This window comes from Ancalomicrobiaceae bacterium S20, assembly GCA_040269895.1.
Taxonomy (GTDB): Bacteria; Pseudomonadota; Alphaproteobacteria; order Rhizobiales; family Ancalomicrobiaceae; genus Methyloraptor; species Methyloraptor flagellatus.
In genome coordinates, this window is the sequence record CP158568.1 from 228072 (window position 1) to 343414 (window position 115343).

Here is a 115343-nt window from a genome sequence, read left to right on the forward strand (position 1 = left end):
GTGCGCGGCGCGGTGATGACCTTCTGCGGCGTCGCGTCCAACTTCGCCGGCGTGCCGCTCGCCTTCGCCTTCATCGCGACGCTCGGCCGCGTCGGCCTGGTCGCCTTCGTGCTGCGCGATTGGTTCGGCATCAATTTCAACGCGACCGGCTTCAATCTCTATACGTTCACCGGCCTGTCGATCGTCTATCTCTACTTCCAGATCCCGCTGATGGTGCTCGTGTTCGTGCCGGCGCTCGAGGGTCTGAAGCGCGAGTGGCGCGAGGCGACCGCCGTGCTCGGCGGCACCAACTTCCACTACTGGCGCTATGTCGCCATGCCGGTGCTCTGGCCGAGCATCCTCGGCGCGACGCTGCTCCTGTTCGCCAATGCCTTCGGTGCGGTCGCGACCGCCTACGCGCTGACCGGCTCGTCGCTGACCATCGTGCCGATTCAGCTCTTCGCCCAGATCCGCGGCGACGTGCTCAACAATCCGGGTCTCGGCTATGCCATCGCACTCGGCATGGTCGTGATCACCACGCTCACCAGCGGCGGCTATATCCTGCTGCGCGCCCGCAGCGAAAGGTGGACGCGATGAAGCCGAGATCCTTGTTCGCCTGGGTGATCATCGCCTTCGCGTTCCTCTATTTCGTGGTGCCGCTGATCGCCACGCTCGAATACGCCATGCGGCAGATGCCGAACGGCGCGCCGCCCGGCTGGGTCTTCCTCGGCAAGTCGCACAGCTTCGACGCCTTCGTGTCGTCGTTCCGCAGCCCGGACTTCCAGATCGCCTTGTTCCGCTCGATGGTCCTCGCGGTCGCCGCCATTGCGATCGGCGTGCTGCTGGTCGTGCCGACGGTCTATCTGATCCGGCTCAAGCTGCCGGGCTGGCGCTCGCCGGTCGAGTTCGTCACGCTGCTGCCGCTGGTGGTGCCGGCGATCATCATCGTGTTCGGCTATAGCCGGCTCTACCTGTCGACGCCGTGGTCGCCGTTCAACAAGTCGCCGTTCGCGACCGACGTGCTGCTCACCTTTGGCTACGCGACGCTGGCGCTGCCCTACATGTATCGCGCGGTCGACACCGGCATGCGCGCGATCGACGTCAAGACGTTGACCGAGGCCGCGCAGAGCCTCGGGGCGAGCAACCTGCGCATCCTGATCAGCGTAGTGCTGCCGAACGTGCGCTCGGCCGTGCTCAGCGGCGCGTTCCTGACCTTTGCGATCGTCATCGGCGAGTTTACCTTCGCGAGCCTGCTCGCCCGGCCGGTGTTCGGCACCTATCTGCAGCAGATCGGCGCGAACCAGCCGTTCGAGCCGTCGGCGCTGGCGCTGATCGCCTTCTTCATCACCTGGGCCTGCATGGGCCTGATCCAGATCGTCGGCCGCGCCCGGGGCGCGAGCCCGGCCCGCTGAGGGGATCCCGCATGGCTTATCTCGAGATCGCCGACCTCAAGAAGAGCTTCGGCGCCAATCAGGTGGTGAAGGCCTTCGATCTCGGCGTCGAGCGCGGCGAGTTCGTGTCGCTGCTCGGTCCGTCGGGTTGCGGCAAGACCACCGTGCTGCGCATGGTCGCCGGCTTCGAGACGCCGTCCTCCGGTTCGATCCGCATGGACGGCCAGGAGGTGGCGCGTCTGCCGCCCAACCAGCGCAACGTCGGCATGGTGTTCCAGGCCTATGCGCTGTTCCCGAACATGACCGTCGCCGAGAACATCGGCTTCGGGCTCAAGATCGCCAAGCGGCCGCAGGCGAGTATCGCCAAGCGCGTCGGCCAGATGCTCGAGATGATCAAGCTGCCGCACATCGCCGATCGCTACCCGTTCCAGCTCTCCGGCGGCCAGCAGCAGCGCGTCGCGATCGCGCGCGCGCTCGCGGTCGAGCCGAAGATCCTGCTGCTCGACGAGCCGCTGTCGGCGCTCGACGCCAAGATCCGGGTGTCGCTGCGCGAGGAGATCCGGGCCCTGCAGAAGGAGCTCGGTATCACCACCCTGTTCGTCACCCACGATCAGGAAGAGGCGCTGTCGATGTCGGACCGGATCGTCGTGATGAGCGAGGGCCGGATGGAACAGGTCGGCACACCCTTCGAGATCTACAATTTCCCGCGCACGCGCTTCGTTGCCTCGTTCGTCGGCACGCTCAATCTGCTCAAGGGCCGGATCCTCGATGCCGGTTCGGGCCGCCTGCTGGTCGCCGATCAGGAGATCGGCGTGGCCGGCGGGTTCCCCGGCCGCAGCACGGGCGAGGAGGCGACGCTGGCGCTGCGCCCCGAGGGCATCCGGCTCTGCGACGGCACCGGCGACGCCAACCGACTGAACGGCGTGATCGAGGATGTGGGCTTCCACGGCCCGATCGTCCGCATCCGCGTGCGCTGTCAGGACACGGTGATCTCGCTCGACAGCTTCAACAGCCCGAGCTCGCAGCTTCCCGAACGCGGCGCGGCCGCGACCGTGGCCTTCCCGCGCGACGTCCTGGTGCTTGCCGACGCCTGAGCGGGCGCGGCGATCGACCAAACAAAAAGTCCGCCCGAGGATCTGCTCGGGCGGGCTTTTTTGTTCGGGTCGGCCTCGATCGTTGCGCGTCAGCGGTCGACCGCGCCGGGGATCAGGCGGCGTTGGTGCGTGACAGGAAGCGCTCGATCTCCTGGCCGAGGCGGCCGAGCTGTTCTTCGAGCCGGGAGCGGGCGCCCGAGACCTCGGTCGCGGCATGGTCAGTCGACTGGATCGTCTCGCCGAGCGCGCCGAGATTGTTGGAGACGCTGCGCGTGTTCTCAGCCGTGCCCTGAACCATGCGCGCAATATCGGCGGTGACGGAGGTCTGCTCCTCGACGGCGGCGGCCATCGAGGTCGAGATATGGCTGATCTCCTGGACCACCTCGGCGATCTCGCGGATCTTCAAGACGTTCTGGTGTGTGGCCTGCTGGATGGTGGTGACGCGGCCGGAGATGTCGGTGGTCGCCTTGGCGGTCTGCTCGGCGAGCGCCTTGACCTCCTGGGCGACGACCGCGAAGCCGCGACCGGCTTCGCCGGCGCGGGCGGCCTCGATGGTGGCGTTGAGGGCGAGCAGGTTGGTCTGGCCGGCGATGTCGGAGATCAGCTGCACGACGTCGCCGATCTCCTTGGCGCGCTCGGCGAGGCCGACGACGGCCTCGCTGACCGCCTCCGCGCTGCCGGTGGCGTTGCGGGCGATCTGGGCGGTGCGGCTCGACTGGGCGCTGATCTCGCGGATCGAGGCAGCGAGCTCTTCGGTCGCGGCGGCGCCGGCCTGAACGTTGGTCGCGGTGGTCTCGGCCGCGCCTTCGATGCCGACGATCTGGTTGCGGGTCGCGGCGGTGATGTCCTGCAGGCGCGTGGCGCAATCGCCGAGGCTGCGATTGGCGCCGGCGGAAATCTCGAGGGTCTCGCGCACGGAGCTGGAGAAGTCGCTGATGGCGTTGCTCAGCGCCTCACCGCGGCGCTGGCGCTCCTCGATCAGGACGTCCTGATAGACGGAGATCGCCAGATCCATGTCGAGCATGACGGCGAGCTGCGCGGCGCGCAGCTGCTCGGCCGCCCGCTTCGGCCGCATCCGGTTCGCGGCGATGATCACCTCGGTCAGCGACGACAGCACGTAGGCGTAGCCACCGATGTACCAGCGCGGTTCCAGATCGATGCGGTGATGGGTCAGGCCGATGCGGCGGATGCTCTCGGCGTAGGCCGTGTCGAAGCTGCCGCTGAACAGGTGTTTCCAGTGGTTCGACTGGGCGGAGATCAGCCGGCCCTGCTGGCTGCCGATCTTGGCGGCCAGCTTCGGCTCGGATCCGACATGGGTGTAGAAGCCGGCCAGCACGGTGGGCAGATGGGGCTCGATGATCTTCCAGACAGATCGCAACGCCTCGCGCTCGGTGTTTCCGATGCGCAGGAACCGCAAGCGGTCGGTGATATCGTAGTTCTGTCCGGACATGAATCCCCCTCGGTCCTTCCTGCAAGTCTGAAGTGCCGGGTGGCGACACGCGAGATTGCTTGGTAGTTTTGCCGTGTGGCCAGTTTATGCTTGGTTAAAGTGTTCCCTTTGGTTAGGGCGAAGTGTTGATGTCTGAGTTTTCGTATACGTGAAATCTGTCAGTATATGAGAAAACACTTACGTCATTCTGGCGGAGCTCGTAAGGTAAACACCAGCATCATCGGGTCGATTTCTGGTATTTTGGCTGACTGGCCAAGCCTTGCCGGTGTGAGAAAAAACTAGACGGCGCATTTATGTCTGAGCATTGCTGTTGATCTAATATGTCAGCTTAGTAGCCAGTCGGCATAACGTGGCACGCCAAGCGTATACGCACTACTTACAGTGCTGGCATGTGCCGACCAGAACAGCACTGTTTCCGGCGGGACGTTGTCTCTGCCGTCCACGATCTCGATATTCAGCCGGTGAACGTCGCTCGGCACGCGAATGACGCGCACGCGAGGTTCGTCTTCGAGGCGGACGTGCAGGGCGGCGGTGATGGCGATCTGGTCGAGGAACCAGCGGGCGAGGCCGGCTTCCAGAAAATGGTCGCAGTAGCGCGCCACGCGTGCCGCGACCGTGCGCGCGGCCGGCGTCGCCGCGAAGTGCATGACGTCGGCCCAGTACCAGTTCCACGGCTCGAAGCGCGCATGGTCGACCGAGACGGCGGCGATGTCGCCTTCGCGCGCGCCGCGAACGAAGTCGCCGATGTCGCGCAGCACGATCAGATCGGTGTCGAGCATCAGGATCGGCCGGCGATAATGGGCCATCAGCGCCGGCAAAACGCGGAAGCGCGCACAGGCATAGGTCGTGATGCGCGTCTCGCGCTCGAACCGGTCGGCGCCGACCCGTTCGACCGACAGCGCGATGCCCGGATTGCCGAGCATGTCGTCCCAGCGGGCGATCCGATCCTCGATATCGGCGGGAGGATCGACGACGTGCAGATGGAACGACGGCGCGATGCCGCTCATCACCGTCGCCGAATGGATCAGCGCGCTGGCGTAGCGATCGAAATAGCTGCCGTCGCAGCCGGCGAAGATCACCGTGTCGCCGACGCGCGAGGGCGCGCGGACGATCTCGGGCAGGCCGGGCAGGGGGCGGCGCGCCAGATCCTCGTGGAAGGCGCGCGCGAAGTGCATCGCCTCCATGCGGCCGGGGCCGAAGGCGTCGGTCGTCCGGAACAGCCGGTCGGCCTCCTCGGTCCGTCCCTGTGACAGCAGCAGGATCGCGAGGCGACCGGCGGCGAAGGGCTGGTTCGGCTCGGTCGCGATCACCTTGCGATAGACCGCCTCGGCGGCCGCGCCCTGGCCGTCGCGGCGCAGCGCATTTGCTTCCGCGATGCCGAGCAGCGGGCGACCGGGATGGGCGGCGAGGAAGGCGCGGGTCGGGGCGACCTCGGCGCCGGCCCATTGGCAGAGCTCCCAGAGATTGCGCTGCCGGGTCGGATCGGGGGCGAGGCGCCACGAGCGGTCGGCGACCTCGAGCCCGGCGAGCCGGTCGGCGTCGGCGAGCAGCGGCAGCATGCGATCGAGGATATCGGCGCTCTTCGGCCGGATTTTTGCCGCACGTTGCAGGAGGGCGAGCGCCTCGGCCTTGCGCTTGGCCGCACCCAGCGTCTCGGCCGCTTTGACCAGGGCCGCGACCAAGCGGCTGGTCAGGCTCGCGGGATCGGCACCGAGTGCCAGAGCCCGGTCGAGCGCGGCGACCTCGGCCTCGTGCTCGCCGGCATCGCGCAAGGCATTGGCGTAGTTCGCCCACACACCATCGGTCTCGGCGCCGAGATCGATCGCCCGGCGCATCAGCCGCACCGCCTCGTCGGGCTTGCCCTGGACGCGGCGGACGACGCCGAGCAGGTGCAGCGCGTCGGCATTGTCGGGCGCATCGGCGAGCACGGCGACATAGCCCGCTTCGGCGCCGGCGATGTCGCCGGCACGGTGCAGGTCGGCGGCGCGGGCGAGGCGCGCCTGAACGTCGCCCGGACCTGCATCGGCCTGTGCCGCTGCTTTGGCGACTGCCACGACAGGGGCCTCGGCGGCCGCGCTGTCGGCGGCGGAATGGGTCTCAGGCAGATCGGTCACGGCCGGTCCTCGCTGCCGAATCGGTCGATGCGTCATGCAAACGACAGTGACCGTACCGACCTGCGAACGCCAGAGGAGGCCGCGGACCGGGAGGGCGGCGTCCGCCGCGCGCGATCAGCCCTCCAGCTCCTCGCGCAGCATTTCGAGCTCCAGCCAGCGATCCTCGGCGGCGGCGCGCTCGGCCTCGGCCTTGGTGATCGCGTCGGCGGTCTTCTGGAACTTGACGGGATCGCGCGTGAACAGCGCAGGATCGGCCATCACCTGCTGCAGCTTGGCGAGTTCGGCTTCCAGTGTGGCGATGCGCGCCGGTAGTGTCTCCAGCGCGTGGCGCTCGTTGAAGCCGAGCTTGCGCTTCTTCGCCGGGGCCTCGGCGGCGGGCTTCGGTGCATCGGACGATTTCGGCGCTGCGGCGGGCTTGTCGATCACGCGTGCGGAAACGCCCGTGCCGCGCTGAGCCACCATGTCGGCATAGCCGCCGGCATATTCGGTCCAGCGGCCGCCGCCCTCGCTCATGATCACCGAGGTCGCGACGCGGTCGAGGAAGTCACGGTCATGGCTGACCACGACGACGGTGCCGGGGTAATCCGCGAGCAGTTCCTCGAGCAGGTCGAGCGTTTCGAGATCGAGATCGTTGGTCGGCTCGTCGAGCACGATCAGATTGCCGGGGCGGGCGAGGGCGCGGGCGAGCATGAGCCGGCCGCGCTCGCCGCCCGACAGCACGCCAACCGGCGTGCCTGCCTGTTCGGGCGAAAACAGGAAGTCCTTCAGATAGCTCATCACATGGCGCGACTCGCCGCCGACCGTGACGATGTCGCCGCGCCCGTCGGTCATCGCATGGCGCAGCGAGGCGTTCGGGTCGAGCGCCTCGCGCTTCTGGTCGAGCGTGACCATCTCGACGTTGGCGCCGAGCTTGACGGTCCCGGCGTCGGGCGCGAGCTGGCCTGTCAACAGGTTGATCAGCGTCGTCTTGCCGGCGCCGTTCGCCCCGACCACGCCGAGCCGGTCGCCGCGGGCGATGCGGATGTCGAGATCCTTGACGATCGCGCGGCCGTCGTAGGCCTTCGACAAGCCGATCGCCTCGATGACGATCTTGCCGGAGACCTCGGTCTCCGTGGCCGCCATCTTGACCGTGCCCTGCACGCGGCGTTCGGTCTTTTTCTTCTCCCGCAGCGCGCCGAGTTCGGCGAGGCGGCGGACGTTGCGCTTGCGCCGCGCGGTGACGCCGTAGCGCAGCCAGTCGAGCTCGGCGACGATCTTGCGATCGAGCTTGTGGCGCTCCTTCTCCTCCTGCTCGAGCAGGTCGTCGCGCCAGGCCTCAAAACTCGCGAAGCCGCGATCGAGCCGGCGGGTACGGCCGCGATCGAGCCAGATGGTGGCGCGCGACAGATTTTCCAGGAAGCGGCGGTCGTGGCTGATCAGCACGAGCGCGGACCGCATGCCCTTCAGTTCGGCTTCGAGCCATTCGATCGCCGGCAGGTCGAGGTGGTTGGTCGGCTCGTCGAGCAGCACGACGTCGGGCTCGGGGGCGAGCGTGCGGGCGAGCGCGGCGCGGCGCGCCTCGCCGCCGGAGAGGCGCTTGGGATCCTCCTCGCCGGTCAGGCCGAGATCCTCCAAGAGGCGCCGCGCGCGGAACGGATCATCGCCGGGGCCGAGGCCGGCCTCGACATAGGCGAGCGTGGTCGCGAAGGCCGAGAGATCCGGCTCCTGCGGCAGGTAGCGCACGGTGACGCCGCCCTGGACGACGCGGTCGCCGCGATCGGCCTCGATCAGCCCGGCGGCGACCTTGAGCAGCGTCGACTTGCCCGAGCCGTTGCGGCCGACGAGGCAGATGCGGTCGCGCTCGGCGACCGCGAGTTCGGCGCCTTCCAGGAGCGGATTGCCGCCGAAGGTGAGGCCGATGTCGCGAAGGGTGAGGAGAGGGGCAGCCATGGCGCGGGGTTTAGCCGAGTTTTGCGGCGACCGCCACGGGGAAGGGGGCTGGAGGGCGGAGGCCGGCATGCGTTGGTGGTTATGGTGCGCGACGATGGCCGGAGCGGCATCGCGGCACAGATCGAGGTATGCGAGAGATCGGCGGGATTGGAATTTTGTCCTAGCTGCGCGGCTTGCGCGGGGCACAGTGGGCGTGGCGTTGTGGGCCGCGATCTGGGGCGGCGTTCAGCCCGGCATGCCGCGCGCCGGGCTGGGATTCGACTGAAAATGGATTGGTTTCAGGGTTTCAGCTGGCGAAAAAGATCCGGCTGCCGCGCAGGTAGAGTTCGACGTCGGTCCAGCCGGCCCTACGGAAGCCGCGATAGAGCGTGTCGCCGAACGCCTCGAAGGCTTCGCGATTGGCGAAGCCGCGGGGTACGAGGCTCGCACTTCCGTCTGCTGCTTCTGACTATTTCCAATGTAAAATCTCAATACTGGCTGGTTAATTTCAAATTTTTCCTTGTTAATCGAAATTGATTGGATTCATCATTTAAGAAAATCTTGAGGTTATTTTGATTTTTTATTTGAGATATTTATGGTATTTTGCAACTTATTGTCGAATTTATATAGAATAATTTATGGGTATCGATAAACTAATCTCGTTCGCACTGCCATCTAACGTTTTGACGTTTGTGGCTGTCAAATGGAGCTTCATGATGAGTGGTAACCCGCATGAGTGGTAACCCGCATGAGTGGTAACCCGGCACGGGTGCCGGGTTAAATAGCGCTATGATTGCTGCTCGGTGAGGTATCATGGCTTTAATTTCTTAAACATGTCCGATCTTAGTTCAAGAACTCTAAAAAACTTCTCAGTTTCTTCATCTGAATGCGAAAAAACTAAAAATTGAGCAAATTTATACTCCGGGAAGTTGAGCCCGATTTCATCATAATATGTTTTGTTTTCTATCAAATTTATTCCTGCGTAATATTCTTCAGTGTCCCATGAGAAATAGACATGATAATAATCGTTATCGCGTGCCGTATATGCTCGCTCTGTCATGTCTGAGATCGTGTTGGCGATCTCTTCAATGTCACTGCCGATGGCTTCGAATACGATATCTGCCATTATTTAGTTCCTTCTATTTTTGCGTATGGTTGGTCCCGTTTCGTGAGTGATGTCGTGTTTCTATAGAACATGAAAGATATGTCTCGGTTGGTTCCTTGAGCGATATTTTTCTGCAGTGCTTCAAGATTGTAGGGAATGAGATCTTTTCTCTTCAGCGGTTCCGACCATCGGTCGTTCCTGACCTGGCCTAGCCTTTCCGCGCGTTCGAACAGTTCTCGACTGACGACCGCAATGTCCAAGTCGCTCCGTTCTCCTCTTTCGTCGAACGGCCTGCCATCCCTCCAACGATAGCCCGTCACGGCGCTGCCGCGCAGGTAGAGTTCGACGTCGGTCCAGCCGGCCCTGCGGAAGCCGCGATAGAGCGTGTCGCCGAACGCCTCGAAGGCTTCGCGATTGGCGAAGCCGCGGGGTACGAAGCCCGGCGGCACGGCGCCCGACGGGCCGCCGATCAGCGCGTTGAGCCGGATCTCGGCCTCGTCGCGCTCCGAACGCAGGCGGACGATCTCGCCCCACGGGGTGGGCGCATTCAGCGACGCCTGCGGCAGCCAGGTCGGATCGAGTTCGCGAACCGCTCGGAACGCCGCATCGCGGACGCCGCTTCTCGTCCGACCATGACGAGGATGCCAGACCTGCGGCGCTGCGCTGTCGCCGGTCCCGCATTCATGCCATGGGTGGGCACCTCCGAACCGGACCCGCGCGCCCCATGCTGTCGAGCCATCTCTGGATCCCGCTGACCCTCGTCGCCGCTTTCGGGCAGACGCTGCGCAATACCTTGCAGCGCGGGTTGATCGCCGAGGTCGGCACGGTCGGCGCGACGCATGTGCGGTTTCTCTACGGGCTGCCGTTCGGCATCCTGCTCTGCGTGGTCGTGTTCGCGGCGACGGGCACAAAGCCCTTCGTGCCGAGCCTGTCGTTCTTCGCCTGGACCGCGCTCGGCGGTGTCGCGCAGGCGCTGGCGACGGGGCTCATGCTGGCGGCGATGCGGACGAAGACGTTCCTGGTCGCGATCGCCTATACCAAGGCCGAGCCGATCGAGATCGCGATCCTCGCCATGCTCGTGCTCGGCGAGGTGCCGACGCCCTGGCTGGTCGGCGCGATCCTGGTTGCGACCGCCGGCGTCATGATCATGAGCTGGCCCAAGCAGGGCACGACCGAGGGCACGCTCCGGCCGGCGGCGCTCGGCATCGCCTCGGGCGGGCTGTTCGGCCTTTCGTCGGTCGGCTTCAAGGGCGGCATCATCGCGAGCGGCCTCGGCTTCCTGCCGGCCGCCTCGATCACGCTGATGACCGGTCTCGCGATCCAGACCGTGCTGCTCAGCCTATATCTGATCGCGACCGATCGCGGTGCCTTGTCGAAGCTGCTCAAGGCCTGGCGCGTGTCGATGCCGGCGGGCGCGATCGGCGCGGGGGCGTCGCAACTGTGGTTCTTCGCCTTCGCGCTCGAGCCGGTCGCGCATGTGCGCACGCTCGGCCTCGTCGAGATCCTGTTCTCGGCCGCCGTTTCGCGCACGCTGATGAAGCAGATGGCGAGCCCGCGCGAGATTTTTGGGATCGTGCTGCTGCTCGCGGGTGTCGTTGGGGTGCTGAACGGGTGATGCCCGGTCCGGGTTGCAGTCCGGGGCAGGGCCCGGTTCAGGCGCCCAGAATGTCCGACAGCGGCGAGACCGCCTTTTCCTCCTCGACGAGGTCGAGGCCGTCCTCGATCTCGTCGAGGTGGTGCACCATCAGGTGCGCGGCGCGCTCGGCGTCTCCGGCTTCGATGGCGGCGGCGATCACCTCGTGGTGGTCGGTGCCGCAGACGCGGGCGCGGCGGCTGCGATAGAGCAGGATCACCAGTGACGAGCGCGCCACCAGTTCGCGCAGCAGGCTCTCGTAGAGGCGGTGGCCGGCCTTGCGCGCGACCAGCAGGTGGAATTCGCCGGAGAGCCGGATCGCGGCGCGGTCGTCGCCGCGTTCGAGTGCGGCGCGTTCTTCCGCGAGATGGGCGGCGAGATCGTCGCCGAAGGCGGCGCGGCGGTGCGCGGCGAGCCGGGCGATCTCCGGCTCGATCAGTTTTCGCGCCTCGAACACCTCGCGGGCGTCCTGCACGCTCGGGTGGGCGACGAAGGCGCCGCGGTTCTTCTCGATCACGACGATGCCCTCGTGTGCCAGCGATTGCAGCGCCGCGCGGACGATCGTGCGGCTGACGCCGTAGATCTGGCCGAGGTCGTCCTCGCCGAGCTTGGTGCCGGGCAGGAGCCGATGTTCGAGGATCGCGGTCACGACGCCGGCGTGGATGAGCTGGGCACGATCGACCGGCTGTCCGCGCGTGCCGCCGTCGCCGTTGCCGCCGTCGCCGTTGGGGAGCGACGTGTCCGTCGTGTCGGTCATCTCCGTCCCTCGCGCTTGCGCCGCCGCCGCGAGCTGGCGTTCGCGGCAGCGCTGATTTCCTTATAAACCCGAGCGCCGACGGGGCAACGACCGGATTGTATACGGTTTCGGATCAATTTGTGTGCGGCTGCCTGAATCTTCGGCAGCGGTGGGACGAGGCACGGGCGCGCGATTGGTCCGGTGCGGTGGGCTTCGCTTTCAAGGCTTTGTCAAACATAGTGAAATTACAAGTCGGTGCGCCCGATGCGGTCTTGGCACACCGCTTGCGATCCCTGTCGCGGACCAGCGGGTCGGCGTCTTCGGCGGCCCGCGCGAACCGGACAGGGACCGCGAGAGGCGCATGGCCGAACCCGCACAGCTCGAACTCGTCGCCGTCACCAAGCGCTATGGCACGACCGTCGCGGTCGATGCGATCGATCTGAAGATCCCGGCCGGCACCTATTGCTGCCTGCTCGGGCCGTCCGGCTGCGGCAAGTCCTCGACGCTCCGGATGATCGCCGGCCACGAGATCGCCAGCGAGGGCGACATCGTGCTCGGACCCCACAATGTCACCGAGCTGCCGCCGGCCAAGCGCGGCACGGCGATGATGTTCCAGTCCTATGCGCTGTTCCCGCATCTGACCGTGCTCGACAATGTCGCCTTCGCGCTCAAGATGCGCGGCGTCGACAAGGCGGTGCGGCACGAGAAGGCGCTGAAGCTGCTCGAGTTGGTGGCGATGACGCCCTATGCGGGGCGCCTGCCGGCGCAGCTCTCGGGCGGCCAGCAGCAGCGCGTGGCGCTCGCCCGCGCGCTGATAACCGAGCCTCAGATTCTGCTGCTCGACGAGCCGCTGTCGGCGCTCGACCCGTTCCTGCGCGTGCGCATGCGCGCCGAGCTGAAGCGCCTGCAGCGCGAGCTCGGCATCACCTTCATCCACGTCACGCACGGCCAGGAGGAGGCGATGGCGCTCGCCGATCTGGTCGTGCTGATGAACGGCGGCAAGATCGAGCAGCAGGGTTCTCCGCGCGAGGTCTTCAACAAGCCGAGGACGGAGTTCGTCGCCCGCTTCATGGGCGGCCACAACGTCATCCGCACGCTCGACGGGCTCGTCGCGGTGCGCACCGACCACCTTTCCGTTTCGAAGGATACCGCCGCCGGCCGGCCGGCGCGGGTGGTCGACGTCGAATATCAGGGCGCGTGGATCCACGCGAACCTCATGGCCGAGGACGGGACGGATCTCGTCGCGCTCGTGCCGGAAGCGACCTTCGATCGCGACCCGTTCCAGGTCGGAGACGTCGTCTCCGTCCATTGGGATGCGGCCGCCGCGCATCCGCTTGCGTGACGAAGACGGAAGACAGGGCTTGCCGCCGCCCGGAGAGGGTGCCGGCCGACTTGGGGAGAGAAGGAAATGACGGATCTCACGAAGAAGCCGAGCGGCGTCAGCCGTCGTTCGGTGCTCAAGGGCGCCGCCGGCATCGCCGGTTTCGCCGCCGGCTCGGGCGCCATCACCGGCTTCCCGTATGTGAAGTCGGCCGAGCCGAAGGTGCTGCGCTACCTCGGCACCGGCGTCAACGAAGGTGACCTCATCGGCAAGAAGTGCTTCGAGGACACCGGCATTAAGATCGAATACATCACCGCGACGACCGACGACGTCACCAAGCGCGTGATCACGCAGCCGAACTCGTTCGACGTGCTCGACACGGAATACTTCTCGCTGAAGAAGCTGGTTCCCTCGGGCAATATCTTGGCCCTCGACTCCAAGAAGATCAAGGAGTTCGACAACATCACCCCGGTGTTCACCAAGGGTGCTCTGCCGTCCGGCAAGAAGATCGGCGATCAGGGCACCGCGCCCTGGAAGGTGCTCTATCTCGAAGGCAAGGATTCGAAGACCTTCGCCAAGGCGCCGACCGAGTTCGTGACCCTGATCCCGACGGTCTACAACGCCGACACGCTCGGCATCCGCCCGGACCTGATCAAGCGTCCGATCTCGTCCTGGGCCGAGCTCCTGAACCCCGAGTTCAAGGGCAAGGCCTCGATCCTGAACATCCCGTCGATCGGCATCATGGATGCCGCGATGGTCGTCGAGGCGACCGGCCAGTACAAGTACCCGGACAAGGGGAACATGACCAAGGCCGAGATCGACATGACCATGAAGATCCTGACCGAGGCGAAGAAGGCCGGCCAGTTCCGCGCCTTCTGGAAGGACTTCAACGAGTCCGTCAACCTGATGGCCTCGGGCGAGACCGTGATCCAGTCGATGTGGTCGCCGGCGGTGACCAAGGTCCGCTCGATGGGCATTCCCTGCGTGTTCCAGCCGCTCAAGGAAGGCTATCGCTCCTGGGCTTCGGGCTTCTGCGTCTCGAAGGGCGTTTCGGGCGCGAAGCTCGAGTGGGCGTACGAGTTCGTGAACTGGTTCCTGTCCGGCTGGGCCGGCGCCTACCTGAACCGCCAGGGCTACTATTCGGCCGTGCTGTCGACCGCCAAGGCGCACATGGAGCCCTACGAGTGGGCCTACTGGATGGAAGGCAAGCCGGCCGAGAAGGACATCAAGGCGCCGGACGGCTCGCTGCTCGAGAAGGCCGGCGCGGTCCGCGACGGCGGCTCCTACGACGACCGCATGGGATCGGTCGCGTGCTGGAACGCCATCATGGACGAGAACGACTACATGGTCCGCAAGTGGAACGAGTTCATCGCCGCTTGATGATCTGAGCGCGCGCGTCGGCCTCGCCGGCGCGCAGTTCCCGAAAATTCCTGCCGGGCATCCCGTTGGACGGGGACGCCCGGCACGGACCTCTCCGCATCTCGCTCTCGTATCCGGGAACCGATCATGGCCGCAGCCGCCCCGACCGCCGGACCGTCTCAGAAGTCGAAGTCGCCGATCGATCGCGCCTCGGATCAGCTCCTCGCCTGGGCGCAGGCGCTGCCGATGACGCTCGTCTTCGCGTTCTTCTTCCTGCTGCCGCTCGCGCTGGTCGTCATGGTCAGCTTCTGGGACTACAACGAATACGAGATGATCCCGACCTTCTCGGGTCGCGGCTACACCGACACGTTCGAGGGTTGCCTCGCCGAACTGCCGAACCTCTGCACGATCCTGAAGACCTACGCGAAGACGCTGAAGCTCTGCTTCCTGGTCTGGATCATCACGCTGACGATCGGATTCACCGTCGCCTATTTCCTGGCTTTCCACGTCAAGTCAAAGACTTGGCAGATCATGCTGTCGCTCCTGTGCACGATCCCGTTCTGGACCTCGAACGTGATCCGCATGATCGCCTGGATCCCGCTGCTCGGCCGCAACGGGCTGGTGAACCAGGGGCTGGTCGGTGCCGGCATTGTCGACAAGCCGCTGGAGTGGCTGCTCTATTCCGAATTCTCCGTGGTGCTCGCGCTCGTACACCTGTTCACGTTCTTCATGGTGGTGCCGATCTTCAACTCGATGATCCGCATCGACAAGTCGCTGATCGAGGCGGCCTATGACGCCGGCGCCACCGGATGGCAGACGCTCGTCAACGTGATCATGCCGCTCGCCAAACCGGGCATCGTGATCGGCTCGATCTTCGTCATCACCATCGTGATGGGCGATTTCATCACCGTCGGCGTGATGGGCGGCCAGCAGATCGCCTCGGCCGGCAAGATCATCGAGACGCGGCTCAACGCGCTGCAGTTCCCCGCCGCCGCCGCCAACGCCGTGATCCTGCTCGGCGTGACCCTCCTCATCATCGCCGCGCTGTCGAAGCTCGTCGATATCCGCAAGGAGCTCTGAGATGGGCGGAGAACGCGGCAAGGCCTTCTATTTCCTCGCCTTTTTCTTTGCGCTCTACGTCCTGTTCCTGTACGGGCCGATGATCGCGATCTTCGTGCTGTCGTTCCAGGGACCGGAGGGCGGGCTCACCTTTCCGATGAACGGCTTCTCGTTCTACTGGTTCGGCAAGCTCTACGAGGGCAACGGCATCATCAAGATCGGCGCGTCGTTCCTGCGGTCGTTCAAGCTCGGCCTGGTGGTGATGCTGTTGACGGTCGCGATCTCGGTCGCGGCGGGGCTTGCGTTCCGCAAGAAGTTCCGCGGCTCGGCGGCGCTGTTCTACATCGCGATCGCCAGCCTGATCGTGCCGTCGATCATCACCTCGCTCGGCATCGCGCTCGAGTTCCGTATCATGGACGACGTGGTCCGCCACTACGGCCCGTCGTGGCTCGCCGATACCCACACGACCTTCATGGGCCTGTTCACCTCCGGCCTCGGCGCGCACCTGACCTGGACGTTGCCGTTCGGCCTCCTGATCATGTTCGCGATCTTCAACCGCTTCAATCCGGCTTACGAGGAGGCCGCGCGCGACCTCGGCGCGACGCCATGGCAGACGTTCCGCCATGTCGTGCTGCCGATCATCCTGCCGTCGGTGGTCGGTATCGGCCTGTTCGGCTTCACGCTGTCCTGGGACGAGATCGCGCGGTCGAGCCAGGTGATCGGCGAGGTCAACACGCTGCCGCTCGACCTGCAGGGCCTGACCACTACCGTGACCAAGCCCGACATCTACGCGCTCGGCACGGTGACCTCGGCGGTGTCCTTCGTGGTGATCTTCGCCGCGCTGTTCGCGATCCGCGCCTTGCAGAACCGGCAGGCGAAGCAGGGCTCGGATGCGGGATCCGGCATGGTGTGAGGTGCGCGTCGGGGAACGCGTGCCGATACGATAACAACGAGAATGCAATGCTGATCCACGTCGTCAATCCGAACACCACCGTCTCGATGACCGACAAGATCGCCGCCGCGGCGCGGGCGGTCGCCTCGACCGGCGTCGAGATCCTGGCGACCCAGCCGGAGACCGGGCCGGTGTCGATCGAGGGCTACTACGACGAGGCCTTCGCCATTCCGGGCATGCTGATGCGGATCCTCGAGGCCGAGAAGGCCGGGGCGCAGGCGCATGTGATCGCCTGTTTCGATGACACCGGGCTCGATGCCGCGCGGTCCGCGGTGTCCTCGCCCGTGATCGGCATCGGCGAGGCGGCCTATCACGTCGCGAGCCTGATCGCCGGCAAGTTCTCGGTGGTCACGACGGTCGCCCAGGCGATCCCGGTCATGGAGCACAATCTCGTCCGCTACGGTCTCGCCTCGCGCTGCGCCCGTGTGCGCGCCGGCGGTTTCGAGGTGCTGGCGCTGGAGGAGGAGGGTTCCGACGCGCGAGCGAAGATCTCGGCCGAGATCGAGGCCGCCAAGGTCGAAGAGCGCGCCGAGGCGATCGTGCTCGGCTGCGCCGGCATGGCGGATCTCGCGGCCGATCTCTCGGTCGAGCATGGACTGCCGGTGATCGACGGTGTCGCCGCGGCCGTGGCGCTCGCCGAAGGGCTGATCAAGCTCGGCGTGAAAACCTCGAAGCGCGGCGGCTACACGCCGCCGCTCAGAAAGCCCTATGCCGGCGCTTTCGCGGCTTACGCCTACCCGGGGTGAGGTGATGACGGCGGCGGGCCAGTTCGAGGTGACGACGGCGAGCGCGACCGACCTCGCGACGATGGTCGGCTGGGCCGCCGCCGAAGGCTGGAACCCCGGACGCGGCGACGCGGCACCGTTCCATGCCGCCGACCCACACGGCTTTCTGATCGGCCGGCTCGACGGGGCGCCGATCGGCTGCATCTCGGTGGTGCGCTACGGCACCGACTTCGGCTTTCTCGGCTTCTACATCGTCGCGCCGGAGCATCGCGGCCGCGGCTACGGGATGCGGATCTGGGACGCCGGCATGGCGTATCTCGCCGGCCGCACGGTCGGGCTCGATGGCGTCGTCGCCCAGCAGGCGAATTATGCCAAGTCCGGCTTCGTGCTCGCCCATCGCAACGTCCGCTATGCCGGGCGGGTCACGTCCGAGGGGGCGATCGATCCGCGTGTCATGCCGGTCGATACCGGGCTCGCACCGGCCGTCGTCGCCTATGACCGGCCCTTGTTCCCGGCGGATCGCGGCGCCTTTCTCTCCGCCTGGCTCGACGGTTCGGGAGGCCGTTTGGCGCTCGCCTTCGTCGAGGACGGCGCGGTGCGCGGCTACGGCGTGATCCGGCCGGCGGAGGCCGGCTTCAAAATCGGGCCGCTGTTCGCCGACACGGCCGTGATCGCCGAGGCGCTGTTTCTCGCGCTCGCGGCGAGGGCCGAGAGCGATACGGTCGTGCTCGATCCGCCGGAGCCGAATTGCGCCGCGGTGGCGCTCGCGGTGCGTCACGGTCTTCAACCGGTGTTCGAAACCGCCCGCATGTATCGGGGCCCGGCACCGACGCTCGATCTCGATCGCATCTTTGGCATCACCAGTTTCGAACTCGGCTGATCCCCTCGGATGCGCGGCGCGCGCTCCGATCCCTGCCGGTTCGCCTGAGAACAAGGAGAGACGCAATGTCCGACTACGATCTCGTCATCCGCGGCGGCACCGTCGTGACCGCCGCCGATACGGTCCGCGCCGATGTCGGCATCCGCGCGGGCAAGATCGTCGCGGTCGCCGACAAGATCGAAGGCGGCGCCAAGGTGATCGATGCCTCGGGCCTCCTGGTCATGCCCGGCGGCATCGACAGCCATGTCCATCTCGCCCAGCCCGCCTTCGGCGGCCCGAAAATGGCGGACGGCTTCGAGACCGGCACGCGCTCGGCGATCGCGGGCGGCAACACGACGGTGCTACCCTTCGCGCTGCAGCCGCGCGGCGCCTCGCTGCGCGCCTCGGTGACCGACTATCACAGGGAAGCCGACGGTCAGTCCTACTGCGACTACGGCTTCCACCTGATCATTTCCGACCCGTCGCCCTCGGTGCTCGGGCAGGAACTGCCGGCGCTGGTCGGCGACGGCTACACCTCGTTCAAGGTGTTCATGACCTACGACGACCTCGTGCTCAACGACCGGCAGCTGCTCGAGGTGTTCGACTGCGCGCGCGGCTGCGGCGCGCTGGTGATGGTCCATTGCGAGGGCTACGACTCGATCAAGTTCATGACCGAGCGGCTGGAAGCCGCCGGCAAGACCGCCCCCTACTATCATGCGGTGTCGCGGCCGCAGGTGGTCGAGCGCGAGGCGACGCACCGGGCGATCAGCCATGGCGAGCTGATCGACGTGCCGATCATGATCGTGCACGTCTCCGGCCGCGAGCCGATGGAGCAGATCCGTTGGGCGCAGCAGAAGGGGCTCAAGGTCTATGGCGAGACCTGCACGCAGTACATCTCGCTGACCGCCGACGATCTCAAGGGTCTCAACATGGACGAGACCGGCGGCAAGTATGTCTGCTCGCCGCCGCCGCGCGACCACGCGTCGTGGGAGGCGATCTGGGAGGGTATCCGGGGCGGCGTGTTCCAGACCTTCTCGTCCGATCACTGCCCGTTCTTCTACGAGGGCTCGGAAGGCAAGCTCAATCCGAAGGCGCGGACCTCGTTCAAGTGGGTGCCGAACGGCATCCCGGGCGTCGAGGTTCGGCTGCCGATCCTGTGGTCGAAGGGCGTCGGCGAGGGGCGGATCACGCCGAACGAGTTCGTCGCGCTGACTTCCACGAACCACGCCAAGATCTACGGCCTCTACCCGGAAAAGGGCTCGATCGGCGTCGGCTTCGACGCCGACATCGTGCTGTGGGATCCGAACCGCAAGGAGACGATCCGGCAGGAGCTCATGCACCACGGCTCCGACTACACGCCCTTCGAAGGCATCGCGGTCACCGGCTGGCCGGTCATGACGATCCTGCGCGGCGCTGTGGTCGCCGAAGAGGGCAGGATCCTCGGCACCAAGGCGGACGGCAAGTTCCTGAAGCGCGGGCTTTCACCTTACGCGGTGCCGACCGGGCGGACCTATCTCTGAACCGGCGATGCGCGGCGGAGGTCATCCGGACGGCCGCCGCCCGCAGCGGCAGAGGCCGGCAATGAGGATTTAGATTGATGCTCGTTTTGCATGCGGAACGCATATCGAGGGAGGCGTTCGCGCCTTTCGGCGCGCTGCTCGATCCGGCGATCGACCGGCCGCGGATCAACTTCGCCGGGCCGACGACCAACGATCGGCCGGCGGCGCGGGCCAATCTCGCGATCGTGCGCCCGCCGGTGGTGGCGAGCGGCGTCGTGATCGACGTGGTCGAACGGCACCCGTTCTCGACCCAGGCGTTCATGCCGCTCGATGTCGCGGCCTATGTGATCGTGGTGGCGCCGGACGGGGCGGACGGTCAGGCCGATCTCGACCGCGCGCGGGCCTTCGTCGTGCCGGGCACGACGGGGATCGTCTATGGCGTCGGCACCTGGCACGTCGGCATGAGCGTGCTCGAACGGCCCGGCGGCATGGCGATGCTGGTGCATGAGGACGGCACGGACGACGATTGCGAATACGTGACCGTGCCGGGGTTCTCGGTGGTGTGGTGAGGCGCGGGCGCCGGATCGCGGGTCCGGCGCCCTTCGCGACAGTCTTGGCGGGGCAGGGCGTCGCCGCGCGCCCCTCACTTCAGCGCTTGCAGCACCGACACGTAGTTGGCGACCGCCGCGCCGCCCATGTTGAAGATGCCCGCGACTTCGGCATCCTTGACCTGCATGTCGCCGGCAGTGCCGGTGAGCTGCATGGCGCTCATCACATGCATCGACACGCCGGTCGCGCCGATCGGATGGCCCTTGGACTTGAGGCCGCCCGAGGGGTTGACCGGCAACTTGCCGTCCTTGGTCGTGACGCCGTCGAGGATGGCGCGGGCGCCCTGGCCGGGCGCGGCGATGCCCATGGCTTCGTACTCGATCAGCTCGGCAATGGTGAAGCAGTCGTGGGTCTCGACGAGGTCGAGGTCGAAGATGCCGAGACCGGCCTTGTCGAGCGCCTGCTTCCAGGCGGCCTGACAGCCTTCGAATTTCAGGATGTCGCGCTTCGACAGCGGCAGGAAGTCCTGCGTGTGCGCCATGGCGCGGAAGGCGATCGCCTTCTTGGCGCCGAGCGCGGTCTCCATGTCGGTGACGACCATCGCGGCGGCGCCGTCGGAGACGAGCGAGCAGTCGGTCCGCTTCAGCGGACCGGCGACGAACGGATTCTTCTCGCTCTCGTTCCGGCAGAACTCGAAGCCGAAGTCCTTGCGCATCTGGGCGTAAGGGTTGGCGACGCCGTTCTTGTGGTTCTTGGCGGCGATCGCGGCGAGCGCGTCGGACTGGTCACCCCAGCGCTGGAAATAGCTCTCGGCGATCTTGCCGAACACGCCGGCGAAGCCGTTCGGCGTGTCGCCTTCCTCGGCGAGATAGGACGCCTTCAGGAGATACTGGCCGATCTCCTTGCCGGGCGTCTTGGTCATCTGTTCGACGCCGACGACGAGCACGAAGCGGGCCTGGCCGGCGCGGATCGACTTGACCGCCTGGTGCACGGCGGCCGAGCCGGTCGCGCAGGCGTTTTCCACGCGGGTGGTCGGCTTGAAGCGCAGGCGCGGATCGGCCTGCAGCACCAGCGAGGCGGTGAAATCCTGCGGCGAGAAGCCGGCGTTGTAGTGGCCGAGGACGATCTCGTCGACGTCCTCCGGGCCGATGCCGGCGTCCTTGATCGCGGCGGTGGCGACCTGGACGATCAGGCTCTCGACCGTCTCGTTCTCGAGCTTGCCGAACGGCGTATGCGCCCAGCCGATGATCGCTGCAGACATGACGTGCCTCCCAAACTCCGACGACGCCCGGATTATTCGGTCGGGCGTTCGATTTCTGCGGCCGAGAGTATGCGAGGCCGTTCGGCTTGTGAACGGGTCCGTTCGTCGGGCAAGCCCTGCGCTTGGGTGCCGCGCGTTCCGCCCAGCGGACCGGGGCGACAGCGGGGTCCATGTTGCGGACCCCGGGCGCGTCCTTACCTCGCGACGCGTGCGTCCGATCCTCTCATTTCGCGACGCGCGCGTCGCGGGCGAACAGATAGATGGCGATCGAGGCGGCAAGCAGGATGGCGAAGACGCCGAACAGCTTGGTGTAGATCTCGGCCGGGGCGACGCCGCTGCTGGCCAGCGCGCCGACATAGTGGCCGGAAATCGGCTGTATCACCGCAGCGCCGCCGATCATGGCCATGTTCATCAGGCTGAGACCGCGGCCGAGCACGTGCTCGGGCAGGAAGGCGCGGGCATGGGCCATGACCACGCCATAGGTCATGCCGAAGCCGCCGATCACGGCGAAGGCGGCGGCCGCCGGCACGACGCCGAGGCTGGCGTTGGTCGCCAGCACGACGAGGGCGGCGACGGTCACGGCCTCGCCGATCGCGACCACCCATTTGCGTGTGCCGAACAGCCGGTCGAGCGGGCCGTAGACGAAGGCGCCGACGATCATGGCGATGCCCATCGCCATCACCGCGTTGCCGCGTTCGACGGGCCCGAGCCCATGCACATCGGCGAAATAGGGCCCGACCCAGAGGCCGCGCACGGCGGCGAGGATCGGATAGGAGGCGAGCGCGATCGGGAAGATCGGCCAGAGCGCTCGGACGCGGAAGACCTCGCCCATCGCGAAGGGGTTCGACGCCGGGCCCTTCCGCTCGGGTGCGGGCGGATCGCGAACCAGGATCGCGACCAGCGCGGTCGCGCCGAGGGTGAGGAGGCCGATCGCGATCATGCTGGTGCGCCAGCCGAACGAGGCGACCGCCGCCGCGAAGGGGGTGGCCGCGACCAGATTGCCGAGCGAGCCGACGCCGACGATGACCGAGGACCAGGTTGCGAACTGCGCCGGCGCCGAGGTGCGGCCGATGACATAGAGCGAGGCCATGTAGACCGGTGCGCAGCCGATGCCGATCAGCGCCATGCCGGCGATCGGCATCCAGGGCGCGGTCGCGAGGCCGAACAGGATGCTGCCCGCGACCGCCGCCAGCATCAGGGTCGAGACCGTGATGCGCGGCCCGACCCGGTCGAAGGCCATGCCGATCGGCACCTGCGCCAGCGCGAAGGCGGCGAAGAACGCTGCCGACACGAGCCCGAGCCCGGTCGGATCGAGGCCGACGTCGCGGGCGAGTTCGGGCGCGACGACCGCCAGAAAGGCACGGAAGAACTGACTGAGCAGATAGGCGGCGACAAGAACGGCGTAGGTAGCCAAACGGAGATCTCCGAACGTGCGAGCGCGCCTACCATAGAGGCCGCTGTGGCCTTGACCAGTGCGTCGCCAGCCCTCGGGGCATGCCGCAACGGGGGAGCGGAAATCTCGGGTCGGGTCTCGCGGGGCGGACGGCGGTTGCGACGTCACAGAACCGAAATCGACGACGGGCAATCGAGTGTCGCGATGTCGCGCCGCGTTTCGGTGTAGACATGGCAACGAGGCGCAACGCGGCGCGCCTCCGGGTGGCCGGTTCGGCACGACGTGTCCGGACTGGCGCGATCCGGTGCGCGTGCCCATATGCTGTCCGCCGCCACCGGCGAAGGAGGATCACCGTGAGCGACATCGTCGTGAAGACCCCGATGCAGTATCTCGACAAGGCCATGGGCACGCTGAGGGATCTCGGCCTCATGCCGGCGAAGACCGAGGACGCGCCGATCGGCGGGCTGCTCGAGAAGATCGCGACGATCGAACCGGACAAGATCGTCATCATCGCCCGCACGCTCGGCCAGGGCTCGGTGTTCAACGAGGTGGTCCGCAACCAGATCGCGGGCATGGAGATCGGCGAGCGCTACAAGGCGATCACCGAAGGGTTCAACTCGATCCGCGACGACTCCAAGAAGATGGTCGACCAGCTTTCCGACGGAAAGATCGACATCTTCGAGCGTGCGACCAACACCTGGATGAAGCTGTCGCGCGGCGACATCGCCGACCGCTTCGACAAGATCCGCGCGATCTATATTGACGTCACCAAGGAGACGAAGAACCAGATCGAGCGCGAGGGCACGATCCTCGAGGCCTACCGCGATTATCGTGGCGCGCTGAAGCAGGCCGAGGTGCTGGCGCTCGAGGTGCTCAAGGTCGCCGAGACGCGCTGGAACGCCGCCAAGGCCGAGCTCGACAAGGCGAGCCAGGCCGTGGCCGGTTTCCAGGGCGAGGCGACCGATCGCGCCAAGCTCGAACTCGCCCGCGACGAGCAGCTGCGCCAGACGCAGGACGAGGAGAAGCGCTACCAGATCGCCAAGGATCTCTCCGACAACCTGACCATCGGCTACAACACCTCCGAGGTCATCATGGCGCGTCTGATGCAGACGACCAACGCCAAGGAGCGGATCTACCAGCAGGCGGTGTCGTTCTTCTCGACCAACGACTCGGTGCTGACCGCGCTCAAGGCCTCGTTCACGGGCATGTTCGGTCTCAACGAGGCGACCCAGTCGCTGAACGCGATGAAGGAGGGCGTCAGCCAGAGCCTGGAAGTGCTCGCCGACATCGGCGGCAAGATCCAGGAAGAGGCGGTCAAGGCCGGCTACGGCCCGACGATCCGCGCCGACGCGGTCAAGAAGCTCGTCGACTCGGTCGTGAACTTCCAGGAGCGCTCGACCGAGATCATCGCCGAGATGCGCGACCTGTCGACCAAGAACTCGGCCGAGATCCGCGACGCCGTCGAGGACGGCAAGCGGCGCATCGCCAAGCTCGTTGCTCAGGGCCAGTCCCTCCCGAACACGCAGTCGCTGCCCAATGCCTGATCCGGCCTCCGGCTCGGCCGTGGCGGTCGCCGATACGCCGCCGCGGCCGCAGAAACTCGACGACCTCATGCTGGCCATGGACGTCGTCGACACGCTGCGCCACCAGGACATGCTGGTGGCGCGCGAACTCGACGAGGACGCCCGCGAGGCCGCGCTCGTCGAGCGTCTGCGCGCGCTCTACAAGAGCCAGGGCATCGAGGTGCCCGACCGGGTCATCCAGGAAGGCGTCAAGGCGCTGAAGGAGGCGCGGTTCGTCTACACGCCGCCGCCGCCGAGCCTCGGCCGCACGCTGGCGACCCTCTGGGTCGAGCGGGCGATCTGGGGCAAGCGGGCGGGGATCGCCGCCGTCGTGGTCGTGCTCCTCGGCGGGGCCTATTGGGCGACCGTGGTGCGCCCGGCCTCGAAGGCGGCGGCCGAGATCGCCACCGTGCTGCCGAACGAGCTGAAGCGGGCCTATGACACGGCGCTCGCCGAGGCCAAGGTGCCGGCGGCGAAGACGCGCGCCGACCAGCTGCTCGCCGACGGCCGTGAGGCGCTCTCGAAGAAGGACCCCGGTGCCGCGAGAAAGGCCGTGACCGGCCTCGACGCGCTGACCGATCAGCTGAAGCAGGTCTACACGCTCCGGATCGTGACGCGGCAGGGCGAGCAGTCCGGCGTCTTCCGGGTGCCGCGCGGCAACCCCGGTCAGCGCAACTACTACCTCGTGGTCGAGCCGGTAACGCCGGACGGCAAGACCCTGTCGTTCCCGATCACCAGCGAGGAGGACGGCAAGACCAAGACGGTGTCGAAATGGGCCGTGCGCGTGCCGCAGGCGACCTACGATCAGGTCCGCCGCGACAAGGCCGACGACGGCATCATCCAGAACACCACGCTCGGCGAGAAGCGCCGCGGCGCACTCGGCGTCGACTGGTCGATGCCGGTGCAGGGCGGCACGATCACCGAGTGGTAGGCACCGACCGGCAGGCCGGGCGCCCCGTGCCCGGACTTTGGGTTTTCGCGGACGCCGGCAGCGGCGGCCCGCACGCGAGGATGGACGCATGATCTCCGGACGCGACGCGCTCGCCTCCATCGAACAGGCCATCGCCGAGGCGCGCAACAACGAGGCGCGTTTCGACGCCGACATGTCGAAGCGCACCGCCGAGGCCGAACAGCTGCGCGCCGCGCAGGCCGACGCCTACCGCGCGCTCGCCCGCCTGAAGCTCGATGACATCGCGCAGGCCGAGATGGTCGATCAGCTCGATCGCACCGAGCGGCAGGTGCGTGCGCTGATCGACAAGAGCCGGCAGGCGTTGCAGAGCGTTTCCGAGCGCCGGGCGGCGGCGGTCAAGGCGGTCAACGACGCTGAAGCCGCGCGCCGCGTCGCCGTCGATGCCCGCAATGCCGCGATTGCGGCCCGCGATGCCAAGCACGCCGAGCGTGCCACCGCGAACAGTTCCAACACCGCCGTGCAGACCGCGATGGAGCGCGTTGCCCGCGCCGATAAGATCGCCGCGGAATCCGACAAGAAGGCCGATCAGGCCGAGGCGGATCGCGACCAGAAGAAGAAGCCCTACGAGGCCGATCCGCTGTTCATGTACCTGTGGCGGAGCGGTTTCGGCACCTCGGCCTATCGGGCCGGCAACATCGCGCGCTTCTTTGATCGCAAGGTTGCCAACCTCGTCGGCTTCGTCGATGCGCGCGCCAATTATGCCATGCTGATCGAGATCCCGCTCCGGCTGCGCGAGCATGCGAACCGGGCGGTGGTAGAACTGGAAGAGGCTAAAGCGGCGCTTGCCGCGCTCGATGCCGAGATCTTCAAGGCGGCCGGTGGCGCGGCGCTCGACGAGGCCGTGGCCAAGGCCGAGGCCGACGAGGCGGCGGCGGACGAGGCCGTCGACAAGGCCAATGCCGCGCTCGCCGCGCTCGATGCCGAGCGCGACCATTCGACCGGCCCCTGGGGCCGCGCGTCGGACGAGCCGGAGCGGCAGGCGCTCGACATTCTCGCCGACGGGCTGGCGCGCCAGAACCTCGACCGGCTCTATCAGGACGCACTGGCGACGCCGACGCCGCAGGACGAGCGGATCGTCGAGGAGCTGAAGGATCTCGCCCGCCGCATCGGCGAGACCGATCGCGCCATCGTCGACCTCCGGACCGAGGCGCGCGAGCTCGGCCGCCGCCGCACCGAACTGGAGCAGGCGCGCGACGAGTTCCGCACCGCGGGCTACGACCGGCCGAATACCGGCTTCATCAACGAGAACATGCTCGGCTCGATCATCGGCGGAATCATCGGCGGCATGCTGTCGAACGCCGACTTCTGGCGCTGGCTCGGGGACAACCGGCGCAACTGGCCTGGCTCGGGTGGTGGTTTCGGCGGCGACATCTTCGGCGGCAGCCATTTCCCGCCCTCGGGCGGCTCGAACGGCTCCGGCGGTGGCTTCGGCGGCGGCGGTGGTTTCGACACCGGCGGTGGCTTCGGCGGCGGTGGTGGCTTCGATACCGGCGGCGGCTTCGGCGGCGGCGGCGACGATCGCAACACCGGCGGCGGGTTTTGAGCTGGACCGAGATACCGGTGCCGACAACGGACTTTCCGGTGCGAGGGACCCCTTCGCGCGATTGCGGGTATCCTGACTGAAATAGTCGTCCTTTTCTCCGGCGCGGCCGCAAATGGTATGGCTGCGCCTCGACTTTTCGCGGAACCGCCGCTTCGAGGATTTGTTTTTCGCGGCGCTGCCGCAAATCGCAATCGCGCACGGTGCGCTACGGCGGCTTTCCGTTTAGAACCTTCGCAAAATCCGGGGCGACGTGCCGCCGGATGATGGACCGGCCATCCTGGCCGGACCGTTCGCGCCGAAATGCCGAGGGCAAGTCATGCAGTCGATCACCGCCAACCGCCTCTCGGACGGCCGCGTCGTGTTCCGCACCACCGAAGGCGGCTGGACGACGCATCTGGCGCGCGCCGCCGTCTATGCCGACGCTGCCGCGCTGGAGCCGGCGCTCGCTGGCGCTCAGGCCGATCAGGCCGCCTGCATCGTGCTCGACCCCTACACCATCGACGTCGAGCGTACTAGCGACGGCCTGATCCCGAAGGCGCTCAAGGAGAAGATCCGCGCCGCCGGTCCGACCGTCGGCTCCGAGATCGCGCCCGACCGCCACGCCGACGCCGCCTGATCCGATCGATCCGACCGCATTCCGCGTCCTGAGCGAGACCGCCATGTATCGTTACGACGAGTTCGACCAGCAGTTCGTCTCCGCCCGCGTGGAGCAGTTTTCCGATCAGGTGCGCCGGCGTCTCTCCGGCGAGCTCTCGGAAGACCAGTTCAAGCCGCTCCGGCTGATGAACGGCGTCTACCTGCAGCTCCATGCCTATATGCTGCGCATCGCCGTGCCCTACGGCACGCTGAACACCAGGCAGCTGCGCAAGCTCGCCCATCTGGCGCGGACCTACGACCGCGGCTACGGCCATTTCACCACGCGGCAGAACCTGCAGTTCAACTGGCCGTCGCTGGAGCAGATCCCGGATATGCTCCGGGAGCTCGCCGAGGTGCAGATGCACTGCATCCAGACCTCGGGCAACTGCATCCGCAACGTGACCGCCGATCATTTCGCCGGCGCCGCCGCCGACGAGATCGTCGATCCGCGGCCCTATGCCGAGATCCTCAGGCAGTGGTCGAGCCTGCATCCGGAATTCTCGTTCCTGCCGCGCAAGTTCAAGATCGCGGTCTCGGGCGCCGCCCATGACCGCGCGGCGGTGCGCATTCACGACATCGGTCTTCAGGTCGTGAAGAACGACGAGGGCCAGATCGGCTTCACGGTGTTCGTCGGTGGCGGCCTCGGCCGCACGCCGTTCATCGCCTGGACGCTGCGCGACTACTTGCCCGAGGCGGATCTCCTCACCTATTGCGAGGCGATCCTGCGCGTCTACAACCTCTATGGCCGGCGCGACAACAAGTACAAGGCACGGATCAAGATCCTGATGCACGAGGCCGGGCTCGACACCGTCCGCGCGCAGGTCGAGGAAGAGTTCGAGCGCATCCGCGGCGGCGTGCTGACGCTGCCGGAGGGTGATGTCGCGCGCATCCGCGCCTATTTCGCGCCGCCGGCCTTCGAGAGCCTGCCCGCGGTGAGCCTCGTGGAGACGCAGACCGCGGCGCGCGATCCGGGCTTCGCGGCCTGGGTCGCGACCAACACCCATGCCCACAAGGTGCCGGGCTATGTCTCGGTGACCATCTCGCTGAAGCCGGTCGGCGGCATTCCGGGCGATGCCTCGGCCGAGCAGATGGAGGCGGTCGCCGATCTCGCCGACGCCCATGCCTTCGGCGAGGTGCGCGTCAGCCACCAGCAGAACCTGATACTGCCGCATGTGAAGCGCGACGACCTCCCGGCCGTCTATCGGGGCCTGGTCGCGGCCGGGCTCGCGACCGCCAATGCCGGGCTCGTCACCGACATCATCTGCTGCCCCGGCCTCGACTATTGCAGCCTCGCCAATGCGCGCTCGATCCCGGTCTCGCAGCGGATCTCCGAGCGGCTCGGCGATCCGGCGCGGCAGGCCGAGATCGGTCCGCTGCTGATCAAGATGTCGGGCTGCATCAACGCCTGCGGCCATCATCACGTCGGCCACATCGGCATCCTCGGCGTCGACCGCAAGGGCGAGGAGTTCTACCAGATCACGCTCGGCGGCTCGGCCGACGAGGTTTCGGCGATCGGCGACATCACCGGCCGCGGCTTCTCCTCGGCCGAGGTGGTCGATGCGATCGATACGATCGTCAACACCTACATCGCCCATCGCGCCTCGCCGGACGAGACCTTCCTCGCCGCCTATCGCCGGCTCGGCATGCAGCCGTTCAAGGAGGCGCTCTATGGCAACGCCTGAGGCTGCGGCCAACCCGGCGGCCGTGGATCCGGCCGTAGCCGCCCGCGCCGAGGAAGCCCGCGCGCTGGACGCGCGCTGGGGCGGCCTGCCGACGCACGATCTGCTCGATACCGCGATCCACACGCTGTTTGCGGGCGAAATCGCGCTGGTGTCGAGCTTCGGGACCGAGTCGGCCGTGCTGCTGCACCTCGTCGCCGCGGTCGACCGCTCGGTGCCGATCCTGTTCGTCGATACCGACAAGCTGTTCGGCGAGACGCTGCGCTATCGCGACAAGCTGGTCGCGCGGCTCGGCTTCACCGACGTGCGCACGCTGACGCCCGATCCAGTGCGGGTCGAGGCGCTCGACAAGGATGGCGGCCTCTGGCTGCGCAATCCCGATCTCTGCTGCCAGATCCGCAAGGTCGAGCCGCTGGCGCTCGGCATCGACGGCTTCTCGGCCTGGATCTCGGGGCGCAAGCGGTTCCAGGCCGCGACGCGTGCCGCGATCCCCGTATTCGAAACCGATGGCACGCGGATCAAGGTCAATCCGTTGGCGAGCTGGGGGCCGAAGGAGCTCGCGGCCTATGCCGCGGAGCACGACCTGCCGGTGCATCCGCTGGTCGCGCAGGGCTATCCGTCGGTCGGCTGCATGCCCTGCACCGATCGGGTGGCGCCCGGCGAGGACGCGCGAGCCGGCCGCTGGCGTGGCCAGGCCAAGACCGAATGCGGTATCCATGTCAGCCTGACCAGCGCCGTGCCGACCGCGCCCGACGGCGCCCACTGAGTTCGAACCCGAGATTCCAGACGATGAGCGACATCTATCGCAACGGCCGGTTCGAGCCGGATACCTGGCGGGCGCTCGGCGCCGACGAGGCGCTGCCGGCGGCGGGGGGCGTGTTGCTCTCGCTTCCCCGTTTCATCGCCGAGCGCGACGCGGTCCTCGGATCGGAGGCGCCCTTCGGGCTGATCGTCGAGCCCGGCGACAAGCTCGAGGCGGTCGGCGAGGACGCGGGCCGCTTCGCGGTCGTTGCCGTGCGGTTCCCGAAGTTCGCCGACGGCCGCGGCTATTCGCATGCCCGGCTTTTGCGCGATCGCTACTGCTTCAAGGGCGAGTTGCGGGCGATCGGCGACGTGCTGCTCGATCAGGTGCCCTACATGCTGCGCATCGGCTTCGACACGCTCGAAGTCACGCATGGGCCGACCCGGGCGCGGCTCGAAGCCGGCCAGCTGCCGCTCGTGCCCTATTTCTACCAGCCCTCGACCACCGACGCTGCCGGTCCCGCCGAGGGCCGGCCGTGGCGGCGTCGGGCGTTCTGAGTTCGATCGGATTCCATTCCGATCGGGCCTCGCGCTCGACGGCGCCGATCGGCAGAAGGAGCGGTGCAGCAGGATGGCGAACGATGCGCCTCACGACCAACCCGCTGCGGCATTCCGCATCCTCGGCCGCCGGCCGCTCCATCGCGGCTTCCTGTCGCTCGATGCCTGCGAGGTCGAGGTCGTCACACGTGACGGCCGGCGGGTTCGGTATGAACGCGAGGTCGAGCATCACGGCGCTGCGGTCGCGATCCTGACCTATGACGCGACACGGCGTGTCGCCGTGTTGGTGCGGCAGGTGCGGGTGCCGGCGGCGGTGATAGGCCTCGATCCGCTGACGACCGAGGTCGTCGCCGGGCTGATCGACGGCGACGAGGCGCCGGAGGCGGCGGCGCGGCGCGAGACGATCGAGGAGGTCGGGCTCGCGATCGGCGCGCTGGAGCCGGTCGGCGCGGTCCAGTCCGCGCCCGGATGGACCACCGAGACGCTGCATCTGTTCCTGGCCGAGGTCGATCTCGGACGCGACCGTGTGGCCGACGGCGGCGGGGCGGCGCACGAGCAGGAATATATCGAGATCGTCGAAATGCCGCTCGCCGCGCTGGCGGCTGCCGCCGATGCCGGCACTCTCAACGACATGAAGACGCTGCTGCTCGTCCAGACCTTGCGGCTCAGGCGCCCGGTGCTGTTCGCCTGAGCGGACGGCAGAGACGAGACGCCTCGGGGTGGTGCCCCGAGGCGTCTCGTCGGAAATTGCGGCGGCGGCCGTCATCTCACATAGCGTAGGCTCGGATCGTCGGCGTCGCGGTGCCAGTGGCAGCGGACGTCGCGATGGAAAGGCATGCCTTCCACCGGATAAGCATGGAAGTGGCAGTTCTGACCGGCGTAATGCGTGCGCGGCTCGGCGTAGGTCCGGATGCGGGGTTCCGGCTCGTAGGGGCGCAGCACCGGGCGGCGTTCGACCGGGCGGTCGCCGTAATAGTAGGGCGGGAACAGCGACCAGCGGCGCGGGCGCTCGATGACGACTTCCTCGTCGTCATAGTAGGCCTGCGGCGCGCGGGGCGCGTTGCGCTGGACGGGCACGTCCGGCTGCGGATCGAGCGCGCCGTAGCGACGTTCATACTGCTCACGCGTATAGACCTCGCCGTTCGGGCCGCGGACGACCTGCGGCTCGGTCGCCTTGGCCTTGGCGGCGGCCTGCTGCTTCTTGCGCAGGGCCTCGGCGGCGAGTGCGGCGGCGGAGGGTGAGGCGGGCGGCTTCGGGGCGGTGGCGGTGTCGGCTTTCGGCGCCGGCGTATTCGTCTGCCCAGTCGAAGCCTGCCCCGTCGCGGCTTGGGCAGGCGCGGCCTGGGCGGGCGTCGTCGCCTTCGGCGGCTGACCGGCGGCCGTGACCGGCGGCTTCGGCTTGTCCTTGGGCTTGGACAGGTCGATGACGCGCACGTCCTTCTTGGGCTCCTCGCCCGGCTTGGCTTGGCCCGGTTTGGCTTCCGCGGTCGCCTTGGCATCGGTGGCGGGCGCCGGGTCGGTCTTGGGCGCGTCCTTCGCCTGGTCCTGCGGCTTGTCGGCCGGTTTCGGATCGGGACCCTTGGCCGCCTCGGTCGGCTTCGGCGCGTCTGCTGGCTTGGAGGCGGCTTCGTCGCGCGCCTTGCGGCGCTTCAGCTCCTCCTCGGCCGCCTCGCTGCGCTCCTTCGGCGCCGGCTGGGCGGTCTGCGGATTGGCGTTGATGTAGGGCAGGTTGCCGCCCGAGGTCTGCGGGCCGGACGTGCCCTGATCTTCGGCGCGCGCGGGAGCGGCGCCGGCGAGAGCGAGGCCGCCGGCGAGCGCGGTGGCAGCGAGAAACGCGAAGGCGATACGCATGAATTCGATCTCCGGTCCGTGCCTTGATGCAGCAGGACTTGGGCGGCAGATGGGCCGGACCTCGGCGCGATCGCGGCCCCACGCTTACAATTCATGACAATCAGATGCGATCCCTGAGCGCGTACCAGCTCATCGCCAGCACCAGCGAAGGGTAGCGCAGCCACTTGCCGCCGGGAAACTTGCCCATCGGCAGTGTGGCGAACGTATCGAAGCGCGACTGGTCGCCCTCGATCGCCTCGGCGATCAGCTTGCCGGCGAAGGTCGCCAGTCCGATGCCCTGGCCGGAGTAGCCGGCTGCGGCATAGACGCCTGGCCGGGGGCGGGCGAACAGCGGCATGCGGTTCATCGTGACCGCGAGCGTGCCGCCCCAGCCGTAATCGATGCGCGCGCCGGCGAGATCGGGATAGATCTTCAACAGATGCCGGCGCACGAATGTCTTGATGTCGTTCGGAAAATTGCGGCTGTAGGTCTCGCCGCCGCCGAACACCAGCCGGTCGTCGGCGGAGAGCCGCCAGTAGTGCACCACGAAGCGCGTGTCGGCGATCGCCTCGCGGCCGGGGATCAGCCGGCGGGCACGCTCGCCGAGCGGCTCGGTGGCGAGAATGTAGTTGTGGATCGGCATGATCCGGCTTTCGACCTCGGGCTCCAGCCCGGCGAGGTAGCCGTTGCAGGCGATCACCACGGCATCGGCGGTCACGGGGCCCTGGTCGGTGTCGACCACGGGGCGGGGACCCGACCGGATGCCGAGCGCGCGGGTCGCCTCGTGGATGGTCGCGCCGGCGGCCTCCGCCGCGCGGGCGAGGCCGAAAGCGAAGGCGAGCGGGTTCAGGTGGCCGGCGCCGGCATCGCGCCAGCCGCCATGATAGGCCTCGGTGCCGATGGCGGCAGCGAGTTCGTCACGGTCGAGCCGGGTCAGGCCCTCGTAGCGATAGTCCCTCGCGAGCTTCTCGAATTCCTCGGCGTAGGGCGTGAGATAGGCCGGCTTGTGGATCGCGTGGATCAGACCCTCGGTCCAGTCGCAATCGATCGCATGCTCGGCGATCAGATCCTTGACCAGCCGCTTCGCCTCTTCGGCCAGCTCGAATAGCCGGTGTGCGCGGTCGCGGCCGAACCAGTCCTCCAGCGTCGACTGGTCGCGCCGTTGGCCGGTGTGGAGCTGGCCGCCGTTGCGGCCCGAGGCGCCCCAACCGACGCGGGCGGCATCGAGCACGATCACGCGCCGGCCGGCGCGGGCGAGGTGCAGCGCGGCCGACAGGCCGGTGTAGCCGGCGCCGATGACGCAGACGTCGGTCTCCGCCGGGCCGGGCAGGGCCGGGCGGAGGCCGAAGGGCGGCGTCACCGCCGCGTAGTAGGACGGCGCGTGCGGGATCGGAGCGGAGCTCATGGAAGGCGCCGGATCAGACGTTGAGGAGCAGGTACTCCCGCTCCCACGGGCTGATCACGCGCATGAACGCCTCGAACTCCATCTGCTTGATGGCACGGAAGGTCTCGACGAAGCCGCGGCCGAACACGTCCTTCAGCTCCTCGCAATCCTCGAACAGCGCGACCGCCTCGAGCAGGCCGCGCGGCAGGCCGAATTCGAGATTGTAGGCCGAGCCTTCGATCGGCTCGCTCGGCGTGTGGCCGAGCGTCATGCCGAGATAGCCGCAGGCGAGCGAGGCGGCGATGGCGAGATAGGGATTGGCGTCGGAGGACGGCACCCGGTTCTCGACCCGGCGCGCGCCCGGCGAGGAGTTCGGCACGCGCAGGCCGACCGTGCGGTTGTCGTAACCCCAGTGCACGTTGATCGGCGCGACCGACTTGCGCATGAGGCGGCGGTACGAGTTCACGTAAGGCGCCAGGATGCACATGACCGCCGGCAGATAGCGCTGCTGGCCGGCGATGAAGGAGAAGAACTCCTTGGTCGGGCCACCCTCGGCGTTCGAGAAGATGTTCTCGCCGGTCTTCACGTCGACCACCGACTGGTGGATGTGCATGGCCGAGCCGGGCTCGCCGGCGATCGGCTTGGCCATGAAGGTCGCGTACATGCCGTGACGCAGCGCCGCTTCGCGGATCGTGCGCTTGAACAGGAACACCTGATCGGCGAGCGCGAGCGGGTCGCCGTGCAGGAGATTGATCTCCATCTGCGCGGCGCCTTCCTCGTGGATCAGCGTATCGATCTCGAGGCCCTGCGCTTCGGAGAAGTCGTAGATGTCGTCGAACAGGTCGTCGAACTCGTTGACCGCGGCGATCGAGTAGGACTGCCGGCCGCTCTCGGCACGGCCGGAGCGGCCGATCGGCGGCTTCAACGGATAGTCGGGATCCTGATTGCGCTCGACCAGATAGAACTCGATCTCGGGGGCGACGATCGCGCGCCAGCCGCGATGGGCATAGAGGTCGATCACCCGGCGCAGCAGCTGGCGCGGTGCGATGTCGACCGGCCGGCCGTCCTGGGTGTAGGCGTCGTGGATCACCTGCGCGGTCGGGTCGGAGGCCCAGGGAACCACGGAGAGGGTCGAGAAGTCCGGCACGAGCTGGATGTCGCCGTCGGCGGGATCGATCTGGAAGCCGTCGTCGTCGTCGGGATAGTCGCCGGTGATGGTCTGCAGGAAGATCGAGCCGGGGATCGACATGTTCGGCCCGTCGACGAACTTCTCGACCGGCATCATCTTGCCGCGCGCGACGCCGGACATGTCCGGCACGATGCACTCGATATCCTCGAGGCCGCGGGCCTCCAGCCATTCCGAGGCCTGTTCGGACGACTCGACTCCGCGAACGCCGGCCAGCGAATCCGAGTGCCGGGCTTTCTTCTTCTTCGACATGACGACCTTGTCATCTGAGACGGGACGCCACTATGGCACAAGTCCCGTGTCGTTTGGATGAGCCGTCGAAGAGACTTGTCGGAATTCGTCGCCGCCGCGTCAGCGCGGGATCGGCAACGCGGCACCCATGGCCGGCGCTTCGGGCATGGCGACGGCGGGAAGCGCCACGCCGACCGGCACGGAATTGGTGCCGAGTTCGCTCTTGGGCAGCTCGCTGGTCGGCTGGATCGGCAGGGCCTCGGGGCTGGTGATCGAGCCGGCGATGCGCAGCGGCACCTCCGCGACGACCGCGCCGGCGAGTGCCGCCGTGGCGCGGGCACGCGGGGCGACCGTGCCGACCAGGTCGAGCCAGCCGGTGGCGAAATCCGCGCTGCCGGCGAGTTTCAGCGCCATGGCGGCGCCGTCGGCCTGGAGCCTGTCGATCCGCGCCTTGGACCGGTCGAAGGCGAGATCGACGGTGGCGCGATCGAAGCTGCTAACCCGCCCGGTCGAGGGCAGGCGCATGGCCACGGTGCGGAACTGCGTGAAGGTCGACAGCGGTTCGGCGCCGGCGACCGCGAGATCGCGGACGTCGACGCGCGCGCGGCCGTTGAAGCCGCGGATCAGCGCGCCGAGCGTGCGGCCCTGGGCGCGCGCGTCGGCGGTCAACGACAGCCGGCCCTTCTGCAGGGCCGAGACGCCAAAGGCCGGGCCGACCGCGTCCGCGGTCATGTCGGTCATGCCGAAGCGCGCCGAGACATCGAGCCCGTCGGCATCGCTGGTGCCGCGCACCAGCAGCGTGCCGTCGCCGCCGAAGGCATGCATCTCGCCGAGTTCGGCATCGAAGCGGCCGTTCTTCATCAGGAGCGTGGCACCGACGCCCGAGAGCGGGCCGAGGCCGGTCGAAACCGATTGCGCCGAGGCGCGCAGGTCGAGATCGAGCCGGCCGAGCAGGCTCTGATCGACGACGAGATCGCGCGAGAGGTCGGCCATGGCGGCCTGGTACGGCGCGATGTCGAGCGTATCGAAGGCGAGCGTGGCGCGGACCTGCGGGCGGGGCAGGTCCGCGCGCGCCGAGATCACGCCCTCGGCGCGGTTGCCGTCGACCGAGATCCGCGCGTCGGCGAGCGTCGCCGCCAGGCCGACCGTGCGCAGACGGCCCTCGACCGCGATGTCGCGCAGCGCGGGCCTGTCCGGCGTCCCAGCCGAGCCAGCGCGCCAGCCGCGCGGCATCGGCGACCGAGGCGCTGAAGCCGCCGTCGAGCTGCATCGTTTCGGTGAGCACGCCCTTGCCGTTGAAGGAGAGCGTCAGCGGTGCGGCGGCGAGCGTCAGGACCGTCGGACCGGAGCGGCCATCGACAAGGCCGCGGGGCCCGAGGCCCTGCGCGGTCAGCGCGACGTCCTCGCCGCGCCAGCGCAGGCGGGCATCCAGGCTCGCGTTGCCGGCGAGGCGCTGCCAGGCGAAGGTGCCGTCGATCTTCTCGACCGTCTCGGTCCGGCCCGAGACCGGATCGGTCAGCGCGACCGTGCCGTCGTCGACGACCAGCGTCACCGGCTGGAGGCGGGCGAGCGCGGCGCGCGTCGGCGCCAGCGCCGCGGCATCGAGCCCGGCGGCGACGGCGAGCGTCGGCCGCTCGAGCTGGACCGTCGTCACCTCGACGCGGCCGAGCAGCAGCGAGGACAGCGCCACCGAAACCTTCAGGGACGCCATCGACGCGAGCGGCCGTGCGCCGTCGCTCTGCTGCCCCTCGACGCGCTGTCCATCGACCCGCTGTACGGTGGCATCCTGGAAGCGGATGGCGAGGCTCGGGAACACGCCGGTCTCGGCGCGGCCGGTCAGCTTCAGGGGCTCGCCGGCGGCCTCGGACAGCGCGCGTTCGATTTCGGCCCGGACCTGTTCGGTCGGCACGACATGGCGGATCGCCACCCAGCTGCCGGCAAAGCCGGCGATGAAGGCCGTCGCGAAGAGAAGGCGTTTCATAGGCGAGCGCAACTCTTCCCGTCGGAGCCCAGTTTTGTCGAGACTTCGAGCATGGAGCGGGAAAGTGCCCGAAGCGAGGCGGCTTGGCAAACGGCCGCGGTGCGATCGACCGCCGTCGCTCACGTCGCTGCGATCGGTCTGGACATGGCTCCACCAGAAGCGATATCGATTCAGCCGGCGCCCTCCGGAGCAAAAAGCCATGTCCGCACAAGTGGAACGCAGTCTTCCCGCAGACGAAACAATTCTGTGGACGCCGTCGCCCGAGCGCATCGCGGCGAGCCAGATGCGTGCTTTCGCGGATGCCGCGGAAGCCGAGACCAGCGAGCGATTTCCGACCTACGCCGATCTGCACGCATGGTCGATTCGCGATCCGGCAACGTTCTGGGATCTGGTCTGGCGGTTCTGCGGCGTGATCGGCGAGAAGGGTGATACCATCCTCGCCGACGGCACCAAGATGCCGGGCGCGCGGTTCTTCCCCGAGGCCCGGCTCAACTTCGCCGAGAACCTGCTGCGCCGCGCCGACGACACGACCGCGATCGTGTTCCGCTCCGAAGACAAGATCGAACGGCGGATGACCTGGGCCGAGCTCAATGCGCTCGTCTCTCGCCTGCAACAGGCGCTCGCCGCGGCCGGCGTCGGGGTCGGCGACCGGGTCGCGGGCATGTTGCCGAACATGCCCGAGGCGGTCGCGATCATGCTGGCGGTCGCCTCGCTCGGCGCCACCTGGTCGTCATGCTCGCCTGACTTCGGCATTCGCGGCGTGCTCGACCGGTTCGGCCAGATCGCGCCGAAGGTGTTCTTCTCGGTCGACGGCTACTGGTATGCAGGCAAGCGCATCGCCAATGCCGACAAGCTCTCCGGCATCGTCGGCGATCTGCCGAGCGCGGAGACCGTGGTGATCGTGCCATTCCTCGGCGAGGCCGAGGCGGTCGCCGCCGCGCTGCCGCGCGCGGTGACGCTCGACGGCTTCCTCGCGCCCTACGCGGCGCAGCCGGTCGCCTACACCCGCGTGCCGTTCGACCAGCCGCTCTACATTCTCTACTCCTCCGGCACGACCGGCGTGCCGAAGTGCATCGTCCATGGTGTCGGCGGCACGCTGCTGCAGCACCTGAAGGAGCACAAGCTCCATGCCGACGTGCGGCCGGGTGACAAGGTGTTCTACTTCACCACGCTCGGCTGGATGATGTGGAACTGGCTCGTCACCGCGCTCGCCGCCGACGCGACGCTGATGCTCTACGACGGTTCGCCCTTCGCGCCGAAGCCGTCGGTGCTGTTCGACTATGCCGATGCCGAGGGCTTCACGCTGTTCGGCACCTCGGCCAAGTACATCGATCAGCTCAAGAAGGAGGGCGTGCGGCCGCGCGACACGCACAACCTCTCGACCATCCGGCTGATCACCTCGACCGGCAGCCCGCTGGCGCCGGAGGGTTTTGATTTCGTCTACGAGGCGATCAAGCCCGACGTGCATCTCGCCTCGATCTCGGGCGGCACCGACATCGTGTCCTGCTTCGTGCTCGGCATCCCGTGGCTGCCGGTGCGCCGGTCGGAGATCCAGGGGCCCGGTCTCGGCATGGCGGTCGAAGTCTGGTCGGACGACGGCAAGCCGGTCATCGGCGAGAAGGGCGAGCTGGTCTGCACGCGGCCGTTCACCTCGATGCCGGTCGGGTTCTGGAACGATCCCGACGGCGCGCGCTATCGCGCCGCCTATTTCGAGCGCTTCGACAATGTCTGGTGTCACGGCGACTTCGCCGAGATCACGCCGTCGGGTGGCATGATCATCCATGGCCGCTCGGACGCGACGCTGAACCCCGGCGGCGTGCGCATCGGCACCGCCGAGCTCTACGCGCAGGTCGAGCAGATCCCCCAGGTGGTCGAGGCGCTGGCGATCGGCCAGGATTTCGACGGCGACGTCCGCATCGTGCTGTTCGTTCGGCTCAGGGCCGGTGTCGAACTCGACGATGGGCTGAAGCAGAAGATCCGCACGCAGATCCGCACCGGCGCGAGCCCGCGGCACGTGCCGGCCAAGATCCTCGCCGTCGCCGACATCCCGCGCACCAAGTCCGGCAAGATCACCGAACTCGCGGTGCGCGACATCGTGCATGGCCGGACGGTCAAGAACGTCGAGGCGCTCGCCAATCCGGAAGCGCTCGATCTCTATCGCGGGCTGGACGAGCTGAGGAGCTGAGGCGATCCGCAGGCCTCCTGCGGATCGGCGCTCAGGTGGTGTCGCGGGCGCGCGTGCGGCGCCCGGACAGCCGGGCCTCGCGGCCACGGCCGATGCGCGACAGGGTCACCAGCGGCACGAGGCCGACCAGCACGATCAGCAGGGCGGCCGGGGCGCCGTCGGCGACCGCCTCGCGGCTCGCCTGGGCGTAGACGAAGGTCGCCAGCGTCTCGAAATTGAACGGCTTCAGGAGCAGCGTCGCCGGGAGCTCCTTCATCGCATCGACGAAGACCAGGATGCCGGCCGAGACCAGCACCGGCCGGATCAGCGGCATGTGGATCTCGGTCAGCACGCGGCCGCCGCTGCGGCCGAGCGTGCGCGCGGCCATGTCGAGATGCACGGAGACGCGGGCGAGCCCGCTCTCGATCGAGCCGAAGGCGGCGGCGAGGAAGCGGCTGAAATAGGCGTAGACGAGGCCTGCGCCGCTCGCGATCAGCACGAGACCGGTGCCATGCCCGGTCAGGAGCTTGGCGGTCCGGTCGATCAGGTTGTCGATGCCGGAGAGCGGCACGAGGATGCCGAGCGCGAGCACCGTGCCCGGCACCGCATAGCCGACCGAGGCGAAGCGGGCGAGTGCGGCGACGACCCTTGTCCGCGACACGCGCATGGCATAGGCGACGACGAGGCCGGCGGCGACGGTGACGAGCGCGGCGGCGACCGCGAGCAGGAAACTGTCGAGCGCCGCGCGCTGCACGGTCGGGTCGAGGAAGGTGTCGAGCCGGCGCGAGGTGTAGTCGGCGAGCATGCCGGCCGGCACGACGAAGCCGATCAGGACCGGCGTCAGGCAGGCAAGGAAGGCGAGCGCGGCCATGCGGCCGCCGAGCTTGTAGCCGGTAGCGGCGCGGACCTTGGTCGAGGCACCGTGGAAACGCTGGTGGCGGCGGGCGTGGCGCTCGGCGGTGATCAGCGCGAAGACGATCACCAGCATGACGGTGGCGAGTTGCGCGGCGCCGCCGAGGCTGCCGCGGTTCAGCCACGTATCGTAGATCGAGAAGGTCAGCGTTTTCACGCCGAGGTATTCGACCGCGCCGATGTCGTTCAGCGTCTCCATCAGCACCAGCGTCACGCCGACCACCAGGGCCGGCCGGGCGAGCGGCAGCGCGACGCGGAAGAACACCCGCCATGGGCCGGCACCCAGCGTGCGCGCGACCTCGAGCGTGGTCGCCGACTGCAGGCCGAACATGGCCCGTGCCGGGATGTAGACATAAGGGTAGAGCACCGAGCTCATCACGAAGATCGCGCTCGGCAGCGAGCGGATGTCCGGAAACCAGTAGTCGCGCGCCGACTTGAAGCCGAAGACCGCGCGGATCGCGCCCTGAACCGGGCCGGTGAAGTCGAGCAGTTCGACGTGGACGTAGGCGACGATGTAGGTCGGGATCGCGAGCGGCAGCAGGAGCGCCCATTCGAAGACGCCGCGGCCGGGGAACCGGCACATGGCGACGATCCAGGCCGCGACCGTGCCGACTACGGCGGTGACCAGACCGACGCCGACCATCAGCAGCACGGTCGTCAGCGCAGTGCCGGGCAGGACGGTCGACAGCAGATGCGCCCAGGTCGCGCCGGTCTCGCCGGAGATGTTGAGCGTCGAGATCGCCAGGATGGCGGCGAGCGGCGCGACCGCGAGCGCGGCGACGACGGCGACCGCGACGATCCACGGCCGATCGGCTCGCGTCGCGGGGGCGAGAGGCGGGATGTCGCCGGTCGTTATGGTCGTGCTCGTCTCGGTCGCGAGGCTCATGCCGGCCGTTCGTTCACAGGGCGCCGCAGCCGCACGGGCCGGATCGCCGTCGGCATTGTGCTTTGCCAGATGCGGACGGGCCAGTCACGCAGGAATGCGGATGCGGCGAGGGCGGTCGCTTGGCGACCGGCCCCGCCTTTATAGCTCGGCTCGCTCGGTTCAGCTCGCCGGGCCGTTGTCGAAGCCGACCTTGTCGACCAGATCGGCGGCGGCGCCGCGGTGCTTGGCGACCTCGCCGAGGTTGATCTTGTCCGGCGTGACCGCGCCGAGATCCTTGATCGTCTGGGCGACGCCGATGCCCGGCTTGACCGGGTATTCATAGTTCAGCGAGGCGTAGGCTTCCTGCGCCTCGTCGCTGGCCATGAACTCGATCAGCTTCATGGCCTCGTCCTTGTGCGGCGCGTACTTCGTCAGCGCCGCGCCGCCGATGTTGACGTGGCTGCCCCCGGTCTCGAAGGTCGGGAAGATCACCTTCACCGACTTCGCCCACTCCTTCTGCTCCGGCTCCTTGTCGTTGTTCGCCATCAAGCCGTAGTAGTAGGTGTTGCCGAGCGCGATGTCGCACTCGCCGGAGAAGATCGCTTTCACCTGGCTGCGGTCGTTGCCGGCCGGCTTGCCGGTCAGATTGGCCTTGACGCCCTTGAGCCAGGTCTCGGTCTTGTCGGTGCCCCAATGCGCGATCGCGGCCGAGATCAGCGCGATGTTGTAGGGGTGCTGGCCGGAGCGGACGCAGAACTTGCCCTTCCACTTCGGATCGGCAAGATCGGCGTAGGAGATCTTGGTGTCCTTGACCCGGTCCTTGGAGGCGTAGATCACGCGGGCGCGGTAGGTGAAGCCGACCCAGTTGCCGTCCGGATCGCGGAACTGTGCCGGCACGGCGGCCTCGACCTTGGCCGACTTGATCGGCTGGGTGATGTCGAGCTCGCGGGCGCGGACCAGGAGCGCGGCGTCGACCGTCATCAGCACGTCGGCCGGGCTCGCCTGGCCCTCGGCCTTGATGCGCTCCTCGAGGCCCTTCGAGCCGTACACCACATTGACCTTGATGCCGGTCTCCTGGGTGAACTTGTCGAACAGCGGCTGGATCAGCGGCTTCTCGCGATAGGTGTAGACGTTCACCTCGGCCGCGGCGGCGGGGACGGCGGCGAGCGCGACGACGCCGAGGACGGCGGCGCGGACGGACGTGTTCGAAATCATTGGCAATTCCTCCTCGCGCTCAGGGGTCAAGGCCCTGCGGATCGGGGCGGGGCACATGCCCCAGCCTCGTCCTAACATCGGCCCGCGCGATGAGTCAAAGGGGAAAGATTATAGAAAACAACGAGTTAGAATAATTATAATGTAAATGTCAGGGGCGGCGACAGCGTTTCGCCGCCCTCGGTCGGCCGCGGCCGGCTTCCTGTGATTAGGTTCCCTTAGTCGGGCGCCCGGTCCCGGCCGGCCGTTCGGCCGGACGGGTATCGACCCGTCTCACCCCGCCTTCGCCACCGCGTAGAGATCCTTGTAGGTCTCGCGCAGGACGTTCTTCTGCACCTTGCCCATGGTGTTGCGCGGCAGGTCGTCGACGAAGGCGATGTGCTTGGGCTGCTTGAACTTCGCCAGCCGGTCGGAGAGGGCGGCGAGGATCGCCTTCTCGTCGATCGTCGCGCCGGGCGTGCGCACGACCACCGCCGTGACGCCCTCGCCGAAGTCGGCGTGCGGCACGCCGATCACGGCGCTCTCGAACACGCCGGGGAGACCGTCGATCTCGCTCTCGATCTCCTTCGGATAGACATTGAATCCGCCCGTGATGATCAGATCCTTGCCGCGGCCGACGATGTGGACGTAGCCGTGCGCGTCGATCTTGCCGAGGTCGCCGGTGATGAAAAAGCCGTCCGGGCGGAACTCGGCCGCGGTCTTCTCCGGCATGCGCCAGTAGCCCTGGAACACGTTCGGGCCCTTCACCTCGATCATGCCGATGGTCTCGGGAGGGAGGATCGCGCCGGTCTCCGGATCGGCGATGCGGACCGTGACGCCGGGAAGGGCCAAACCGACCGCGCCGGGGACGCGGTCGCCGACGTAGGGGTTCGAGGTGTTCATGTTGGTCTCGGTCATGCCGTAGCGCTCGAGGATCGCGTGGCCGGTCTTGGCCGACCATTCGCGATGGGTGTCGGCAAGCAGCGGCGCCGAGCCGGAGACGAACAGACGCATCTTCGCCGTCGCCTCGCGGGTCAGGCCCGGCTGCTGCAACAGGCGGACGTAGAAGGTCGGCACGCCCATCAGCGCGGTCGCGCGGCCCATCAGTCCGAGGATCTCCGCCGGATCGAACTTCGGCAGGAAGATCATCTTGGCGCCGGAGAACAGGATCACGTTGGAGGCCACGAACAGGCCGTGCGTGTGGTAGATCGGCAGGGCGTGGATCAGCACGTCGTCGGCGGTGAAGCGCCAGACGTCGATCAGCGTCAGCGCGTTCGAGACCAGGTTGTCGTGGCTCAGCATCGCGCCCTTCGACCGGCCCGTGGTGCCGGACGTGTAGAGGATCGCGGCGAGGTCGTTGCCCGCGCGCGGGACGGTCGCGAATTCGGCCGAGGCCGTCGCCGCAGCGTCCATCAGGCTGCCCTTGCCGTTCGCGTCGAGCGTCTCGACCGAGCCGCCGACCTTGGCGGCGATCGCGGCGAGGCCGTCGCGCTTGGCGGGATCGCAGACGACCAGCTTCGGCTCGGCGTCGGTGATGAAATAGTCGAGCTCGGCGAGCGTGTAGGCGGTGTTGAGCGGCAGGTAGACCGCGCCGGCGCGCACCGTCGCCAGATAGAGCACCAGCGCCTCGACCGACTTCTCGACCTGCACGGCGACCCGGTCGCCGGGCTTCACGCCGCGCGCGACCAGCACATTGGCGAGCCGGGCGGTGGCGGCGATCAGGTCGCCATAGGTCACGGCCGCGCCGGCCTTGGTCTCGATCGCGACCCGGGTCGGATCGGTCACGCGGGCGGCGAGGCGGGAGAACAGGTTCAGATCGGTCATCGGTCGGGCTCGGCGGTTCGGAGATGTCGGTTCTTGCGGGACAGGCGATCGGGCCGGCGCGGTCGTCAGTCCGCGACGCGGGCGGGCGCGGGCAGGGTGGCCGTGTCCTGCGGCTTGGGTTTGGTCGTCTCGGTGCGGATCAGCTTGCGAATGGCCGAGGCGGCGGCGATCTCGCCGCGCTCGGCATAGGCCTCGTGGTTCGCCTCGATGCGATCGAGATCGTAGAGGTAGTTGACCATCAGGCCGTGCGACTGTTTCAGCCCCTTCTGTGAGCCGTCGCCCCAGAGGTTCAGCCGCTCGAGCCGGGCGCCGTTGCCGAGGTGGAAGCGGGCGACCGGGTCGAGCGCGCGGCCGTTCCGGCCCTTGGCCTTGAGGAAGTAATGCGCGGCGGCGGCCGAGAGCGCCGGGCGCAGCGCCTCGCGCAGCTCCGGAGCGACCGGCTCGCCGGCCGCGGGCAACCGGGCCAGCGCGGCGCGCGTCTCGGCGTCGAGACCGTAGTCGGGCTCGTCCTTGGCCTTCTCCAGCCAGCGCGCGAAGCCGGGCACCGGCGACAGCGTGACGAAGGTCTTGAGGCTCGGCACCTCGCGCTTCAGCTCTTCCACCACCTGCTTGATCAGGAAATGGCCGAAGGAGACGCCGGCGAGGCCCTTCTGGGTGTTGGAGATCGAATAGAACACCGCCGTCGTCGCCTCGGTCGGGTCGATCGGCTGGCGGGTGAGGTCGAGCAGCGGGCCGATCGCATCCGGCGGTTCGCGGGTCAGGGCGATCTCGACGAAGATCAGCGGCTCGTCGACGAGTTGCGGATGGAAGAAGCCGTAGCAGTGCCGGTCGGCCGGCTCCAGGCGGCTGCGCAGGTCGTTCCAGTCCTCGATGGCGTGGACGGCTTCGTAGCGGATGATCTTTTCCAGGATGTTCGCCGGCGTGGTCCAGTCGATCTTGCGCAACACGAGGAAGCCCCGATTGAACCAGGATGAGAACAGGTGGACGAAGTCGGCATCGACCGTCGCCAGTTCCGGATGGGTGTCGAGTTCCTCGAGCAGCGCCTCGCGCATGGCGACGAGCGCGGCGGTGCCGCGCGGCGCGAGGTTCAGCCGGCGGAACAGTTCCTGCCGGCGCGGCTCGGCGACGGTGTGCAGCCGGCTCAGCGTGTCGGAGCCCGGCGCGGTCCGATAGGCGTCGATCGCGGCCTCGACGGCCGCCGGATCGGGGCCGAGCCGGTCGGCCAGCGCGAGGAGGAAGCGGCAGCGGGTGTCGGTGTCGGCCTCTTTGAACCGGGCGAGCAGCGCCTGCGCCAGCACGACGCCGGAGGCCTCGCCGCGCCGCGACAACAGCGCCTCGGCGAGCGAGACGAGGTCGCGCTTGCCATCGGCGTCCGGCCGGTCGCCACGGCCGAACAGCAGCGAGCGGCCGCGTTCGGTCAGCGTGTCGACGAGATCCGACAGGAAGGCCGGGGCGGCCTCCAGGCGGAGCATCGAGGATTGCAGCTTCATCGCGGCCTCTCATCGGTCGGTGGGGTTTGGTTCGACCGGCGCGGAACCCGGCCGATCCTTCGCGGAAGCGACGGCGGAGCACCGCCGCCGCGTGTCGCATCGGGGGGCTTTGCCAGCCCGATCATCGCCCCCCGATCATCGTCCCCTGATCATCGCACCCGGATCATCGCACCGTGGCCGGGCCCATGACCATGTCCGGCAGCGCGGTCGAGATGCCCGGTACCAGGCAGAGCAGCAGCACGGCCGCCGCCATCAGGATCACGAAAGGCACCGTGCCCCAGATGACGTCCTTCAACGGAATGTCGGGCGCGATGTTCTTGATGACGAAGATGTTGAGCCCGACCGGCGGATGGATCAGCCCCATCTCCATCACGATCGTCATCACGATACCGAACCAGATCAGATCGAAGCCGGCCGCCTTCAAGGGGGGCAGGATGATCGGCGCGGTCATCAGGATGATCGAGACCGGCGGCAGGAAGAAGCCGAGCACGATCACGAGACCGAGAATGGTGAAGAGCAGCACCCAGCGCGACAGCTGCATCGCCACGATCGCCTGCGCGGCGCCTTGGGAGATGTGCAGGTAGCTCATCACGTAGGAGTAGAGCAGCGACATGCCGATGATCATCATCAGCATGGTCGATTCCTTGATCGTCGAGTTCAGGATCGGCGCGAGGTCGGTCGGGCGCCAGACGCCGTAGATGATCGCGATCAGCGCGAGCGCCAGGATGCCGCCGAGACCGGCGGTCTCCGAGGGCGTCGCGTAGCCGCCGTAGAGCGCGATCATGACGCCGGTCAGGAGCACGACGAATGGCAGCACGCGCGGCAGCGCGCTGAAGCGCTGCACCATCGTGTAGTGCTCGACCTTGAGGATCGGATGATCCGTGCCGGCGGCGGCGAAGGCCTTCTCGGCACGGGCATATTCCTGCCGGTAGCGTACCACCGCATAGGACGCGAACAGCACCACCAGCATCAGGCCGGGGCCAATGCCGGCGAGGAACAGCCGGCCGAGCGACTGCTCGGCGGCGACCGCATAGAGGATCATGGTGATCGACGGCGGCAGCAGGATGCCGAGCGTGCCGCCGGCGGCGATGATGCCGGCCGCGAAGGCGCCGGAATAGCCGCGCTTCCTCATTTCCGGGATGCCGGCCGAGCCGATCGCCGAGCAGGTGGCGGGCGAGGAGCCGGCCATGGCCGCGAACAGCGCGCAGGCGAAGACATTGGCGATGCCGAGACCGCCCGGCACCTTGTGCATCCAGGCGTGCAGCGCGGAATAGAGGTCCTGGCCGGCGCGCGACTTGCCGATCGCCGCACCCTTCAGGATGAACAGCGGGATCGACAGGAGCGTGATCGAGGCCATTTCCTCGTAGACGTTCTGCGTCACCGTATCGAGCGATGCGGCGGGCATGAAGAAATACATGAACACGACCGCCACGGTGCCGAGCGCGAAGGCGATCGGCAGGCCGGAGAACATCGCGGTCAGGGTCGCGCCGCCGTAGAGGAGGCCGATCGCGAGGGTCGACATCAGCGCTTCTCCCCGGTGGCGGTGGAGGTCATCTGGACCAGGATCTGCAGCACGACCTGCAAGGCGAGCAGGCTCATGCCCGCGGCCATGATCGCGTAGGGGATCCAGAGCGGCGGGCCCCAGGTCGTCGAGGTGACCTGGCCGTCGACCCAGGCCTCGTGGAACAGCGTCCAGGACTTCCAGGCAAAGAAGGCGCAGAAGCCGAAGGTCACGACGTCGACCAGGAGCCGGCGCACGTGGTTGACGGCGTCGGGCAGCAGGGTCGTCACGGCCTCGATCGCGACATGGCCGCGGTTCGACTGCACCTGTGCCGCGGTCAGGAAGGTCGCGCCGACCAGCAGGAAGACCGAGGCCTCGTCCTGCCAATAGGTCGGCGCGCGGAACAGCTGTCGCACGGCGACGCTGTAGGCGAGGATCACGCTCGCCGCGATCAGCGCCAGCGAGGCGGCGAGCATGATCAGCCGGTTGACCAGCGCCAGCGCCCGGTCGGCGCCGGCGACGAGCCGGTTGGCCGAGACCGGTTTCGCCGGCGCCGTTCCCAGTTCAACGCCGTGAGCGCTCATGCCGGGACCTCGTCGGCGAGCTTGATCAGCTTGGCGCAATTGGCATTCTTGGCCGCGAAGTCCTTCCAGGCGGTGTCGCGGGCGATCGTCTTCCACTGCGCGAGCACGTCGTCCTCGAGGTAGGCGACCTTGGCGCCGGCCTTCTCGTAGACTTTCGCGACCGCCTCGTCGTCGGCCATCGCCTGTTCGAGCCCGAAGGCTTCCATCTCGGCGCCGACCGACAGGATCAGCTCCTGCGTCGGCTTCGGCAGGCCGTCGAAGATCGCCTTCGAGATGCACAGCGGCTCGAGCATGAACCAGTAGCTCTTGCCGCGGCCGGCGGTCAGGTGCTTGGCGACCTCCTCCAGGCGGAACGAGATCAGGCTGGTCGAGGAGGTGATGCCGGCGTCGCAGGCGCCGGTCTGCATCGCGGCGTAGAGCTCGTTCGACGGCAGCGACAGCACGGCCGCGCCGGCGGCCTGCAGCACGAGGTCCATCTCGCGCGAGCCGCCGCGGACCTTCAGGCCCTTGGCGTCGGCAGGCGCGACCAGCGGGTTGGTGCGGCTGGCGACGCCGCCGGCCTGCCAGACCCAGGTGACGATCATCACGCCCTTGTCGGCGAGGATCTTCGTGAACTCCTGGCCGACCGGCGCGGTCTTCCAGGCGAGACCCTGCTTGTAGGAAGAGACCAGGCTCGGCATCAGGCCGATGTTGGTCTCCGGAACCTCGCCGCCGGCGTAGGAGATCGGGACCAGCGCCATGTCGAGCGCGCCCTTGCGAAGCGCCGAGAACTGCGCGTTGGTCTTCATCAGCGACGAGCCGGGATAGACCTGCACGTCGATGTCGCCGTTGGAGCGCTTGGCGAGCTCGGCGCCGAAGCGGCGGCAGAGACGGTCGCGGAAGTCGCCCTCGGTCGCCGAGCCGCCCGGGAACTGGTGCGAGATCTTCAGCGTCGTCGCCGCGCGGGCGGCGCCGAACTTCAGGATCGCGGGCGCGGCGACGAGACCGCCGAGCACATGGCGGCGATTGATGAGACTGAACGGTTTCCTGGCGTCGATCGACATCGTTTCCTCCGGAGTTTCGCGTGCCTTGCCCGGCACGTCGCTCGCCGCCCTGTCCGGCGGTCGCATCTTGTTGGCGCATCGACGCGTCGTCGGCGTCGTGCGCGGCCTGTCCCTCGTCCTTGACAAGGGCGGCCCTCGAAGCTGAACAAAACCTTTCTTGCATGCGCTGTCAAGGCTCGTGTATACAAGATTAGCCGTCAGCCATGCAGGAAGGGCCGTGACCAAGAACTCGCGCCTGAAGACGATCCTCGAGGACGCCATCGTGTCGGGTGAATTCTCGCCCGGCGATCGTCTCGATGAAGTGACGCTCGCCGCCCGTTTCGGCGTGTCGCGCACGCCGATCCGCGAGGCGCTGATGCAGCTCGGCGCGGAGGGGCTGATCGAGATCCGGCCGCGCCGCGGCGCGGTGGTCAGCGTGATCTCGCCGCACAAGCTCCTCGAGATGTTCGAGGCGATGGCCGAGATCGAGGCCGGCTGCGCCCGGCTCGCCGCCCGGCGCATGACCGAAGAGGACGAGGCCGCGATCCGCGCCGCGCACGCCGCCTGCACCAAGGCGGCGGCGACCGGCGACCACGACGGCTATTACGAGGAGAACAGGGTGTTCCACGAGGCGATCTACCGCGCCTCGCACAATGCCTTCCTCGCCGAGCAGGCGATCCAGCTGCACAAGCGGCTCGGCCCCTATCGCCGCCTGCAACTGCGCGCGCGGCAGCGGCTGCCGACGTCGCTCGCCGAGCATCAGGGCGTGGTCGACGCCCTGATGGCCGGCGACGCCGATCTCGCCGCACAGCGCCTGCGCGACCACGTGGTCGTGCAGGGCGAGCGCTTCTCCGACATGGTGATGGCACTCGGGGCGGCGTGAGCCGCGCCCGTCGCGCTCAGGGCGTTGCGCCGGGCTTTCGCGGCACGAAGCTGCCCGTCGCGTAGCGGGCGCCGGTCACCTCATCGGGCGGCACGGCGGCCTCGACCTCGGCGATGTCGGCGGCCGACAGCGTCACCTCGACCGCGGCGGCGTTCTCTTCCAGCCGCTCGATCCGGCGCGTGCCCGGGATCGGCACGACATCGTCGCCCTTCGACAGCACCCAGGCAAGCGCGAGCTGGGCCTTGGTGATGCCGTGTTTCGCCGCGATGCGGTCGAGCACGGCGACGAAGCGGGCGTTGGCCGCGAGCGCGTCGTCCTGGAAGCGCGGCAGCTTCTTGCGGAAATCGTTCGCCGCCAGATCGGCGGTCGAGGTGACGCTGCCGGCGAGAAAGCCGCGGCCGAGCGGCGAGAACGGCACGAGACCAATGCCGAGCGCGCGGATCGTCGGCAGGACCGCCTCCTCGATCCCGCGCGTCCACAGCGAGTACTCGCTCTGCAGCGCCGCGATCGGATGCACGGCATGGGCCCGGCGGATCGTCTCGGGGTCGCATTCCGACAGGCCGAGATGGCGGACCTTGCCGGCCGTTACCAGATCGGCCATGGCGCCGACCGTATCCTCGATCGGCACGGCCGGGTCCGGCCGATGCAGGTAATAGAGGTCGATCACATCCGTGCCGAGACGCTTCAGGCTTTCATCGGCGACCTTCTTCGCATTGGCCGGGCTGCCGTCGAGGCCGGCCATGCGGTCGACACCATCGCCGGCCTCCGGCGCGATCCGGAAGCCGAACTTGGTCGCGATCGTCACCTTGTCGCGCCGGCCCTTGATGGCCTTGCCGACCAGGATCTCGTTCTCGTACGGCCCGTAGACCTCGGCCGTATCGAGGAAGGTCACGCCGATGTCGATGGCGCGATGGAGGGTGGCGATCGAGGCGGCTTCGTCCTGGCCACCATAGGCGTGGCTCATGCCCATGCAGCCGAGGCCGATCGCGGAGACGTCGAGGGCACCGAGGCGGCGGGTTTTCATGGCGGCGGCTCCTGTGCGGCTGGGGCGTCGTGCCGGCGGTCGCGACCGGACCGTCGAGGGGGAGCCGCACTATAGGTCCGCGCACACGGCGCGGCCTAGCCGTCCCGCATGCGGGTTGCGCATGCAGGAAGCGGGCTTGTCACCGCCCGGTCCGCGACAGGACCGCGCTGTCGTCGGCTGGCGCGACCCGGCGGGCGGCGCGGCGCCGGTCGGCCTCGATCGTCAACGGGCCGCGGCGGCGCTCACTCGACCAGCGCGTGAGCATCCCATTCGGCGCGCGGGATGACGTCGCCGAGCGTATAGCGGAACGCCTCGACCTCGAGGCCGTCGGCGGTCGTGCGGCAGTGATAGGCGATGTGGAACCACTGGCCCTTGCTGCGCACCGCCGCGCCGGGCGCGTCGATCTCGTTGTCGCCGACGGTCGGGTCGCCATAGGCGTAGGCGACGAGCTCATCGGGATGAAAGCCCTTGTGCTCGCGCGCGACGGCGCCCATCGCCTTGGCGTTGCAGCGCTGTTCGAGGCGGGCTTCGGGAGCGAGCTCGAGCATCGCGCGATCGCGGACGTGGTCGGGCTTTGCAAGGGCGGGCAGGGAGGCGCAGGCAAGGGGAGCGACGACGGCAAGACAAAGAACGGCGGCTCGGCTCCGGATCGGCATGCGCTGATATCCTCGATGATGGGCTCCGCGTGCGGCATGCCGGCCGAATGCGGCGAAGACGCGGCAAAGCGACGGCGCGTCAGGCGCCGACGGGATCGGCCGCGGCGAGGGCGCCCGACGCGCAAACGCGTCCGCGGCGTGAAGCCGGCGGAACGCCCCGACAGATTTCAGAGATTTGAATGGTACGGCTGGGTGGACTCGAACCACCGACCTTCGGAGCCACAATCCGACGCTCTAACCAACTGAGCTACAGCCGCGCATGTCTTGACGAAGACGGCGATCCTACTAGGCGCAAACGCCTTGCAATGCAAGAGGCTCCAAACCGCCAGGTCGCCGGGATCGCCCGATGCCGGCCCGTCCTCCACAGGAGGAATGCCGAAACGGGGTCCGCGGCGCGGAACGGGCGGTCCGTCCAGTCTGGCGACTGAAGCGAAGGATCGCCGCATAAAAAGGCCCGACCGTCGAAACGGCCGGGCCGGAGGTCGAGGCATCCTCGGTCGAGGCATCGTCACGGCTCGGCCGCGGCGCGGGAACGCGCGGGCGACCGAACCGGATGTCTTGCAAGGACGACCGGCCGCGTCAGGCGACCTTGAGGTCCTTCAGGGTCTTGTTGACGGCTTCCTTGACCGGCTCGGCGGTCTCGGTGGCGACCTTCTGGATCGACGCCTGCAGGTCCTTGGCCTGGGCGGTGACCGCCTCGAAGTGCTTGCGCACGAAGGCGGTCTGCAGCTCGACGGCCTCGGCGAGGGTCTTGACCGCGAGCAGGTCCTTGGCGAAGCCGAAGGTCGCGTCGGTGTTCGACTTGATCGCGTCGAGGGTCTTCACGTTGACCTCGAGCAGGCCGGCGCGGGCGGTCTCATAGGTGTCCTCGAGCAGGTCGGTCGCCTCTTCGGCAGCCGTCTTCATCTTCTCGTAGGAGGCCTTCGCCTGCGCGACGCTCTTCTCGGCCATGTCGCGGAACGCGGCCGGAACCTCGGCCGACGGCATCGCGGCGAAATCGAACTTCGGCATTTCGAACTTCGGCAGCTCGAACTTCGGGAACTCGAACTTCGGCGCCTCGGCGGTCACCTTCTCGGCGGCCGGGGCGGCCTTGACGGTCTTTTTCGGCTCGGGAGTGGTCTTGATATCGGTCATGTCGATCTCTCCTGGACTGTCCTCGCGGAGCTGCGTCCGGCTCCGTTCTCGGTCGCGACCCGCACTCGGCCGCGCGCGGGAGGCGTGCAGTCGGTCCGGAAAGGGTCTGCCGACCCACGCTTTCGATCGATGGACTTCCTGATCCGTCGATCGCCCTCGAGCCTTATATAGCGCCATTCGTGTTGCAGTGCAACATAATTCCGCATCGCACAACTGTCACGGTCGAGCTCGGGCGGTCGAAATCCGGCGCGAAACCGGCCCTGGAGCGGGCGGTATGGTGGTCGATCCGGCAATGACCTCAGCGCCTTCGGCGCACGCCGGCTCAGGAATGCAAAGGCCGGCGAACACGGGGTGCCGCCGGCCTTCCTTCCGAAATCGACGCAGCGGATCAGCCCTTCTTGGCCTGCTCCGCGATGCCGCTGACGGTCGCGGCGGCGGCATCGCCGATCAGGCGCGCCTGCTCGCCGAAGGTCGCCATCTGGGCCTTCAGAAAGTCGCTGTGCAGGCGGGCGATTTCCTCGGGGTTCTTGGCCTTCACGAGCTTTTGAGCATGCTCGAACACCGCCGCGACATTCTCTTCGGCGAGCGAGAGCACCTTGCGGTTCATCTCGAGCGCGCCGGCCTGGATCGTCGTGGCCGAGGTCTCGGCCTTGCTGGCCGCCTGCTGGGTGGCATGGATGAAGTCGTCGAACGCCTTCTTCGCCTGATCAACGCTCTTCTCGGCGAAGGCGCGCATCTCGGTGGGGATCTCGAACTTGTCGGCAGCCATGGTGTTCCTCCCTGTCGGTTCGGCGCGCCGGATGGCGAACCGGATGCTTGTTACGACTGATCATGTTGCAATGCAACATAATGCTGCATTGCAACATCGCGCGGTTAACCGTCTCGACGGGAACCGCACCGGGACCGGTCCGAGCCGATGGACCAGGATCACCGTTCCTTTATATTAATGCGCGGTTAACCGGGCCGTCAGCCCCGCAGCTCGCGTGATCGTCGCCGATCGTGGTTGCCGACGGTCGCCCGGGGGTGGCAGCGGATCGGACCCGGACCGATCGGTCGGGGATCGCGGCGTTCGCGCGGGGCGCGGGCGATGCCGGAATGGTCCGGAAGGAGCCGGGGTGGTCCGGACGGAAATGGTGCGGAAGGACCAGGGGACGGTATGAAGACCAGGTTCGAGATCCTTTCGCTCGCGGCCCTGCCCGCCGTCGCCCGACGGTTCGAGGACGGTCGGCCCCTGCTGGTTTTCGCGGAGGACGGCCGCACGCTGCTCGCCGCCAACGCCGGCGGCTTCGCGCGCATCGGCGCCACCACGGCGGAGGCGCGCCGCGCCGCGGTCGGTGGGGCCGTCGCCGGGCTCGACGCCCGTCTCGCCGATCGGGTCGCGCGGTTCGCGGCCGACGCCGAGGTTGGCGCGACCGCATCCGAGCTGCTGCGCTATTTCCAGGGCTTCAAGCCTGTGCTGGTCCAGATCGGGCTCGAGAAGGCTGCGAGCCCGGAGGCCGGCGTCGCCGTGCTGCTGACCTTCGAAGCGGCCGGCACGCGTTCGGCGGAGGTGGGCGACATCGGCGCGGCGCTCGACGGGTTCACCGGCGCGGACGGCCTGGTCGCGGCCTTCGATGCCGAGGGCGACGTGCTGGCGGCGAGCGGCGATCACGGGGTGCTCGACGACGCGCATGAAGAGATCGAGGCCATCGTCGAGGCCGCCGACCATCTGCCGCTGCATGCGGCGACGGTCGAGAAGGCCGGCACCGCGCGCGATGTCGCGGTGGTGACCGTGCCGGGCGAGGGGCGTGTGCGCCGGTTGCTCTATGTCGGCGGCGTGCGCCCGGCCCCGGCCATGTCTGCGAGCCAGGATGCGTCAGCCGAGAGCCCGGTGGCTCCGGTCGCGAGCGCCGAAGGCGAAGCGGCTGCGGCTGACGACGTGCCTCTCGTGGATACGGCTCCTGTCGAGCTCGTTCCTGGCGAGCTCGTTCCTGGCGGGACTGGGACGGTCGGCGCGGTTGATGCCTACTCTGCATTCGTCGTTCCCGCGGCTGAGACGCCGCCGCCGGTGTTCGACCGCGATCATCTGATGAGCGACGCGTCCACGGGGGCGGCGTCGGAAGCCGACGCGGACGGCGAACCCGGATCGGTCGAGTTCCTGGCCGAGGCGTTGCCGGTCGATCATCCGGTGGTGGCGGTCGAGCCGCCGAGTGCGGTGCTGCTCGCCGGTTTGGAGACCGCGACGCCGTCGCAGCCCTATCCGGCCATGACGGAGGCCGAGCTCGGCGAGGCGATCGGCTTCGCCACCGGACGGACGTCGGTTGGCGCACCGGCCGAAGCCGGGCCGGGCCTCGAGCCGACGACCGCTCCTCCAGACACGGTGGCCGAGGCGCCGAGCGGCTTCCGCTTCCGTGCCTCGGATCGCACAATCAAATTCGCCTGGCAGATGGACGCCGAGCGGCGCTTCACCTTCGTCTCGGATCTGCTCGCCTCGGCGGTCGGCCCGCGCGCAGCCGACATCGTCGGCCGCACCTGGTCGGAGGTCGCAACGGCCTACGGCCTCGATCCCGACGGCGGCATCGCCCGCTCGCTCGACCGCCGCGACACCTGGAGTGGCCGCACGGCGCTCTGGCCGGTCGAGGGCGAGGCCCTGCGCGTACCGGTCGATCTCGCCGCGCTGCCGGCCTTCGGCCGTTCGCGCAGCTTCGAGGGCTATCGCGGTTTCGGCACGATCCGCGCGAACGAGACCGTGCCGGATCCGACCGGCTTCGGCCTGATCCTCGCGGGCGCCGTTGCCGTCGCGGAGGAGGGCGACGGGGCGCCGGCTCCGTCGGACGAGCATACTCCGTCTGATGGGAAGGCTGCGCCCACGGTTGCGGCCGGAACTGTCGATGCCGGGCCGGCGAACGCTGCCGCGACGCACGGGACCGAGGCGATGGCGCAAGGCGCCGTGGCGACCGCTGGTGTGGTCGGCGTGGTGCAGGCGCTTTCGCCTGTTGTCGGGCATGGCGTCGCTGAAGAGCACACCGCGCCGGAGATGGCTGCCGGCGAGGACGCGACGGCTGAGCATTCCACCTCCGAGATCGAGCCGGCCGCGACCGGCGAGAGCGCGGTCGCTGCCGACGCCGCGCTGTCCATCGCGCCCGCACCGTCCGAGCCCGAGGTCGCCGACGCGGCGACCGTCGCGCCGATGGCTGCCGAGCCGGAAACCCCGCCCCACGCCGAGGCCGACGCGCCGGCGACCGATCGATCTGCCGTTTCGGAAGGCTCGGCGACCGAGCACGGCGGCGCCGTCGCGGCTGCGGAAGTCGTTTCGACCGACGGGGCTGTCCCTGTTTTGCCGGCGCCCGTCGTCGCGCCGCCGCGCCGTGGCGCGATCGAAGTGACCATGGCCGCGGCCTTCGGCTTCTCGTCCATGCGCGCGCACAGCGTGGTTCCAGCGGCGGGCGCCGCCGAACCGCGCCGCGATGCGGCGGCCGACGTCGTACCGGCGTCGGAAGCGCCGATGCGCGATGGCGTTGATGCCGAGCATGAGACGCCGACCGAGACGCCGCATAACGTCCTGTCCGATGCGTCCGATGCGATTCGTTCGGACGTGGTCGGCACCGGTATGGCCGCGGCCCCCGCGGGTGAGGCCGAGACGTCGGCCAAAGCGGATCGGGAGAGCGAAGGCGCGACCGGCCTCGTGGAGGCGCCGGACCAACCGGCGCCTGCCGATGTGCACCCGGCTGCGGTGATCGAGACCGGCCACGGCGCCTCCGATGCCGCGTCGATCGAGCCGTCCATCCCGTCGCCGGAGGAGCCCGCCGCGGCCGACCACACGAACGGGGTCGCCGCTACCGAAGCCGACATCGCGGAGGTGGCGGCGCCGGAAGCTGGGGCGTCGGAAAAGACCGCCTCCGAGGTCACGGGTTCCGAAGCGTCGGTTTCCGAACCTTCGGCGCCCGGGCAGGCCGCGTCTCCGCCAGCGTCGCACATCGGCCCTGCCGATGCCTCGGCCGCTTCCGCCCCCGAAGCGGGATCGGCTGCGTCGACGCGTGTCACCACGTTGCCGTCGAAGACCGGTTCGAAGATCGTCACGCTCGCGTCGGCGACGCGGCTGCTTCCCGAAACGAACCGGCTCTCCGGCCCGGAGCGCGTCGCGTTCCGCCAGATCGCCGAAGCCCTCGGTGCCCGGATCGAGGGCGACGAACCGGCCGCGCGCGCGGAGGCGAAGTCGCCTGCAGGCGAGGCGGCGCATCCCGCGCCCACCGAGCCATCGGTCGCGGCCGATGCGACACAGCCGGCTGCGCATGACGGTGGTCCCGCCGAAGAGGCGCTTGCGGGGACTGTCGCGCTCGAGGCGCCTGCGTCCGTTGCGGCGGTAACGACCGAGACGGCGGATCCTGCCGAACCGGCGGCGACGCCGCCCTCCGAGGCCGCTCCGTCGTCCGTCGAGGCGACGATTGCGCAGGCTCCCGCCGAGACGCCGGCGCCGGATGCGCCGGCGCATGGCGCCGACGCCGAGGCGACGCAGGCTCATGGCGACCGGCCCGTCGATGCGCCGGCAGGCTTCATCGACGATGCCGTGGCGGAGCCCGTTGACGGGGCGCATGCGCCTGCCGCCGAGCCGGTCTCGCCAGCGGATGCCGAGGACCTTTCCGGCACGCCCGAACCGCAGGCGTCGGCATCGGCCGAAACCGCCGTCGCGCCGGTGGCGCTTGCATCGGTCGAAGAGCCTTCACCTGCGCGCCAGCAGGACGCGCGTCTGCTCGATCGGCTGCCGCTCGCGGCCGCCATCATCCATGACGAGCGGATCGACTACGCCAACGACGCGTTCCTGAAGCTGCTCGGCTATGCCGATCTTGCCGAACTGGTCGGGGCAGGCGGGCTCGACGCCATGTTCGCCGGGCCGCACGCGGCGCGGCGGAGCGCGGGCGAGGGCACACAGCCGATCCCGGTTCTCGCCAAGGACGGCAGCGTGGTGCCGGTCGACGCCTATCTCGCCACCGTGCCGTGGAACGGCGGCACCGGGCTCATGCTGACGCTCGATCGGCTCGACGATCGTGCACCGGTCGCCATTCCGGCCTTGCCGGCGCCGGCCGTTGCCGGCGAGGCCGGCGGGCGCGCCCTGCACGAGGCGCTCGACCGGGTCGCCGAACTGGAAGCCATCGTCGACACCGCGACCGACGGCGTGATCATGCTCGCGGTCGACGGCACGGTGCTCGCCTGCAACCGCGCGGCGGAAGCGCTGTTCGGCATGGATCGCAAGGAGATGGTCGGCAAGGGGCTCTCCGGCCTGCTGGCGCCCGAGAGCCGTCGTTCGGCGATGGACTATCTCGACGGGCTCGCCCGCAACGGCGTTGCGAGCGTCTTGAACGACGGTCGCGAGGTGATCGGCCAGGTGGCGCCCGAAGGGCTCATTCCGCTGTTCATGACGATCGGCCGCATCTCGGCCGGCGACAGCGCAAAGTTCTGCGCCGTGTTGCGCGACATCACGCAGTGGAAGAAGTCCGAGGAAGACCTCACCGCCGAGCGCAAGCGCGCGGAGGAGGCGAGCGTGCACAAGTCGGACTTCCTGGCCAAGATCAGTCACGAGATCCGCACGCCGCTCAATGCCATCATCGGCTTCTCGGAGGTGATGATCGACGAGCGCTTCGGCGCGATCGGCAACGATCGCTACAAGGACTACCTGCGCGACATCCATACGTCGGGCACGCATATCATGAGCCTGATCAACGACCTTCTCGACCTGTCGAAGGTCGAGGCGGGCAAGATGGATCTGCGCTTCGAGGCGGTGGGCCTCGGCGAACTGCTCGCCGAATGCGTCGCGATCATGCAGCCGCAGGCGAACCGCGAGCGGATCATCATCCGCACCTCGCTGCCGGCGAGCGTGCCCCCGGTGGTCGCCGATCCGCGCTCGGTGCGCCAGATCGTGCTCAATCTCCTGTCGAACGCGGTCAAGTTCACGCCGGCCGGGGGCCAAGTGATCGTGTCGACCTCGTTCGAAGACACCGGCGAGGTGGTCATGCGCGTGCGCGACACCGGCTACGGCATGACCGAGAAGGAGATCGAGACCGCGCTCGAGCCGTTCCGCCAGCTCCACACCGCGCGTGCCAAGGGTGCCGGAACCGGCCTCGGCTTGCCGCTGACCAAGGCGCTGACCGAGGCGAACCGCGCCAGCTTCAAGATCGACAGTGCGGTCAACCAGGGCACCCTGGTGACGATCACCTTCCCGGTGACGCGGGTGCTCGCGAACTGAGGCAGTTCCCCGATCGACGCGCGCGACCGGGGCCGGTGTCGCGCGCGTGCTCCACGCCTGACATCGTGCAGAACCAGAAGGTCGAAGACATCTGGAACCCGTCGCCATTCCCGGTCGAGAGCGAAGGGTGAGCGTCGCTGCCCGATCGCCGGCGTGCCGGGGATAAGTCACCCGGATATCAACCTTTAATTGTATTTCGATCGGTTGTATGGTGTCTCCAGTGAAGATTGGAGATCGTCATGCGTTCGTTCAACGACCGGAACGAGGAAGCCGCGCGTTTCGCCGCCGAGGTGGAGGCGTTCGGACGTGACATTGCCAAGGCGCGGATCGCGGTTGCGGATTTGCGGTTCCATCTGGCGATGCAGCGGGCGCGCGCCGACATCCGCATCATCTTCTCGGAAGTGAGGCCCTGAGCGTGACCCGTGAAAGAGAGATCAAGAAAGTGTTGGGGCCGTTGGCGCGGCGGCGCGAGGATCTTTTTTACAATCGGGGCTGCTTCTTCCTGACGCCGATCCGACACCTCATTCGCAACGTCTGGATCAAGCCATCGTTCTGGGGCCCCGGTCCCATTGATGTAAACTGGGGGGTGGCCTTGACCTTCGAGCCGATAGCCTATCTGGGCTGGCGCTACGGAGAACAGGTCAGCCGCGGCGCCGGATGGGATGTTTCGGCGCCCGGCATCGCCGAGCGTGTCTGGGATTTGATGGAAGCCGAGGCATTGCCGCCGCTCCATCGGATCGAAACGCTCGACGACCTCGACCGGTTCGTCAAAGATCGTGGGTCGGCCGACAGTGAGAGTACTCTGTTGCTGGCCGCGGCACGCGGCGATTTCACCTACTGCGACCAGTATCTCGATGCCCGGCTCGCCCGTCCCTCCGACTTCAAGGAGCGAAAAGAGCGCGAGCGAACCCTCGCACCGCTGATCTCCGCGCGCGACCGGGCCGGGATCGCGCGGCTGCTGCACGAATGGGAAGCGTTTCGGATCAAGGCGCTGAAGCTGGAGAAATACTGGGTGCCGTCGCCATTCCCGGTCGAGAGCGAAGGGTGAGCGTCGCTGCCCGATCGCCGGCGTGCCAGGGATAAGTCACCCGGATATCAACCTTTAATTGTTTTTGACTGGTTGTATGGTGTCCCCAGTGAAGACTGGAGATCGTCATGCGTTCGTTCGACGACCGGAATGAGGAAGCCGCGCGTCTCGCCGCCGAGGTGGAGGCGTTCGGGCGGGATATCGCCAAGGCGCGGATCGCGGTTGCGGATTTGCGGTTCCATCTGGCGATGCGGCGGGTGCGCGCCGACATCGCCCGGCGCTACGGACCGGGCCCGCGCCCGATCGAGCGCCGCTTCGACCCGCGCCAGCCGCGCGTGCCGGCCGGCCATCCGGATGGCGGCCAGTGGAGCTCGACCGGCGGGGCCGGGGAGAGCGCGGGGACCGATGCCGCGCGGACTGGGGGCGCTGGGCCTGGTGGCGCGGGGACGGGCTATCCCGCGACGGCGTGGAGCGGGCGGGAGGGCGATGGCACCGTGGTGCCGGTCCAGTTCAACCCGCTGTTTCGAATGCCCTTGCTCCCGCCGCTCCTGGCTCCGGTGCCTTCGAAGCCTCGGCCGCCGCAGAACCCTGAGCAGATCCTGCCGCCGGAGCAGGTTCAGCCGTCCGACCGATCGCGGGTTCCTTCGTTTCTGCGGGACAATCTGGACTATCTGCTCGAGAATCCTGAGCTGCATCTGCTCGATCGCGATCTCGCGAACGCGTTCTCGACCTACGACCGGCTGACCAAGGACTACGCCGGCGGCCCGCAGCCGATCCTCACGCTCGAGGCGCGGCCGAGGGCGTTCAACGACCCGAGCGACAGTCTCGCCGATGTCATCGGGAGTTCGCGGACGGTCGGCGACGAGGAACTGAAGGTCCTGTGTCCTTCCTATGCCGAGGTGCAGCGGGTCGTCAGCGCGGTTGCGGCCGATGTCGATAGTCGATTTGTCCGGCTGTCGCCGCAGGATCGAGGCACGAAAATTCATTTCGAGGTCGCCAATGAATTCAGAGCGAACTATCCCGAGTATCCCGTCGAGCAATCGTTTCTTCAGGGGGATCGGTTTGAAAACCGGCCCCTCGGCAGCGTCGCTACAGACGTATTCGCGTACGGAAACGACGGGACGATCTGTATCCATGATATCAAGACCGGCAAAGCTGATCTGAGCGTCCCTCGTATGGCGAGGCTGTATCGCCATGCCAGAGGTTACTTTCCCCAAGGCTCTCGCATCATCTTCTCGGAAGTGAGGCCCTGAGCATGACCCGTGAAAGCGACATCAAAAAGGTGCTCGCACCGTTGGCGCGTCGACGGGCGGATCTTTTTTACAAGCGGCGGCGCTTCTTCCTGACGCCGATCCGGCATGTCATACGCGCCGTCGTGATCAGGCCCTCATACTGGGGGCCAGGTCCCTTCTATGTGCACTGGGGGGTGGCCTTGACCTTCGAGCCGACGGCCCCTCTAGGCTGGCCGCTCCTGCCGGAAGTCAGCCGTGGCGCCGGATGGGACGTGTCGGCGCCCGGCATCGCCGAGCGGGTTTGGGATCTGATGGAGGCCGAGGCATTGCCGCCGCTCGATCGGATCGGATCGCTCGACGAGCTGGACAGGTTCCTCGAAGGCCGCCCGCAACCGACCTACGGATGGCAAAGATATTCCGGCGCTTCTTTCCTGCTGGCCGTGGCCCGTGGAAATTTCGGCTTCTGTGACGAATACCTCGACGGTCCTTTCGGCTATCGCACCGGTTACGCGGCGGAGAAGCAGAGAGCCGAAACCCTCGCACCGCTGATCTCCGCGCGCGACCGGGCCGGGATCGCGCGGCTGCTGCACGAATGGGAAGCGTTCCGGATCAAGGCGCTGAAGCTGGAGAAATACTGGGAGCCGACGCCTTTCCCGGTCGAGAGCGAGGTGTGAGCGTAGCTGCCCGATCGCCGGCGTGCCGGGGATAAGTCACCCGGATATCAACCTTTAATTGTATTTTGATGGGTTGTATGGTGTCTCCAGTGAAGACTGGAGATCGTCATGCGTTCGTTCAACGACCGGAACGAGGAAGCCGCGCGTTTCGCCGCCGAGGTGGAGGCGTTCGGACGTGACATTGCCAAGGCGCGGATCGCGGTTGCGGATTTGCGGTACCATCTGGCGATGCGGCGGTCGTACCGGCGGCGTTCATGCCCGGTATCGTGGCGCGAGACATCGCGGTGGACCTCAGAGCCGGGGTGACGCTCGGTCTCGGCGCCGCGATCACGCTCTACAACAGGCTGTTCGCGGATCCAGATCCGGTTCTGACCCCCGGTCATCGAGGGTCGAGCGGTCGACGGCCTTTCCGCTCGACAAGGACGGCAACCTCGTCAAACCCCAGGTGCGCACCATACCGCGCGAGGAAATCTCGGGCGTCTGCCCGAGCTATGACGCGATCCAGAAGCTGACCACCGAGGCGCGTGAGCAGATCGATGCCGGGCTCGGCACGGACGGGCCTTGGACGCCGCAGAGCCGGGGCACGGCTATTCATATGAGGGTGAAGGAGTTGGTCGAGGCTGAGCCAAGTCTTGCCCATGTTAAAACCGAATTCTCACTGAACCTGGATGGGTCCGCTGCAAAATATGGGGAACCGGCCACCGTGCGGGTCGATGAATTGGAGCAGGTAGGGCGTGTCGTCTGCATATACGATACGAAAACTGGTCGCTCTGGCCTGACTATGTCGCGCATGTTCCAGCTCGCCGGTCACGCAGCCAAAAACTTCAAAAATTTCGATCGCATCATCATTACAGAGATGAGGCCTTGATCATGGTGACCGCTGCCGAAATCCGAAAGGTCACCCGTCCGCTGATGGCTCGGCATTCTGAACTCATGCTCAAGCGGCGCACGGCCTATGTGAACCCGGTCGACCATCTGGCCAAGGTGATCATCTTCGATCGATATCAGACGGGGCGCGGGGAATTTCGCGTCTTTTGGGCGATCGTCCCGATGTTCTTGCCGATGTCGTCCCTCGGCTTCAAATACGGTGGCCTCCTGATGGAACCTCAACGGCGGAGCGTCCACACGCCGGGGGTCGAAGATCGTCTCATTGCGCAACTCGAGGCGATCGTGTTTCCAGTCTTCGATCGGGTTCACACGATCGAGCAGTTCAAAGCCTTCGCGGAGACCGGCCTGACCGTCTTCAGCGATCCGCCCAATCCGCTCCTCGGGCTCGGCCCACGCGACCCGCTCAAGATGCTCGTCGATGCGGCGCTCGGCGATTTCGATGCGGTCGACGAGGCATTGGTGCGTTTTCGGCGTGTGGGCCGCGTGCTGTCGCCGAAGGAGCAAGACTACATCGACACACTCGGCCCGCCGATCGACGCGCGCGACCGCGCCGGTGTCGCGCGCGTGCTGCACGAATGGGAGGCTTATACGGTCAGGAACCAGAAGGTCGAAGACCTCTGGAAACCTTCGCCGTTCCCGGTCGAGATAGATGGGTGAGCGCCGGCATCGACGGCTCAGGCCGCCGCGCCCTCCTTGCGGCCGCTCGCCAGCACCGGCTCGGCCGCGAAACAGGCCGTCAGGTGGCCGTTCTCGCCGCCGGGCTCCGGGCGTTCGGTCGGACAGCGGTCGAAGGCGATCGGGCAGCGCGGGTTGAACACGCAGCCGCTCGGCGGATTGAACGGCGACGGCAACTCGCCCTTCAGGATGATGCGCTCCTTGCGGCGCTCGGGATCGGCCATCGGCGTCGCGGAGAGCAGCGCGCGCGTGTAGGGGTGGCGCGGGTCGGCGAACACCGCCTCGGTCGAGCCGTGCTCGGCGACGCGGCCGAGATACATGACCAGCACCTCGTCGGCGATGTGGCGCACGACCGACAGGTCGTGGCTGATAAAGACATAGGCGAGGCCGAACTCGTCCTGCAACTCGCCGAGCAGGTTCAGGATCTGCGCGCGTACCGAGACGTCGAGCGCGGAGACCGGCTCGTCGAGCACGACGATCTTCGGCCGGAGCATCAGCGCGCGCGCAATGGCGATGCGTTGGCGCTGGCCACCGGAGAACATGTGCGGATAGCGGTCGGCGAACTCGGGACGCAGGCCGACGCGCGCGATCATCGCGATCGCCGCCTCGCGCCGCTCGGCCGCGCTCATGCCGGTGTTGTTGACCAGCAGCGGTTCTTCGAGCGCGGCGCGGATGGTCTGGCGCGGGTTCAGCGAACCATAGGGGTTCTGGAACACCATCTGCACCGTCGGGCGCATCGCCTTGAGGCTCGCGCCGGCGATGCCGGTGACATCGCGGCCCTCGATCATCAGCCGGCCGGAGGTCGGCGGCTCGATCAGGGTGAGCATGCGGCCGAGCGTCGACTTGCCGGAGCCCGATTCACCGACGATCGCCAGCGTCTGTTTCGGCGCCAGCGTGAAGGAGATGCCGGCGACGGCCTTGACCGAACCGGTCGGGGCGAACAGGCCGCGGTTGACCGAATAGGTGCGCTGCAGGTCGACGGCCTCGAGCACGGGCGCGCCTGCGGCGGACGGGATGGTGCGGGTGTTGGTCATGCGGGCACCTTGGGGCTCACGGGGCGGCCCTCGACGAGCGGCGTGTGACAGAGCGCGCGGCCGAGCTCGGCCGGCGCTTTGACCGGCGGCGTCGTGCGGCAGAGATCGAAGGCATGGGCGCAGCGCGGCTCGAACAGGCAGCCGGGCGGCCGGTTGAACTGGCCAGGCACCATGCCGGGGATCGAGGGCAGCAGATCGGCGGTGGCGCGCTCGGGGAGGGCTGCGAGCAGCGCGGCGGTGTAGGGATGATGCGGGTCGCGGAACAGGTCGGCGGTCTTGGCCTCTTCGACCTGGCGGCCGGCGTACTGCACGATCACGCGTTCGGCGGTCTCGGCGACGACGCCCATGTCGTGGGTGATCAGCACCAGCGCCATGCCGCGCTCGTCGCGCAGCTTCAGAAGCAGGTCGAGGATCTGCGCCTGGATGGTCACGTCGAGCGCGGTGGTCGGCTCGTCGGCGATGAGCAGCTTCGGCGAACAGGCGATCGCCATGGCGATCATGACGCGCTGGCTCATGCCGCCGGAGAGCTGGTGCGGGAAGGCGGCGAGCCGGCGCTCGGGCTCGGGGATGCCGACCAGCGACAGGAGTTCGATGGAGCGGGCCTTGCGCTCGGCGCGGCCGAGACCGAGGTGGGTCTTCAGGGTCTCGCCGATCTGGAAGCCGACCGTGAAGCACGGGTTCAGCGACGTCATCGGCTCCTGAAAGATCATCGAGACGTCCTTGCCGATCACCCGCCGCCGTTCGCGCGGACTGAGCGTCAGCATGTCGACGCCCTCGAAGCGCATCTTCGAGGCCGAGACCCGCGCGGTCGGCGGCAGCAACCCCATGATCGCCAGCATCGACACCGACTTGCCGGAGCCGGATTCGCCGACGATCGAGACGATCTCGCGCGGATCGACGCTCAGCGACACGCCGTCGACCGCGCGGAACAGGCCGGAGCGGGTTTCGAAGTCGACGGAGAGGTTCTCGATTTCGAGCAGGGGCATGGGATTCTTTCCGATCAGCGCCTATATTGAGGTCATGTCGTCAATCAGAGATCATTTGGGAGGTCCGAGATGACCGGTCCGATCCGTCCCCTGGTCGATCGCCGCTGACGCGGGTGCCCGCTTCGCGGCGAGATGCAGGCCGTGGCTCATGCCATACCGTTCGATCGCATCCAGCGCCGCGAGCCCAGCTCCTTGTTGATCGTTCATGAGGGCGATCAGGTTTCGCACGTATTTCTGCTTTTCTTCTGCCGACTGTTCCAGGAACAGCGGGTGTTTGAGGTCGGCCGTGTACAGGTTCGACTGGCCGGCGAGCTTGTAGTAGAGCACGATCTCGTGGACGACCTCGACCGGCAGGATCGTCAGATCGTCCTTGATCGATGCGAATACGAAGTCGGTCTCGTCGGCCGGGCCGAACGGAACCGGGTTTGTCTCGGCGTAGCGGCTTTCCGAAGCCGTGGTCTGCAGCGACGCGGTCCGGGTTCCGGCGGCGATCTCGGCATGGAGAGCGGTGACGAGGTCGAGGGTTCGGTCGCGGCGGCGGCGCAGCTCCAAGAGCCGGGTCAGGCCGTTGGAAACGAGCAACCCAATCACCGCACTCAGAAGACCGACGATCGCCGTCTCCATCGCTCACCCCCGCTTCAGACGCGGATCGAGCGCATCGCGCAGGCCGTCGCCCATCAGGTTGATCGAGACGACCGTGATCAGAATCGCGAGGCCCGGCAGGGTCACGATCCACGGATCGGAGCGAATGAATTCGCGCGAGTCGGCCAGCATCGAGCCCCATTCCGGGATCGGCGGCTGGGCGCCGAGGCCGAGGAAGCCGAGCGCGGCGGCCTCGAGGATCGCATCGGAGACGCCGAGCGCGGCCTGCACCGTCAGCGGCGCGAGGCAGTTCGGCAGCACGGTCACGAACATCAGTCGCAGGCGCCCGACGCCGACCGTGCGGGCGGCGGTGACGTAATCCTTGCCGATCTCGGACAGCGCGGAGGCGCGCACCAGGCGGACGTAGCGCGGCAGATAGACCACCGTCACGGCCACGATCGTGTTGGTGAGGCTCGGGCCGAGCACGGCGACGACCAGGATCGCCAGCACGAGGCTCGGGATCGCGATGATCAGGTCCATCACGCGCATGATCGCCATGTCGGCCACGCCGCCGGCGAAGGCGGCGGTGAGGCCGAGCACGACGCCGATCACGACCGAGACGGACATCACCGCCACGCCGATGAACAGCGAGATGCGCGCGCCGTGGATCAGCCGCGAGAGCTGGTCGCGGCCGAGCGCGTCGGTGCCGAGCGCGAAGCGCCACTGGCCGCCGTCGTCCCAGACCGGCGGCAGCTTCACCACCTCGCGGTACTGCAGATAGGGCGAATGCGGCGCGACCCAATCGGCGAAGATCGCGAGCAGCGCGATCGCCACGATGATCACGAGCCCGGCGACGGCGCCGCGGTTTTCGGAGAACGAGCCCCAGAACTCGGCGAGCTGGCTCGGCGGCTTCGACGCGGGCGCGGCCGCGGGGGCTGCGGTCGTGTCAGCGGGCATGGCGGAGCCTCGGATTGATCAGGCCGTAGAGCATGTCGACGGCGAGGTTGACGACGATGACGATGGAGGAGATCAGCATGATGCCGCCCTGGAGCGCGGGATAGTCGCGGCGGGCGATGCTCTCGATCAGCCACTTGCCGATGCCGGGCCAGGAGAAGATCGTCTCGGTCAGCACAGCGCCGGCGAGCAGCGTGCCGATCTGCAGGCCGATCGAGGTCACGACCGGGATCATCGCGTTCCTGAGCGCATGGAGCCCGACGACGCGGAACGGCGACAGGCCTTTCGCCCGCGCCGTGCGCACGTAGTCCTCGGAGAGCACTTCAAGCATCGAGGAGCGCGTGATGCGCGCGATGACCGCGAGCGGCACCGTGCCGAGCACGATGGTCGGCAGGATCAGGTGATGCACCGCGTCACCGAAGGCGCCCTCCTGGCCGGAGAGCAGGCTGTCGATCAGCATGAAGCCGGTGACGGGATCGAAATAATACTGGATCGGATCGATGCGGCCGGAGACCGGGGTCAGGCCCCAGCGTTCGGAGACGAGCATGACCAGGAGCAGGCCCCACCAGAAGATCGGCATCGAGTAGCCGACCACCGAGCCGCCCATCACCACGTGATCGGCCGCGGTGCCGCGACGGACCGCGGCGATCACGCCGGCCGGCACGCCGATCACGACAGCGAACAGCATCGCCATGAGCGACAGTTCGACCGTCGCCGGGAACAGCGTGAAGAACTCGGTGGTGATCTTCTCCGAGGTCACGATCGAGGTGCCGAAATCGCCGTGCAGCAGATGCCAGACATAGTCGGCGAACTGCTTCCAGATCGGCTGGTCGAGGCCCATCTCGTGGCGGAGCAGGGCGAGGCGCTCGGGATCGATGCCGCGCTCGCCGCGACGGACCTCGACCGGATCGCCCGGCACCAGGCGGATCGCGACGAAGGTCACGAACATCAGGGCGAAGAAGGTCGGCAGCGTGAGCATCACGCGCCGGAGGAAGTACTTCAGCATCTCCGTCCCTTGTGTCGGGCTGTCGGGCCGGTGAGAGCGTCCAGCCGTCGGGTACGGCCGGGCGAGGGGTCGGGCGGACGACCGGGCCGGCGGGCGCGCTCCAGGCGGCGGCGTCTCGGATCCCGTGTGAATGGGCGGAACGTCTGGCCGGCTGCGGGCGGCCCGGATCGGCGATCCGGTGAAGCGCAGCGCATTAGCCAAAGGTATCAGGTCGCGCAAGGCCGGAGAAACGCCGTTTCCCGAAGAATCGGGTCACGTCGACGTGTTTTCCGCCGTTTCGCGGTGGATAAAGAGGTCCGGCGGGGCTCTTGCGAGCCCCGCCGGTCCAGGATCACTTCAGCTCGACGCCGTAGAACTCGTGGCGGCCGAACGGCGAGATCTTCCAGCCGACCACTTCCTTGCGCACCGGCTCGTAGACGACCGAGTGGGCGATGGTGAACTGCGGCGCCTCTTCCTTGGCGATGACCTGCATCTCCTCGTAGAGCTTGGTGCGCTCGGCCTTGTCGGAGATCGAGCGAGCCTTCACCAGGCGATCGTCGAACTCCTTGTTGCACCACTTCGACAGGTTCTGGCCGCCCGGACGGGCGCCGGCGCAGCCGAGCAGGAAGAAGAAGTTGTCCGGATCGCCGTTGTCGCCGGTCCAGCCGAGCTGGCCCGTCAGGTGCTCGCCCTGCTGCAGGCGCTTGCGGTACTCGCCCCACTCGTAGGACACGAGCTTGGCGTTGACGCCGACCTTGGAGAGGTCCGCCTGCATCATCTCGGCGATGCGCTTGGCGTTCGGGTTGTACGGACGCTGAACCGGCATCCACCACAGGTCGATGTCGAGCGGCGTCTTCACGCCCGCGTCGGCCAGCATCTTCTTGGCCTTCTCGGGATCGTACGGATAGTCCTGGATCTTGTCGTTGTAGCTCCAGATCGTCGGCGGGATGATGTTCTTGGCCGCCTGGCCGGCGCCCATGTACACGTCCTTGATGATCGCGGCCTTGTCGATCGCCATGGAGAAGGCCTGACGGACCTCCTTCTTGTCGAACGGCGGCTTCTGGGTGTTGAAGGCCCAGTAGGCGATGTTGAGGCCCGGCTGGTTCATCAGCACGAGGCTGCCGTCCTTCTTGATCTCCTCGAGATCGGCCGGACGCGGGGCGATCGCGACATGGCACTCGCCCTTCTTGAGCTTGGCGAGACGCGCGGTCGGGTCGGCGGTGATGGCGAAGACGAGATCGTCGATCTTGGCCTTGCCGCCCCAATAGGCATCAAACGCCTTGAAACGGATCACCGCGTCCTTCTGGTAGGTCACGAACTGGAACGGACCCGTGCCGACCGGGATCTGGTCGAACTGCTCCGGCTTGCCGGCCTTCAGCAGCATGTCGGCGTATTCGGCCGACTGGATCGTGCCGAAGTCCATGGCGAGGTTGGCCATGATCGGCGCCTGCGGCTCCTTGAGCTTCATGACGACGGTGTAGTCGTCCTTCTTCTCGAGGCTCTCGAGCAGCTTCGGCATGTCCATATCGTCGAAGTAGTCGTACTTGCCGCCCGAGACCTTGTGGTACGGGTGGTCGTCCTTCCACTGACGATTGAACGAGAACAGGACGTCGTCGGCGTTGAAGTCACGGGTCGGCTTGAAGCCGTTGACGCCCGAGTGCCACTTCACACCCTTGCGGAGATGGAACGTGATGGTCTTGCCGCCGTCGGTGATGTCCCACTTCTCGGCGAGACCCGGGACGACGGTGGTCGTGCCGCGCTCGAACTCGACGAGCTGGTTGAACACCGGGCGGGCGGCGTCAAACGACGTGCCGGTGGTGTTCAGCGCCGGCGTGAAGTTTTCCGGGCTGCCTTCCGAGCAGTAGACCAGGGTCTTGGCCGAAGCGCCGGTCATGCCGAGGGCCAGCATGGCCGCGAGGGTCGCGGCGCCGGCGAACAACGTCCGTTTCATTCGGATTCTCCTCTCCCAAATCGAAGTCCGACCGCCCCCTTGCGAGACGATCGTGCAGGCGACGGCCACTCTTTGGGCGACATTGCAGCGCGGCTTTGGGGAAATGCCGCGTCTGCGAAGCCGCTGGTCCGCCCGCGCTCGCAGCTATGCACGAGACGGGCCGGTCCGTCGCTCCTGATCGAACGATCAAATCCCAACCCGCGCGCGACCGCAACCCTGCCTGTCGCCAGACGCGGCCCTTGGATGACGTTTGGGGAATTCACCGGTTCAAGGCAGGTCGTGGGAGAGGGTCTTCCAGGCGTCGTCGGCCCGGCGCAGCCAATCGTCCGGGTCTTCCTGGAAGGTCGCGCGATTGGCTTCGGAGGCGAACATCAGCAGGCGACCGGCGTGGATGGCGAAGATCCGCGGGTCGCCGTCGGTGGCGCGATCCTGGGCGACCGCGACCGGGCAGCGGCCGCCGAAGGCCGGGGCGTAGATGGTCGGCGCGTCGCGGAAGGCGGCGAGATTGCCTTCGTTGCCGAAGGTCCAGGTGGTGCCGGCCCAGTCGTACTGGAACCGGGCCGAGCCCTGTTCCGGCTCGCCGTCGATGAAGTAGCCGACCGGATCGTAGCCGCCGAGCGCGATGCCGGTGAAAGGATCGGCGATGAAGCGGTAGTCGCCCGGCGCCAGCGCAGCCGGAGCCTCGACCTTCGGCTTCGGCACGATCTGCGGCAGGTTGCGATAGGACGGCTTCGGCGGCGGGGGCGGGGGCTTCTCCTCCTCTTCCTTCTTCTTGGTATCGGCGGCCGGTGCGTCGTGGCCGCCGCCGGCGTTGGCGAAGGCGCTCGGCGCTGCCGTGCCTGCCAGACCGAACAGGATCGCGGCGAGCACGAGCATCGCGAGCCGCGGACGCAGGGTCACGACGGCCGCGGGCACGGCCATCGGGGCGACGCCCGGCCGTCGCCGGGGTGTCGCCCGATTTCCGCTAAACTCTGCCGTCAGTGATTCGGTCTCGATCACGCTCGTGGCCCACCGGTCTTCCGATCGGTTCGAAGCGTGGCGGAGAAGAATGAGGCTCTCGTTAAGACGGGGGCGGCCGCGACCTCCGGTCCCGGGCCGTCGCATGCGCCGGGAGGTTCCGCGTCTGACGCGGGATGGCGCGGCGGCGGGCGAGGCCGGAGCGCGGTTCAACCAGCAAGCCGGGGACAAGACCATGGTCCATCATCTCCCGCGGGCGGTCCTTGCCGCGTTCGCGCTCAGTCTCGGGCTGGCCCTTGCCGGGCTCGGCGTCTCGGCCGCGCCGGCCCAGGCCCAGCAGGGCTACGGCAACACCTACTCGACGCCGGAACTGGTCCAGACCGGTCACAAGTTCTTCGGCAGCGCCGCGGGCGGGCTCGCGACCGTGATCGAGAAGGCGGTGTCGCAGTACGGCCAGCCGAACGGCTACGTGCTCGGCGAGGAGGGCGGCGGCGCGATCGTCGGCGGCCTGCGTTACGGCGAGGGCATGCTGCACACGCGCGACCGCGGCACCCACAAGGTGTTCTGGCAGGGCCCGTCGATCGGCTGGGATTTCGGCGGCGAAGGTTCGCGGACGATGATGCTCGTCTACAACCTGCCCTCGGTCGATGCGATCTTCCAGCGCTTTGGCGGGGTCGACGGCTCGCTCTACCTGATCGGCGGCTTCGGCATGACCGCGATGGTCGCCGGCAATGTCGTGGTCGTGCCGGTGCGCGCGGGCGTGGGTGCCCGGCTCGGCGCCAACATCGGCTACCTGAAGTTCACGCCGCAGGCGACCTGGAATCCGTTCTGAGCGCGAGGCCTTCGCGCCGGCGGTCCGCGACCGGCCCCGGCGCGAACCACGATCGAGAGCCCGCCGTCCGGTCCGTCGCGGGGCGGCGGTTTCAGCGCGGGCCGGCGCAACGGCCTCTGTTCTTTCAGCATCTGAAGGGATAAGCGTAGACGTCGGGCGCGTGGCGTCCGCCCCTCGTCGTCCGCGTGTGGATGCGGCGTCGATGGGATCCTGTCTGTCGCGGGACCGGGAAGCTTGATCGAGACGGCGCTCTATTTCGCGCTCGGCTTTCTCACGGCCGGGCTTCTGGCTCTGATGGTGATGCCGGCGATCTGGCGACGCGCGGTCAGGCTGACGCGTCGGCGCCTGGAAGCTTCGACGCCGCTGTCGCGCTCGGAGATCCAGGCCGAGAAGGATCGGCTGGCCGCCTCCTTCGCGATGACCACCCGGCGGCTCGAACTCGCGGCCGCCGACCTGCGCCGCAAGACCGCCGAGCACATGGCCGAGGCCGGCCGCCAGCGCGACGCCACCTTCCGCGCCGAGGACGAACGCGACGCGGCGCGTGCCCGCGTCGCCGAACTCGAGGACCGCGAGCGCGAACTCTCGGCCGCGATCGAGGCCCACGAAGCGGCCCTCGCCAAGGGCGCCGAGGCGGCGCAGGCGTCGGCGGACGAGCTCGTGGCCCGCGATCAGGCGCTCGCCGAACGCGAGGCGCGCATCGGCGCGCTGCTCGGCCAGATCGACGACCGCAACCTCGAAATCTCGACCCAGACGACCCGGATAGACTCGCTGACGGTACAGGTCGGCGACCTGCGCAAGGATCTGGCGACCACGCGCGAAAAACTGATCCGCGCCGAGAGCGAACTGGTCCAGCGCGACACTTCGCTCGCCTTGGAACGCGACAAGGTCGCGCGGCTCGAGGGGCAGGTCGCGCGGCTGGAGACCGAACTCGCCGACGCGCAGGACAATCTGGAGCGCAACATCCGCAACCTGTCGCGGGCGACCGAGGCGATCGCCGAGGCGGACGGGCGGATCAAGTCTCTCGACCGCCAGGTCGCCTATGCGCCGCGCCGGCCGGGGCACAACGAGGCGCCGGCGATCGAGGCGCTCGAGCGCCAGCGCCAGGAGCTCGAAGCGCGGCTGGCGGCGACCGCGGCCGAGCGCGACCGGCTCTCTGTCGCGCTCGAGGACGCACGCCGCTGGCGCGAGTTGCCCGCCGAAGCGTCGGCCCAGGCGGACAACGGCGTGTTGCGTAGAAGCTCGGCGACCTCGCCGCCGAGGTGGTGCGTCTGACCCGCGTCGTGCAGGGCGAGGGCTCGGAGGTGGCGCGGCTGGTCGCCGAAGCCCCGACCGAGCCTCGCTCCGGCCGCAAGAGCCTGATCGACCGCATCCGCGCGCTCGACACGCCCGCCGGGGGTGGCCGTGCCGGCGGTGGCGGCGTCCGGCCGCCGCGCGCCGAGGAGCGGGTCTGAGGCGGATCCGACCCGATCGGACGTCGGCGCGGCGCATCCCCCGACGTTCCGCGACCGATGGTTTGCAAGGGACCGAAAACGCGCTATCGCTCGGGTGAGGATCGCTTACCGACGATTCGTCGGCCGCGTCCGCGGCATCTTCCGCCGCTCCCTCGGATCCGCCCGTTTTTCGGGGCTGCCGTCTCCGTTTCGCGTCGGCGGTCGGTCCCATTGCCCATATGGCCGGATCCCGCCGCCGCCCGCCAGGGACGGATCACGGATCAGGCCGAGGAGCCTCGACCCATGCCCGACACGTCGGACATTGCCGCTCTCGACCTTGCGGCCCTGCTCGCCAGCCGCGTCTGCCACGACATCATCTCGCCCGTCGGTGCGATCACCAACGGCCTCGAAGTTCTCGAAGAAGAGAACAACGAGGAGATGCGCAGCTTCGCCATGGACCTGATCCGCAAGAGCGCGCGGCAGGCCTCCGCCAAGCTGCAGTTCGCACGGCTCGCCTTCGGTGCTGCCGGCTCGGCCGGTGCCGAGATCGATCTGGGCGACGCCGAGACGGTCACCAAGGGCTTCATGGCCGGCGAGAAGGCCAATCTCGAATGGACCGCCACGCGCGTCCTGATGCCGAAGAACCTGGTCAAGCTGCTGCTCAACCTGGTGCTGATCTCGACCCATGCGATCCCGCGCGGCGGCACGATCAAGCTCGACGTCGCCGGCGAGGCGGCGCGGCCGACCTTCACGCTGGTCTGCACGGGCATGAATTCGCGCATTCCGGCGCATGTCGAGGCGCTGCTCAAGGGGGAACTCGGCGATGCTCATCCGGATGCACACATGGTGCAGCCGATCTATGCCGGTCTGCTCGCCAAGGCTGCAGGCATGACCGTGACCGTCACGAAGGACGGCGATGCGGTGATCTTCAAGGCCGAGCCGCAGAATGTGCCGGCCGACGCAGCGGAAGCCTGAGCATAGCGCCGTTTTCGACCACGCGCCCGGCGATCTCATTTGCCGGGCGACATTGCTCCGGATCAACGATTGTTACGACCTTAGTCGGTGGAATAATCGGAGCATATCTAGGATTTCAGGGTTACACTTTCTTCAGCTTGCGTTCACCAATTGAGCGACCGTTTTGAATGGTCGCCACCGGCAAGCCTCTCTTAACTCTTTCTCCCGATACTGGCCTCTGCGGAAGGTTGCCTGCTTGGAAAAGGCGATCCGTCGAGGACAAGGCAGGGTTAGAGAGCCATGGACGATCTGCTTCGTGAATTCCTGACGGAAACGAACGAGAGCCTCGATGTGGTCGACGTCGAACTCGTGAAGTTCGAACAAGATCCCAACAACGCGAAGATCCTCGACAACATCTTCCGCCTCGTCCACACGATCAAGGGCACCTGCGGCTTCCTCGGGTTGCCGCGCCTGGAGGCGATCGCCCACGCCGCCGAGACCCTGATGGGCAAGTTCCGCGACGGCGTGCCGGTCACGCCGCAGGCGGTGACGCTGGTTCTGCAGTCGATCGACCGGATCAAGGGGCTCGTCGCCGATCTCGAGGCGACCGAGACAGAGCCGGCCGGCTCCGACGACGACCTGATCAAGGAACTCGAGCGCATGTCCGAGGGTGGCGCGGCCGCGGCCGCGGCCGCCGCGGGCCTCATGGCCGCCGAGAAGTCCGCCCCGAAGGCCGCCGAGCCGCCGAGCCATACCGAGGGCAGCCTGGTTTTCCAGGTACTCGAGCGCCAGCTGCGTCCGGGCGAAGTGTCGCTCGACGAGCTCGAGCGCGCCTTCCGCGAGACCGCCGCCGAGGCTGCGCCGGTCGCCGAGGCGCCCGCGCCGGCCGCCGAAGCCGCTCCCGCGCCGCAGGCCAAGGCCGCACCGGCCCGCCGCGAGGCGAAGAAGGTCGAGGATCCCGAGAAGGATCCGGCCAGCGGTTCCGTCGCCACCCAGACGATCCGCGTCTCGGTCGAGACGCTCGAACACCTGATGACCATGGTCTCGGAGCTGGTGCTGACCCGCAACCAGCTCCTGGAGATCGTGCGCCGTCACGAGGACAGCGAGTTCAAGGTGCCGCTGCAGCGGCTGTCGAACGTGACCGCCGAACTGCAGGAAGGCGTCATGAAGACGCGCATGCAGCCGATCGGCAACGCCTGGCAGAAGCTGCCGCGCGTCGTCCGCGACCTCGCGCAGGAACTCGGCAAGCACATCGAACTGGAGATGGTCGGCCAGGATACCGAGCTCGACCGCCAGGTGCTCGAGCTGATCAAGGATCCGCTGACCCATATGGTCCGCAACTCGGCGGACCATGGCCTCGAGACGCCGGAGATCCGCAAGGAGAACGGCAAGGCCGAGAAGGGCGTGATCCGCCTGTCCGCCTATCACGAGGGCGGCCACATCATCATCGAGATCTCCGACGACGGTCGCGGTCTCAACGCCGAGAAGATCAAGGCCAAGGCGATCGAGAACGGGCTCGCGACCGAGTTCGAACTCGAGAAGATGACCGAGCAGCAGATCAACAAGTTCATCTTCGCGCCGGGCTTCTCGACGGCCGCCAAGGTCACGAACGTGTCGGGTCGCGGCGTCGGCATGGACGTCGTCAAGACCAACATCGACGCGATCGGCGGTACGATCGACCTGAAGAGCGTGCAGGGCCAGGGCACGACCTTCACCATCAAGATCCCGCTGACCCTCGCCATCGTCTCGACGCTGATCGTCGAGAGCGCCGGCGACCGCTTCGCGATCCCGCAGCTCTCGGTCGTCGAACTGGTCCGCGCGCAGTCGAACTCCGAGCACCGCATCGAGCGCATCCGCGACACGCCGGTGCTGCGCCTGCGCAACAAGCTGCTGCCGCTCGTCCATCTGCAGAAGCTGCTCGACATCACCCATCGTGACGTCAACCACGTGGAGAAGGGCGACGACGACGGCTTCATCGTCGTGATGCAGGTCGGCAGCCAGACCTTCGGCGTCGTGGTCGACGCGGTCTTCCACACGGAAGAAATCGTGGTCAAGCCGATGTCGACCATGCTGCGTCATATCAACATGTTCTCCGGCAACACGATCCTCGGCGACGGCTCGGTGATCATGATCGTCGATCCGAACGGCGTCGCCCAGGCGATCGGCACCTCGGCCGCAGCGACCCAGCTCGACAAGCAGCAGGTCGAGGAGGAGCGCGCCCGCGACGACACCGCGCTCGTCTCGCTGCTCCTGTTCCGCGCCGGTTCCGAGCATCCGAAGGCGGTGCCGCTGTCGCTGGTCACGCGTCTCGAGGAGTTCGCGGTCGACAAGATCGAGCATTCGAACGGCCGCGATCTGGTCCAGTACCGCGGTTCGCTGATGCCGCTCGTCTACTTCGACGAATATGCGCAGCGCCGCACCGAGGGCAGCCTGCCGATGCTGGTGTTCTCGGACGCCGGCCGCACCATGGGCCTGGTCGTCGACGAGATCATCGACATCGTCGAGGACCGTCTGGAGATCGAGGTCGGCTCGGAGCGTCCGGGCGTGCTCGGCTCGGCGGTCATCAAGGGCCGGGCGACCGAGGTCATCGACATCGGCCACTTCCTGCCGCAGGCCTTCGAGGACTGGTTCCGCCGCAAGGAACTCGACGTCCAGATGCTGAACCGCTCGCTCTTGTTCATCGACGATGCCGCGTTCTTCCGCAACATGCTCGGCCCGGTGCTGAAGGCGGCCGGTTACTCGGTCACCACCTGCGAGAGCGCCAAGGATGCGCTGAAGCTGCTCGACGACGGCCGCCGGTTCGACGTCATCGTCTCCGACATCGAGATGCCGGAAATGAACGGCTTCGAGTTCGCCGAGGCGGTGAAGCGCAATCCGCGCCTGCGCTCGACGCCGGTGCTGGCGCTGTCGGCGCACTGCACGCCGGCCTCGATCGAGCGTGGCCGTCAGGCCGGCTTCGACGACTACATCGCCAAGTTCGACCGTCCGGGCCTGATCGCGGCCCTGAAGGAAGTCACCACCTACGAGCTCGGAGTCGCGGCATGAGCGACGAAATCAACGCCCTGGCCGAAAGCGTCCAGTACGTCACCGTCGTGATCGGCGGCCAGTTGTTCGGATTGCCGATCGAGCGCGTCCACGACGTGTTCGTGCCGGAGTCGGTGACGCGCGTGCCGCTGTCGCGCCCGGAGATCGCGGGCGTGCTGAACCTGCGCGGCCGCATCGTGACCGCCATCGACATGCGCCGGCGGCTGCATCTGCCGCCGCGCGAGGGCCAGAACACGCTGATGGCCGTCGGCATCGAGCACAAGGGCGAGTCCTATGGACTGCTGATCGACAACGTCGGCGAGGTGCTGACGCTGCCGACCGCCGGCCGCGAGCCGAACCCGGTGAACCTCGACGGCCGCTGGGCCACGATCTCCGACGGCGTGCACCGGCTCAACGGTCAGCTCATGGTGATCCTCGACGTCGACCGCGTGCTCGGCGGCATGCACGAGTCGCTGGCGGCCTGACGCGCCGCGGTTTCCTCACTCCGCCCAGGCAGGAGCGACGCCCATGAAGAACTGTCTCGTCGTCGACGACTCGAGCGTGATCCGCAAGGTCGCCCGACGCATCCTTGAAGACCTGTCGTTCGACATCACCGAGGCCGAGGACGGTCAGCAGGCGCTCGACCTCTGCCGTCGCGCCATGCCGGACGCCATCCTGCTCGACTGGAACATGCCGGTCATGGACGGACTGGAGTTCCTCGGCGCGCTTCGGCGCGAGCCCGGCGGTCACACGCCGAAGGTGGTGTTCTGCACGACCGAGAACGACATCGCGCATATTGCACGTGCGATGCGGGCCGGTGCCGACGAGTACATCATGAAGCCCTTCGATCGCGAGATCGTCGAAGCGAAATTCGCCGAGGTCGGCCTGATCTGAGGCTTTCATGTCCGCTTTTTCGAGTGCCGCCCTACAGCCTCCGACCACGCCGTCGTCCGACGCCATCAAGGTGATGGTCGTCGACGACTCCGTCGTCGTGCGCGGCCTGATCGGCCGCTGGCTCGCGGAAGACCCGCAAATCAACGTCGTGGCGAGCCATCGCAACGGCAAGCTCGCCGTCGACGACGTGCTCAAGTCCGATCCGGACGTGGTCGTGCTCGATGTCGAGATGCCGGAGATGGACGGCCTGACCGCCCTGCCGCTGCTTCTCCAGAAGAAGCCCGGTCTCGTGGTGGTGATGGCCTCGACGCTCACGCGCCGCAACGCCGAGATCTCGCTGAAGTGCCTGTCGCTCGGCGCGGCCGACTACGTGCCGAAGCCGGAATCGAACAGCGGCGTCACAACGTCGGTCGAGTTCCGCAACGAGGTCATCCAGAAGGTCAAGGCGCTCGGCCAGCGCGCTCGCCAGCGTGCGCAGCGTTCGTCCGGGGCGCCGAGCCATGCGATGACCGCCCAGCAGGGCGCGCATCGCGTGCCGTTCTCCACGCCCGGCGCGCCCGCGCCGCGGACGGAGCGGCAGCGGCGCCGGCCGCCGCGCCGCGCCCGGTCGCCACGATCAACAAGTCGCAGGTCGCCTACCAGACCCGACCCTATTCGGCCGTGCCGCCGCGCATCCTGCTGATCGGTTCCTCGACCGGTGGGCCGCAGGCGCTGACCAAGCTGTTCACCGAGATCGGCAAGGCGATCACCAACCTACCGGTGCTGGTGACCCAGCACATGCCGCCGACCTTCACGGCGATCCTCGCCGAGCACATCACCAAGGCCTCGGGCCGACGTGCGGCCGAGGGCGTGCATGGCGAGCCGCTGATGCCGGGCCGCATCTATGTCGCCCCGGGCGGCAAGCACATGGTGATCGGCAAGCAGGGCGGCGACACCGTCGTGCTGCTCAACGACGGACCGCCGGTGAACTTCTGCAAACCGGCCGTCGATCCGCTGTTCGAGAGCGCGGTGCCGCTCTATGGCGCGGCGATCCTGGCCTGCGTCCTGACCGGCATGGGCCATGACGGTGCGGCCGGTGCCAAGCAGATCGGTGCCGGCGGTGGCAGCGTCATCGCGCAGGACGAAGAATCGAGCGTGGTCTGGGGCATGCCCGGCGCTGTCGCGGCCGCGGGTGCCGCCTCGGAAATCGTTCCGCTCGACCTGATCGGCGGAAAGATCGTCCGCATCCTGAGCGGAGGTCGCCCATGACGCCGATCGAGTACGATTATCTCCGCGCCTTCCTGAAGCAGCGCTCCGGTCTCGTTCTCACCAACGAGAAGCAGTATCTGATCGAGAGCCGCCTGTTGCCGGTCGCGCGCAAGGTCGGGCTCGCCTCGATCTCGGCGCTGGTCGCCAAGCTCAAGGAGCCGGGCAGCAACCAGCTCGGCGAGGATGTCGTCGAGGCGATGACGACCAACGAGTCGTTCTTCTTCCGCGACAAGCTGCCGTTCGACCATTTCAGCCAGACCATGCTGCCGGCGATGCTCCAGGCGCGCGCCGCCCAGCGCAAGATCCGGATCTGGTGCGCCGCCGCGTCGACGGGCCAGGAGCCCTATTCGCTGGCGATGTGCCTGAAGGACGTCGAGGCGAAGCTCGCCGGCTGGAACGTCGACATCATCGGCACCGACATCTCGATGGAGGTGCTGGAGAAGGCCAGGGCCGGCATCTACAGCCAGTTCGAGGTCCAGCGCGGACTGCCGATCAACTATCTGCTGAAGCACTTCACGCAGATCGGCGATCTCTGGCAGGTGTCCTCGCAGATCCGCTCGATGGTGCAGTACCGCAAGCTGAACCTGCTCGAGAATTTCTCGACGCTCGGTCAGTTCGACATCGTGTTCTGCCGCAACGTGCTGATCTATTTCGACAACGAGACCAAGATCGACATCCTGAACCGGATCCAGAAGATGATGGCGCCGGACGGGTTCCTGGTCCTCGGCGCCGCGGAGACGGTGGTCGGCCTGACCGACGCTTTCAAGCCGGTGCCGGAAAAGCGCGGCCTCTACTGCGTCAACAAGCCGGCGGCGCCGGCTTCGGCGACCGGCACCAACGGTGCTCAGCCGGCCTCGCCGTTCGGCTCACGGTTCCAGTTCGCCGGCGCGCGCTGACGGGCAGGCCAATCGATCGATACGGAACGAAACGGCGCCTTCGGGCGCCGTTTTGCTTTTTGCTCCGGCGAGCGGCATTCCGCGGCCCGACCTGATCCGCGTCGGCTCCGGGCGCCCCCCCCGAGCCTCGTTCAGTTCGATCCTGTCCTCACCGTCGGACGACGGCCCTCGCGGTGTCTTCTTGCCCTGGCCCCGCGCCGACCGACCACCTCGACCAGCCGGCGAAACGTGGCGCATTCCATGTGCGAGGGAGCAGGACAATCGGCGACATGGCGCAGCGTGTCGCGCAGCGCGACGAGTTCGCGGATCTGCTGATCGAGCGCATCCGCCCGTTCGTGCAGGACATCGCGCGGCAGGTTCGGCAAGCCGTCCCGCCCGAACATGCCGGCGATCTCCTCGAGCGCGAAGCCGGCCGACTTGCCGAGCGCGATCAATCTGAGCTGCAGCACGACATCGGGCGCGTATTGCCGGCGCAGGCCGTGGCGCGCGAGCGAGGTGACGAGGCCGATCTCCTCGTAATAGCGCAGCGTCGACGGCGGAATGCCGGTCGCCGCGGCGACCTCGCCGATATCGAGCAGTTTCATGCTTGACCTCAAGTCGACTTGAATTCGTACGCTGCGCTCCGATGGCCCGAAAGGCAAGAGGAGACGCAACATGACCACCCCCGATCCGACCACGGAACACCCGGAAAGCCGCCGCCTATGGGCGACGCTGATCCTGTCGATGCTGCTCGCATCGCTCGGCACCAGCATCGCCAACGTCGCGCTGCCGACGATTGCATTAGCCTTCGCCGTCTCGTTCGATGCCGTGCGCTGGATCGTCATCGCCTATCTGGCGAGCCTCACGGTGTCCGTCGTGGTGGTCGGGCGGCTCGGCGATCGGTACGGACTGCGGCGGCTGCATCTGATCGGCCTCGGCCTGTTCGCCGCGGCCTCGCTCGCCTGCGGGCTGGCGCCCGGCCTGCCGCTGCTGATCGTCTCCCGCGCCGTGCAGGGTGCCGGGGCGGCGATCCTGATGACGCTGACGATCGCGCTGGTGCGCGGGGCCGCGCGACCGGATCGGATGGGCCGGGCCATGGGGCTGCTCGGCACGGTTTCCGCGCTCGGCACCGCGCTCGGCCCGTCGCTCGGCGGCGTGCTGGTCGCCTTCGTCGGCTGGCGGGCGATCTTCCTCGTGCAGGTGCCGCTGACGCTCGTCGCCCTCGGTCTTGCGCTCCGTGCGCTGCCGCGGGACGAGGCCGGCAGAGGGCCGGCACGTGCCGACGGGCTGTTCGCCGGCTTCGATGCGGCGCTGGTCCCGTCGCTCGCCAGCAATCTTCTGGTTGCGGCCGTGATGATGGCGACGCTCGTGGTCGGTCCGTTCTACCTCGGCCGCGGGCTCGGGCTCGACGATCTGGCGATCGGTCTGGTCATGTCGGTCGGGCCGACGATCTCGATCGTCAGCGGCATCCCGTCGGGCCGCCTGGTCGATCGCTGGGGCGCGCCCCGCGTGCTCCGCCTCGGCGTCGCGATGCTCGCGGCCGGTGCGCTGGCGCTCGCGCTGCTGCCGGCGCTCGTCGGCCTCGCGGGCTATGTCCTCGCCGTGACGGTGCTGACGCCCGGCTACCAGCTGTTCCAGGCCGCCAACAACACGGCGGTCATGGCCGAGGTGGCGAGCGAGCGCCGCGGCGTCGTCTCCGGCCTGCTCGGCCTGTCGCGCAATCTCGGGCTGATGCTCGGGGCGTCGGTGCTGGGGGCACTGTTCGCCTTCGGGGTCGGCAGCGACGTGCGGGACGCCGCACCGGATGCGATCACGCAGGGCTGGCGACTGACGTTCCTCGTCGCGGCTGCGTTGATGCTGATCGCCTTCGGGCTCGGCGCCGGGCGCGTGATCCGTCGACCGTCGCCGTAAGGGGCGTCGTGACGGGGCCGCGCCGTGACGGGCCAGTCAGCGATGCAGCTTCTGATATTGCGACGGCGCGAGCCCGACCGACTTGCGGAACTGGCGGGTGAAGGCGGCCTGATCGCCGTAGCCGCAGTCGAGCGCGATGGCGGCGATCGGGCGGTCGGTGGTGCGCAGCGCCGAGCAGGCGGCCTCGATGCGGGCACGGGTCAGGTACTGTCCGGCCGAGAGGCCGAACAGGGCGCGCAGGCGCTGGTCGAGCTGGAATGGCGTCAGGCCGGCGAGCGCGGCGAGATCGGCGACGCGCAGCGGCTGGTCGAGATGGGTGCGGACGTGCTCGATGACGCCCGACAGGCCGACCAGACCGCCGCGCTCGGCATCGACCGCCTGCAGGTCGCGCGAGATGCCGCCGAGGCCGACGACGCGGCCGGCGGGGTCGAGGATCGGCTCCTTCCAGGTCAGGCACCAGCCCTCTTCGCCACCGTGATAGAGGTGCAGCTCGAGCTTGCCGTGGATCGGCCGGCCGCTCGCCACCACCGCAGCGTCCTGCCGGGCGATCTCGACGCCGAGCGCGCCGGGAAACACCGCCTCGGCGGTCCGGCCGACCACCTCGGCCTTGGTGCGGAAGCCGGTGCGGGCGAGGAGCGTGCGGTTGACCGCGACATAGCGGCCGGCGGCGTCCTTGACGAAGAACACGATGTCCGGAACCGCGTCGAACAGCGTCTCGCAGAACAAGGGATCGCCGAGGCTGGCGAGGAACGCCGCGCGGACCGCGCCGGAGGAGCCGGCCCGGTCGAGCGGGGCGGGTCCGGCAGGGGCGGCGGCTTCGTCATTGTGCCGATCGAGCACTCGTCACTCCGGGTTCCGACAAGACAGCGGCGTCGGTTTCGTCCAAGCTCCGATCACCGACCGACGACGAACCGGAGACTATCATGACGAAGCCGCTGTTCGCAGGCGTCATGCCCGCGCTGATGACGCCGTGCACGCCCGACCGGAAGCCCGATTTCGACGCGCTGGTGCGCATGGGCAAGCATCTGGTCGCCCAGGGCATGTCGGCGGTGGTCTATTGCGGCTCGATGGGCGATTGGCCGCTGCTCACCGACGAAGAGCGCATGGAAGGCGTCGAGCGGCTGGTCAAGGCCGGCCTGTCGGTCGTCGTCGGCACCGGCGCGCAGAACACCATGCGCGCTGCCGCGATCGCCGCCCATGCCAAGCGCGTCGGCGCGGCAGGGCTCATGCTGATCCCGCGCGTGCTGTCGCGCGGCTCCTCGGTCGCCGCGCAGCGGGCGCATTTCGACGCGGTGCTCGCCGCCGGCGTCGACCTGCCGTCGGTCATCTACAACAGCCCCTATTATGGCTACGAGACCAAGGCGGACCTGTTCTTCGAGCTGCGCTCGCGCCATCCGCATCTGGTCGGCTTCAAGGAATTCGGCGGCGCGGCCTCGCTGACCTACGCGGCGGAGCACATCACGACCGGTGATCCGGGCCTGACCCTGATGGTCGGCGTCGATACCCAGGTGTTCCACGGCTATGTGAACTGCGGCGCGACCGGCGCCATCACCGGTATCGGCAACGTGCTGCCGCGCGAGGTGCTGCATCTGGTCGCGTTGGCCCAGAAGGCGGCGACCGGCGACGTGATCGCCCGCCGCCGCGCGCTCGAACTCGACCGTGCGCTCGGCGTGCTGTCTTCCTTCGACGAGGGCGCGGATCTGGTGCTCTACTACAAGCACCTGATGGTCGCGGTCGGCCATGCCGAGTACGGCTCGCACTTCGTGCCGACCGACGCGCTGTCGCCGAGCCAGCGCGCCCATGCCGACCGCGCACTGGCGCAGTTCCAGGCCTGGTACGCCGACTGGGCGGCCGAGTGAGCGGACCCGTGTCGACGTCCGGAGCAACGCCCATGCGCGTCATCGATTCCCACACCGAAGGCGAACCGACGCGGGTGATCGTCGAGGGCGGTCCCGATCTCGGGACTGGCCCGCTCGCCGAGCGCCGGGCGCGCTTCGCCCGCGACTTCGACCATGTCCGGCGCTTCTCGATGAACGAGCCGCGCGGCTTCGACGCGCTCGTCGGCGCGCTGCTCGTGCCGCCGCACGACCCGACCTGCGCGGTCGGCATCATCTTCTTCAACAATGTCGGCTTCCTCGGCATGTGCGGCCACGGCACGATCGGCGCGGCGGTGACGCTCGGCCACATGGGCCGGATCGGGCTCGGCACGCACCGGTTCGAAACGCCGGTCGGCATCGTGTCGGTGACGCTCGAGAGCCGCACGCGGGCGAGCGTCGAGAACGTGCCGGCGCGGGTGTTCCGGCGCGGCGTGACGGTCGAGGTCGCAGGCGTCGGGCCGGTCACCGGCGACGTCGCCTGGGGCGGCAACTGGTTCTTCCTGGTCGACGGTGCCCCTGCGCCGCTCGAACTCGGCTTCCGCCGTCAACTGACCGCGCATGCCGAGGCGATCCGCGCCGCCCTCGTCCGCGAGGGGGTCACGGGCGAAGGCGGTGCGGAGATCGACCATATCGAGCTGTTCGGCCCGCCCGCCACGGCGGAGGGCGACAGCCGCAACTTCGTGCTCTGTCCCGGCGGCGAGTACGATCGCTCGCCCTGCGGCACCGGCACGAGCGCCAAGCTCGCCTGCCTCGCGGCGGCGGGCAAGCTCGCGCCGGGCGCGCTCTGGGTGCAGGAGAGCGTCGTCGGCAGCCATTTCACCGCGCGCTACCGGCTCGATGCCGACGGCGCGGTGATCCCGACCATCTCGGGGCGCGCCTTCGTGACCGCCGAGGCGACACTGCTCACCGATCCGGACGACCCTTTCCCGCACGGGCTCGGCTGAGCCGGCGCTCGGCGCGGGCTTCGGCCGATATCCGAGGCCTGCCGAAGACGGTCGACGCGGGGGCAGTCATTGCGCCGTCGTCGGACCGGCGGCACACTCGCCTCCCTGGTTCGACAAGGGGGCGCGCATGGCCTGGCAGCGGCATTATCTCGAGGCGGCGGGAACGCTCAGACCCTGGCGCTCGGCGATCGAGGCGGCGCTGCTGCATGTCGAGCGGCGCTATCGGCAGGTCGTGTCGCCGACCAAGCTGCCCGACCTCGACATCGTGATCCAGCGGGTCGCCGGGGCCGGTATCCCGGGCCTCGGTATCGCCGGACACTGTTTTCGGCCGCGGTGCATCACGCTGACCTTCGATCCCGACGACACGGCCTTCGCGGCCGCCGTCGAGCGCGGCGAGGTCGCGCGGCTGTTCGGCCACGAACTGCATCATGCGCTGCGCTGGGAGAGCGTGGGCTACGGCGCGACGCTCGGTGAGGCGCTGGTCAGCGAGGGCATGGCGGACTGGTTCGAGCAGTCGCTGCTGATGGTCGACGAGCCGCAGCCCTGGTGCGTGCCGGTGAAGCCCGAGGCATGGGACGGCACCGTCACCGACGCGGGCGCGATGCTCTACGCCATCGATTACGATCATCCGGCCTGGTTCTTCGGTCGCGGCCGCTGGCCGCGCTGGAGCGGCTACGCCATCGGCTATGCGCTGATGCGCGGCTATTTCGCTGCCGTCCCGGACGCCGATCCGCTCACGACCGACGAAATTCCGGCGCGGCGCGTCATCGATGTCGCTTGGCCGACCCTGGCGCTCGGTCGGGCTGCATGAGCCGGGCCGGCCGGGAACCGGCATGTCGCGAGGAGCTCCAACTCCGCAGGATTTGTGACCGCGGTCCGTGGTGATGTCCTCCTCGCGAAACGGCAGGGGACGCGCGTGAAGACGAAGACCAGTGCACCATGCGGCTCGGCCCCGTCTCCGATCGGGGCGGAGCAGGGCGATGCGAAGGGCGCCGGCGAGCCCGGCCGCGAGGCCGGATCGAAGACGACCTGGGGGCAGTACGGCGACCGGCTCGCCCGTGTCGCCGCCTACATCCACGACAATCTCGGCGAGGATCTCGATCTCGAGCGCATTGCCGAGGTGGCTTGCCTGTCGCCCTGGCACTGGCATCGGATCTATCGCGAGGTCCACGGCGAGACGATCGCCGCGACGGTCCGGCGGCTCAGCCTGCACCGCGCGGCCGGCGATCTCGCGCGGACCGATCTTCCCCTGATCCGGATCGCGGAACGGGCCGGCTATCCAAACGTCCGATCCTTCGCGCGCACCTTCGCGGAGGCCTATGGCGCGACGCCGGCCAGGTATCGCATCGAAGCCCGCCGGGTGCGTCCCGGTGCCGGCGATGAGGGAGATCCCCCGATGGTTCAGGTCGACATTCGCGCATTCCCCGAGACGACGCTCGTCGGCGTCGCGTTCAAGGGGCCCTACATGGAAGTCGGGCGTGCCTTCGACACGCTCATGCATGCGCTGCATGCCCAAGGGCTCGCAGCCCGCACCGCCATGCCGCCGTTGGCGCTCAGCTACGATGATCCCGGTCTCGTGCCGGCGAGCGAGCTGCGCTCCTTCGCCGCAGTTCCGGTCCGGGATGGTGAGGCGGTGCACCCCGTCGCGCCGCTCGAACTGCGCACGATCGTCGGCGGCGACTACGCCGTGCATATCCACAAGGGGCCCTATGCGGAGCTCGGCTCGACGTTCCAGTGGCTCTACCGGGTCTGGCTGCCGCAGTCGGGCCGCGAGCGGCGCGACGAGCCGCCGGTCGAGATCTATCTGAACGACATGCGGACGCTGCCGCCGTCGGAATGGCTGACCGAGATCCGCATCCCGCTCGTGTGAGGGTACCGGACGACGAGGAGGGAAGGCGGCTGAGGCGCGCGCGTCAGCCGGCCTTCGCCGCCTCGATGAACAGCCGCGTCGCGCGATCGAGCGTGCGATAGCGGCGCGTCACGATCGCGAGCTTGCGGGTTGCCGGCGGGTCGAGCGGCCGGGCGACCAGCCGGCCGTGGCCGTGATGCTCGCCGTGTTCGCCCGGCAGCACGGTCGCACCGATGCCGGCGGCGACCATGGCCTTGATCGCCTCGGAGTTCGACAGCTCGATGATCGGCTTCGGCGTCAGGCCCGCGGTTTCGAACCAGGCGTCGACGAGCCGGCGCACCGCGCCGGGGCGCTTTGGCAGGATCAGCGGCTCGTTGATCACCGCTTCGGGCGTCACCGGGCCTTCCGGCGGCGCGCGGTCGGCGGGAAACAGCGCGTAGCTGTCCTCGTCTCGCCACGGCTCGACGTCGACCGGCAGCCCGGCCGGTACGGGCAGGGTGACGAGCGCCACATCGATGCGGTCGGCGACGATGCCTTCGACGATCGGGCCGGTCCAGTCGGTCGAGATTGCGACGTCGAGGCGCGGGTGGTCCGCGCGCAGCTTGCGGATGATCTCGGGCAGGATCCAGACGACGACATTGTTGGCCGTGCCGACGCGGACGGTGCCGACATAGTCGTCCTGATGACGGCGCATGGTCAGCGCCGCCGCGTCGGCTTCGGCCAGCAGGCGCTCGGCGATCGGCACGAACTCCCGGCCAGCTTCTGTCGGATAGGCCTGCTTGCCGACCCGGTCGATCAGCCTGACCCCGAGGCGCGTCTCAAGCTCGCGGATCTGATGGCTGACCGCGGGCTGCGACAGGTTCACCTTGCGCGCGGCGGCGCTGAAGCTGCCGTGGGCGAGCACGGCGAGGAAGGTTTCGACCTGATCGAGGCTGAGCCGGCGCATGCCAAGAAAATCCGCATCGTTTTGATCGAGATAATCAGTTTTTTGAATTCTCGGCAACGGCCTAGCATCGGGCCAGTCCATGCGAGGAGGGCGGCCGATGCGAACCGAACCCATGACCGAGATTGCTTCTGCTCCCTACCACAACCATTCGCCGGCCGTCGGCGCGGCGCTGCGCGATCTCGCGCGCGCCTTCGCCGTACTCGTTCGCTCTCTCTGGAGCGCCTCCCGCCGTCGATACCGCGCCTATATGGATGCGGAGGATCTGGCGGAGTTCGACGATGCGCGGCTGCGCGATATCGGTCTCCGGCGAGACCAGATCGCGGACGCGCTGCGGACCGGCCGGGTGCCGCCCCGACCTTGAGATTGGTGCGGCGACGGATCTCGCTCAAACGAAAAACCCCGCCTTTGGGCGGGGTTCTCATATCCGGGCGTTGGGGGCTCGGGGATCGGCGTTCGTAAAGGCTCAGGCGACGCTTTCGGAATAGACTTCGTTCTCGTCCGGCTCGCGCAGCACATAGCCGCGGCCCCATACGGTCTCGATATAGTTCTTGCCGCCGGTCGCCGAGGCGAGCTTCTTGCGAAGCTTGCAGATGAACACGTCGATGATCTTCAGTTCGGGCTCGTCCATGCCGCCGTAGAGATGATTGAGGAACATCTCCTTGGTGAGCGTGGTGCCCTTGCGGAGCGAAAGGAGCTCCAGCATCTGGTATTCCTTGCCGGTCAGGTGGACGCGCTGGCCGCCGACTTCGACGGTCTTGGTGTCCAGGTTGACCGTGAGGTCGCCGGTGTGGATGACCGACTGGGCGTGACCCTTGGAGCGGCGGACGATCGCGTGGATACGCGCGACCAGCTCGTCCTTGTGGAACGGCTTGGTCATGTAGTCGTCGGCACCGAAACCGAGGCCGCGAACCTTGTCCTCGATGCCGGCGAGGCCGGAGAGGATCAGGATCGGGGTCTTCACCTTCGAGACGCGCAGGGTGCGCAGAACCTCGTAACCGGACATGTCCGGGAGGTTCAGGTCCAGAAGGATGATGTCGTAGTCGTAGAGTTTGCCCAGATCGATGCCTTCTTCACCCAGATCGGTCGTATAGACGTTGAAGTTTTCCGACTTCAACATCAATTCGATGCTCTGAGCAGTCGCGCTGTCGTCTTCAATGAGCAGTACGCGCATGCCAATCCCCTTTGTCGCCTATCCTGGGCTTGGCGCATCGGCCCCCAACAGCCTCTGCGAACGACACTGTAACCCGACTCGGTAGCGTACCGAGCAATGGTTAACAGAAACTGATTCGACCCGGCAACCCTTCCCGACAAAAATCAGCCGATTTTTATCAGTTGACTGAGAATCAAGGGAGAATCGCGATTCGTCGAGTTAAAGTGCCACTTTAAGAAATGGCCTTAACCGACTCTCCGGAATCACCCTTCGACCCCCTGGTCGCCGAGCGGACGCGCGACCCCACGTCGGCGCCCGTTCATATTGTTTGACGAAGGACGTTAACGGCGGGTTACTGATCCGACACGAACCGGTCACGAGATGCGAGCGAGTCGCCCGAAATGGAGCCTTTGATCCGGGAAATCGGCGAAATCGCCCCGCTAACCACGTTCGGGCGTGTCGTCGGCGTGCGTGGGTTAATGATCGAGGTCGCCGGGCCATTGCATGCAATGGGCGTCGGCGCGCGGCTCGCGATCGAGGTCGGGCAGGGCCGATCGATCGCGGCCGAGGTGATCGGCTTCCAGGGCGACCGGGCGCTGTGCCTGCCCTATGGCGCGCTCGAGGGCGTGCGCATGGGCTGCCGCGCCCGCGTGGTCGCACTCGACGGCGTGGTCCGGCCGAGCCCGGCCTGGCTCGGCCGGGTGGTCAATGCGATGGGCGAGCCGATCGACGGCAAGGGGCCGCTGCCGAGCGGGCCGGAGGCCATGCACCTGCGCGCGCCGCCGCCGCCGGCGAGCGAGCGGTCGCGGGTCGGCGATCCGATCGATCTCGGGGTCCGGGCGCTCAACACCTTCGTCACCTGCTGCCGTGGTCAGCGCATGGGCATTTTCGCCGGTTCGGGCGTCGGCAAGTCGGTGCTGCTGTCGATGCTCGCCCGCTACACGGCGACGGATGTCGCGGTGATCGGCCTCGTCGGCGAGCGCGGCCGCGAGGTGCAGGAGTTCATCGAGGACGATCTCGGCGAGGAGGGCCTGGCGCGCTCGGTCGTCGTGGTGGCGACCTCCGACGAACCGGCGCTGATGCGCCGGCAGGCGGCGTATCTCACGCTGACGGTCGCCGAGTATTTCCGCGATCAGGGTTCGGACGTCCTCTGCCTGATGGATTCCGTCACCCGTTTCGCGATGGCGCAGCGCGAGGTCGGCCTCTCCGCCGGCGAGCCGCCGACCTCGAAGGGCTATACGCCGACGGTCTTCACCGAACTGCCGCGCCTGCTCGAACGCGCCGGCCCCGGCCGGGTCGGCTCGGGCTCGATCACGGGCCTCTTCACGGTGCTGGTCGAGGGCGACAATCACAACGAACCGGTCGCCGACGCGGTCCGCGGCATTTTGGACGGCCATATCGTCATGGAGCGCCAGATCGCCGAGCGCGGCCGCTATCCGGCGATCAACGTGCTGAAGTCGGTGTCGCGCACCATGCCGCGAGCGATTCCGGCCGAGCGGCGGCCGCTGATCACCGAGGCGAAGCGGCTGATGGCGACCTATGCCGACATGGAGGAGTTGATCCGCCTCGGCGCCTATCGCAAGGGTTCCAGCCCCGAAGTCGATGCCGCGATCGCGCTCAACCCCGGCTTCGAGGCGTTTCTGAAGCAGGGCAAGGAGGAGCAGACCAGCCTGCCGGCCGGCTATGATAAACTTCAATCGATCCTGTCGGGGATCGACTCACCTTTTGGAAACGGGTCTTCGCTAGCATGATCTCACTTCATGGGGAGTGACGCGTAATGAAGTCCCGCGATAGCCTCATCCGGCTGAAACGATTCCAGGTCGACGAAAAGCGTCGGCAGGTGAATCAGCTCGAGATGATGATCGCCGAATTCACCCGCATGGTCGGGGATCTCGACGATCAGATCGTCTCGGAGCAGAACCGCGTCGGTATTCACGACATCGCGCATTTCGCCTATCCGACCTTCGCCAAGGCCGCGATGGGGCGCCGCGACAACTTGAAGGCCTCGATCAAGGAGCTCGAAGACAAGCTCGACGGCGCTCGTGACGAACTGTCCGAGGCGGTCGAGGAGCTCAAGAAGGTCGAGCTGATCGAGGAGCGCGACCAGACTCGCGAGCGGGCCGAGCGCGATGCGGCCGAGCAGGACGCGCTCGACGACGTCGCGATGCGCCGTCACGCCTTCGGCTGAGCACCGCACGACCGGATACCGTCGATGAGGGAGCGTCGCGCGCCAGAAGGCACGCGGCGCTTCGTTGCATTTGGGCGGCGTTCATGGGACCGTTGTCGGGTCGACCGGGGCGCTGCCGGCGTTCTTCGAAGTCGCGTCGTGCGAGAAGCGCTCGTCCCCGGAATTCTTCAAGCGATCCGTTGCGAAACCACTGGCATGCCGGCGCTGCCCGGTTATCTTGCTTGACGAGTGTTCGACAAGCGGGATGGGCTCAGCAGGATGCGGATCGAGACGGTCGAGATGCACACGGGCGGCGAGGCGGTGCGCATCGTCGTCGCGGGCTATCCGGAGATCGAGGGCGCGACCATCCTCGACAAGCGGCGGTTCGCCCGCGAGCGGCTCGACCGTTGGCGGCGGCTGATCATGCACGAGCCGCGCGGGCACTACGACATGTACGGCGTGCTGCCGGTGGCGCCGGATCTGCCCGGCGCCGATTTCGGCGTGCTGTTCATCCACAACGAGGGCTATTCGACCATGTGCGGTCACGCGACCATCGCGGTCGCGCGCTGGGCCGTCGACGAGGGGCTGGTCGCCAAGGTCGAGCCGTTCACCACCGTCTCGATCCAGGCGCCGTGCGGGCTCGTCACGGCCCACGTCGAGATCGTCGAGGGCCGCGCCGGGGCGGTGTCGTTCGAGAGCGTGCCGGCCTTCGCGCCGACGCTCGACGCCGAGGTCGAGATCGAGGGCCATGGCCGCGTCACCCTCGACATCGGCTATGGCGGTGCCTTCTACGCGATCCTGCCGGCGGACCGGCTCGGGCTCGATCTCGACCGGCCGGCGCGGCATCTGGTCGATGCGGCCGACCGGGTCAGCGCGGCGGTGCGTGCGGCGCTGACGGTCGAGTATCCGGGCGAGCCGGACCTGTCGTTCCTCTATGGCACGATCCTGACCGATGGCGGCAATGGCCGGGTGCGGCCGACGCGCAACGTCTGCATCTTCGCCGATCGCGAGGTCGACCGTTCGCCGACCGGCTCGGGCGTCACGGCGCGGCTGGCGCTCATGCGGGCTCGCGGCGAGATCGAGGTCGGCGAGACGCGCCGGTTCCGCTCGATCACCGGCTCGGACTTCGCCGGCTGCGTGGCGCGCGACACGGTGCTCGCCGGCCGGCCGGCGATCGTGGCGCGCGTCTCCGGCAAGGCGCACTACAGCGGCACGGCGCATTTCACGATCGAGGAGGACGATCCGTTCCCGGACGGCTTTCTGGTGCGCTGAGAAGCCCGCTGACGGCGTTTCGCGCGTCGGGCCTTACTCGATCAGCGGAATGTGCGGACCGGCCTCGCGCGGCAGGTAGCCGAGCAGGCGCGGATCGTCGGCCACTTCGAGACCGAACTTGTAGGGCACGAAGCCCGAGCGCCGATAGAATGCGAGGGCGGCCGGGTGGTCGAACGAGCAGGTGTGGACCCAGAAGCGCGCCGGCTCGCGCGCCCAGGCGCGTTCGATCGCCCGGTTGATCAGCCACCGGCCGGCGCCGCCGCCGATCGCCTCGCGCACGAGGCCGAACAGCGCCAGTTCGACGTCGCCGCTCGTCTCCAGCTCGCGCCAGTCGAGTTCGACGAGGCCGATGTCGCGGCCGTCGCGGGTCAGGGCCAGGATCTCGATGCCCGGATCGTCCATGTAGGCGGCGAGCTCGACGTCGGTGAAGTAGCGACGCGAGAACCACAGCCACTCCTCGCCGACGGCGATGAACAGGTCGCGATAGCGCGCCGCCTCGTCGCCGCGCAGGCGCGCGAGGGCGAAACCGTCGGTCGGCGGTTCGGGCCGGAGCTCCGGGCGCGCGCGCTGTTCGAGATAGGTGACATTGGTCGCGATCTTGCCCTCCGGCACGTCGGTGTAGCCGGAGAGCTTGACCGCGAACGTCGCTTCCGTGGCCATGTCAGTGCCAGCCGATGCCGAAGCGATAGGCGACGCCGAGGCCGACGGTGAACTGGTTCACGTCGCCGGCGCGCTTGACGATCGGGCTCGAGGTGGCGTCGCCGACCAGCCGCTCGTAGCCGGCGTCGGCGCGGACCAGCCAGTTCTTGTCGAAGGCATAGGTCGCCTGCGCGGTCACGCCGGCGGCGCGGATGCCGCCGGAGGGATTGTAGGCCGCGAACTTGCCGCCCGAGGCGACGCTCTCCGCTCCGGTCACGCCGAAATAGGTGCGCATGTATTCCGACGAGGCGAAGGAGAGCTTCGGGCCGAGCGCGATGCGCCAGGCCGGCGCCGGGCGGAAGATGCCCTCGGCACCGACATCGTAGAGCTGGCCGGTGTGGCCGCCAAAGCCCTGCCGGAACTCGACATAGGCGCGCCAGTAGGTGTCAGTGTAGTCGATCTGCGCGCCGACCTCGTAGGCCGACTTCACCCGGTTGAGGCCGGCGAGGTCGCCGGTGCCCTTGCGCTCGTCGAGGAAGCGGAAGGTCGGGCGGAAGCCGAAGCCGGTGTCGCTGGTCTCCTGACCCGTGAACGGCGAGCGCAGGAATTTCAAGCCGACGATCGGCCAGGGCGAAGCGACATAGCGATTGGCACCGTCATAGGCCGGCTGCAGCTTGGCGCCGAGGCCGAGCGTGACGATCGCGTCGATGCCGGGCCCGGCCAGCGGATCCGCGGCGCGGCGCCGACATCGGCCGCCTGAGCGGGCGCGAGCGCGGTTCCTGCGAGGAGGGCGAAGGCGAGGGCGGAGCGGCGGAGCATCGCGAATCCCGGGTTTGCGGTCAGGTGATCATCATACGCACCGCCATGGTTACAGGATCATGAGCGCCCTGCCGAGCCGTGCCGGCGGGGCAGGGGTCATGTGGCGGGCGCGTGTGGCGGATGGGGCACGGGGGGGCTGGCGCGGCCCGTTTGATCGGGATGAGCCCGATCGAGATTGGATAACAGGGATCCAATGCCGGTTCAGGTTCGAATGATATGCTCGATATTCATTCCATGTGTGGGAAACCATCTGCCGGTCGGGAATCCCCAGATGCCGGCGACCGGTTGTTTGCGCAGTTCCAACTTCTTGATCGGTCGAAGACGCTCGTCTTGAGAGTCGTCGTCCGAGATCCCGGTCCAAGCCGTGGCGGCATCGAGCAGGAGTTGCTGAACTTCGCGGATCCGCGGCATTCGGAATAAACGATAGGGTTCATCAGGATCTGGAAGGAACATGCGGTCCTTTATAAATCTGTAAGAGGTGTTGAATCCAGGGACATACTTGGCGTCCTCTCGATAAAACGAGTAGAACCAGTATTTTTTTGGTTGTTGATTCGAAATATAGAATCAAGGCTTTTGTCGATATGTTGTGCGACCAGCTCTGTTGAAGAAAAGAAGCCTCCCATGGATGTAGCACCTGCGAAGTCGTATAAAACAACGTTGCGACCATGACCGTTCTTAAACTGCAAATGGTCGAGAAAGGCGAAGAACCGGAAATCGGTCTCGGAACGGCAGTGGGGAATATCCTCGATCGACCAAGCTTCCGGCCTGGCCTCCCGCGGACGCCACCATGGTTCGGGCAAGAGCACGCCATGATCGCGCAGATATTGGAACGCGGCGGCTTCGTCGGGCCAGTTTTCCAATTTCAGGCTCGCGAGCTTGTCGGCGCGTGGGACGTTGAATTGCAGCGCCGGCGGCGGCGGCGCGTTCGGGGCGGGCAGATCCCAATGTTCGCGCGGCAGCAGATAGAAGTCCGCTGCGCGCTCCTCCGGCGTGGCGCGCGTGTCGCACTCGTGGATCGATCGGCCATCGGGAACCCAGCGCGCATTGCGCCATGCGCCGACCAGAACGACCTTTCGTGACTGGTCGGTATTGGGTCGGCTGAGATCAGGTCCGCCGCTGTCGTCTTCGGTGTGGGGCCAGCGCTCCGGCCAGAACAGCAGCGCCTGCGGGGCCGCCTCGCACAGCCTCTGCCACAGGCCGAAGGGAAGGGTCGTGGCGTTCGTATCCATCGCCTCGATCGTCAGCGAAAAGTCGACCGTGTAGATGTGGGTCGAGTACGTTACGGCGTAGCTCGGATCTTGATCTTTTTCGGGATATTCTCGCTCCAGATCATACGAAACAAAAATGGGCGCTTCCGTCTTTCCTGATACGTAAACCAAACGATGAATCTGACTGACGGCTCGGCTTTTATGCCATTCCAGCCGGTCCCTATAGTGGATTTTCTCTTCTGTTATTACGTTGATGAGGCAATTCGCCTCGCGATCGTAGCTCCAGCAGCCGCAGATGTGTTGCATTCGAGCCTTGCTCTGCTTTTGTCCGGCGCTTTTGCACGCGCTGCGCGATGATGGAAGGATCGAAGTAGAGACGCCGTGGACCAATCGGCTCGACAAACAACTTACAGCCCCGATCGCGGTGCTCCGACCGTGGCCGACGTCGCTCCCGATCGCAACCCCTGGAAAGAAAGGGGGCTCCTGTCCGGCTCGGAAGGCTTCGCGATCTTCCCGATCCCCCCTCAAATCGACCCCACCGTTTTCAACCTGACCCGCGGGTGCACCTCGGCTTGGCTCATGATCACCGTGTGCGGCCGGAAGCGTTCGACGATGGCGCGGACGTGGGTGCGGATGCCGGGGCTGGTCAGGAGCACCGGGATCTCGCCGATGCGCGCGGCATCTTCGAAGCCGTCGCGGACGCCGTTGACGAATTCGCCGAGTTTCGACGGCGCCATGGCGAGGCTCTTGGTCTCGCCCTCGCCGACGAGGGCTTCGGCGAAGGCAACCTCCCAGGCCGGCGACAGCGAGATGATCGGCAGGTAGCCGCCGGGGGCGAGGTTGGCGGCCGAGATCTGGCGGGCGAGGCGCGAGCGCACGTGCTCGGTGATCGACTGCACCGAGCGGGTGAAGGCGACCGCCTCGGCGACGCCCTCGAGGATCGTGCCGAGATCGCGGATCGAGATCCGCTCGATCAGCAGCGCCTGCAGCACGCGCTGGATGCCCGACATGTTGAGCTGTGACGGCACGATGTCCTCGACCAGCTTGTGCTGCTCCTTCGGCAGTTCGCCGAGCAGCTTCACGACGTCGGCGTAGGAGAGCAGGTCGCCGACGTTGGCCTTCAGCACCTCGGTCAGGTGGGTCGACAGCACGGTCGCCGGGTCGACCACGGTCAGGCCACGGATCGCCGCTTCTTCCTTGAGCGAGGCGTCGATCCAGGTCGCCGGCAGGCCGAAGGTCGGTTCGGTCGTGTGCGTGCCGGGCAGGTCGATCTGCCGGCCCTCGGGGTCCATGACCATGAACTGGTTGGCGAAGATCGTGCCGCGCCCGGCTTCGACCTCCTTGACCTTGATGACGTATTCGTTCGGCTGCAGCTGGACGTTGTCGAGCAGCCGGCACGGCGGCATCACGAAGCCCATGTCGGTGGCGAGCTGGCGGCGCAGCGCCTTGATCTGCTCGGTCAGGCGATCCGAGCCGTCGGCGCCGTTGATCAGCGACAGGAGCGAATAGCCGAGCTCGACCCTGAGATCGTCCATCTTCAGGGTCTCGGCCATGGTCTCTTCCTTCGGCGTCGCCGCCTTGGCGACCTCGACGGCCTTCTCGGCCTCGACCTGCGCGACCGCCTGCTTCTGCTGCTTGTCGGCGGTCAGCGCCAGCGCGGCGGCACCGGCGGAGAGCGCCAGGAACGGGATCGTCGGCATGCCCGGCAGGAGCGACAGGACGGCCATGACGAAGGACGACATGCCGAGCGCCTTCGGATAGCCGGAGAGCTGCTTGATCAGCGCCTTGTCGGCGGCGCCGGTGACGCCGGCCTTCGACACCAGCAGGCCGGCGGCGGTCGAGACGATCAGCGCCGGGATCTGGGTGACGAGGCCGTCGCCGACCGTCAGCAGCGTGTAGGAATGGCCGGCCTCGGCGAAGGTGATGCCCTGCTGCACCACGCCGATGACGATGCCGCCGACGACGTTGATGAAGGTGATCAGCAGGCCCGCGATCGCGTCGCCGCGCACGAATTTCGAGGCGCCGTCCATGGCGCCGTAGAAGGCGCTCTCGTCCTCCAGATCCTTGCGGCGCTGGCGGGCGACCTTCTCGTCGATCAGGCCGGCGGAGAGATCGGCGTCGATCGCCATCTGCTTGCCGGGCATGGCGTCGAGGGAGAAGCGTGCCGCGACTTCGGCGATACGGCCGGAACCCTTGGTGATGACGACGAAGTTCACGATCACCAGGATCGCGAACACGATGATGCCGATGACGAAGTTGCCGCCCATCACGAAGTTGCCGAAGGCTTCGATGACGTGGCCGGCGGCCTTGGTGCCCTCGTGGCCGTGGCTGAGGATCAGGCGCGTGGAAGCGAGGTTCAGCGACAGCCGCAGCATGGTCGAAATGAGCAGCAGCGTCGGGAAGGCCGAGAACTCGAGCGGGTGCTGGATGAACAGCGACGTCATCAGGATCAGCACGCTGATCGTGATCGAGATCGCCAGCGAGACGTCGAGCATCCAGGCCGGCAGAGGCACCACCAGCACGACCAGGATGGCCATGACGCCGGTGGCGAGCGCGAGGTCGCCGCGGCGGGCAGTGGCGATCAGATCCTGCAGGCTCGGGATGCCGAACGGCAACGTGAAGGAGCGGGACGGCGTTCCGCCGGCTGTGCTGGTTTCGGCCGTGGTGTCTGACATGAAAGGCGCTCGCGGCTCGGGGCGGAATCGGTCGGACGAGGATCCCGCCACTGGGCAATTTTTGCCGGGCGCGTGGTTAACAGGTGGTTAATTTCGGGGCCTCGGCGGTCGAGCCGCCGAGGCCTTTCGCCGGATGGTTCCGGTCAGTGGCCGACCGGCAGCATCCTGCCGAGAAAGTTGAAGATTTTCGCGGTCATGTCGTCGTGAAGCGCGGCGCGGTCGCGGCCGCCGGGCACGTCGGTGCAGATCGGTTCGTCACCGGCCTCGGCGAGGAGCCGTGCCGCGTCCGGCTTGCAGATGCCGAGGAAGCTGAAATGCACGGCATCGGGCACACGATCGAGCCGGGCGTTCGGCATCAGATCGACGATCGCGCGGCCCTCGATGATGCCGGGCGTGGTCGACGGCGTGCCGAGGTTCAGCACGCCGACCGGCACGGTGACGCTCGCGAGGCTCTTGTCGTCGTAGCTCGGCGTGAAGGCCGGATCGACCGCGATCACGGCACGGATGCGCGTGTCGCGATGGTTTTCGTCGAAGCGCGGATCGAGCGCGGCGAAGTCGACGCCGCCGCGCCGCAGCCATGCGCAACCCATCATCGTCCGGTTGCGATTGCAATATTCGGCGAACGCGAAGCGGCGTTGCTCAGCGCCCGCGAGCGCCAGCACGTCGTAGCCGCCGAGCGAGAACCCGAGCGCGCCGACGGCCTTCGGATCGATGGAGGGGGCGAGATCCGGGGCGGCCAGCAAATGATCCAGCGTGGCGGAGATGTCCTTCGGGCGGTGCCAGAGTTCCATCGTGAGCTTCTCGTTGGAATCGCCCGAGGTGGTGCCCGGATGGTTCATCGCCACCACCATGTAGCCGCGCGCGGCGAGCCGCGTCGTCAGCCAGGAGAGGCCGGCGCCATTGCCGCCCGACCCGTGCGAGATCAGCAACAGAGGGTGCCGCCCCGGCGCCACCGGCGCGTCGCGCCGGACGTGCGTGCCGACGATGACGGGATTGTCGCCGATCAGGACCTCTTCGCCGCCGGGGCCGGCCGGGTACCAGACGAGCGTCGGCAGGACGCGGCCCGGTTCCTTGGTCGTGATCGTGAGCGAACGCATGCCGACGGACAGGGGTTCGGCAGCTGCGACGGGCGGCGTCGCGGCTGCCGCCAGACCGATCGAGAGCATCGCGCCAAGGACGCCCTTGCGGCCGAGACGGCAGGCGATCCCGAGGGCGCGGGTGGAAAACGGCGGACGGTTCATCTCTTCATCTCCAGACGGGGTTGACCGCGCGGCTGAGGTCGTGGTCGCTCTGGGCCGCGGTCGAGCCCGGTCATCGAAGCCCCGGCCGCGGTCGGATGGCGTCCTCGAACACGATCGAGGTCGTCCCCGAACGCGATTTCGGACCGGCTGCCTTTCGCGTCGGAGCCCCTGGCTCGAAAGGGCATTCGGGGCGAATGCGGCTCGCGCAGGCTCGGTCGATGAGGCCGGGGCGTGGCGAACAGGAGAGACGATGCTCGCGATCCCCGTGCCTTTTGTCGTCGCCATCGTGCTGGCGATCCTGCTCGGCGTGATCGTCTCGCGGCGCGAAGGGCGGTCGATGCTGCCGCTCACCGTGTTTCTGGGTGCCGCACTGATCCAGGCGACGCTGGTCGGTCTGCGCTGGAGCGTCGATTGGCAGGTCGCCCGGCTGATCCAACCGTTCGGCGCGGCGCTCGCGCCGCCATTGGCGTGGTGGGTGGTTGCGGATCTGTCGGGAGCCCGGCTCGGGAGTACGCGGCGGGCGCTCGCGGGAGCAGGCGTCGTCACGGTGCTGCTCGCGCTCTGGTGGCGCCAGCCGATCGACGCCGGTCTGATCGGCCTCTATCTCGCCGCGGGCGGGGCGATCCTGACGGTCGCGCTCGGCGGCGCCGATCGGTTCGGCGCGGCCCGGCTCGCCGATGTCGGGCGTGCGCGCTTCGCCTCGGCGGTTCTCGGCGTCCTGCTGATCGCGTCGGCGGGCGTCGATGCGCTGACCGGCATCGCGCTCTATCAGCATGGCCCGACCGTGGAGGCTCGGCGGCAGGCGGCGGCGATCATCTCGATCGGCAGCCTCGTCGTGCTGCTGACGGCGGCCGCGGCGACCATCGTCATCGCTTCGACGCGCACGGCCGATGTCGAAAAGGAGGCCGACGCGGGGATACCACCCGACCCTGAGCCGGAGGCGGCGGCAGGGGAGGCCGAGGACGCCGCCGTCGAAGCGGAGAGCCTGCGGGCGGTCGATCTCGTCGTGCTCGGCGAGGTCGATGCGGTGCTGCGCGGACGGGCGCTCTATCGCGATCCGGATCTGTCGCTCGACCGGCTGGCGCGGCGGGTCCATCGGCCGGCGCGGATGATCTCGGGGGCGATCAATCGCGTTCACGGCATGAACGTGTCGCAGTATGTCAACGGGCTCCGCGTCGAAGACGCCCTTCGCCTGCTTGCCGAGACCGACCGGCCGGTCACCGCGATCCTCCATGAGGTCGGGTTCCAGACCAAGTCGAATTTTCACCGCGAGTTCAGCCGCGTCGCCGGTTGCAGTCCGAGCGAATGGCGGGCAAGGGCGAGGGGGGACGCCGAGGCCTGAAGGCCGAAGGGCGAGGCATTTACCCCCGCGAGGTGATGAGCTTCGCGCCGAAACCGATCATGGCGGTGCCGGCGACGCCTTCCGCCATGCGCCGGTGGCGTTGCAGGCCGGCGCGCAACGGGCCGGTGGCGACCAGGAGCGCGAGCGCGCCGTTCCAGACGAGACCGACCAGCGGCATCAGCAGGACTGCGGCCGCGCAGGCGACGCCGTCGAGATGATCGGCGCCGGTCGCCGCGAAGATCGCCAGATAGAACGGGATCGCCTTCGGGTGGGTGATCGTGGTCAGGAAGCCGGCCCGGAACGCGCGCACGGCGGCGTCGCGGCAGAGCGCGGCATCGGTCGAACCGGTGTCCGCGGTATCGATCGCGCTGGCATCGGCCTTGAACGCCCGGACCACGGCGAGCCCGCCGAGCAGGATCAGGTAGAGACCGCAGGCGATGCGCAGCGCCTCGGTGATGCCGGGCAGGCCGGCGAGCGTCGCGCCGAGGCCGGTCATGCCGGCGGCGGCCCACACGAGCGCCGCGGTCGCGATGCCGAGCGCGGTCATGAGGCCGAGGCGGCGGTCGCGGTTACCGGCGGCGAGCACCAGCGCCATGTTCGGCCCCGGCACGATCGCCAGCGCGAACTGGGCGGCGGCGAGGCTCGCGAAGATCGACAGCGTAGCGGACATGGGGCGGGCTCCTCCGGTATTTTCTTGCTATCGCGGCGAGGGCGTGTGTGCCGTCGCCGTGCCTGGCGACAGTCGCCTCAGGCGACGTCGCGTTCCGCGCCGCCCGGCGGCGGCACGGCGATGCCGTCGTCGGAATATTCCTTGAGCTTGTTTCTGAGCGTGCGGATCGAGATGCCGAGGATGTTCGCCGCATGCGTCCGGTTGCCGAGGCAATGGTCGAGCGTCGACAGGATCAGGTCGCGCTCGACATCGGCCACCGTGCGGCCGACCAGCGCGCGCGTCACCGCTTCCGCCGTCTCGGCGGCGCGGCGGACGGTCTGGTCGTAGCCGCCCGGCGTCGCCGGCGTGCCGGCGACCGGCCCGTTCGCCTCGCCAAGCTTGACGCCGTCCGGCGTGCGGATCGCGTCGGCATCGATCTCGTCGGTCATGGCGAGCAGCACGGCGCGGTGCATGCAGTTCTCGAGCTCGCGCACATTGCCGGGCCAGCGGTTGCGCACCAGCTCGCGGCGGGCGTCGTGGCCGATCGGCTTCGGCTTCATGCCGTTGGCCTTGGCGTATTTCTCGGCGAAGAACTCCGCCAGCGCGATGATGTCGGCCGGGCGCTCGCGCAGGGGCGGGATCTTCAGGTTCACGACATTGAGCCGATAGAGCAGATCCTCGCGGAACGTGCCCTTGCGCACCTCGTCGGCCAGCGTGCGGTTCGAGGTCGCGATGATGCGGATGTCGACCGGCACCGGCTTGGTGCCGCCGACGCGGTCGATCACGCGTTCCTGGATCGCGCGCAGAAGCTTGGATTGAAGACGGAAATCCATCTCCGAGATTTCGTCGAGCAGCAGCGTGCCGCCGTCGGCCTCCTCGAACTTGCCGACGCGCCGGGCGATGGCGCCGGTGAAGGCGCCCTTCTCGTGACCGAACAGCTCGCTCTCGAGCAGGTTGTCGGGGATCGCCGCGCAGTTGACCGCGATGAACGGCTTGTTGGCCCGCGCCGACTTGCGATGGACATGGCGGGCGAGCACTTCCTTGCCGGTGCCGCTCTCGCCGGTGATCAGGATCGAGGCCTCGGAGGCGGCGACCTGATCGGCGAGGCGCACGACGCGGGCCATGGCGTCGTCGCGGACGATCAGATCCTTGGCATCCTCCGCGACCGCCGACAGCACCGCGGCGATCAGCTCCGGATCGGGCGGCAGCGGGATGTACTCCTTCGCCCCGGCGCGGATCGCGTCGACCGCGGCGCGCGCGTTGGTCGCGGTGCCGCAGGCGACGATCGGGACGTGGATCATCTCCATCTCGAGCCGGCGTACCAGCTCGGCGATCGGCTGACCGACGTCGACCATGAGCAGGTCCGCGCCCTTGCCCGAGCGCAGGATCTTCAGGGCCATTTCGACCCCGTCCGCATGGGTGACGGAAGCGCCGCGGTCCATCGCCATCTTCGAGGCGATCGCGAGCTGGCCGCCCAGGCCACCGACGATCAGGAGGCGCATGGTGGTTTTCCTTTCACCGTTCGGACTTGATGATTTCGGTCATGGTCACGCCGAGCCGGTCCTCGACGAGGACGACTTCGCCGCGCGCGACCAGCCGATCATTGACGTAGATGTCGATCGCCTCGCCGACCTTGCGGTCGAGTTCGAGCACCGTCCCGGTCGACATGCGCAACAGGTCGGAGACGCGCATGCGCGACTGGCCGAGGATGGCCGAGACGCGCACGGGCACGTCGAACACGGCCTCGAGATCGGCGGCGGAGCGGGCCTGTACCGGCTCCTCGTCGGAGCTGCGGGCGGCCTTCTGGGCTTCCATCTCGTCGAGTTCGAGATTGTCGTCGGCGGGCGCGGTCATGGATCACCCCCTGGTCCGGTCGGCGTCGACCGGATCGTCGTGAATGGTGGCGAGCGACGCGGCGCGTCCCTCGAAATAGCGGGCGACGGCCGCCTCGACCTCGGCGTCGAGGGCGGCGCGATCGCGGACGATGCCGCCGTCGGCCCATTCGATCCGGCAATCGCCGGGGCCGAGGTCCTCCTCGCCGAGGATGACCACGCGCCCCTCGAAGCCGGTCTCGCGGGCGATGCGGTCGACCTCGCCGCGGATGCCGTCGGCATGGGCCGCGGCGAGGCGCAGCACCAGATGCGGCGCCTTCCGGAGCGGGCCGAGGCTCTCGGCGACCAGCGCGCGGATCTCCGCCAGCGGCTCGGCGTCGATCAGCCGGCCGGCGAGCTTGCGGGCGACCGCGACGGCGAGTTCGACCGCCTGGCGTTCGACGGCGAGGCGTTCGGCGTCCTGGGAGGCGACCAGCGAACGGACGGCGGCGGAGAGCCGGGCGGCCTCGTCGGCGAGCCGCTCGGCCGCGCGCGCCTCGGCGGCCATGCGGCCTTCCATGTAGCCTTCCTCGTGGCCTTCGGCGCGCGCCTTCTCGATCGCGGCGGCGAGTTCGGCCTGGTGGTCCTCCAGGTCGATCATCGGGCGCGGCGGCGCGACCGGCTCGGGATCCGGCTCCGGCATGGGCGGCGGCGGAGGGGCCGAGAAGTCGATATCGAAAAGGTAGCGCGCGGGAGTGGCCATCGGGTCCGGTTCGCTTTCTCGTCCTTCGTCGTTGCGGCCGCGGCGCGGGATGCGTCGCGTGCCCCGGTCAGTAGACCAGTTCGTCCTCGCCCTTGGACTTGGAGATCATGATCTCGCCCTTGGCGGCGAGATCCTTGGCGACATTGACCATCGTGCCCTGCGCCTCGTCGACGTCGCGCAGGCGCACGGGGCCGAGCGCCTCCATGTCCTCGGTCATCATCTTGGCGGCACGGCTCGACATGTTGGAGAAGAAGGTGTTGCGCAGGCTCTCGCTCGCGCCCTTCAGCGCGATGGCGAGCTTGTCCTTCTCGACCGCGCGCAGCAGCGTCTGGATGCCGGCACCGTCGAGCTTGCCGAGATCCTCGAAGGTGAACATCAGCGACTTGATCTTCTCGGCGCTCTCGCGGTTCTCCTCCTCGAGCGCGGTCAGGAAGCGGGCTTCCGTCTGGCGGTCGAAGGAGTTGAAGATCTCCGCCATCAGCTCGTGGGCGTCGCGGCGCGAGGTGTGGCTGAGGTTCGACATGAACTCGACGCGCAGCGTCTGCTCGACCTTGTCGAGCACTTCCTTCTGCACCGCCTCCATGCGGAGCATGCGGTTGACGACCTCGAGCGAGAACTCCTCCGGCAGGATCGCCAGCACGCGGCCGGCATGGTCCGGCTTGATCTTCGACAGCACGAGCGCGACCGTCTGCGGGTACTCGTTCTTCAGATAGTTCGCGAGCACGTTCTCCTGCACGTTGGAGAGCTTCTCCCACATGTTGCGGCCGGCCGGACCACGGATCTCCTCCATGATCTGGGCGACGCGCTCCGGCGACATGAAGGAGAGCAGGATCCGCTCGGTCGTATCGTAGTTGCCGGTCAGCGAGCCCTTCGAGGAGAGCTTGGTGACGAAGTCGACGAACAGGTTCTCCAGCATCTCGGGGCTGACGGCGCCGAGACGCGACATGGCGATCGAGATCTGACGCACTTCCAGTTCATCGAGCCGCTGCCAGATGCCGCGGCCATGCTCCTCGCCGAGCGCGAGCAGCAGCACGGCCGCGCGTTCGGCGCCGGCGAGCTCGCGATAGGTTTCGCCGGCTTCGATCTTCAGCGCGGGCTTCTGGAGGGCAGGGGCGGCCATTCGTCCTCACGCTGCGGTTTCGGCGAGCCAGCCGCGGATGATCGCGGCGGCTTCGGCGGGGCTTTCGGTGATCAGTTCGCCGATCTTGGCGATCGACGTGGCGTGCATCTCGCCGAGCGCCTTGGCCTGTTCCAGGCGGTCGGCCGGGATCAGGCCGGCGCCGGCGAGCGCGGTGGCGGCGGCGTCCTCGAGCGTCCCTCTCTCGATCGGCTGGCCGTCGGGGCCGACGGCCGGCTGTCCGTCGGGGCCGGCGAGGGCGAGCTGGCCGCCGGCGGCGCCCGCGGCACCGGCCGCGCCGGTCACGGTGGTCTCCAGGATGGTCGTCTTGACGACCTCCGGGCCGAGCACCTTCTTGATCAGCGGACGCAGGCCGAAGAAGAACACGAGCAGGCTCATCACGAACAGCACGCCGAGTTCGGCGAGCCGCATGATGTCGTCCTTGGTGAAGTCGAACAGGCCGGCGAGACCCTGCTTTTGGCTTTCCAGCGGCAGCGAGGCCGGCGCCTCGGCGAAGCGCAGGTTGACGACCTCGACCTGATCGCCGCGGTTCTGGTCGAAGCCGACGGCGGAGCGCACGAGGGCAGCGATCCGGTCGAGATCGGCCTGCGGACGCGGCTGATAGGTCGGCTCGGCGCCGTTCGCGGCCGTGTAGACGCCATCGACCAGCACGGCGACCGACATCTTCTTGACCCGGCCGGCCTCCATCACCTCGACGCGGCTGGTCTTGGAGATCTCGTAGTTGACGGTCTCCTCGCTCGTGTTCGAGGCTTCCTTGCTACTATCCTTGTTCTGGTCCTGCGTGCCGCCCGGCACCTGATTGGCGACGGTGACCTGCTTGTCGCCCTGGACGTTGGAGGAGTTCTCCTCCTTGGTCTGGGTCGAGCGGACCACCTGACCGTTGGGGTCGAAGCTGTCCTGGGTCTGGGTGACGCGGCTGTAGTCCATCTCGGCCGTTACGCGCACGCGGGCGCGGCCCTGCCCGACGATGGACGACACGATCGATTCGATCTGGCCCTCGATGCGACGCTCGTAGGCGGCGTTGCGCTCCTGCAGCGTCGCGGAGACGAGGCCCTGCGCGTCTTCCTCGCCGCCGCTGGCGAGCAGACGGCCGCCTTCGTCGACGACCGTGACGCGGTTCGGCTTCAGCCCCTCGATCGCGGAGGCGACGAGGTGCTGGATCGAGCGGATCTGTTGTTGTTCGAGCTGGCCGCGTACCTTCAGCACGATCGAGGCGGTCGGCTCGCGCTTGTCGCGCTGGAAGACCTGACGATCGGGGATGTTCAGGTGGACGCGGGCGGCCTGGATGCGGTCGATCGCGCGGATCGTGCGGGAGAGTTCGCCTTCGAGCGCGCGCAGGCGGTTGATGTTCTGGACGAAGCTCGTGGTGCCGAGCGCGTCGGACTTGTCGAAGATGTCGTAGCCGACCGAGCCGCCCGAGGGGATGCCCTTCTCGGCCAGACGCATGCGCAGGCGCAGCATCTGGTCCTTCGGGACCATGATCTGGCTGCCGTCCTGACGCAGCTCGTAGGTGATCGCCTGCGCGTCGAGTTCCTTGACGATGGCGGCGGAGTCCTGGACCGACAGGTCCGAGTACATCACCGCCATGTTCGGCTGGGAGACGCGCAGGATCAGGAAGGCAAAGAAGCCCACGAGCGCGATCGCCACCGCGCCCATGGCGGCGACACGCGCCGGACCAAGCTTCTGGAGGAACTCGAGAGCACCGTTCACGGGCAGGTTCCGCGCCTTCAATATTGCCTCGGCCGCGCCCCGAGCCCAAGGAACCGGCGACAGGCTCCTTGGGAACATCGGGTCGAGGCCGTCCGGGGGACGTCCGGTCGGCGGTCCGCTTTGCGAGAGCGGTTCGGTACGACCGGTTGGCGGAGATGGCCCGAGCGATCCGGTGGGGGCGGACCGGAGCGATCTCCGCTAGGCAATAATTTCCCATCGCATGGTAAACGAGTGGTTAACGGGCTGGTTACGATTTGGGAAAAACGGCGGAAATCCGCCGATTTGCTCAAAGAAAAATGAAGGAGGGCGGCAGATTTTGCCGGGTCAGGCGCCCGCCCCGGTCCGCTTCGGCGCCGCGCGGGCGAATCGATCCGAACGATCGGTCCTGTGGGGGGAGATGCCGGCGGCGCTCGCGGGGCGCGCCCTCCAAAATGCAAGACGGGCCGGCGTGGGCCGACCCGTCTTTCTCTTTACCGAACGCGTGAAAGGCTTTCACTGGCGGTATTGCTGGATCCTGGTTGTGCGCAGGCCCGCGAGACCGTGACGGTCGATCGACTGCTGCCAGGCGAGGAATTCCTCGACGGTCAGGGTATAGCGGCTGCAGGCTTCTTCCAGCGAGAGGAGGCCTCCGCGGACGGCGGCCACGACTTCCGCCTTGCGGCGGATGACCCAGCGCTTGGTATCTTGCGGTGGCAAGTCTGCGATCGTCAGCGGACTGCCGTCCGGTCCGATTACATACTTGACCCGCGGTCGAACTTGATCGGTCATCGTACTCTCACACATTCGATGCGACCACATCGAAGGGGAGATTACGGGGCGCGCCTTAAAATATGGCTAAATCAAATCGCTCAATCGCATAGGTCGGTTCGACGCGTCGATTTCCGCGATTTACCGTTCGTCCTGGCCGTTTCCGATCAGTTCGAAGATGTCGAGGCGGTGCTGCTCGCCTTCTGGACGGAAGTGATATTCCACAACGAGACGCTGGTGTCGCCGATATAGAGGATCGGCTCGGCGCCGCTGAAATCGACCTTCGTCACTGTGCCCGAGAAGTCGGTCGAGAAGGTCACGTTGCTGCCGGCGCTGTTCGAACCGCTGACCGAGATCGTGTACTTGTCGCCCGCATTGACGGTCGCGCCGTCCGAGCGCGTGCCGTCCCAGGTGACGGCATTGGTGCCCTTGGTCATCGACTTGGTCGAGGTGTAGACGGTGTTGCCGCTGGAGTCCTTGACCGTAACGGTCGCACTCGGGCTCGCATCGGAGGCGTTGACGCTCCAGGTCGCGCCGCCGCTGGTCGCGGTCGCGGTCGAGCCGTCGCCGCTGACCGTCGAACCGAGATAGCTGACCAGGTTGGTCGCGGTGTTGGCGGTGAGCTGTGTCTTCAGGTCGGTCAGCGTCGCGTTCGACTTGATCTGCTGCTCGACCGAGGAGTACTGCACGAGCTGGGTCGTGAACTGGCTCGAATCCATCGGATTGAGCGGGCTCTGGTTCTGCAGCTGGGTGACGAGCAGCTGCAGGAACATCTGGTAGTTCGACGACAGGCTCTTGGAGTCCGACTTGTTCGTCGAGTTCGCCACGGTCGGCGTGGTCAGGGCGCTGATCGACATGGGTCGTTCTCCTTAACGCTCTCCGGCTCAGACCCTGAGGTCCAAGCCGCCGGCGCGCGTGCGCGCGCCATAGACCGCGGCGCGGGCCGCGGCGATGCTGCTGTCGTCCTCGGCGGTCGCCGCGCGGCCGGTCAGCGACTGGGCGTCGTAGTTGCGCCAGCCCTGGTTCGACTGGTTGCCGTTGCCCTGATCGCGCAGCGAGAACTGCAGGCCCGAGCCGTCGGTCTTGAGACCGGCGTTCTCGAGCGCGCGCTCCAGGCCGCGCTGGTCGCGCATCATCATGTCGAGCGTTTCGGAGCGCTCGACGATCAGATGCGCGCGGACCTCGCCGTCGCTGCCGACCTTCAACTTGACGTCGACCCGGCCGAGTTCTGGCGGATCCAGCCGGATCTCGAAGCGGCTGTGGCCGTCCTTGGCGTGGGTCGCGATCGAGGAGGCGAGGGCCGCGGTGTCGACCGCGTGACCGGTCGTCGTGGCGGCGGCCGCCTGGGCGGTCGTGGTCGTGGCATCGGCTGCCCGCGCATGGCCTGTGCCGCTCGGCGCGCCGATCTGGCCGACAGGCGCGGCCGCATCCGGCGCGGCGCCGGTCTTGGCGTCGTCGTCGCGCCGGCGCGCATCCTGCTGGGCGAGCACGGCGGCCGGATCGGGCGTCGCGCCGGCAGTGGCGCCGACGGTCTGCGCCTGGGTGGTTCCGGCCTGGGTCTTGGACGCGTCGATCGACGGAACGATGGTCTGATCGAGTGGCGCGGACCCATCCTTGGCGGTCGGGTTCGTCGAACCCGTCGTGGTCGTGCCGGCGTTCGGCTGGGCGCCGTTGTCGGCCTCCTTGGCCTTGACCGGGCCTTCGACGCGCCTCGCCACGATCGACCGCAGGCCGCTGTCGGCGGCGGCCGTCACGGCGGTGGCGGTCGGGCGGGTCGCCTGCGTGCTGGCGGTCGCGGTGTCCTTCGCCACCGTGTCGGCCTGCGCGGCGGCGGTTGCCGCCTGGGTTGCTGGTGTGGTGCCGGCGGCGGTTGTCGCCGTTCCGGAGGCCGACGCGCTCGCGGCGGCCTGCGTCGGGTCCGTCGGCGTCGCGCCGGAGGTGGTCTTGGCCGCCGTCGTATCGGTGCCGCTGCCGGCGGCCGTCGTCGCGGCCGCGGTCTTGTCGGTGTCGGCGCCCTTGCCGGCCCCGTCCTGGCCCGCGAGCAACTGCGCTGCCTTGCCGTCGAGCGTCTTGCCGTCGAGCGCCTTGGCGTCGCCGACCGTGTCCGTGCCGACGCCGGCGGCGCCGGAGCCGGCGAGCGGATCGAGCGTGGCGGAGCCCGGCAGCGTGGCGCCCGGGCCCTTGGCCTTGGCGGCGTCGACGCCGTCGATCTCGCCATCGGTCGCGGCCGAGCCGCCCGGCACGGCGCCGAGGCTCGCCGGCGAGGCGAGCGCGCCCTGGCCGGTCGCGCCGGCGGTCAGGCCGTTCTGGACTAGGAGTGCGAGCGCGGCGCCGGCGGTCGCATCGGTGGCGTCCTTGTCCGCCTTCTCATCCTTGTCCGCGTCGGCCTTCTTGGCGTCGGCGCTGTCGCTCTGGTCGGTGGACTTGCCCGCCGCGGCCTTGGTCCGGTCGGTCCGATCGGCGGCGCGGTCATTGGCTCGGTCGTTGGTGCGCGTGTCGTCGGCGCGCCGGGTTGCGGCGACCTGGGCCTCGAAGTCGGACGGACGGTCGTCCGCACCGCTGGTGTCGCGGGCGGACCTGGCGCTCGGCTGGGGAGCGGCCTGCTGGGGAATGGGGGCGACGCGAACGGGGGTCGGCAAACTCTTCCTCCTGACGATCCGTCGGGACGATCTCTCGGCCTCGATCTGCAAGCCCGGTGCCATGACGGTCACCTGACGCCCCCGTCGCGCCAAGCCGGCCTGTGGACTGGCAAATCCGTCATGCCGTCGGGACAGCGCCCATCCGGGCGGTCGTGCAAGCCGCCGGTCAGCGACGGCCGGGCGGCAAAAGGTGCCGGCCGGCGGAAAGACCTGCCGCGGGAGGGTTTTGGAACGCCGTGGTCTCCGCTATAGTCCGGCCCGTCGCCAAACGGCCGCGCGCACCCCATATCCGGGAGGGGATATCGGACACGATATCCGGGACACGAATTCCAGACATGGGCGTCGCCTGTCGCGCGCCGTCGTCCGAGGTCAGTTGAGCCGATGCCGAATTCCCTCGACCTTCCCGGCCGCCCCGAAGACACGCGGGTCGTCGTCGCCATGTCGGGCGGCGTCGATTCCTCGGTCGTGGCCGGGCTGCTGAAGCGTGAGGGCTACGACGTCGTCGGGGTGACGCTGCAGCTCTACGACCACGGCGAGGCCACGCATCGCAAGGGCGCCTGCTGCGCCGGCCAGGACATCCATGACGCCCGCCGGGTCGCCGAGGCGATCGGCATCCCGCACTATGTGCTCGACTACGAGCAGCGCTTCCGCGAGGCGGTGATCGACCGTTTCGCCGAGAGCTATCTGCATGGCGAGACGCCGGTGCCCTGCGTCTCGTGCAATCAGACCGTCAAGTTCTCCGACCTGCTCGACACGGCCAAGACGCTCGGCGCCGACGCGCTGGCGACCGGCCACTATGTCCGCAGCGCCGCGCTGCCGAACGGGCATCGCGGCCTCTATCGTCCGGTCGATCTCGATCGCGACCAGAGCTACTTCCTCTATGCGACGACGCAGGAGCAGCTCGATTTCCTGCGTTTCCCGCTCGGCGGCATGACCAAGCCGGAGACGCGCGAGCTCGCGCGCACGCTCGGGCTGATGGTCGCGGAAAAGCACGACAGCCAGGACATCTGCTTCGTGCCTTCCGGACGCTATGCCGAGGTGATCGAGCGTCTGAAGCCGGATTCGGTCGAGCCCGGCGACATCGTCCATGTCGACGGCCGCGTGCTCGGCCGGCACGACGGCATCATCCGCTATACGATCGGCCAGCGGCGCGGCATCGGCGTCTCGGTCGGCGAGCCGCTTTATGTCGTGCATCTCGACGCCGATCGCCGCCGCGTGGTCGTCGGCCCGCGCGAGGCGCTGATGACCCGGCGGCTGCACCTGCGCGCGGTCAACTGGATCGGCGACGGCCCGCTCTCGGCGGTGCCGGAGGCGGGCATCGAACTCTGGGCCAAGGTGCGCTCGACGCGGCCGCCGCAGCCGGCGCTGCTGACGGTCGAGGCCGGCGAGGCGATCGTCGAGCTGATCGACGGCGAGCACGGCGTCGCGCCAGGCCAGGCGGCGGTGTTCTACGACAGCCCGGAGACGCATGCGCGCGTGCTCGGCGGTGGAACCATCGCGCGCGTCGAACGTAGCCTCGAGGCGGAGAGGGCGCTGAGGCACCTCGAGACCGGTTCAACGGCCGCCGCGGCCGAGTGAGAGAGAGACGCCATGCCGGGAAACAACGACCGTGATCCGCGCGGCGCGCTTGGCCGCGCCGTCGTCTTGCAGGGGAAGACCTACAAGCTCGAAGCCACGCCGCGGCTCGACCAGCGTTCGGTGCTGGAGGCCTATTCGCGCTGGGCGCCGGTCTACGATTTCGTGTTCGGCCGCACGCCGCTGTTCGGGCGGTTCTTCGACCTGGGCCGCACGCTCGCCGTCGACCACATCAATGGTCGCGAGGGCCGGGTGCTCGAGGTCGGCGTCGGCACCGGCATCAGCCTGCCGCGCTATGCGCCGCATCTGACCGTGACCGGCATCGACCTGTCGCCGGACATGCTGGCGCTCGCGCGCAAGCGCGTCGAGGCGGCCGGGCTCGGCAACATCGAGGCGCTGACCGAGATGGACGCCTCGCTGCTCGCCTTTCCGGACGCGTCGTTCGAGACGGTCGCGGTCATGTACACGATCACGGTCGTGCCGCATCCCGAGCAGGTGATGGCCGAGGTCGAGCGCGTGACCAAGCCCGGCGGCGAGGCGGTGTTCGTCTCGCACTTCGCCTCCGACGCCGGCTGGCGCAAGGCGATCGAGGGCGGGCTCACGCCGTTCACCAAGAAGCTCGGCTGGCGGCCGGACTTCCCCGTCAGCCGCATCCTGAACCGCCCGGGTTTCGAACATGTCGAGACGCGCCGTTTCGGCCCGCTCGGCATTTTTTCCATGGTGCGGCTCAGGCGGACCGAAGGCTGAAGCGCAGGCGCGGGGCAGACGTCGGGGGCAGGCTGGCGGCCGTTGCCGGCGCCGCGGGCCGACACCGTTGCCCGGCCCGGCCGGCGCAGAGCCCTTGCCGAGCCAGCCGATTGCGGTTCCGCCCGAGCCGGGACAGGCCGCCCGATGCTCCGCGGTGGAAAGCCGATCAGCTCGCTTGACATCTCCGGCCGCGGGTCTCTATATCCGCGGCCACCGGCGGGGTAGCTCAGATGGTTAGAGCGGAGGATTCATAACCCTCAGGTCGGCGGTTCGATCCCGCCCCCCGCTACCAGGTCCCCACCTTCAAATTTCGATCCTATTCAAGGCGTTGCCCGTTGTGGCCTTCGCGATGCGCTGCCTGACGCAAATCGGCCGGCGCGGGGCCGGCCTATCTGTTGTTTGCTTACCTTCGGTGCGTCACGCCGCCTGCAGATCCTTGACGAAGGTCTCGACTTCGCCCTGCAACGCGGTCGCCTGCGATTGCAGGGCCGACGAGAGGCCGAGCAGTTGGCTCGAGGCGGCGCCGGTCATTTCCGCCGCCCGGCCGACGCCGGAGATGTTGCCGGTCACCGTGCCGGCGCCCTCGGCCGCGCGCTGGGTGTTGGTCGCGATCTCGTTGGTGGCCGCGCCCTGTTCCTCGACCGCCGCGGCGATCATGCCGGAGATCTCGCGCACCGATCCGACCGTGTCGACGATCTTGGAGATCGACGAGACGGTCCGGCCGGTCGCCTGCTGGATTTCCGAGACCTTGGCGCTGATCTCCTCGGTCGCCTTGGCCGTCTGCGAAGCGAGCTGCTTCACTTCCGAGGCGACGACCGCGAAGCCGCGGCCGGCCTCGCCGGCGCGGGCCGCCTCGATGGTGGCATTGAGCGCGAGCAGGTTGGTCTGATCGGCGATGGTGCTGATCAGGACCACAACCTCACCGATCTTCTGGGCGGCTTCGGCGAGGCTGCGCACGTCGTTGGCGGTCTGGTTCGCCTCGTCGGCGGCGGCGTCGATGGAGCTGTTCGACTTGCCGACCTGTCCGGCGATCTCGCGGATCGAGGCGGACAGTTCCTCGGTCGAGGCGGCGACGGTCTGGACGTTCGAGGCGGCTTCCTCGGCTGCGCCGGACACGGCCTGCGCCTGCCGCGAGGTCTCCTCGGCCGTGGCCGACAGGTTGCGGGCGGCGCCGGCGACGTCCGAGGAGGAGCGAGTGAAGGCGGCCGCCAGATCCGTCATGCGCTTGGTGAAGTTCGCCGCGAGTTCGGCGCGGCGGCGAATCACCGCCGCTTCCGCCGCAGCGGCAGCCTCACGCTCGCGCCGCATCGCCTCGCCCTCGCGGAGCGTGTCGCGCAGCGTCAGCAGCGTCTTGGTCATCTGACCGATCTCGTCGCGCCGGTCGGAGACATCGACCGCGGTGTCGAGCCGCCCTTCGGCGATCTCCTGCATCTTGGCGGTCGTCGTGCGCACCGGCTTGGCGATGGCCGCGGTCAGCATCGCGACCGCGGCGACCGATACCGCCACCAGCAACGCTGCGCTCAGCACGATCGCCAGGCTGATCGAGAAGAACGCGTCGTCCTGAGCAGCCGCGCGCTGGACCAGCAGGGCGCGTTCGTCTGCGTCGATCGCCTTGATCTTGGCGCGGATGCCGTCCATCGCGGCCTTGCCGGCGCCGTTCCGCTCGAGATCGCGGGCCTGTTCGCGCGTCGCCTCCGCGCCCATCAGACGGATGCCCTTCTCGGCGACGTCGGTCCGCCAGCTCGAGGCCATCGCCTTGACCTCGTCGAGGCGCGCCTGCTGCTTGGCGTTGTCCGAGGTCAGTTCCTTGATCTTGGCGAAGGCGGTATCGAAATTCGCGGTGCCCGCCTTGTAGGGATCGAGGTTGCCGGTGCTGCCGGTGACGAGGAAGCCGCGGAAGCCCGTCTCCTGGTCGACCATGGCCGCACCCATGCGATCGGCCTGCTCCAGGACCTTGTAGGTGTGCTCGGTCCAGGCGCTGGTCTGTTCCAGCGTCCGCTTGTTCATGAACACGTACAGGTTCAGGCCGACTGCGATGGCGATCAAGACGCCGAAGGCGGCGATCAGCTTGGCGGCGATGGAGAGGTTTTTCATGAGGTGGGGCTCCCGGGGCGACCGTCTTACGCGTTGCACGCGTTGGGTGAGGGGCGCTCTGAATTTATTTTCTGATTGTCTGATACATGTGGCCGTATATGGCTGAAATTACTTTTGATTATAGTGGTTACCTTTGTATTAATAGGGAATATCTATTGCCTGGAATTATACGTGGCGGTCCGCGATGAAGGTCGCTGCGACCATATTGCGATCGGCATCGTTCTATAACTCTGGGTAATTTATCTGGAATATCATTTCGAGCATCGACGTCAGGCGCCGGCTGCGCGCCGCATGGCGACGACTTCCCCGCGGTCGCGGGCGGCGCTCGGCCCGAAAAGGCTCTGCCCGACAGGCCGATGTCCTGCATGCGGCCGCGCGGCGATCCCGCGCCAAACGATTCCGCCTCGAGACCGAAACTTGAAACGCCACACCTTCATTCCTACGTGCCGTCGTGCTGGAATGAGCTCGTGTCCAGATCGGATGCCGCGGTGATTTGAGGAGCAGCTTGCGCCGCGTGACCAAACGCTAAAGCGCCACGGACGAGAGGTTCGTGGCACGCCTTGGGTGAAGACGCCATGACGAAGGTCCGCAACACCATCATCCAGTCCCGTTCCCATCAAGCGGGTTTCCGACGCGCCGGTCTCGCGGCGCTTGCGCGTGCCGTCCTGAAACGGGCGGCGGCGTTTCTGGCCGGTCTGGTACCGGTCGCGCAGCCGCGGCTCGTACCGGTCCGCGTCCGGCGCGCGGCGGTCGAATGCCGGGCGCGCGATGTTCGATGTGCTGAGCGCGTCGAGCTCGGCGTCGGTGCGCTGAGCGCCATCGCCTTCAGGATCTCGCCGGCCCGCCCCCCGTGTCTGTCTGGCCCGAGCAATGGGCCCGGGCATCGGTCGGGTCCGCGAGAGACCGGATCCTTATCCTTGTCACTGATCAAAGACGGGGCTTTCCGCCCGCGCGAGAACGCGCCGGCGACGTGCGCCCGTCGCGGAGAATCAATCATGTCCGACAGTTATCTGATCGAAATCGACGAACGTCCCGCCGGCATCCTGGTCCGCGAGGGCGGTTCCTACGCCTTCCATGCCGTTTCCGGCCGCTACCGGTCGCTCGACGGACGGACCTATCCGGGGCCGGGCGCGGCCGAGCGGGCGGCGCGCAAGCTCGCGCCGGGGCGTCGGCCGCAGGCCGCGGCGCCCTTCGGCCCGCGTCGCGGGGCGCCGGTGCAGGACGCGTTGTTCGGTTGAGCTCAGGCCCCGCCCTCGTGGCGGGGCCTTTTCGTTTCCCCGGCCTTGCGCGGTCGGTGGAAACGTCATTCCTGAACGGATGCCACTTCGCCCGCCGGAGCCGCTCTTTGCGCTTCTGATTGGAACGCATTTGCTTCCGGCCGTCGGAAACCTGGCCCACTCTGGGAGCGGATCCGGCGGACTGCCGTTCATCCCCATCAAAACACAGGGAGCGAAACGATGACGCTCGACAGCAAGAATCCCGAGACGCTCGCCCTCCATGCCGGCTGGCGCGCCGATCCGGCGACCGGCTCGGTCGCGGTGCCGATCTATCAGACGACCTCCTACCAGTTCCGCGATGCCGAACACGCCGCGAACCTGTTTGCGCTCAAGGAGCTCGGCAACATCTACACCCGCATCATGAACCCGACGACGGACGTGCTCGAGAAGCGCGTCGCGGCGCTGGAGGGCGGCGTCGCCGCGCTCGCGCTCGCCTCGGGCCAGGCCGCTTCGGCCTTCGCGATCCAGAACGTCGCCCGCGCCGGCGACAATGTCGTGTCCTCGACCGACCTCTACGGCGGCACCTGGAACCTGTTCGCCAACACGCTGAAGGATCAGGGCATCGAGGTTCGCTTCGTCGACCCGTCCGATCCGGAGAATTTCCGGCGCGCGACCGACGACAAGACCCGCGCCTACTATGCCGAGACGCTGCCGAACCCGAAGCTGATCGCCTTCCCGATCGCCGAGGTCGCCGCGATCGGCCGCGAATTCGGCATTCCGCTGATCGTCGACAACACGGCGGCGCCGCTGACCGCGCGGCCGTTCGACCACGGCGCGGCAGTCGTCGTCTATT

Annotated in this window: 101 protein-coding genes, 2 tRNA genes and 2 pseudogenes (2 of these 105 cut by a window edge); 54 read left to right on the forward strand and 51 right to left on the reverse strand. The window is 67.9% G+C overall.

The features are described 5' to 3' along the window. The 3 genes and pseudogenes from ABS361_01015 to ABS361_01025 all read left to right on the forward strand — a co-directional run. Positions 1 to 576: pseudogene (locus ABS361_01015) on the forward strand (ABC transporter permease subunit) (it extends 249 nt beyond the left edge of the window). Then, positions 573 to 1391 carry an ABC transporter permease subunit gene (locus ABS361_01020; protein XBY44916.1) on the forward strand — a complete coding sequence of 273 codons (819 nt, stop codon included), beginning with the start codon at positions 573 to 575 and terminating at the stop codon, positions 1389 to 1391. Before ABS361_01015 ends, ABS361_01020 begins: the two are co-directional and overlap by 4 nt. A gap of 11 nt (positions 1392 to 1402) precedes the next feature. After that, on the forward strand, positions 1403 to 2464 hold the full coding sequence (locus ABS361_01025; protein ID XBY44917.1) for an ABC transporter ATP-binding protein: 1062 nt from the start codon (positions 1403 to 1405) through the stop codon (positions 2462 to 2464). A gap of 112 nt (positions 2465 to 2576) precedes the next feature. On the opposite strand, the gene ABS361_01030 is transcribed toward ABS361_01025, so the two are convergent. The 5 genes from ABS361_01030 to ABS361_01050 form a co-directional block, all read right to left on the reverse strand. Continuing rightward, positions 2577 to 3914: a globin-coupled sensor protein gene (locus tag ABS361_01030; protein XBY44918.1), complete on the reverse strand. Its 1338-nt coding sequence runs from the start codon at positions 3912 to 3914 to the stop codon at positions 2577 to 2579. Between the two features lie 323 nt (positions 3915 to 4237). Next, positions 4238 to 6028 (reverse strand): tetratricopeptide repeat protein, encoded by a 1791-nt coding sequence (locus ABS361_01035; protein XBY44919.1) that lies wholly within the window; start codon positions 6026 to 6028, stop codon positions 4238 to 4240. 114 nt (positions 6029 to 6142) lie between these two features. Continuing rightward, positions 6143 to 7957, reverse strand: coding sequence for an ATP-binding cassette domain-containing protein (locus ABS361_01040; GenBank protein ID XBY44920.1), 1815 nt, complete (start codon positions 7955 to 7957; stop codon positions 6143 to 6145). Between the two features lie 790 nt (positions 7958 to 8747). After that, positions 8748 to 9062 (reverse strand): hypothetical protein, encoded by a 315-nt coding sequence (locus tag ABS361_01045; GenBank protein ID XBY44921.1) that lies wholly within the window; start codon positions 9060 to 9062, stop codon positions 8748 to 8750. Next, positions 9062 to 9490 (reverse strand): hypothetical protein, encoded by a 429-nt coding sequence (locus ABS361_01050; GenBank protein ID XBY44922.1) that lies wholly within the window; start codon positions 9488 to 9490, stop codon positions 9062 to 9064. Before ABS361_01050 ends, ABS361_01045 begins: the two co-directional genes overlap by 1 nt. Positions 9491 to 9765: 275 nt before the next feature. On the opposite strand from ABS361_01050, the gene ABS361_01055 reads away from it, so the two are divergent. Beyond that, the gene (locus tag ABS361_01055) at positions 9766 to 10656 is read left to right on the forward strand and encodes a DMT family transporter (GenBank protein XBY44923.1); all 891 of its coding nucleotides are present in this window, start codon (positions 9766 to 9768) and stop codon (positions 10654 to 10656) included. Positions 10657 to 10693: 37 nt separating this feature from the next. Here the strand turns inward: ABS361_01055 and ABS361_01060 are convergent, their stop codons facing one another. Next, a complete protein-coding gene (locus tag ABS361_01060) occupies positions 10694 to 11431 on the reverse strand; it encodes a GntR family transcriptional regulator (protein XBY44924.1) in 738 nt (245 codons plus the stop codon). A gap of 340 nt (positions 11432 to 11771) precedes the next feature. On the opposite strand from ABS361_01060, the gene ABS361_01065 reads away from it, so the two are divergent. The 8 genes from ABS361_01065 to ABS361_01100 all read left to right on the forward strand — a co-directional run bounded on the left by ABS361_01065 (position 11772) and on the right by ABS361_01100 (position 19753). Then, a complete protein-coding gene (locus ABS361_01065; GenBank protein ID XBY44925.1) occupies positions 11772 to 12752 on the forward strand; it encodes an ABC transporter ATP-binding protein in 981 nt (326 codons plus the stop codon). A 66-nt stretch (positions 12753 to 12818) separates the two neighbouring features. After that, positions 12819 to 14111 carry an extracellular solute-binding protein gene (locus tag ABS361_01070; GenBank protein XBY44926.1) on the forward strand — a complete coding sequence of 431 codons (1293 nt, stop codon included), beginning with the start codon at positions 12819 to 12821 and terminating at the stop codon, positions 14109 to 14111. A gap of 126 nt (positions 14112 to 14237) precedes the next feature. After that, positions 14238 to 15170, forward strand: coding sequence for an ABC transporter permease (locus ABS361_01075; protein ID XBY44927.1), 933 nt, complete (start codon positions 14238 to 14240; stop codon positions 15168 to 15170). Position 15171: 1 nt separating this feature from the next. Continuing rightward, entirely contained in the window at positions 15172 to 16062 is an 891-nt protein-coding gene (locus tag ABS361_01080; GenBank protein XBY44928.1) for an ABC transporter permease, read from the forward strand. 47 nt (positions 16063 to 16109) lie between these two features. After that, positions 16110 to 16847: an aspartate/glutamate racemase family protein gene (locus ABS361_01085; protein XBY44929.1), complete on the forward strand. Its 738-nt coding sequence runs from the start codon at positions 16110 to 16112 to the stop codon at positions 16845 to 16847. A gap of 4 nt (positions 16848 to 16851) precedes the next feature. After that, positions 16852 to 17706 carry a GNAT family N-acetyltransferase gene (locus tag ABS361_01090; protein ID XBY44930.1) on the forward strand — a complete coding sequence of 285 codons (855 nt, stop codon included), beginning with the start codon at positions 16852 to 16854 and terminating at the stop codon, positions 17704 to 17706. A 65-nt stretch (positions 17707 to 17771) separates the two neighbouring features. Continuing rightward, positions 17772 to 19205 carry a dihydropyrimidinase gene (gene hydA, locus ABS361_01095; protein ID XBY44931.1) on the forward strand — a complete coding sequence of 478 codons (1434 nt, stop codon included), beginning with the start codon at positions 17772 to 17774 and terminating at the stop codon, positions 19203 to 19205. Positions 19206 to 19282: 77 nt separating this feature from the next. Then, on the forward strand, positions 19283 to 19753 hold the full coding sequence (locus ABS361_01100; protein XBY44932.1) for an ureidoglycolate lyase: 471 nt from the start codon (positions 19283 to 19285) through the stop codon (positions 19751 to 19753). A gap of 74 nt (positions 19754 to 19827) precedes the next feature. On the opposite strand, the gene ABS361_01105 is transcribed toward ABS361_01100, so the two are convergent. Both ABS361_01105 and ABS361_01110 read right to left on the reverse strand, forming a co-directional pair. Beyond that, on the reverse strand, positions 19828 to 20994 hold the full coding sequence (locus ABS361_01105) for an acetyl-CoA acetyltransferase (protein XBY44933.1): 1167 nt from the start codon (positions 20992 to 20994) through the stop codon (positions 19828 to 19830). A gap of 223 nt (positions 20995 to 21217) precedes the next feature. Further along, positions 21218 to 22408 carry an MFS transporter gene (locus tag ABS361_01110; protein ID XBY44934.1) on the reverse strand — a complete coding sequence of 397 codons (1191 nt, stop codon included), beginning with the start codon at positions 22406 to 22408 and terminating at the stop codon, positions 21218 to 21220. A 332-nt stretch (positions 22409 to 22740) separates the two neighbouring features. On the opposite strand from ABS361_01110, the gene ABS361_01115 reads away from it, so the two are divergent. The 8 genes from ABS361_01115 to ABS361_01150 all read left to right on the forward strand — a co-directional run bounded on the left by ABS361_01115 (position 22741) and on the right by ABS361_01150 (position 30767). After that, positions 22741 to 23931, forward strand: a complete 1191-nt coding sequence (locus ABS361_01115; protein ID XBY44935.1) for a cell surface protein — start codon at positions 22741 to 22743, stop codon at positions 23929 to 23931. Further along, the gene (locus tag ABS361_01120) at positions 23924 to 24880 is read left to right on the forward strand and encodes a DUF6384 family protein (protein XBY44936.1); all 957 of its coding nucleotides are present in this window, start codon (positions 23924 to 23926) and stop codon (positions 24878 to 24880) included. Before ABS361_01115 ends, ABS361_01120 begins: the two co-directional genes overlap by 8 nt. Before the next feature lie 88 nt (positions 24881 to 24968). Beyond that, positions 24969 to 26462, forward strand: a complete 1494-nt coding sequence (locus ABS361_01125) for a hypothetical protein (GenBank protein XBY44937.1) — start codon at positions 24969 to 24971, stop codon at positions 26460 to 26462. Between the two features lie 316 nt (positions 26463 to 26778). Beyond that, entirely contained in the window at positions 26779 to 27078 is a 300-nt protein-coding gene (locus tag ABS361_01130) for a DUF2849 domain-containing protein (GenBank protein ID XBY44938.1), read from the forward strand. Positions 27079 to 27121: 43 nt separating this feature from the next. Next, a complete protein-coding gene (locus ABS361_01135) occupies positions 27122 to 28780 on the forward strand; it encodes a nitrite/sulfite reductase (protein XBY44939.1) in 1659 nt (552 codons plus the stop codon). Further along, on the forward strand, positions 28767 to 29543 hold the full coding sequence (locus ABS361_01140) for a phosphoadenylyl-sulfate reductase (protein XBY44940.1): 777 nt from the start codon (positions 28767 to 28769) through the stop codon (positions 29541 to 29543). The genes ABS361_01135 and ABS361_01140 overlap by 14 nt, the downstream gene beginning before the upstream one ends. A 23-nt stretch (positions 29544 to 29566) precedes the next feature. After that, positions 29567 to 30076 carry a DUF934 domain-containing protein gene (locus ABS361_01145; GenBank protein ID XBY44941.1) on the forward strand — a complete coding sequence of 170 codons (510 nt, stop codon included), beginning with the start codon at positions 29567 to 29569 and terminating at the stop codon, positions 30074 to 30076. Between the two features lie 73 nt (positions 30077 to 30149). After that, entirely contained in the window at positions 30150 to 30767 is a 618-nt protein-coding gene (locus ABS361_01150; GenBank protein XBY44942.1) for an NUDIX domain-containing protein, read from the forward strand. A 71-nt stretch (positions 30768 to 30838) separates the two neighbouring features. Here ABS361_01150 and ABS361_01155 read toward each other — a convergent pair whose 3' ends face one another. From ABS361_01155 to ABS361_01170, 4 genes are all read right to left on the reverse strand, one after another. Continuing rightward, positions 30839 to 31927 carry a hypothetical protein gene (locus ABS361_01155; GenBank protein XBY44943.1) on the reverse strand — a complete coding sequence of 363 codons (1089 nt, stop codon included), beginning with the start codon at positions 31925 to 31927 and terminating at the stop codon, positions 30839 to 30841. 100 nt (positions 31928 to 32027) lie between these two features. After that, positions 32028 to 33311 (reverse strand): FAD-binding oxidoreductase, encoded by a 1284-nt coding sequence (locus ABS361_01160; GenBank protein XBY44944.1) that lies wholly within the window; start codon positions 33309 to 33311, stop codon positions 32028 to 32030. A 13-nt stretch (positions 33312 to 33324) separates the two neighbouring features. Further along, positions 33325 to 34728: a glutamine synthetase family protein gene (locus ABS361_01165; protein XBY44945.1), complete on the reverse strand. Its 1404-nt coding sequence runs from the start codon at positions 34726 to 34728 to the stop codon at positions 33325 to 33327. Between the two features lie 99 nt (positions 34729 to 34827). Then, positions 34828 to 35940, reverse strand: a complete 1113-nt coding sequence (locus tag ABS361_01170) for an AsmA-like C-terminal region-containing protein (GenBank protein ID XBY44946.1) — start codon at positions 35938 to 35940, stop codon at positions 34828 to 34830. A gap of 1031 nt (positions 35941 to 36971) precedes the next feature. Between ABS361_01170 and ABS361_01175 the strand changes: the two genes are divergently transcribed. Continuing rightward, positions 36972 to 38873 carry an acetoacetate--CoA ligase gene (locus tag ABS361_01175; protein ID XBY44947.1) on the forward strand — a complete coding sequence of 634 codons (1902 nt, stop codon included), beginning with the start codon at positions 36972 to 36974 and terminating at the stop codon, positions 38871 to 38873. Between the two features lie 31 nt (positions 38874 to 38904). Here the strand turns inward: ABS361_01175 and ABS361_01180 are convergent, their stop codons facing one another. The 7 genes from ABS361_01180 to dctP form a co-directional block, all read right to left on the reverse strand. Continuing rightward, complete coding sequence (locus ABS361_01180) at positions 38905 to 40650, reverse strand: iron ABC transporter permease (protein ID XBY44948.1); 1746 nt, start codon at positions 40648 to 40650, stop codon at positions 38905 to 38907. Between the two features lie 159 nt (positions 40651 to 40809). Further along, positions 40810 to 41844 (reverse strand): Fe(3+) ABC transporter substrate-binding protein, encoded by a 1035-nt coding sequence (locus ABS361_01185; protein XBY44949.1) that lies wholly within the window; start codon positions 41842 to 41844, stop codon positions 40810 to 40812. 270 nt (positions 41845 to 42114) lie between these two features. Then, entirely contained in the window at positions 42115 to 43644 is a 1530-nt protein-coding gene (locus ABS361_01190) for a malonyl-CoA synthase (protein XBY44950.1), read from the reverse strand. A gap of 65 nt (positions 43645 to 43709) precedes the next feature. After that, the gene (locus ABS361_01195) at positions 43710 to 45134 is read right to left on the reverse strand and encodes a malonyl-CoA decarboxylase (GenBank protein ID XBY44951.1); all 1425 of its coding nucleotides are present in this window, start codon (positions 45132 to 45134) and stop codon (positions 43710 to 43712) included. Between the two features lie 163 nt (positions 45135 to 45297). Then, positions 45298 to 46656, reverse strand: coding sequence for a TRAP transporter large permease (locus ABS361_01200; protein ID XBY44952.1), 1359 nt, complete (start codon positions 46654 to 46656; stop codon positions 45298 to 45300). Then, entirely contained in the window at positions 46656 to 47219 is a 564-nt protein-coding gene (locus ABS361_01205; protein ID XBY44953.1) for a TRAP transporter small permease, read from the reverse strand. The genes ABS361_01200 and ABS361_01205 overlap by 1 nt, the downstream gene beginning before the upstream one ends. Further along, a complete protein-coding gene (gene dctP, locus ABS361_01210; GenBank protein ID XBY44954.1) occupies positions 47216 to 48262 on the reverse strand; it encodes a TRAP transporter substrate-binding protein DctP in 1047 nt (348 codons plus the stop codon). The genes ABS361_01205 and dctP overlap by 4 nt, the downstream gene beginning before the upstream one ends. A 217-nt stretch (positions 48263 to 48479) precedes the next feature. On the opposite strand from dctP, the gene ABS361_01215 reads away from it, so the two are divergent. Further along, positions 48480 to 49124: a GntR family transcriptional regulator gene (locus tag ABS361_01215; GenBank protein XBY44955.1), complete on the forward strand. Its 645-nt coding sequence runs from the start codon at positions 48480 to 48482 to the stop codon at positions 49122 to 49124. 16 nt (positions 49125 to 49140) lie between these two features. On the opposite strand, the gene ABS361_01220 is transcribed toward ABS361_01215, so the two are convergent. From ABS361_01220 to ABS361_01240, 5 genes are all read right to left on the reverse strand, one after another. After that, positions 49141 to 50148, reverse strand: a complete 1008-nt coding sequence (locus ABS361_01220) for an aldo/keto reductase (protein XBY44956.1) — start codon at positions 50146 to 50148, stop codon at positions 49141 to 49143. Between the two features lie 242 nt (positions 50149 to 50390). Then, complete coding sequence (locus ABS361_01225; protein XBY44957.1) at positions 50391 to 50696, reverse strand: DUF930 domain-containing protein; 306 nt, start codon at positions 50694 to 50696, stop codon at positions 50391 to 50393. Positions 50697 to 50984: 288 nt separating this feature from the next. Continuing rightward, positions 50985 to 51061, reverse strand: a tRNA-His gene (locus tag ABS361_01230). A gap of 322 nt (positions 51062 to 51383) precedes the next feature. After that, complete coding sequence (locus tag ABS361_01235; protein ID XBY44958.1) at positions 51384 to 51938, reverse strand: phasin; 555 nt, start codon at positions 51936 to 51938, stop codon at positions 51384 to 51386. Positions 51939 to 52326: 388 nt separating this feature from the next. Beyond that, on the reverse strand, positions 52327 to 52707 hold the full coding sequence (locus tag ABS361_01240; protein XBY44959.1) for a phasin family protein: 381 nt from the start codon (positions 52705 to 52707) through the stop codon (positions 52327 to 52329). Positions 52708 to 53094: 387 nt separating this feature from the next. Here ABS361_01240 and ABS361_01245 point away from each other — a divergent pair, with 387 nt between their 5' ends. The 8 genes from ABS361_01245 to ABS361_01280 all read left to right on the forward strand — a co-directional run bounded on the left by ABS361_01245 (position 53095) and on the right by ABS361_01280 (position 62636). Further along, complete coding sequence (locus tag ABS361_01245) at positions 53095 to 58158, forward strand: ATP-binding protein (GenBank protein ID XBY44960.1); 5064 nt, start codon at positions 53095 to 53097, stop codon at positions 58156 to 58158. Between the two features lie 239 nt (positions 58159 to 58397). Next, entirely contained in the window at positions 58398 to 58571 is a 174-nt protein-coding gene (locus ABS361_01250; protein ID XBY44961.1) for a hypothetical protein, read from the forward strand. A gap of 2 nt (positions 58572 to 58573) precedes the next feature. Beyond that, positions 58574 to 59206, forward strand: coding sequence for a hypothetical protein (locus ABS361_01255; GenBank protein XBY44962.1), 633 nt, complete (start codon positions 58574 to 58576; stop codon positions 59204 to 59206). Positions 59207 to 59313: 107 nt separating this feature from the next. After that, positions 59314 to 60438, forward strand: coding sequence for a hypothetical protein (locus ABS361_01260; protein ID XBY44963.1), 1125 nt, complete (start codon positions 59314 to 59316; stop codon positions 60436 to 60438). A gap of 2 nt (positions 60439 to 60440) precedes the next feature. After that, positions 60441 to 61091: a hypothetical protein gene (locus ABS361_01265; protein ID XBY44964.1), complete on the forward strand. Its 651-nt coding sequence runs from the start codon at positions 60441 to 60443 to the stop codon at positions 61089 to 61091. A gap of 108 nt (positions 61092 to 61199) precedes the next feature. Beyond that, the gene (locus ABS361_01270) at positions 61200 to 61397 is read left to right on the forward strand and encodes a hypothetical protein (GenBank protein ID XBY44965.1); all 198 of its coding nucleotides are present in this window, start codon (positions 61200 to 61202) and stop codon (positions 61395 to 61397) included. A 139-nt stretch (positions 61398 to 61536) separates the two neighbouring features. After that, positions 61537 to 61959, forward strand: a complete 423-nt coding sequence (locus ABS361_01275) for a hypothetical protein (protein XBY44966.1) — start codon at positions 61537 to 61539, stop codon at positions 61957 to 61959. Next, on the forward strand, positions 61956 to 62636 hold the full coding sequence (locus ABS361_01280) for a hypothetical protein (protein XBY44967.1): 681 nt from the start codon (positions 61956 to 61958) through the stop codon (positions 62634 to 62636). The genes ABS361_01275 and ABS361_01280 overlap by 4 nt, the downstream gene beginning before the upstream one ends. Before the next feature lie 17 nt (positions 62637 to 62653). On the opposite strand, the gene ABS361_01285 is transcribed toward ABS361_01280, so the two are convergent. The 7 genes from ABS361_01285 to ABS361_01315 form a co-directional block, all read right to left on the reverse strand. Further along, a complete protein-coding gene (locus ABS361_01285) occupies positions 62654 to 63688 on the reverse strand; it encodes a dipeptide ABC transporter ATP-binding protein (GenBank protein XBY44968.1) in 1035 nt (344 codons plus the stop codon). Continuing rightward, positions 63685 to 64674: an ABC transporter ATP-binding protein gene (locus ABS361_01290; GenBank protein XBY44969.1), complete on the reverse strand. Its 990-nt coding sequence runs from the start codon at positions 64672 to 64674 to the stop codon at positions 63685 to 63687. The genes ABS361_01285 and ABS361_01290 overlap by 4 nt, the downstream gene beginning before the upstream one ends. Positions 64675 to 64725: 51 nt before the next feature. After that, on the reverse strand, positions 64726 to 65298 hold the full coding sequence (locus ABS361_01295; GenBank protein XBY44970.1) for a hypothetical protein: 573 nt from the start codon (positions 65296 to 65298) through the stop codon (positions 64726 to 64728). A gap of 3 nt (positions 65299 to 65301) precedes the next feature. Next, entirely contained in the window at positions 65302 to 66213 is a 912-nt protein-coding gene (locus ABS361_01300) for an ABC transporter permease subunit (protein ID XBY44971.1), read from the reverse strand. Continuing rightward, complete coding sequence (locus ABS361_01305) at positions 66203 to 67216, reverse strand: ABC transporter permease subunit (protein ID XBY44972.1); 1014 nt, start codon at positions 67214 to 67216, stop codon at positions 66203 to 66205. Before ABS361_01305 ends, ABS361_01300 begins: the two co-directional genes overlap by 11 nt. Positions 67217 to 67547: 331 nt before the next feature. Then, positions 67548 to 69104: an ABC transporter substrate-binding protein gene (locus ABS361_01310; GenBank protein ID XBY46770.1), complete on the reverse strand. Its 1557-nt coding sequence runs from the start codon at positions 69102 to 69104 to the stop codon at positions 67548 to 67550. A 309-nt stretch (positions 69105 to 69413) separates the two neighbouring features. Beyond that, a complete protein-coding gene (locus ABS361_01315; protein ID XBY44973.1) occupies positions 69414 to 70067 on the reverse strand; it encodes a YHS domain-containing (seleno)protein in 654 nt (217 codons plus the stop codon). Between the two features lie 271 nt (positions 70068 to 70338). On the opposite strand from ABS361_01315, the gene ABS361_01320 reads away from it, so the two are divergent. The 9 genes and pseudogenes from ABS361_01320 (at position 70339) to ABS361_01360 (ending at position 79381) form a co-directional block, all read left to right on the forward strand. Beyond that, a complete protein-coding gene (locus ABS361_01320) occupies positions 70339 to 70935 on the forward strand; it encodes a DUF1134 domain-containing protein (GenBank protein ID XBY44974.1) in 597 nt (198 codons plus the stop codon). Positions 70936 to 71169: 234 nt separating this feature from the next. Then, positions 71170 to 72207, forward strand: coding sequence for a hypothetical protein (locus tag ABS361_01325; protein ID XBY44975.1), 1038 nt, complete (start codon positions 71170 to 71172; stop codon positions 72205 to 72207). Continuing rightward, entirely contained in the window at positions 72195 to 72386 is a 192-nt protein-coding gene (locus ABS361_01330; GenBank protein XBY44976.1) for a hypothetical protein, read from the forward strand. Before ABS361_01325 ends, ABS361_01330 begins: the two co-directional genes overlap by 13 nt. Before the next feature lie 282 nt (positions 72387 to 72668). Continuing rightward, a complete protein-coding gene (gene chpT / locus ABS361_01335; protein XBY44977.1) occupies positions 72669 to 73340 on the forward strand; it encodes a histidine phosphotransferase ChpT in 672 nt (223 codons plus the stop codon). A gap of 279 nt (positions 73341 to 73619) precedes the next feature. Next, entirely contained in the window at positions 73620 to 76364 is a 2745-nt protein-coding gene (locus ABS361_01340) for a chemotaxis protein CheW (protein XBY44978.1), read from the forward strand. Then, complete coding sequence (locus ABS361_01345; GenBank protein ID XBY44979.1) at positions 76361 to 76828, forward strand: chemotaxis protein CheW; 468 nt, start codon at positions 76361 to 76363, stop codon at positions 76826 to 76828. Before ABS361_01340 ends, ABS361_01345 begins: the two co-directional genes overlap by 4 nt. Positions 76829 to 76871: 43 nt before the next feature. Continuing rightward, complete coding sequence (locus ABS361_01350; GenBank protein ID XBY44980.1) at positions 76872 to 77237, forward strand: response regulator; 366 nt, start codon at positions 76872 to 76874, stop codon at positions 77235 to 77237. Positions 77238 to 77244: 7 nt separating this feature from the next. Beyond that, a pseudogene (locus tag ABS361_01355) lies at positions 77245 to 78485 on the forward strand (chemotaxis response regulator protein-glutamate methylesterase). Beyond that, entirely contained in the window at positions 78482 to 79381 is a 900-nt protein-coding gene (locus tag ABS361_01360) for a protein-glutamate O-methyltransferase CheR (protein ID XBY44981.1), read from the forward strand. The pseudogene ABS361_01355 and the gene ABS361_01360 overlap by 4 nt, the downstream one beginning before the upstream one ends. Before the next feature lie 131 nt (positions 79382 to 79512). Here ABS361_01360 and ABS361_01365 read toward each other — a convergent pair whose 3' ends face one another. Continuing rightward, entirely contained in the window at positions 79513 to 79965 is a 453-nt protein-coding gene (locus ABS361_01365) for a helix-turn-helix domain-containing protein (protein ID XBY44982.1), read from the reverse strand. A 70-nt stretch (positions 79966 to 80035) separates the two neighbouring features. Here ABS361_01365 and ABS361_01370 point away from each other — a divergent pair, with 70 nt between their 5' ends. Beyond that, positions 80036 to 81271 (forward strand): MFS transporter, encoded by a 1236-nt coding sequence (locus ABS361_01370; GenBank protein ID XBY44983.1) that lies wholly within the window; start codon positions 80036 to 80038, stop codon positions 81269 to 81271. A gap of 36 nt (positions 81272 to 81307) precedes the next feature. Here the strand turns inward: ABS361_01370 and ABS361_01375 are convergent, their stop codons facing one another. Next, positions 81308 to 82111, reverse strand: a complete 804-nt coding sequence (locus tag ABS361_01375) for an AraC family transcriptional regulator (GenBank protein ID XBY44984.1) — start codon at positions 82109 to 82111, stop codon at positions 81308 to 81310. An 83-nt stretch (positions 82112 to 82194) separates the two neighbouring features. On the opposite strand from ABS361_01375, the gene ABS361_01380 reads away from it, so the two are divergent. From ABS361_01380 to ABS361_01395, 4 genes are all read left to right on the forward strand, one after another. Continuing rightward, complete coding sequence (locus ABS361_01380; GenBank protein XBY44985.1) at positions 82195 to 83130, forward strand: dihydrodipicolinate synthase family protein; 936 nt, start codon at positions 82195 to 82197, stop codon at positions 83128 to 83130. Positions 83131 to 83162: 32 nt separating this feature from the next. Continuing rightward, complete coding sequence (locus ABS361_01385; protein ID XBY44986.1) at positions 83163 to 84092, forward strand: proline racemase family protein; 930 nt, start codon at positions 83163 to 83165, stop codon at positions 84090 to 84092. A 127-nt stretch (positions 84093 to 84219) separates the two neighbouring features. Further along, positions 84220 to 84903 carry a DUF2268 domain-containing putative Zn-dependent protease gene (locus ABS361_01390; protein XBY44987.1) on the forward strand — a complete coding sequence of 228 codons (684 nt, stop codon included), beginning with the start codon at positions 84220 to 84222 and terminating at the stop codon, positions 84901 to 84903. 261 nt (positions 84904 to 85164) lie between these two features. Next, a complete protein-coding gene (locus ABS361_01395; protein XBY46771.1) occupies positions 85165 to 85962 on the forward strand; it encodes a GyrI-like domain-containing protein in 798 nt (265 codons plus the stop codon). A 43-nt stretch (positions 85963 to 86005) separates the two neighbouring features. On the opposite strand, the gene ABS361_01400 is transcribed toward ABS361_01395, so the two are convergent. After that, positions 86006 to 86887 (reverse strand): LysR family transcriptional regulator, encoded by an 882-nt coding sequence (locus ABS361_01400; protein XBY44988.1) that lies wholly within the window; start codon positions 86885 to 86887, stop codon positions 86006 to 86008. Positions 86888 to 86999: 112 nt separating this feature from the next. Here ABS361_01400 and ABS361_01405 point away from each other — a divergent pair, with 112 nt between their 5' ends. Further along, the gene (locus tag ABS361_01405) at positions 87000 to 87248 is read left to right on the forward strand and encodes a hypothetical protein (protein XBY44989.1); all 249 of its coding nucleotides are present in this window, start codon (positions 87000 to 87002) and stop codon (positions 87246 to 87248) included. 102 nt (positions 87249 to 87350) lie between these two features. Here ABS361_01405 and ctrA read toward each other — a convergent pair whose 3' ends face one another. Further along, on the reverse strand, positions 87351 to 88058 hold the full coding sequence (gene ctrA / locus ABS361_01410; protein XBY44990.1) for a response regulator transcription factor CtrA: 708 nt from the start codon (positions 88056 to 88058) through the stop codon (positions 87351 to 87353). Positions 88059 to 88438: 380 nt separating this feature from the next. Here ctrA and fliI point away from each other — a divergent pair, with 380 nt between their 5' ends. From fliI to ABS361_01425, 3 genes are all read left to right on the forward strand, one after another. Continuing rightward, on the forward strand, positions 88439 to 89788 hold the full coding sequence (gene fliI, locus ABS361_01415; GenBank protein XBY44991.1) for a flagellar protein export ATPase FliI: 1350 nt from the start codon (positions 88439 to 88441) through the stop codon (positions 89786 to 89788). 26 nt (positions 89789 to 89814) lie between these two features. Beyond that, entirely contained in the window at positions 89815 to 90225 is a 411-nt protein-coding gene (fliJ, locus tag ABS361_01420; GenBank protein XBY44992.1) for a flagellar export protein FliJ, read from the forward strand. Between the two features lie 258 nt (positions 90226 to 90483). Then, positions 90484 to 91476, forward strand: a complete 993-nt coding sequence (locus ABS361_01425) for a proline racemase family protein (protein ID XBY44993.1) — start codon at positions 90484 to 90486, stop codon at positions 91474 to 91476. Between the two features lie 33 nt (positions 91477 to 91509). On the opposite strand, the gene ABS361_01430 is transcribed toward ABS361_01425, so the two are convergent. From ABS361_01430 to ABS361_01455, 6 genes are all read right to left on the reverse strand, one after another. Then, complete coding sequence (locus tag ABS361_01430) at positions 91510 to 92136, reverse strand: GNAT family N-acetyltransferase (protein ID XBY44994.1); 627 nt, start codon at positions 92134 to 92136, stop codon at positions 91510 to 91512. A gap of 1 nt (position 92137) precedes the next feature. Then, complete coding sequence (locus ABS361_01435) at positions 92138 to 92941, reverse strand: MipA/OmpV family protein (protein ID XBY46772.1); 804 nt, start codon at positions 92939 to 92941, stop codon at positions 92138 to 92140. A 194-nt stretch (positions 92942 to 93135) separates the two neighbouring features. Beyond that, the gene (locus ABS361_01440) at positions 93136 to 93387 is read right to left on the reverse strand and encodes a hypothetical protein (protein ID XBY44995.1); all 252 of its coding nucleotides are present in this window, start codon (positions 93385 to 93387) and stop codon (positions 93136 to 93138) included. A gap of 8 nt (positions 93388 to 93395) precedes the next feature. Next, positions 93396 to 94448 carry a hypothetical protein gene (locus ABS361_01445; GenBank protein XBY44996.1) on the reverse strand — a complete coding sequence of 351 codons (1053 nt, stop codon included), beginning with the start codon at positions 94446 to 94448 and terminating at the stop codon, positions 93396 to 93398. Between the two features lie 218 nt (positions 94449 to 94666). Next, positions 94667 to 96817: a flagellar biosynthesis protein FlhA gene (gene flhA / locus ABS361_01450; protein XBY44997.1), complete on the reverse strand. Its 2151-nt coding sequence runs from the start codon at positions 96815 to 96817 to the stop codon at positions 94667 to 94669. 143 nt (positions 96818 to 96960) lie between these two features. Next, positions 96961 to 98058, reverse strand: a complete 1098-nt coding sequence (locus ABS361_01455) for a prolyl oligopeptidase family serine peptidase (protein ID XBY44998.1) — start codon at positions 98056 to 98058, stop codon at positions 96961 to 96963. 250 nt (positions 98059 to 98308) lie between these two features. Between ABS361_01455 and ABS361_01460 the strand changes: the two genes are divergently transcribed. After that, the gene (locus tag ABS361_01460) at positions 98309 to 99400 is read left to right on the forward strand and encodes a helix-turn-helix domain-containing protein (protein XBY44999.1); all 1092 of its coding nucleotides are present in this window, start codon (positions 98309 to 98311) and stop codon (positions 99398 to 99400) included. Between the two features lie 19 nt (positions 99401 to 99419). Here ABS361_01460 and ABS361_01465 read toward each other — a convergent pair whose 3' ends face one another. The 9 genes from ABS361_01465 to ABS361_01505 form a co-directional block, all read right to left on the reverse strand. Next, positions 99420 to 100070, reverse strand: coding sequence for a LysE family transporter (locus ABS361_01465; GenBank protein XBY45000.1), 651 nt, complete (start codon positions 100068 to 100070; stop codon positions 99420 to 99422). Between the two features lie 77 nt (positions 100071 to 100147). Continuing rightward, complete coding sequence (locus tag ABS361_01470; GenBank protein ID XBY45001.1) at positions 100148 to 101551, reverse strand: sigma-54 dependent transcriptional regulator; 1404 nt, start codon at positions 101549 to 101551, stop codon at positions 100148 to 100150. Positions 101552 to 101564: 13 nt separating this feature from the next. Further along, positions 101565 to 101864, reverse strand: a complete 300-nt coding sequence (gene fliN / locus ABS361_01475; GenBank protein XBY46773.1) for a flagellar motor switch protein FliN — start codon at positions 101862 to 101864, stop codon at positions 101565 to 101567. A gap of 42 nt (positions 101865 to 101906) precedes the next feature. After that, positions 101907 to 102623 (reverse strand): FliH/SctL family protein, encoded by a 717-nt coding sequence (locus ABS361_01480; GenBank protein ID XBY45002.1) that lies wholly within the window; start codon positions 102621 to 102623, stop codon positions 101907 to 101909. Positions 102624 to 102690: 67 nt separating this feature from the next. Next, the gene (gene fliG / locus ABS361_01485; protein XBY45003.1) at positions 102691 to 103743 is read right to left on the reverse strand and encodes a flagellar motor switch protein FliG; all 1053 of its coding nucleotides are present in this window, start codon (positions 103741 to 103743) and stop codon (positions 102691 to 102693) included. 6 nt (positions 103744 to 103749) lie between these two features. Beyond that, positions 103750 to 105471, reverse strand: a complete 1722-nt coding sequence (gene fliF / locus ABS361_01490) for a flagellar basal-body MS-ring/collar protein FliF (protein ID XBY45004.1) — start codon at positions 105469 to 105471, stop codon at positions 103750 to 103752. 492 nt (positions 105472 to 105963) lie between these two features. Then, the gene (locus ABS361_01495) at positions 105964 to 106239 is read right to left on the reverse strand and encodes a DUF1153 domain-containing protein (protein ID XBY45005.1); all 276 of its coding nucleotides are present in this window, start codon (positions 106237 to 106239) and stop codon (positions 105964 to 105966) included. 146 nt (positions 106240 to 106385) lie between these two features. Next, positions 106386 to 107075 carry a flagellar hook capping FlgD N-terminal domain-containing protein gene (locus tag ABS361_01500; protein XBY45006.1) on the reverse strand — a complete coding sequence of 230 codons (690 nt, stop codon included), beginning with the start codon at positions 107073 to 107075 and terminating at the stop codon, positions 106386 to 106388. 27 nt (positions 107076 to 107102) lie between these two features. Next, positions 107103 to 108857 (reverse strand): flagellar hook-length control protein FliK, encoded by a 1755-nt coding sequence (locus ABS361_01505; GenBank protein ID XBY45007.1) that lies wholly within the window; start codon positions 108855 to 108857, stop codon positions 107103 to 107105. A 381-nt stretch (positions 108858 to 109238) separates the two neighbouring features. On the opposite strand from ABS361_01505, the gene mnmA reads away from it, so the two are divergent. From mnmA to ABS361_01520, 3 genes are all read left to right on the forward strand, one after another. After that, complete coding sequence (gene mnmA, locus ABS361_01510; GenBank protein XBY45008.1) at positions 109239 to 110435, forward strand: tRNA 2-thiouridine(34) synthase MnmA; 1197 nt, start codon at positions 109239 to 109241, stop codon at positions 110433 to 110435. A 12-nt stretch (positions 110436 to 110447) separates the two neighbouring features. Beyond that, positions 110448 to 111179, forward strand: coding sequence for a methyltransferase domain-containing protein (locus tag ABS361_01515; protein XBY45009.1), 732 nt, complete (start codon positions 110448 to 110450; stop codon positions 111177 to 111179). A gap of 215 nt (positions 111180 to 111394) precedes the next feature. Further along, positions 111395 to 111471 (forward strand) — tRNA-Met (locus ABS361_01520). 125 nt (positions 111472 to 111596) lie between these two features. On the opposite strand, the gene ABS361_01525 is transcribed toward ABS361_01520, so the two are convergent. Then, the gene (locus tag ABS361_01525; GenBank protein ID XBY45010.1) at positions 111597 to 113273 is read right to left on the reverse strand and encodes a CHASE3 domain-containing protein; all 1677 of its coding nucleotides are present in this window, start codon (positions 113271 to 113273) and stop codon (positions 111597 to 111599) included. A 995-nt stretch (positions 113274 to 114268) separates the two neighbouring features. Here ABS361_01525 and ABS361_01530 point away from each other — a divergent pair. Continuing rightward, the gene (locus tag ABS361_01530) at positions 114269 to 114511 is read left to right on the forward strand and encodes a hypothetical protein (protein ID XBY45011.1); all 243 of its coding nucleotides are present in this window, start codon (positions 114269 to 114271) and stop codon (positions 114509 to 114511) included. A gap of 219 nt (positions 114512 to 114730) precedes the next feature. Continuing rightward, positions 114731 to 115343 carry the 5' end (the start) of a PLP-dependent transferase gene (locus tag ABS361_01535; protein XBY45012.1) on the forward strand. Its footprint extends 710 nt past the window's final position, so the window shows 613 of its 1323 coding nt (coding positions 1-613); the start codon lies at positions 114731 to 114733; its stop codon lies beyond the right edge, outside the window.

Bases quoted from the DNA above. Each gene is read 5' to 3' on its own strand.
- ABS361_01020 (XBY44916.1), top strand. From the start codon at position 573: ATGAAGCCGAGATCCTTGTTCGCCTGGGTGATCATCGCCTTCGCGTTC.
- ABS361_01025 (XBY44917.1), top strand. From the start codon at position 1,403: ATGGCTTATCTCGAGATCGCCGACCTCAAGAAGAGCTTCGGCGCCAAT.
- ABS361_01030 (XBY44918.1), bottom strand. From the start codon at position 3,914: ATGTCCGGACAGAACTACGATATCACCGACCGCTTGCGGTTCCTGCGC.
- ABS361_01040 (XBY44920.1), bottom strand. From the start codon at position 7,957: ATGGCTGCCCCTCTCCTCACCCTTCGCGACATCGGCCTCACCTTCGGC.
- ABS361_01045 (XBY44921.1), bottom strand. From the start codon at position 9,062: ATGGCAGATATCGTATTCGAAGCCATCGGCAGTGACATTGAAGAGATC.
- ABS361_01055 (XBY44923.1), top strand. From the start codon at position 9,766: ATGCTGTCGAGCCATCTCTGGATCCCGCTGACCCTCGTCGCCGCTTTC.
- ABS361_01060 (XBY44924.1), bottom strand. From the start codon at position 11,431: ATGACCGACACGACGGACACGTCGCTCCCCAACGGCGACGGCGGCAAC.
- ABS361_01065 (XBY44925.1), top strand. From the start codon at position 11,772: ATGGCCGAACCCGCACAGCTCGAACTCGTCGCCGTCACCAAGCGCTAT.
- ABS361_01070 (XBY44926.1), top strand. From the start codon at position 12,819: ATGACGGATCTCACGAAGAAGCCGAGCGGCGTCAGCCGTCGTTCGGTG.
- ABS361_01075 (XBY44927.1), top strand. From the start codon at position 14,238: ATGGCCGCAGCCGCCCCGACCGCCGGACCGTCTCAGAAGTCGAAGTCG.
- ABS361_01080 (XBY44928.1), top strand. From the start codon at position 15,172: ATGGGCGGAGAACGCGGCAAGGCCTTCTATTTCCTCGCCTTTTTCTTT.
- ABS361_01085 (XBY44929.1), top strand. From the start codon at position 16,110: ATGCTGATCCACGTCGTCAATCCGAACACCACCGTCTCGATGACCGAC.
- ABS361_01090 (XBY44930.1), top strand. From the start codon at position 16,852: ATGACGGCGGCGGGCCAGTTCGAGGTGACGACGGCGAGCGCGACCGAC.
- hydA (XBY44931.1), top strand. From the start codon at position 17,772: ATGTCCGACTACGATCTCGTCATCCGCGGCGGCACCGTCGTGACCGCC.
- ABS361_01100 (XBY44932.1), top strand. From the start codon at position 19,283: ATGCTCGTTTTGCATGCGGAACGCATATCGAGGGAGGCGTTCGCGCCT.
- ABS361_01105 (XBY44933.1), bottom strand. From the start codon at position 20,994: ATGTCTGCAGCGATCATCGGCTGGGCGCATACGCCGTTCGGCAAGCTC.
- ABS361_01120 (XBY44936.1), top strand. From the start codon at position 23,924: ATGCCTGATCCGGCCTCCGGCTCGGCCGTGGCGGTCGCCGATACGCCG.
- ABS361_01125 (XBY44937.1), top strand. From the start codon at position 24,969: ATGATCTCCGGACGCGACGCGCTCGCCTCCATCGAACAGGCCATCGCC.
- ABS361_01130 (XBY44938.1), top strand. From the start codon at position 26,779: ATGCAGTCGATCACCGCCAACCGCCTCTCGGACGGCCGCGTCGTGTTC.
- ABS361_01135 (XBY44939.1), top strand. From the start codon at position 27,122: ATGTATCGTTACGACGAGTTCGACCAGCAGTTCGTCTCCGCCCGCGTG.
- ABS361_01140 (XBY44940.1), top strand. From the start codon at position 28,767: ATGGCAACGCCTGAGGCTGCGGCCAACCCGGCGGCCGTGGATCCGGCC.
- ABS361_01145 (XBY44941.1), top strand. From the start codon at position 29,567: ATGAGCGACATCTATCGCAACGGCCGGTTCGAGCCGGATACCTGGCGG.
- ABS361_01150 (XBY44942.1), top strand. From the start codon at position 30,150: ATGGCGAACGATGCGCCTCACGACCAACCCGCTGCGGCATTCCGCATC.
- ABS361_01155 (XBY44943.1), bottom strand. From the start codon at position 31,927: ATGCGTATCGCCTTCGCGTTTCTCGCTGCCACCGCGCTCGCCGGCGGC.
- ABS361_01160 (XBY44944.1), bottom strand. From the start codon at position 33,311: ATGAGCTCCGCTCCGATCCCGCACGCGCCGTCCTACTACGCGGCGGTG.
- ABS361_01165 (XBY44945.1), bottom strand. From the start codon at position 34,728: ATGTCGAAGAAGAAGAAAGCCCGGCACTCGGATTCGCTGGCCGGCGTT.
- ABS361_01170 (XBY44946.1), bottom strand. From the start codon at position 35,940: ATGCCGCGCGGCTGGCGCGCTGGCTCGGCTGGGACGCCGGACAGGCCC.
- ABS361_01175 (XBY44947.1), top strand. From the start codon at position 36,972: ATGCGTGCTTTCGCGGATGCCGCGGAAGCCGAGACCAGCGAGCGATTT.
- ABS361_01180 (XBY44948.1), bottom strand. From the start codon at position 40,650: ATGAGCCTCGCGACCGAGACGAGCACGACCATAACGACCGGCGACATC.
- ABS361_01185 (XBY44949.1), bottom strand. From the start codon at position 41,844: ATGATTTCGAACACGTCCGTCCGCGCCGCCGTCCTCGGCGTCGTCGCG.
- ABS361_01190 (XBY44950.1), bottom strand. From the start codon at position 43,644: ATGACCGATCTGAACCTGTTCTCCCGCCTCGCCGCCCGCGTGACCGAT.
- ABS361_01195 (XBY44951.1), bottom strand. From the start codon at position 45,134: ATGAAGCTGCAATCCTCGATGCTCCGCCTGGAGGCCGCCCCGGCCTTC.
- ABS361_01200 (XBY44952.1), bottom strand. From the start codon at position 46,656: ATGTCGACCCTCGCGATCGGCCTCCTCTACGGCGGCGCGACCCTGACC.
- ABS361_01205 (XBY44953.1), bottom strand. From the start codon at position 47,219: ATGAGCGCTCACGGCGTTGAACTGGGAACGGCGCCGGCGAAACCGGTC.
- dctP (XBY44954.1), bottom strand. From the start codon at position 48,262: ATGTCGATCGACGCCAGGAAACCGTTCAGTCTCATCAATCGCCGCCAT.
- ABS361_01220 (XBY44956.1), bottom strand. From the start codon at position 50,148: ATGAAAACCCGCCGCCTCGGTGCCCTCGACGTCTCCGCGATCGGCCTC.
- ABS361_01225 (XBY44957.1), bottom strand. From the start codon at position 50,696: ATGCTCGAGCTCGCTCCCGAAGCCCGCCTCGAACAGCGCTGCAACGCC.
- ABS361_01235 (XBY44958.1), bottom strand. From the start codon at position 51,938: ATGACCGATATCAAGACCACTCCCGAGCCGAAAAAGACCGTCAAGGCC.
- ABS361_01240 (XBY44959.1), bottom strand. From the start codon at position 52,707: ATGGCTGCCGACAAGTTCGAGATCCCCACCGAGATGCGCGCCTTCGCC.
- ABS361_01245 (XBY44960.1), top strand. From the start codon at position 53,095: ATGAAGACCAGGTTCGAGATCCTTTCGCTCGCGGCCCTGCCCGCCGTC.
- ABS361_01250 (XBY44961.1), top strand. From the start codon at position 58,398: ATGCGTTCGTTCAACGACCGGAACGAGGAAGCCGCGCGTTTCGCCGCC.
- ABS361_01260 (XBY44963.1), top strand. From the start codon at position 59,314: ATGCGTTCGTTCGACGACCGGAATGAGGAAGCCGCGCGTCTCGCCGCC.
- ABS361_01265 (XBY44964.1), top strand. From the start codon at position 60,441: ATGACCCGTGAAAGCGACATCAAAAAGGTGCTCGCACCGTTGGCGCGT.
- ABS361_01270 (XBY44965.1), top strand. From the start codon at position 61,200: ATGCGTTCGTTCAACGACCGGAACGAGGAAGCCGCGCGTTTCGCCGCC.
- ABS361_01285 (XBY44968.1), bottom strand. From the start codon at position 63,688: ATGACCAACACCCGCACCATCCCGTCCGCCGCAGGCGCGCCCGTGCTC.
- ABS361_01290 (XBY44969.1), bottom strand. From the start codon at position 64,674: ATGCCCCTGCTCGAAATCGAGAACCTCTCCGTCGACTTCGAAACCCGC.
- ABS361_01295 (XBY44970.1), bottom strand. From the start codon at position 65,298: ATGGAGACGGCGATCGTCGGTCTTCTGAGTGCGGTGATTGGGTTGCTC.
- ABS361_01300 (XBY44971.1), bottom strand. From the start codon at position 66,213: ATGCCCGCTGACACGACCGCAGCCCCCGCGGCCGCGCCCGCGTCGAAG.
- ABS361_01305 (XBY44972.1), bottom strand. From the start codon at position 67,216: ATGCTGAAGTACTTCCTCCGGCGCGTGATGCTCACGCTGCCGACCTTC.
- ABS361_01310 (XBY46770.1), bottom strand. From the start codon at position 69,104: ATGCTGGCCCTCGGCATGACCGGCGCTTCGGCCAAGACCCTGGTCTAC.
- ABS361_01315 (XBY44973.1), bottom strand. From the start codon at position 70,067: ATGGCCGTGCCCGCGGCCGTCGTGACCCTGCGTCCGCGGCTCGCGATG.
- ABS361_01320 (XBY44974.1), top strand. From the start codon at position 70,339: ATGGTCCATCATCTCCCGCGGGCGGTCCTTGCCGCGTTCGCGCTCAGT.
- chpT (XBY44977.1), top strand. From the start codon at position 72,669: ATGCCCGACACGTCGGACATTGCCGCTCTCGACCTTGCGGCCCTGCTC.
- ABS361_01340 (XBY44978.1), top strand. From the start codon at position 73,620: ATGGACGATCTGCTTCGTGAATTCCTGACGGAAACGAACGAGAGCCTC.
- ABS361_01345 (XBY44979.1), top strand. From the start codon at position 76,361: ATGAGCGACGAAATCAACGCCCTGGCCGAAAGCGTCCAGTACGTCACC.
- ABS361_01350 (XBY44980.1), top strand. From the start codon at position 76,872: ATGAAGAACTGTCTCGTCGTCGACGACTCGAGCGTGATCCGCAAGGTC.
- ABS361_01360 (XBY44981.1), top strand. From the start codon at position 78,482: ATGACGCCGATCGAGTACGATTATCTCCGCGCCTTCCTGAAGCAGCGC.
- ABS361_01365 (XBY44982.1), bottom strand. From the start codon at position 79,965: ATGAAACTGCTCGATATCGGCGAGGTCGCCGCGGCGACCGGCATTCCG.
- ABS361_01370 (XBY44983.1), top strand. From the start codon at position 80,036: ATGACCACCCCCGATCCGACCACGGAACACCCGGAAAGCCGCCGCCTA.
- ABS361_01380 (XBY44985.1), top strand. From the start codon at position 82,195: ATGACGAAGCCGCTGTTCGCAGGCGTCATGCCCGCGCTGATGACGCCG.
- ABS361_01385 (XBY44986.1), top strand. From the start codon at position 83,163: ATGCGCGTCATCGATTCCCACACCGAAGGCGAACCGACGCGGGTGATC.
- ABS361_01390 (XBY44987.1), top strand. From the start codon at position 84,220: ATGGCCTGGCAGCGGCATTATCTCGAGGCGGCGGGAACGCTCAGACCC.
- ABS361_01400 (XBY44988.1), bottom strand. From the start codon at position 86,887: ATGCGCCGGCTCAGCCTCGATCAGGTCGAAACCTTCCTCGCCGTGCTC.
- ABS361_01405 (XBY44989.1), top strand. From the start codon at position 87,000: ATGACCGAGATTGCTTCTGCTCCCTACCACAACCATTCGCCGGCCGTC.
- ctrA (XBY44990.1), bottom strand. From the start codon at position 88,058: ATGCGCGTACTGCTCATTGAAGACGACAGCGCGACTGCTCAGAGCATC.
- fliI (XBY44991.1), top strand. From the start codon at position 88,439: ATGGAGCCTTTGATCCGGGAAATCGGCGAAATCGCCCCGCTAACCACG.
- fliJ (XBY44992.1), top strand. From the start codon at position 89,815: ATGAAGTCCCGCGATAGCCTCATCCGGCTGAAACGATTCCAGGTCGAC.
- ABS361_01425 (XBY44993.1), top strand. From the start codon at position 90,484: ATGCGGATCGAGACGGTCGAGATGCACACGGGCGGCGAGGCGGTGCGC.
- ABS361_01430 (XBY44994.1), bottom strand. From the start codon at position 92,136: ATGGCCACGGAAGCGACGTTCGCGGTCAAGCTCTCCGGCTACACCGAC.
- ABS361_01440 (XBY44995.1), bottom strand. From the start codon at position 93,387: ATGTTCCTTCCAGATCCTGATGAACCCTATCGTTTATTCCGAATGCCG.
- ABS361_01445 (XBY44996.1), bottom strand. From the start codon at position 94,448: ATGCAACACATCTGCGGCTGCTGGAGCTACGATCGCGAGGCGAATTGC.
- flhA (XBY44997.1), bottom strand. From the start codon at position 96,817: ATGTCAGACACCACGGCCGAAACCAGCACAGCCGGCGGAACGCCGTCC.
- ABS361_01455 (XBY44998.1), bottom strand. From the start codon at position 98,058: ATGAACCGTCCGCCGTTTTCCACCCGCGCCCTCGGGATCGCCTGCCGT.
- ABS361_01460 (XBY44999.1), top strand. From the start codon at position 98,309: ATGCTCGCGATCCCCGTGCCTTTTGTCGTCGCCATCGTGCTGGCGATC.
- ABS361_01465 (XBY45000.1), bottom strand. From the start codon at position 100,070: ATGTCCGCTACGCTGTCGATCTTCGCGAGCCTCGCCGCCGCCCAGTTC.
- ABS361_01470 (XBY45001.1), bottom strand. From the start codon at position 101,551: ATGCGCCTCCTGATCGTCGGTGGCCTGGGCGGCCAGCTCGCGATCGCC.
- fliN (XBY46773.1), bottom strand. From the start codon at position 101,864: ATGGAAGCCCAGAAGGCCGCCCGCAGCTCCGACGAGGAGCCGGTACAG.
- ABS361_01480 (XBY45002.1), bottom strand. From the start codon at position 102,623: ATGGCCACTCCCGCGCGCTACCTTTTCGATATCGACTTCTCGGCCCCT.
- fliG (XBY45003.1), bottom strand. From the start codon at position 103,743: ATGGCCGCCCCTGCCCTCCAGAAGCCCGCGCTGAAGATCGAAGCCGGC.
- ABS361_01495 (XBY45005.1), bottom strand. From the start codon at position 106,239: ATGACCGATCAAGTTCGACCGCGGGTCAAGTATGTAATCGGACCGGAC.
- ABS361_01500 (XBY45006.1), bottom strand. From the start codon at position 107,075: ATGTCGATCAGCGCCCTGACCACGCCGACCGTGGCGAACTCGACGAAC.
- mnmA (XBY45008.1), top strand. From the start codon at position 109,239: ATGCCGAATTCCCTCGACCTTCCCGGCCGCCCCGAAGACACGCGGGTC.
- ABS361_01515 (XBY45009.1), top strand. From the start codon at position 110,448: ATGCCGGGAAACAACGACCGTGATCCGCGCGGCGCGCTTGGCCGCGCC.
- ABS361_01525 (XBY45010.1), bottom strand. From the start codon at position 113,273: ATGAAAAACCTCTCCATCGCCGCCAAGCTGATCGCCGCCTTCGGCGTC.
- ABS361_01530 (XBY45011.1), top strand. From the start codon at position 114,269: ATGTCCGACAGTTATCTGATCGAAATCGACGAACGTCCCGCCGGCATC.